Source organism: Cohaesibacter marisflavi, from assembly GCF_963665895.2.
Classification (GTDB): Bacteria; Pseudomonadota; Alphaproteobacteria; order Rhizobiales; family Cohaesibacteraceae; genus Cohaesibacter; species Cohaesibacter marisflavi.
The window spans coordinates 3,680,344-3,793,174 of the sequence record NZ_OY762534.1; the positions used below are offsets into that span (position 1 = coordinate 3,680,344).

The window sequence follows — 112,831 nt, forward strand, 5'->3', positions numbered from 1 at the left end:
ATGACAGCAATTCCTCCCATTTTCCTTAAACTGCATAAATATTCAGTGTTGATAATAATTTCATATCTGATCACAGATTCAATGTCAATGAAAAACACGTGAAACACAAGAGATAATCGTTATTTAGTCTAAAGTTTAGCACAATCATCCCAAACAAAATTCTTGACACAGATTCTGAAATGCATTTTAATTTATAATAGAATATTTATTCAGGGAGCCAATCATGGATATCTTAGAACTGAAAAAGATGGCCAATGACATTCGTCAGCGAGATTTGCGGGCTGTCTTTGAAGCGGGCGCGGGGCATATCGGCGGTGAAATGTCGGTAACGGATCTCCTCACAGCTCTCTATTTCCGCATTCTGAATGTAGATCCAAAGAACCCGACCGATCCCAAACGGGACAGATTCATTCTCAGCAAGGGCCATGCTGCACTTGCCCTCTATGTCACGCTCTCAAAACGGGGATTTATCGATCCAGAAGAGATTTCCACTTTCCTGAAGCCGCATTCACGCCTCAATGGCCACCCCAACCGCAACAAGGTTCCGGGCGTTGAAACCAACACCGGCCCTCTGGGGCATGGCTTGCCAATCGCAGTTGGCATGGCAAAAGCGGCCAAGCTCAGCGGGGATACATGGCGCACGGTGGTGATCACCGGCGACGGCGAAATGCAGGAAGGCAGTAACTGGGAAGCCATTATGGCCGCAGCCCAGTTCGGACTGGACAATCTGACCCTCATTATCGACCACAACCGCCTGCAACAGGGCGCTCGTCTTGCAGACACGAACAATATTGCCCCTCTTCCTCCCAAGCTTGAAGCCTTTGGCTGGGCTGTCGAGGAAATCAACGGCAATGACATGGAAGAAATCTGCGCCGCGCTGGACGCCAGCAAGGTGGTTCCGGGCAAACCGAGATGCATCGTCGCTCACACCAACAAGGGCAACGGCATTTCCTTCATGTCCGACAATGTGGCCTGGCATCACAAAGTTCCTGACGCAGACCAATATAAACAGGCCATGGCCGAGCTGGAGGAGGCCGTATCATGAGCAATTTGTCAGAAGCAAAACTCCACGATTGCCGAGATGCCTTCACCCAGACCCTTGAAGGCATGGCTGCGACCAATCAGGAAATTGTCGCCGTTTGCAACGATTCTGTCGGGTCTTCCAAGCTGAATGGCTTCAAGGACAAATATCCAGAGCGTCTGGTCAATGTCGGAATCGCCGAACAGAATATGATCGGCGTTGGCGCCGGTCTGGCCAATGGCGGCAAGATTCCGTTTGTTTGCGGCGCGGCCTGCTTCCTGACCGGACGGGCCCTTGAGCAGATCAAGGCGGATGTGGCCTATTCCAATACCAATGTGAAGCTGGTCGGCATCAGCTCGGGCATGGCTTATGGCCCCCTTGGCCCGACACACCACTCCACCGAAGATTTCGCGTGGGTCCGTGCCATCCCCAATGTGCCGATCGTTGCCCCATGTGATTCGATTGAAACCGCAGCAGCGGTTGCCTATGCCGCCGAAACCACGGGGCCGATCTTCCTGCGCCTTTCTCGGGAAGGTGTGCCAGATCTGCTCCCTGCCGACTACAAGTTCGAGCTCGGCAAGGCCGTCACCCTCAAAGAGGGTAGCGATGTGACGCTGATTGCCAATGGCATTCTTTCGGTGCGCGCCGTGAAAGCGGCCGAATTGCTGGCAGCCGAGGGCATTTCCGCTCGCGTTCTCAATATGGCGACCGTTCGCCCCATTGATCGCGACGCCATTATTGCAGCAGCTAGCGAGACCGGCGCGATCCTGACGTGCGAAGAACACACCATCTTTGGCGGATTGGGCAGCTCGGTTGCCGAAGTAGTTGTGGAGACTGTGCCAGTTCCCATGACACGGCTCGGCGTTCCCGGCATTTTTGTACCCACTGGTACGGCCAGCTTCCTGCTGGATGAATTCGGGATGGCTCCTGAAGGGCTTGCGGCCAGTGCCAAAGAGCTGATCAAAAAGAAGAAAGCCTGAGTTTCCCTCTGGAAACCAAGACTCAGATGACAGACCCTGCACGGGAGGAGAACCGGACAGCAGGGTCCGAGGAGGACGCGATGCAAAGGGCAATATTGGCCATTGACGAAGGCACGACAAACAGCAAGGCAATTCTGGTTTCCAAAACCGGAGACATTCTTGCCAGGGGCTCCTGCCCTGTGCCGATCAACCATCCCCAGTCCGGTTGGGTTGAACAGGATGCTGAGACCATCTGGACCAGCACCCTGAAGGCCATTGCCGATTGTCTCGCAGCGGGTCCGGACGTCGCGTTGGAAGCCATTGGCATATCCAACCAGCGCGAATCGGTTCTCGCTTGGGACCGGACCACAGGCAAGGCTCTGGGGCCGGTTGTCACTTGGCAATGTCGCCGCACCTCGGACGCCTGCGAGCGCCTGAAGGCGGCCGGTCATGAAGACGAAGTCATCAAACGCACCGGCCTGCCGCTCGATCCGCTCTTCCCGGCTACCAAGGTGCGCTGGCTGCTGGACAATTGCGGCAAGGACAAAGCACCGGAAGAGATCTGCATCGGCACGGTCGATTCCTGGCTGATCTGGAATTTTTCCGGTGGCAGTTTGCACCAGTGCGATGCATCCAATGCGGCACGAACCCAACTCTTCAACATTTCCGAAACCTGCTGGGACGATACTCTGTGCGAGCTCTTCGGCGTGCCCAAGGCCGTATTGCCCGAAGTGCAGGATTCCTCGCACATATTCACTCATACGACCGGCGTGCCCGGATTGCCTGACGGTATTCCGGTCGCCTCAGCCATTGGCGATTCGCATGCAGCGCTGTTCGGCCATGGCGCCTATGGCTTGGGCGATGGCAAGGTAACCTTTGGCACGGGCTCATCGGTGATGACCACGATGCCGGAATTTGTCGTGCCGCCACGCGGGGTGACCACCACCATCGCATGGGCGCGCAACGGCACGCCGACTTATGCCTTTGAGGGCAACATATTGGTGAGCGCATCCATTCTGCCCTGGACGGCGGAGCTTTTGGGGCAGAAGGATGTCACGGAACTGCTCGATCTGGCCCAAACAGTTGAGGATACCCAAGGCGTTGTGCTGGTTCCGGCCCATGTCGGGTTGGGAGCACCCCATTGGAATTCGACGGCACGCGGCCTGATGTGCGGCCTCTCCTTTGCCAGCGGCAAAGCCCATGTGGCACGCGCCGCAGCAGAAAGCATCGCTTTTCAGGTACAGGATGTCTTCAAGATCATTCTGGCCAATTCAGGTCATGGCATCGGCAAGCTGTTTGTGGACGGCGGTCCGAGCCAGAATCCATTCCTCATGGGCATGGTCGCCGATTACATCGATCATTCGGTCATTCAGGGCGAAAGCACCGAGGCCTCGGCGCAGGGAGCGGCCTATCTGGCGGGTCTGGCGACAGGCTTCTGGGCAGACCTGGATGCTATCAGTGCCCTTGGGCAGCATGGGCAGGAAATTCAGCCAAAAATGGCAAGTGACAGACGCAAGGAAGAGCTTTCCAAATGGCAAATGGCCATTGAACGAACGCTTCTTTGAATCTGAAACCTTTCAGGATAGTATCGCGCGCGATCAACCCTGAATTGGAGGATGCCACTTTGGCAAGAGTAAACGAACTGCGGCTTATCGCTCGTGTAGCTCAGCTATACCATGTGGAAGGCCGTAGACAGGCAGACATAGCAAAGCATTTGCGTATTTCTCAGGCAACCATTTCAAGATTGCTCAAGAAAGCACAGGAAGAGGAAATTGTAAGAACAACAATCGTTGCTCCTTCTGGCACCTTTGTGGAACTGGAAGACGGGCTGCGCCAGAAATATGGACTGTCTGAAGCCATTGTCGTGGAAGCGTCGGAAGATCGCCAAAGCACGATCATGGACAGAATCGGCGAATCGGCTGCGCATTTTCTCGAGGTGTCCCTTCAAAAGGACGAAGTGATCGGGGTTTCCAGCTGGAGTGAGACGATCCTGCGCATGGTGGACAATATCCACCCCATGCGTTCGGGCCTTGCCAAGTATGTGGTGCAGACCTTGGGTGGTATGGGTGATCCGACAGTGCAGACACACGCAACCCAGTTGACATCGCGACTTGCGCGCCTGACTGGAGCCGAAGCACGCTTGCTAACGGCCCCGGGCGTTGCCCAGTCTCGCGAGGCTAAGCTGGTGCTTCTGGGAGATCCCTATGTCAGGGAAACAATGGAGTTGTTCAACAAAATCACGTTGGCAATCGTCGGGATCGGTGCCACGGAACCCTCTGCCATGCTGGCTCGAAGCGGCAACACTTTCTCCCCCAACGAGTTGGCTGAGCTGACCGAGGCGGGAGCTGTTGGCGATATGAGCCTACGCTTCTTCGATCGTGACGGAAAAGTAATCAAGACCCCACTGGATGAACGCGTTATCGGCATGCCCCTTGAGGATCTGGCCAAAGTAGACCGGGTCATCGCCCTTGCTGGAGGAGAGAGCAAGACCGAAGCCATTCACGGAGCCCTGAAAACTGGTTGTCTCGATGTTCTGATTACAGACAATTTCACGGCTTGCCGCCTTCTGGAGGAGACAGGCCCAAGCAGCTAGAAAGCAATGGGAGAATAAAATGAAACGGTTTGAAGGCAAAACCACCGTGATCACCGGAGGAAACAAGGGAATCGGTTTCGCAATTGCGACCAAGTTTGCCGAAGAAGGCGCAAATGTCGTGATCGCTTCCTTTGAAGATCAGGTCAAGGAAGCCGCAGCCGAACTGTCCGGCAAAGGCTATAATGTGATCCCTGCCTTGTGTGATGTCACCAAACCAGAGGAAATCGTCAAGCTTTATGATGCCGCCGAAGAAGCCTTCGGTGAAATCAATATCGGCATTCAGAATGCCGGCGTGATTTACATCTCCAAGATCGAGGACGTTTCCTACGAAGAATGGACCAAGACGCTAGCCGTCAACACCACCGGCTGTTTCCTTGCCTGTCAGGAAGCCATCAAGCGCATGCGCAAGCATGGCAAGGGCGGCAAGCTGGTCAACACAGCATCCGGTCAGGCGCGTGAAGGCTTTATCTACACGCCGCATTACGCAGCCTCCAAATTCGGCGTCATGGGCCTAACCCAGAGCCTTGCCAAGGAAGTGGCGCTTGAAAAGATCAATGTCAACGCCATCTGCCCGGGTATCATCAAGACCGACATGTGGGACTATAATGACCGTGTCTGGGGTAGCATGCTGGGCGAATATGGCCCGGGCGAGCTGATGGCCGAATGGGTACAGGGCATTCCGATGCAATATGCCGGAGAAGGCAAAGACATCGCCAATGCCGTGGCCTTCCTCGCCAGCGAGGATGCATCCTATATCACGGGACAGACCATCAATATCGATGGTGGTCTGATCATGTCCTAAGCATCAGAGGATGCATGAGATACGTGGCCGAGCGGACCCCGCCCGGCCTTTTTTCTGCGCCAATTCCGCCAAGCCGATCCAGTACGGCGCTATTGGTGCGAAAAGGCTAGTCCTTGATGCCGGTGGAGCCGAAACCGCCCGCCCCGCGCTCGGTATCGCTCAGCGTCGTTACTTCGATGATGCGTGGCCGGCGCACATCGGCGATCACGGCCTGAGCAATCCGGTCTGCATGATTGATGGTGTAGGCGTCCGGCCCTGCGTTCAGAAGCGCGATCTTGATGGGTCCGCGATAATCTTCATCCACCGTGCCGGGGCTGTTGGGCACGAGAAGACCATGCTTGGTTGCCAAACCTGAGCGGGGCCTGATCTGCATTTCCGTTGCCGGAGGCAGCTCCACGGCAAATCCGGTCGGAATGAGCGCAATCCGACCCGGCTCGATCGTCACAGGCCCTTCAGGCAAACAGGCGCGCATGTCCATGCCCGCAGCACCGGGCGTCGCATAAGAGGGAAGCGGCAGATCCGGATTTTCCGGCAGTCGTTTGAATCTCACATCATTCATGTGCGTCTCTCTATGTTAAACAGCATGACCAAAGGGGCATTGCCAGACCAAGGTACAGGCTGCCCTCAGATTTCGATGCTCTCTTCGAGGGCTTCGCTAAGGCGCGCGATAAGGCGGCTGGCAACATCCTGCTTGCTCATGTCCTGCCACGCCTCAATGCTATCGGAACGGATTATCTTGATCATGTTATGATCGCCGCCCATGATGCCGGTCTGAGGAGATACATCGTTGGCGATGATCCAGTCGACACCCTTTTTGGTGAGCTTCCTGGCTGCGTTGGCCTCCAGATCCTGCGTTTCGGCGGCAAAGCCGACAACGAGCTTGGGCCTTTTGTCCGGATGGGTGCCGACAAAGCGGGCAATATCGGGATTTTCCTCGAACTGCAGCGCAGGAAAGCTACCATCAGCCTGCTTCTTGATTTTCTCGGCTCCCTGATTGGTTACATGCCAATCGGCGACCGCAGCTGCCATGATCGCGATATCAGCCGGCAGCGCAGCACTCACCGCCGCTTTCATCTCCCGTGCAGTCTCTACCCTGATGATTTCCACACCCCTTGGCGGCTCAAGCGCCACAGGGCCCGAAACGAGGGTCACCCGTGCGCCAGCATCCCTCGCGGCAGTTGCAAGGGCATAGCCCTGTTTGCCCGAAGAGCGATTGGCGATATAGCGCACCGGATCAATCGGTTCATGCGTGGGGCCTGCCGTGATGAGCACATGCCTGCCTGCCAGCGGTTTGGGGCTGTCGTCCAGCAGCGCCTTTATGGCGAGAAGAATGTCTTCCGGCTCGCTAAGGCGACCGGGGCCTTCTTCATTGCAGGCCATCATGCCCACTGCCGGACCGACAAAATGCTGGCCGTCTTCTTGCATGGTGGCAAGATTGCGCTGGGTCGCGGGATGGTACCACATACGCACATTCATGGCCGGAGCGACGAGCACCGGCTTGTCTGTTGCCAACAGCATGGTGCTGGGCAGATCATCAGCGATGCCGTTGGCCATCTTGGCAATCAGATTGGCGGTGGCAGGTGCAACGACCACCAGATCTGCGGCGCGGGACAATTCGATATGTCCGATCTCGCTCTCCCGCGTCAGGTCGAACAAATCGGTCAACACCGGTTTGCCCGTGAGCGTGGCGATGGTCAGCGGCGCAACGAATTCGGTCGCCGCTTTGGTCATGATGACTTGAACACCGGCGCCCTCTTTCAAAAGAAGGCGGATGATATCCAGCGCCTTGAAGGCGGCTATGCCGCCGGAAATGACGAGCAGGACGCGCTTGTTTTCAAGCATGATGATCTCTCCTATCCTAACTCCAAATACGAATGGCTATGGCAGCAAGGGCAATGGCGATCACCCAGAGCGCGAGACGCCCTGTACGGCCCTTGCGGGCTTCGGCCTGTCCGATAGCGGCCACCGTTTCGGCATCAAGACGAAGACCGTCACGGCCCATCTCGTCAAAGCTGCTGGATAGGCGTTCGGCACGACGCGCCATCTCGGGCAATTGAGCGGAAAGCGTGCCCAGCACCGACAGGCCTTCGGCCATTTCCTTGGCCTTGGCAACAGGGCCGAGATTCTTTTCCATCCAGCTTTTGACCACCGGTTCAGAGGTGTTCCAGAGATTGAGGCTGTCGTCGAGCATGCGCGCAACCCCTTCGGCCACGACCATGGTCTTTTGCAGCAGAATCAGTTCCGTGCGGGTTGCCATACCAAACAGCTCGGTGAATTCAAACAGTTGTTGCAACAGGCCAGCCATGGAAATCTCAGCAGAATCGCGCCCATGAATCGGCTCACCGATGGACCGTAGGGCTTGAGCAAAGGTATCGACATCCTGCGTGGAAGGCACATAGCCCGCTTCGAAATGAACCATGGAGACACGGCGATAATCACGCTTGATGAAGCCATAGAGAATTTCGGCAAGAAAGCGCTGTTCCTTCATGCCAAGCCGCCCCATGATGCCGAAATCGACAGCCACCAGCTTGCCATCACTGCCGAGAAACAGATTGCCCGGATGCATGTCTGCATGGAAAAAGCCGTCCCGCAGGGCATGACGCAGGAAAGACTGGATCACAGTGCGCCCGAGCGCACTCAGATCATGGCCGGAGGCCTTTAGCGCTTCCAGATCATTGAGCTTGATTCCATCAATCCATTCCATGGTCATGACGGATTTTTCCGACTTGGCCCAATAGATCGTCGGTACGCGGAAATCATCATCTTCAGCGCAATTTTCGGCCATTTCGCTCATGGCGGCTGCTTCGAGGCGAAAATCCATTTCCAGACGGATGGATTGGGCCAGCGTGTCCACCACACCAACCGGCTTGAGGCGACGGGACGGTGCATGCACGGCTTCGATCAGACGGGCTGCCAGATAGAAGCCCGCCAGATCATCCTGAAATCGCTGGGCGATCTTCGGTCGCAGGATCTTGACGGCCACATCCTGTCGCTCGCCGCTGGCATCCACGAAGGAGGCCTTGTGCACCTGCGCAATGGAGGCGGCGGCAATGGGTTCTGAGAAGCTTTCAAACAGTGCTTCAACCGGTTTGCCCAAGGCATCTTCAACCGCTTTGCGCGCTTCCTGCATACTGAAGGCAGGCACACGGTCTTGCAATGTGGCCAGCGCCTCGGCCAGTTCAGGCCCGACCAGATCGGGACGGGTTGCCAGAAACTGGCCCATCTTAACATAGGATGGCCCCAGCCGGTTGAGTGCAGCACTCAGGCGTTCGCCCTTGTTGCGGGCAGAGGCATTTTTACGCTCGAACAGCTTGAGAAAGGCCAAGGCAACGCGGGGGGCTGTCGGCAGGTCTGCCGGTGGCTCGACGATAGAAAAGACACCTTCACGAGCCAGAATATAGCCCGTATGCACAAGGCGAAGCAGAGCAGATGACGCACCAATCATAATTGTCTTTTCCGATCCTTAAAGCTTCCAGCCCGAATGCATGGCGGTGATGCCACCAGACAGGTTCCGATAGCTCACCTGCTGGAATTCGGCATCCTCGACCATCATCTTGAAGCGTTCCTTATTGGGGAACTTGCGGATCGACTGGACAAAATACTCATAGCCTTCCCTGTCGCCCGTGACGGCATCGCCGATGGCGGGAATGGCGTTGAAAGAGAATAGATCATAGGCCTTGTCGAGCAGCGGCATGTCGACGTTGGAAAATTCAAGACACATGAAGCGGCCCCCCCGCTTCAACACGCGATACGCTTCGCTGAGTGCCTTGTCGATGCGTGGCACATTGCGGATGCCATAGGCGATGGTATAGGCGTCAAAGCTGTTATCCTCGAAAGGCAGCTCTTCTGCGTTGCCTTCAACAAATTCGAGATTGCTGATGAGACCATTTTCCTTGGCCCGATCCTTGCCCACGCCAAGCATGGAACCATTGATATCAAACACTGTGCAGTGGGCATTCTTGCGCGAACGCTCGACGACGCGGAAAGAAATATCCCCCGTGCCACCAGCCACATCAAGCAGCTTAAAGGGAACCCGCCCACCCTGCGGCGGATTGAGCCACGCAACAAAGGCATCCTTCCAGAGCCGGTGCATTCCCCCACTCATCAGGTCGTTCATTACATCATAGCGATCGGCAACATGGTGGAAGACCTCGTCGACCCGCGTCTGCTTCTCTCCCTCGCCCACTTGCTCGAAGCCGAAAGAAGTGGCCATTTCCGTGACTTTTTCCGTGCGTTCTTTGTTTTGTGCCGCCATGATCCACTTCCTGCGCTCGACCCTGTCGGGGAGCGATTGTCATTTCTTTTCCGCCGGACAATAGCCCATCTTTTTCTCAAATACCATGTTTCCAAACGGCTTTTCTTGTGTTGCTTTCGTTCCATTGATAGGGTGACTTTTCCTTTTGTCTCTTCTTGGGGGCCTTCCATGGATATTGAGAAAATACGCAAGGAAACGCCGGGACTCACCCATGGCATTCACCTGATGGCCTGCGGCTCGGCACTCGCTCCGCAGCCGGTTGTCGATGCGGTGATGGCCTATCTTGATCTTGAAGCCAGAATTGGCGGTTATGAAGCCCACGCCCATGAGACAGCCATGCTGGATGCGACATACAACTCGGTTGCGCGTCTGATCGGTGCAAAACCCCGCGAGATCGCCATCATGGAGAATGCGACAGCTGCATGGTGTCAGGCCTTTTATGCTCTCCCACTTGGGGCCGGAGATCGCATCATCACCTGTCAGGCCGAATATGCGGCCAATTATGTTGCCTATCTGCATCGCCAGAAAAAGGACGGGATCGAAATCGACATCGTTCCCAATGACGAATCCGGGGCGCTGGATCTGGTGGCCCTTGAGAAGCTGATTTGCGAGAAAACGGCATTGATCACCATCACTTGGGTGCCAACCAATGGCGGTCTGGTGAATCCGGCTGCCGCCGTTGGGGAAATCGCCAAAAAGCACGGTGTGCCCTATTTGCTGGATGCCTGTCAGGCCGTGGGGCAGATGCCGGTGGATGTCGAGGTGCTCAATTGCGACTTCCTTTCCGCCACAGGACGAAAATTTCTGCGCGGTCCGCGCGGCACCGGATTCCTCTATATTCGGGAAAAATGGCTGGAAAGTCTGGAACCAGCCGTCCTTGATCATTTCTCCGCGCCCCTGGTCGACAGCAGCCGCTATGCCGTTCGAGACGATGCCCGCCGATTCGAAACATGGGAAAACAGCTACGCCTTGCGTGCAGGGCTCAAGGTAGCCTGCGACTATGCCATGGACATCGGCCTCGAAGCGATCCAGCAAAGGGCTTGGTGGTTGGCTGATTCCCTGCGCACAAAGCTGGCCCTTCTGCCCGGTTGCAGCATCATGGATCTGGGAGCTGAGAAATGCGCCATCATCAGCTTCACCATTGATGGTCTCGAGCCCCAACATGCCGTTGAGAGCCTGCGCAATCATGGCATCGCCATTGGCATGACGCGCCCGGGCAGCTCTTTGCTGGATGCCGAGCGCAGAAATTTACCCGTCATGCTGCGCATTTCGCCACATTATTACAATAATGAAGCCGATCTTGACGCCTGCATCGAGGCGCTCAAGGATCTTATGTGAGATAGCGTTATGCCAGAATTGCCAGAGGTGGAAACCGTACGGCTCGGCCTGCAGCCGGTGCTCGAGAATGCCACAATCGAGCGGGCCGAAGTGCGCCGTGAAAATCTCAGATTCCCTTTTCCGGACCAATTGGCTGACCGCCTTGCCGGTCGTCAGGTCGTGGGGCTGGGACGGCGTGCCAAGTATCTGCTGGCCGATCTGGATGATGGCATGGTGTTGGTCATGCATCTGGGTATGTCCGGATCTTTCCGCGTGGTCAGTGAGGAAGAACAGCATCTCATCGCCGAGGAAAGCTTTCATCTTGCCCGGGGCAAACGGCCCCAGCATGATCATGTGGTGTTGCATCTCTCTTCTGGCACGTCGATCCTCTATAATGATCCGCGTCGCTTCGGCTTCTTTGATCTCATCGCCCGTGTGACGCTGGCCGAACATCCCTATTTTGCCAAGTTGGGGGTGGAGCCGGTGGGCAATGCCTTGAGCGCTGATTATCTGGCAGAGAAATTTGCCGGCAAGAAGACGCCGTTAAAATCGGCGTTGCTCGATCAACATATCATTGCCGGACTGGGCAATATCTATGTATGCGAAGCGCTGTTCCGCTCCGGCCTCGATCCCCGGCGGAGTGCGGGAACACTCGTCACCAAAACGGGAAGGCCTTCGGCAAAGCTTGCATTACTGACCGAGGAGATCCGCGCAACCATCGCCGAAGCTATCGCAGCCGGCGGCTCCACCTTGCGCGATCACACACGAGCGGACGGCAGCCTTGGCTATTTCCAGCATCGCTTCAAGGCCTATGACCGGGAGGGCGATGCTTGCACCAAAGAAGGCTGTGGTGGCACAATCGAACGGATCACCCAGAGTGGTCGCTCTACCTTCTTCTGCGCAAGTTGCCAAAAATAAAGGGGCGCAAGCGCCCCTTTATTGATCTGTTAGAAAGCCGTTGGCTTACATTTTGCCGCCAAAGACCGGGAACATGCTGGCGTCGCCATAGTCCTTGATGCGCTCGATGTTTTTCAGGATTTCCATGTCGTCTGCGGAAATCTCGAAATTCACATCAGCGTTGGACTTCATATGGTCCGGATTTGCGGTTTTCGGCAGAGGCAGAAGGCCCAGTTCCAGGCAGTAGCGAATGCAGAGCTGCGGAATGCTGACGCCATATTTCTCGGCCATTTCGCCGATTTTTTCGTTGTCCAGAATCTTGCCATGCGCCACAGGGGAATAGGCTTCGACCTGAATACCCTTGCTCTGTGTATAGTCGATCAGATCAAACGGGGTGTTGGATACATGCGCCAGCACCTGGTTGATCATCGGCTTGATCTTGGCGTTATCAAGCAGGTTGTCCAGATCAGCTTTCTCGAAGTTGGAAACGCCAATAGCGCGAATCTTGCCAGCTTCATAGGCTTCTTCCAGAGCACGCCATGCTTCCAGGTTGCCTTCGAAATAGCGGTCTTCACCGGCAAAATCACCCCAAGGCTGCGGGCTGTGAATGATCATCAGGTCGATATAATCCAAGCCCAATGTCTTCAGCGACCCATCAATGGCGGCCTTTGCATCAGCATAGTTCTTATGGGATGCATCCAGCTTGGTTGTCAAAAAGAGCTCGTCGCGGGCAACCCCACACTCACGGATACCTTCTCCAACGCCACGTTCGTTGGCATAGGCCTGCGCGGTATCAATGTGGCGATAGCCCAGTTTGACAGCGGTTTTGACTGCTTCAGCCACTTCGCCATCCTCGATCATCCATGTGCCAAGTGCGAGCTTTGGGATCTTGACATCGTTCGACAGAGTATAGGTTTCTTGCAAAATCATGATTGTCTTTCCTCTCGGGTCATTCCTGCCATTTGTCCGCGAGCCGGACGGTACCAGCCATTTATTACGGCGACTGCATCACATCCAGCCGGGCAAGGATCATAACGGTCTTACAGATTGGAATTTCTAGTCTCACGGCCTGTTCATCGACCGTTGACCTCTATTTAATACCGCCCTGGCTGCAAGATAAGCACCGTCCGGCAGAAATGACTTATGAATGTCATGCATGAATGCGGCTCGCTCATTAAAAAATCCCTAAAAGAGACATGAGCAAGCCTTGGCGGTCTCGCACCTTTTGCCTCTGACAACAAAAAGGGAGCCGAGGCTCCCCCTTAATATACCAAGCTTTGTGCGTCGCCACCACATCTCAATGGGTAATCAAAGTTCCCGCTCCACCTTCCGTGAAGAGTTCGAGAAGCACGGCATGTGGCACCTTGCCATCAAGAATGACCACCCCCTCAACGCCCTTGTTGAGCGCATCGATGCAGGTTTCCACTTTTGGAATCATGCCGCCGGAAATCGTGCCGTCGGCGATGAGATCATGAGCCTGTTTGATGGTGAGCGCCTTGATCAGCTTGCCGTCCTTGTCGAGAACACCGGGCACATCCGTCAAGAAAAGCAGGCGCTTTGAATCAACCGCTCCAGCCACAGCACCGGCAAAGGTATCGGCATTGATGTTATAAGTGGCGCCATCAGCCCCCGGAGCAACCGGTGCTATCACCGGGATAAGCGCGTCCTTGGCCACGATGTCAAGTACGGAGCGATCCACTTTCTTTGGATCGCCCACAAAACCCAGATCAACGATTTCCTCGATCTTGCTATCAGGGTCGCGGATGGTTCTGGTCAGCTTTTCAGCCTGCACCATGTTGCCATCCTTGCCACACAGACCGATGGCACGACCGCCTTCTGCATTGATATTGCTGACAATGGATTTGTTGATGGAGCCAGCCAGCACCATTTCAACCACTTCCACGGTGTGGGCGTCTGTCACGCGCAGCCCGCCCTTGAACTCAGATTCGATACCGAGACGTTCAAGCATGGATTTGATCTGCGGGCCGCCACCATGCACGACAATAGGTTTCACACCGGCCTGCTTGAGCAGAACAATATCGCGCGCAAAGGCCTGCCCCAATTCTGCGTCCCCCATGGCATGGCCGCCATATTTGACAACAACAGTCTGGCCATCATAGCGCTGCATGAAAGGAAGCGCTTCGGAGATGGTCTTGGCACGATTGGCCGGCTTGTTTGATGAATTGGACGTGTCGGACATGGCGCTTCTCTGTATCGGCGGGTTACGTAACTGCCCACGCTGTATAACGACTATTGTTGGGATACGCAAGAAATCCGGAGGGTTATGCCGCTTTTGTCACAATTTTTGAAACAATGTGCGGCTAGTTTCTTTACATCCCATCGGACAAAAGCAGCATTTCAGCGCGCAAACGCTTGATACCAACCTTCTTTTCGGAGGAAGTCAGCAGAATCTCCGGATGTGCTGCCGGACGCTTCTTGAGGCCCAGCTGTACCTTTTCGATAACCTTCTTGAGATCCTTGAGCTTGGTCTTGTCGACCTTGGTGAGAACCACCTGATAGTTGACTGCGGCCTTATCAAGAGTTTCCATCACCTCCGTATCATTGGCCTTGAGGCCGTGGCGGCTGTCGATCAGAACATAGACGCGCCGCAAGTTCGGACGGCCGCGCAAATAGTCGAGGATGAGCTCGTTCCAGGCTGCCACTTCCTTCTTGGAGGCCTTGGCATAGCCATAGCCGGGCATGTCGCAGATCACCAGAGTGGGCTCTTTTTCGGGGCGGAAGAAATTGAGTTCTTTGGTACGCCCCGGTGTGTTGGATGTACGTGCCAAGGCCTTGCGACCGGTGATGGCGTTGAGCAAAGAGGATTTGCCCACGTTGGATCGACCGGCAAACGCAATCTCGACGCCTTCGATAGGCGGCAGCTGGTGGAAGAATTTCGTGCCCCACATGAAATCCCAGCTTTGAGCGAAAAGCAGTCTGGCCCGCTCGGAAAGCGCCGGATCCACCTCATCGTCACCAACGAGCGCAACAAGGCTCTCGGTGTCTTCAGCGGGGTTGGTCTCGGCGGTGTTATCTTGATCGGTCATGATTGAGCGTTCCTGATTAGAAAAGGGCAGGCCTTGGTAGCCTGCCTTTTACAGAGAAACAAGCGTGAAAGCGAGGCCCCTATGTGTCTAGGGTGCCAGAAAATGCCTTGGAAGCTGCTTCCAACGCGTCGATATCTGCGCCCTGAATGAGGAGTCGGTGACGATTGATCATCTCAACGGGCCAGTTCCACCAGGCAATGGCCAAAAGCCGTTTTATGGTCGCCTCGTCAAACCGCATGCGGATGGGTCTGGCCGGATTGCCGACCACGATTGCATAGTCGGGCACATCGCTGGCTACCAGAGCACCGGACCCGATGATGGCCCCAGACCCGATGGTAACGCCGGGCATGATGGTGGCCTTGCGTCCGATCCAGACATCATGGCCAACGACAGTATCGCCACGAGACTGGGCCTTGAATGTTTCAATATCAAAGCCTTCGCCCCATCCTTGCCCCATGACGCCGAAGGGGTAGGTCGAAAGGCCGGTCATGTCGTGGTTCGCCCCATTCATGATGAAGGTCACGCCGGTCGCGAGCGCGCAGAAATTGCCGATGATCAGACGATCTCCGAGGAAATCATAATGATAAAGGACATTCTTCTGTTCAAATTTCTCGGGCCCCTCAGGGTCATCATAATAGCTGAAGTCACCCACTTCGATCATCGGATTTGTGATCAGCGGCTTGAGAAAGGCAAAGCGCTTGAAAGCGGCGACGGGATAGGGATAGTTCGGATCGGGATTGATGGACTGCGTATCTTGCATGGGAAGACCCTTTCGATGCAGCAGAAAATTATCGGTGACGGTGGGAAATGCAGCACAGATCGTGTCAGACACACGATTGCCCCTTGCAGGCGCTTTGCGCCATGCTCACGCGTGTGCGTGATGCCTATTGGGATTGGGAATTGGCTGCTGTCAGTTGTTCATCGAACAGGTTCACTCGAATTTGCATCGTTGCAGGATGGGGTCAATTTATCAGAAATTGCATTCTGATTCATCCAAACCAGACCTTTGCACCACGCAAGCCGCGTGTGCGTTGCTTTCCTGCAACAAAAAGGGCGGCTAAAAAGCCGCCCGATTGTCTCTTGAATTTCAAGGTCTCTATTCGCTGCTCGGCTTCGAGCGCTTGAACGTATCCTTGATATTCTGCCAAATCTCGATCTTGGTACCATGCTTCTTCATGATGGTCGCCTGCTGGATGATGGACAAAGAGTTGTTCCATGCCCAGTAGATCACCAGGCCGGCTGGCATGCGGGCCAGCATGAAGGTGAACATGATCGGCATCCAGGTGAAGATCATCTTCTGGGTCGGATCCGGAGGTGTCGGGTTCAGTTTCATCTGAACGAACATGGTAACACCCATGATGATCGGCCAGATACCGATGGCCAAGAAGGCCGGATGATCCCAAGGCACAAGACCGAACAGGGTGAACAGGTTGGTCGGATCGGGACCAGAAAGATCCTGAATCCAGCCAAAGAATGGCGCATGACGCATTTCGATGGTGGTGTAGAGCACCTTATAGAGGGAGAAGAAGACCGGAATCTGAATGGCGATTGGCAAACAGCCCGCCAACGGATTGACCTTCTCTTCCTGATAGAGCTTCATGATGGCCTGTTGTTGGGCCTGCTTGTCATCACCGAAATTCTTCTTGACCTCTTCCATCTTCGGCTGCAGCAGCTTCATCTTGGCCATGGATGCGTAGGACTTGCTGGCCAACGGGAAGAAGATTGCCTTGACGATGACGGTGATCAGAAGGATGGCGATACCGAAGTTGCCGACCAGCCCATAGAGATGGTCAATGGCCCAGAACATCGGCTTGGTGAGGAAGTAGAACCAGCCCCAATCGATCATCAAATCGAAGTTGAGTGCATTGGTCTTGCTTTCCACAGCGCCAAGCGTTGCCACTTCCTTGGCACCGGCGAACAGGGCCGTCTTGTAATCGATGCTGGAACCGGCAGCCACGCTAACCACGTCGCCCAGATAGTCTGACTGGTAAGCAGGCTTTCCGGCGATCTCGTTATAGCGGAAGCTCGGCTGGAATCCTTCGCCCTGAGGCGGAATAACGGCCGTTGCCCAATATTTGTCCGTGATGCCGACCCAACCTTGAGAGGACTTGTCCGGCTGTACGAGCTTGTCTTCAGCCAGATCCTTGTAATCGACTTCCTGCAGGCCAGCGTCACCAGCCACACCGATCAAACCTTCATGCAGAATGTAAATGCCTGTGGTCTTGATCGTACCGTGACGGGAAATCAACCCATAAGGATAGAGCGCAACAGCAGCGTCTGTGTTGTTTTCAACTTTCTGGTCGATGGTAAACAGATAGTCGTTATCCACAGAGATGGTGCGCACGAAGGTAAGGCCTTCGCCGTTGTCCCAGGTCAGCACCAGAGGCTGGTCGAGGGTCAGTTTGGCATTTTCAGGTGCGGTCCAGACGGTGTTGGCGTTTGGCAGGGCAATGTCGCCAGAGCCTGAAACCCAACCGAATTCTGCATAATAGGGCTTCTGCGATCCGGAAGGAGAAAGAAGCGTAATGGTTGGGCTGTCTTCATCCAGCGTTTCGCGATATTCACTCAGGTGCAAATCATCGATACGGGCACCCGTGAGGTTCAGCGATCCGGTCAGCTTTGGCGTATCAATTTCAATGCGCACAGACTGGGACAGAGCATTTTGCGGGCTCAGCGGAACGGCACCTGCCGTTGTTGCCGGTGCATTGGCGGCCCCTGGGGTGGGTGCCGTATCTGCATGCTCTGTGGTGGAGGTTTCAGTTTCCGCTGCCTGTTGGGCTGCAAGTTGTTCCTGCCGCGCCTGCTCTGCTTCCATGCGCGGTCCGGCGACAAAATACTGCCATCCCAGCAAGACAATGAAAGACAGGGCGATGGCAAGGAAGAGATTGCGATTATTGTCCATCGACTTTCTTCATCCCATAATTGACTGTCGGACTTGTGCTCTGACCCGGGCGGTTGTGACCTGACAGATCCGACTTGATACACACCCAATTGGCCGCTTGATGCCGCCAAGTCAAGTGTTTCGTTTCATTTGGAGCACCTCAACATGGCCTTCAAGCTGGCCAAAATCGGGGCAAACCACTCCGCTCGTCTGATCGCTGATGCCTGAAACCTCCGCCTGAAGTTCCTGATCAGCTGCTGCTTTGCGAATTCCTGCCAGCGGGCTTGCCCGACAAATGCGAGCCCCCCGCGGATGTCTTCCTGTGTCCGGAACGACCCGACGCACGCCGCTTCGCGTCCGTCTTGCCCGAGGCAAGATCGCGTACACATCCCTTGAAATCTGCGCAAAGAGAATCGAAAGGCAAATGCAACGCGCCATACTTCCCGATGAGCACATAGTCCCAACCGGATTGAAGATGCTCTGGCCCCAGAAGCCTCGCCACTTCGCGCAACCGGCGTTTCACCCTGTTGCGAATCACAGCATTGCCGACTTTCTTGGTCACCGTGAAGCCGACACGAGCCGGATCCTTGTCTTCTGGCGTGCGTCTTATGGCCTGAAGCACAAAACCGCGACGTGAGAGTCGCACTCCCCTGGCCGCGGCTAAGAATTCGCTGCGCTTTTTCAATCGAAGCATGAATGCCTCCCTGAAGCGCTCCGAGAGCCATCACTGACGAAAGATTGATTCATCGCAAATGATAATCCCGGACATGCAAAACCGCCAGATTTGAAGCTCAAGCGCTTAAATTCTGGCGGTTGATGCAAATTGCCTTAAGCGGAAAGACGCTTGCGTCCTTTTGCCCGGCGGCGTGCCAAGACCTGACGGCCATTCTTGGTTGCCATACGAGCCCGGAAGCCGTGGCGGCGCTTGCGCACCAGTCGGCTTGGCTGATAAGTCCGTTTCATGGGCTTTATACCGCTTTCGCGGCCCCTTATTTGATTTTCTCAAATCCTACCAGAGCGGTAAAAAGAAGCGCCTCCAGAGAGACGCTTTCCGCTATCCTGATACACTTGGTCTGGCTTATACGGAGATGAGGGCTTTGAGTCAATCGTCCGCAAAGAAAAATCGCCAATTCTTGACCATGTTACCCGCAACAACCCACTCTGATGGTCAAAAGCCACCGATCGATCACAAAAACGAGCCTTGTGGTCACACCCCTGTGAGGATCCCATGATCGGCAATCAAATGACAGTGAGAGGCCTCCCAAGGCCCGGAATTCCGTCTATATACGACTTATAAGGAATTTCACCGGAACGACAACTCCTTCATTCTTTTTGCGTCATGAGGCCCATTGTTGATGACCGATCAGACCAACCAAATTTGTCAGGATAGCGCCGTGACAGTCTTTTTGAAAAAGTGGCTCCCACTGTTGCTATTGTTGACCTTGGCTCTCTTTGGCTTTTCCCAAGGGTGGCACAGCTATTTCACCCTTGAAACACTGGTGGAGAATCGCGCGCGCCTGTCTGGCTATGTGACGGATCATTTCGCCCTGACGCTTCTGGCCTACGGTGTGCTCTATGCATTGGCGGTGGCCATTTCCTTTCCCGGTGCCAGTTTCCTCACCATTGTGGGCGGGCTGCTGTTTGGCTGGGCAGTTGGTGGCCTGACCACTGTGCTTGCAGCAACGACAGGTGCCGGCATCGTATTTCTGGCAGCCCGCTCTGCCATCGGATCGACTTTGCGCGCCCGCGCGGGCAGCTTTACCGAGCGATTTGCCGATGGCTTTCGCGAGGATGCCTTCAGCTATATGCTATTTTTGCGGCTTGTGCCGCTGTTTCCCTTCTGGCTGGTCAATATCGTGCCCGCCCTGTTTCAGGTGCGCTTTGCGACCTATGCGATGGCAACACTCATCGGCATCTTGCCGGGTACTTTTGCCTATGCGCTGGTCGGCTCGGGGCTGGACAGCGTCATTGCAGCCCAGTTAGCAAGCAATCCGGGCTGCCTTGACGATCCGACCTGCACGCTCACGCTGGATACCGGCTCGGTCATCACGGGCGAACTGATTGCCGCCTTTGTGGCCATGGGTGTCGTTTCCCTGATGCCGCCCGTTCTCAAGGCGCTCAGAAAAAGACGTAAAGCCGCCAAATATGGTTGAGAATGGGGGCTGTGCCCTTCACAATAGCATTCAAATCAACAATTTTTCAGGACAAGTCATGAGCGAGCAAATCAAAACAGACATCTGCGTCATCGGCGCAGGCTCTGGCGGTCTAACAGTGGCTGCAGCAGCGGCTGCCTTTGGTGAAGATGTCGTGTTGTTGGAAAAGGGCCAGATGGGAGGCGATTGCCTCAATACAGGCTGTGTTCCCTCCAAGGCGCTGATCGCGGCGGCGCACCATGCAGAAAACATGCGCAAGGCCAATCTGTTCGGCATCAGCTCTGTTGAACCCAGAGTCGATTTTCAGGCGGTGCATGATCATGTCCATTCTGTGATCGGGGCCATCGCGCCCAATGATTCGGTAGAGCGCTTTGAGGGCCTTGGCGTGCGGGTCATCCAGCAGGCCGGTCACTTCACGGACAAGCGCACGGTTGCCACCGCCGATGGCCAATATGAAATCAAGGCCCGCAGCTTTGTCATTGCAACGGGGTCGTCCGCTGCAGTCCCACCTGTCGAAGGCATCGAGCGGATCCCCTATTTCACCAACGAAACGATTTTCTCGCTTACCAAGCGCCCGAGGCACCTTGTGATCATCGGCGGCGGTCCGATCGGGGTGGAACTTGCGCAGGCACATCGCCGTCTTGGTGCTGAAGTCACCATTCTGGAGGCCTATGGCATTCTGTCCAGAGAAGATCCGGAACTGTCGTCAGTAGTGATTGACCAGCTCAAGCGCGAAGGGATCACCCTGCATGAAGGCGTGACCATAGATCGCATCGAACCGGCAGAGGACAAAGACGCCACACCTTACGGCGCGACGCTTCATTTTTACCACACTCTGGATGGGGGAGTAGCCGGTGACGCCGACTTTGTGGAGGCAACCCATGTGCTTGTCGCCACGGGTAGACGCGCCAATGTGTCTGACCTCGGGCTGGAAGCTGCTGGCGTCAGCTACAGCGAGCGGGGCATTGCGGTCAAACCCACCATGAAGACCAGCAACCGGCGGGTTTATGCCATCGGTGATGTCGCTGGAGGTATGCAATTCACTCACGTGGCGGGCTATCATGCCGGTCTTGTGGTGCGCAACATCCTGTTCAAGCTTGGCGCAAAGGAAAACACACACATCGTACCGCGTGTCACCTTCACGGCGCCCGAGTTGGCTCATGTGGGCTATAGCGAAGCGGAGGCGCGACAGAAATTCCGTCAGGTGCGGATTTTGCGCTGGCCCTTCGGCGAGAATGATCGCGCGCAGGCTGAACGGGAAACGGCGGGCTTCATCAAGATCATCACCAACAAGAAGGGTGTGGTGCTTGGTGCTTCCGTGGTTGGCAAGAATGCAGGCGAAATCATCAACATGTGGGCCCTGATCGTGTCCCAGAAGATGAATATCAAGGCCATCACCGGCTATGTGTCGCCCTACCCGACCCTCTCGGAGGTTGGACGTCGGGCCGCCATCAGTGCCTATGCGGATCTTCCCTCCAAGCCGGGCATTCGCAAGATCATCTCCTTCCTTAAATTTCTGGGATAGGGGATGCACTTTCAGGCAATTCGCGGTAAGACGGGTCTCGTTTGACGACTTCATACGAGTGGACCGAGGGATATGTCTGATCGCATCTTCATCAAGGAAGGCCTGAGCCTGGACGCAGACGAGCTGCAGGAGCGCTTCATTCGCTCATCCGGACCGGGCGGGCAGAATGTCAACAAGGTGTCCACTGCGGTCGAGTTGCGGTTTGATGTGCGCCGGTCTCCATCCCTGCCAGCCTATATCAAGGCAAACTTGCGGCGTCAGGCAGCGCATTTGATGACACAGGATGGCGAACTGGTGATGCAGGTGCAAACCCATCGCACCCAGGCCCGCAACCGCGAAGAAGCCATCGAGCGCCTCGTTGCCCTCATCGAGAAGGCCGCCTATCGGCCCAAGCGGCGCATCGCAACCAAGCCAACCAAGGCCAGCAAGAGGCGCCGGATGGATAGCAAAACCAAGCGCGGTGCCATCAAAAAGCTGCGGTCATCAAAGAATTTCGATTAAGAGCAAGTTTCCATCCCATCCAACCTTGTGAAGCGCTAAACCGCTAAGCCACCAGCGATGGCGTGGATACCCTGTAGCCGAGTGCCTCGGCGATTTCTTCGCTGCCCGGTTGCTCGCGACCGGCAAGATCGGCCAGCGTTCGCGCCAGTTTCAGAACACGATGATAACCACGGGCTGAAAGTGCCATACTCTCAGCCGCATGAGCCAGAAGAGTGCGCGCTTCACCGCTTGGCTCGCAAATGCGCTCGATCATGCTGGCCGGGCATTGGGCATTGGTGATGACAGTCTCCAGTCCCATGGCGCTGAAGCGTTCCTTCTGCACCTTGCGGGCTTGCCGCACACGGGCTCCAACTTCCGCTGACCCTTCCTTTGAGGGCGGAAGCATGAGATCGGTAGCGGAAACGGCAGGCACTTCCACACGCAAATCAAAACGGTCCATCAGGGGGCCGGAGATGCGAGCCTGATAGTCAGCCGCGCAGCGCGGACCGCGCTTGCAGACATAACCCGGCTCGCCGGCATGACCACAGCGGCAGGGATTCATTGCAGCAATCAGCTGGAAACGTGCCGGATAAGTCACGCGATGGTTAGCGCGAGCGATCACAGCCTCACCGCTCTCAATTGGCTGCCGCAAACTATCAAGCACCTGCGGGGAGAATTCAGGCAACTCATCCAAAAACAGAATGCCATTGTGGGCCAGCGCCACTTCTCCGGGTTTGGCGCGCATGCCGCCACCGATCATGGCCGCCATGGAGGCGGAATGGTGAGGGTTGCGGAACGGGCGCGCAACAGAGAGCTGACCATTAGGCAACAGGCCGGCGATGGAATGGATCATCGAAACATCCAGCAGCTCGGTTGGTGCAAGGGGCGGCAGAATGGTCGGCAAGCGTGCGGCCAGCATGGATTTGCCCGAACCGGGAGGACCGACCATCAGCATATCATTTACAATAGACCTCAATAAGACTACAAAAACCAGCAACGAGGGTTACTATTATGAATGACGATCTGCTGTTCTCCAGCCGCCCAAAAGCTTATTCTTACGCACGATTTTCCACCCCAGAACAAATGAAGGGAGACAGCCTTAGACGCCAAACGGAATTGGCCACTCAATATGCTCGACTGCATAACCTCGATCTGGATGATAGCCTTTCATTACGCGACTTAGGCGTTTCTGCTTTCAGAGGAAACAACGTACAAACCGGTGCATTGGGACAGTTCCTACGGGCAATCAATGAAGGCTTGGTGCCTGAAGGTAGCTACTTGCTTGTTGAGAACCTAGACCGTGTTAGCCGTGCCAATCCTTGGGAAGCAATGCCAATCTTCCAGATGATTATCAATAGCGGCATCAACATTGTAACCCTCATGGATAACAAGATTTATTCCCGCGCCGAAATGATTGCAAACCCCATGCGCATCCTCGAAAGCATCTTCACGATGATTAGGGCAAACGAGGAGAGTTCTGCCAAGTCTTCACGGCTATCTGCGGTCTGGAACGCTAAACGGGGCAGCGCATCGGAAAAGCCCCTCACACGAATTGCTCCAGCATGGCTTCAATTCAATGAGGAAGCAAACAGCTTTGATTTGATCGAAGAGAGAGCCGCCGTTGTTCGTCGCATATTTAGAGATGCCCTTAATGGCATTGGCCAGCACAAGATAGCTGAAACTCTCAACAAAGAGGGGGTCAAGCCTTTTGGTCGCTCCCAAGGGTGGCACCGCTCTTACATCAAGAAGATCTTAGAAAACCCCTCGGTCACCGGCGTTTTTGTCCCTCATAAGATCGTTTATGAAGGAAACAAACGTATTCGCCAGCCACAGGAACCGATCAAAGGTTATTTCCCTGCTGTCATTGGAAAAGAAGATTTTGAACAGCTTCAAGCAGCCAGCCGCAACCGTAGAGCCCCCAAAGGTAGTTACAAGGCCAATGTTTCCCACCTCTTGGCCGGTCTCGCGAAATGCCCGATATGTGGGACGACAATGACACGAGTTAACAAGGGTTCGGGAAAGAAGGCTGGAAAGCCCTACCTTGTCTGCTCAAACGCCAAGCGCGGTCTCGGTTGCAAGTATAAGAGTGTCAAACAAGAGGGCATCGAGAATGTCATTCTTCAGAATGCTAGCTGGATAATCCAATCAGCCCCAGCCCCAGATGAAGGCGTCGAAGCTGAACTCTCTCAGGCTGAAGCTGCTTATCAAGGTATTGAGGACATGATGGACAACATCATTGAGCATATTGCAAGCTCGGGTTCGTCTCCTCGTTTGACCGTTGAGCTGAAGCGGTTGGAAGAAGAACTGCGCAATTGTCAGACACGCATTGATGACCTTGAAGCCAAAGCGGTTGCCGCTTCGGGGCCTATTCTAATCAATCGTTTTGATAGACTGGAAGCGGCCCTTGAAGAGCAGCCACTTGATTATGCAAAGGCTAACTTCATTCTTGCGGAACTTCTGAACAAGGTGATTATCGATTGGCAAGATGGTACTTTGGTTTTTGATTGGGCTCACGGCGGTCAGAGCGGCATTACCTATGCATGGGCAGAAGCCTAGGCAGGGCCTTCAATTTCTAGGCTGTTTTTCAGAGACATAACCGTGAACGCGAGACAGACAAGACTAGAGTCTTTTGTGTCCGGTGGTTCAAGTGAAAGAAGATATGGCAATGGCGGATGAAGCGGATTATATATCCTTTACGTCTGTCATTTTCACAACGACTGGTGAGCGGACATAGGGGACATTCCCAAAAAGAGTTTTCTAACTCAGCTTTGTGTTGACAGCCATTTCTGAAATGCAAATTGGTTTTTTAGAAAAACGATGTACTGCTCTTTCTCGTTCCTGATTGGATCAAGCGACCCCTCTGGATCATAGCTTTCCAAGAACTTCTTGACCGATGCATGGCTGGCGATTGGAATAGGAACCGTGCTAGCACCATGAGGCACAATATTTCCATTTGATTTTCTATCGTTCAACAATCTGATTCTCAACTTTTTTGAATGGTCAGTACCTCCAGAAATCGCAACGTGGAACTTCTGCATTTCTAGATCCAGACTATCTTGTTCGTAGAAATATAGGCGCCCTCTCATGGCTGGCTCCCAATTCGGCGCAACCATGCTCATTTTGTGGTTATCGAAAGAAACCGCATGTATTTGTGCAAGGCGAGTCTGATGAAAATAGATGGTGTAGAAATATGGTGAATTCCGATTTTCATCAATTTCCCCTCGTGTCCATTCTTGGCGTGAATCAATATGATCTGCAGCGTCTTCCACTTTGATCGTAAATTCTGGAAATATTTTATAAAACCAGCCAGCGTTGCCATTGTCTAAAGTGTATTGCTCCCAGTTATCATGGTCTGCCAGGAAGCCCTTCGCCCTTTCCTTCGCGGACAAGTTCAATCCAAATCTCTCACGCCACATACGTTCGATATCGCTGGGAGGGGCGCTCCTGTTTTGAGGGGTGTTTCGATCCAGCTTACGCGAATAGATGAAATTTTCTCGAACTCCCTCGATCTTTTGCGTAGTAAAATAGGGCTTTTTGAAATGGTTCTCGATTATGAGGACGTCCACTTCCTTCTCATCAATCAAAATCGTTTCAAGATGGAAATCTGGGTACTGATCGAACGCGAACTTGCTTTGATTGCTGCTAAAAAGATCAAGTATATCTGCTTGAGATCGCGCTTGGCTTCTGTCAATACCCACAACGGAGAAGTCCTCATCAGATACTCCATAAATTATATAGCGTTGACCGTCGTGTTCGGCGTTTGCAAGGCAGAGGACATCATGAATGAGTTCGCCTTTATTCTGATGATGTATCCGCTTAAAATCCCAGTATTGTCCTTCTTTATTTTGGGACAAAAGATTCTGAATGACTTCGGGCAGGCTAGTAAACTCTGACATCGGGATCACCACATAAAAACGCGATTGCTGCCTCTATCTGCAGTTGCTCCGCTAAACGTACAGTACACCAACGCGAACGTCCACCTTGGGCTGATTTTGATGAAAAAGGGTTCCTCTCAGATTTCTTGCCAAAATCCTAGAATGCAATTTCTCATAGTGGTACTGAGGAGGATTGGAATCCGGCTTTTCAAGAACTAAGGAATGAAGTTTTACAAAACTGAACGCCAAGTATAGACCATCGACTTTTTCATCAAAATCAGCTCAAAGCGGCCATTGTGCCGTGTGGGTTCCTCCAGACTACCACCCTTAGTCACGCCTCAAGCCTGTCCAATCTGTACACCCTAAGGAATGGACAAGCTCGTCAAGTTTGCTTCTTACTCTGCCTATCTACTCAGATACCGGGTCTATGCTAGAGCCTTGCTCGAAACTCTGCGACCATTGCGGCAGAAACATCAGACTCATAACAAAGGGGAGAGGCCCCTCCCGGACGGGAATAAGCGCTATTCCCTCCACATCTTCTACCTGAACGAGTTACATTGTAGGGACAAGGGCAGCTACCCGAGTAGTACGCCTTGGATCTCTGAATCAATAATTTCTTGATAGCTGCTGTGGTCATTCGTGCGGAGGCCTTTACCGCCACTCTAGGTTCTTGATTTCGAGATGACGATCTTGAAGGCTTGGCAGTCAGATAGGTTCCAAATACCCAGCCAGAATAGCGATCACCCTTTATCTCTTTCCACTGACCGGACTGGGAAACGACTCGCACGGCTTCATCACGTTTGACGGTCCAAACGCTCTTAAAAGTCTTGCCGGGGCCGCTCCTTACGTTGAGCCGAGAGGCATCGACGTACATCGTCTGTGCAGTATGTTCGGGCTTGGTTGGTTGTCGTTTGACTAGTTCGGCCTTACCCAAACGGGTAACTTCTTTACTGGCGAGCCTGTTGCTTCTTCCTACTTCGGGTGAGGATGTTCTCTTTTGTTCAGAACTGGAAGGCTGAGCTGGATTGGATTGAATGACAGGTGGCTTTACCGAAGTCTTTTGATTTTCACTCGTGTCTTCATCGCCTAGCCAAAGCAGCGCGAATAGACCGGCTAAAAACCATCCTCCGTATTTGCCTATCGACATAGCATACCCACCGTCACACTCTTTTTTTTACCGCTAGTATTTGATAACGATTTTGCGAAGGATGCAACTTTGAATTGGCATGACCCCAATCACCCCTTCCGTCGCCTCTTCTGGCTCCACTGAAGTTTCCACCTTCGTCTTCAGCGATACCTTCCCCACCCAATATGGCATCGGCCATAACGACCATGCGGTTCGTGTGGTGCAGATTGACGGTGAACCATGGTTCGTCGCTAAGGATGTCTGTGATGTACTTGGATACTCTCACACGCCTTCCGCAGTGCGTGATAATGTCGATCCCTCTCAGGTGGATATCGTGCGTCTGGCGCACGGTAAACGAGGAAATCCAAACCGCACTGTGATTTCCGAAGGTGGAGTCTACTCCCTAATCCTCGGCTCGAAGCTGCCATCTGCCAAGAAGTTCAAGCTCTGGGTGACCCGCGATGTCCTCCCAACGATCCGCAAGACCGGCCAATATAACACCTCTGCTGCCGCTGTAGCTAAAGGCGAGATGAGCTTCGCTGAGATGACCGCCAAGGTGATGCAAGGGCTGCTGGAGCAGGTCGAGCTGGAGAAGAAGAAGGCTGCGAAGCTTGAGCATCGCAACAAGAACCTCACCAAGGTCAACGCAAGTCTCACCGATGAGCTGCATTACGTGACCGTGCGTGAGTTCTTGGATCACCATCTGGGTATCTATGCTGCACCGGGGCTGTCCGTGCGTCTGGGTAAGGCAGCCACCAAGATCTACAACGAGAATGGCTATGAGCTGCGCCGTGAGGACAAAGAGCTGGTCAATAAAGGCAAGGTCATCATTTCATCCATCGGTGTCTACCCGCACGAGGTTCTACTGGAGGCTTGGGAGAAGAACGTCAAGCACTTCTATGAAGCACAGAAGGTGCATGGCTAATCACACCCGAAAGGAACACCCAATCATGAACGCTGTTACCCCAATCAATCCCGCCTCTGGTTCCCTTACGATGTCCTCAAGGGAGATCGCTGAGCTGACCGGGAAGAACCATCGCGATGTTATGCGTGACGCTCGTGTCATGTTTGAGCAGCTTGCTCTGGTAGAGCGCAAATTTGCGTCCTACTACACAGCATCCAACGGCAAACGAAATCTATGCTTCAAGCTCCCCAAAGATCTCACGATCACCTTGGTTGCTGGCTATCGGGCAGACCTCCGTCACCGCATTGTGACCCGCTGGTTGGAACTGGAGGAAGAGAAGCAGTCCACCGCACTCGCTCTCCCAGACTTCTCTAACCCTGCCGCTGCTGCCCGTGCGTGGGCCGATGAAGTGGAAGCAAAGGAGAAAGCTCAGGCGCTGGTCACCTATGCCCAAGAGGTGGTCGAAAAGCTGGAACCCTATGCTCGTGTGGGGAGACTTGCAGTGGACAGATGACCTTAAAATGCACCCACGGTTTTTAAGCTCGTTCTCAATGACAATACGCCCTATGCATCGATAGAATGGCCCAGAAAACAGAGGAGACATCTAATGCACGACACACGGCTTAAAGACCCTTGGTTCAAGATCATCACCCTGATCAACAGAGCGTTGCTCCTCACAGAAGACAGAGTTGAAGCCGCTCATCTCAAGATAGCCCTGCACCATGCCAGACAGGAAGCACAGAACCTATCAGAGCCCCTTCCAGTTTCCCCAATACGTTGGCACTAATCCAGCCTTTGCTGAAATTGTTACGCCTCCAAAACAAAAAGGGGGCAGCCTAAGCCACCCCTCTCAAGTTCTCATCCGTCGATGCTAGCAATATCTGTCTGTTTTAGGCTGCAACCTCAAGGGATGCATCAGCAGGATCTTCATGGGAAGCCTCAGCGGGAGCCTTTACGGAGGCGTCGGCATAAATGATGGCAGCCGTTCCCGCAATCCTATAGTCCATCAGCTCAATGGTTTGATTGAACCCGATAAGCGGGAGAAGATCCTCGACAGCTTGCGCCAGGTTCTTTGCCCGAATATCCAAAGAGGTTACCATATAACTCTTCCCATTCTCATGCTGCATGAGGCATGCATTGTAGTCGATGATGTCGGCGTCGTGGGTCTTGGACATAATTGGATATCCTTCGTGTAAAAGATGATCAGTTACCTACACAGACAGCTTCTGACGACCGTCTGGTAGGCGGGAGGTTCAGAACCCGATACACGTCAGGCGAGCTTATTCCCCTCGAAAGGGTTTTCTATTCGCTGCCCTCCCGCCCCATCAGAACGAGGAGAACCACCTTAACCGGCTGACTTCAGGAAACTCAAGACATAGATCTATCGTCAACAAACTGCATAGGCAGAATGCCGTGGACTTCTCTATAACCCAAGGTTTCCATTGAGGTTTTGAACTCGACAAGGCCAAGGGTAAGGCTGGTGAGTCGTTGCGGTCAAGGATGAAAATTATGCTGGATTCAGTTTCCTGTGGAGTCGTTCAACATGCCTCTGTATGGCCTTCAGGGAGTCACTGAGCAGCTTTTGGTGGTCCAGAGTCTTCCCCATTAGGCAGCCCTAAATCGAGTCCTGTGAGTCCCTATGGAGTCTGAAGTGGCATCCTTGTAATATTTCTCAACATCTCCAAAAGGACGCATCGACTTTAAGGTGAAATACTTTAAGTTGATAAAATCAAAAAAAGTTATGGGATGTTGCAATGAAAAAAGTGATTTTATCAAGCTTAGTCTTGCTGCTCGTTACAGCTTGCGCAAAAAAGCCGGAAAGCATCGAGGCGTCGTATATTTCGCCAACGATCTACAATGATTGGAGCTGTAGTCAGCTTGCTGAAGAACAGGAAAGGCTGTCTCACGCTTATCAGCAGGTTGCAGCCCAGCAAAACAAAGCACGAGGCAATGATATTGCCGGTGTAATCCTAATTGGTCTGCCGGTGTCTTCGCTGTCTGGTGACAATGTTGCTCCACAGGTCGCCAACATCAAGGGCCAGCAGCAGACAATTGAACAGACGATGATCCGTAAAAACTGTAGCCGGTAAGGCCGAAGCCGATTCCCGATCACAGTGAAGACAGAATGGACCCGCAACCAAGCGGGTCTTTTCATACCTCCCTCCTTGATCAACCATATAGCCCTCAGGGACTCACAGAACGCCATCCTGAAGCGGCGGCGCATTGACACCTCAGGGACCAAGAAGGCTTTCCTGCGGCTTCTCAGAGTCATACGGAGGCTACCCTGCCGTTGGAGGCTTGTCTGGAGCATGCAGGAGGAGGGCGCATCCTCGAACACCAACAGGATGAACCTTTTATCATCCCAGAAAAGCGAGTTAGAACATGGACTTGAGTGGTGGGAAAATAAGGTTGCGTCCCCGACAGGGTGGCCGAAGGCCCCTTTGGTTCACCTTAAGGTATACCTTTAGTTTACCTATAGTTTCCCTTTAGTTCACCTATAGGGATAGTGATGGTTCCCCAAGGCTGTAACCACCAACACCATCCCCTTTAAGAATGACCTGATCGAGATCCCGTTGTGCTGTTCCACTTCATTGCACCACCAAGGTTGATCTCTCAGGTTGCCCCCCTGTCTTTCTCATCGTTGCCCTTCGGGTTGCCCTTGGCTGTTTCTTCCTTTCCGGCTGAGGTGGCGACCACACACCGGCAACCACTCCGGTCTCCCTTCAGTCCTGTTGTCCTCAGGCTCACCACTGTTGCTCCTGCGGTGTCAGCCATTGGATGCGCTGAAGGGATGACCTGATGAGAAACTGGGGTTGGTCCGTGGTTACGACCGAGGAGGACACCTTGGAATTTTCGGCATAATTTTCTGAGCGACCAATCGGATTAACAGCTTGCGCGACAACCCCCGTACCGGTCCCCGAACTGACACAGACCGGCAGGAAGCATTCCCAAGGCAGCCCCTTCAATTCCCCAAGCAGCCACCTCTGGCTTTTCGAGAGGTGACGAGAAGGATAAACCAGAGGCTGTCTAGTACATATGAGGGGGGAAGGGGTACCTTACCCTGTCTGCTCTTCAAGAAGACGGTAGACGCTGGACCGAGCAACACCCAGCTCCTTGGCGATAGCAGCCGGTCCTTTGCCTGCTTGCTGCAACTTCTTGATCGCTTCCCTGTCGATGCTCTTCTTACGTCCCCTGTATTTGCCTTCCTGTTTGGCCTTGGCGATCCCTTCAAGCTGCCTCTCTCGCCTGATGTTGGTCTCGAACTCAGCAAACACACCAAGCATCTGGAGGAAGGCTTTGCCAGTTGCTGTGTTGGTGTCGATGTTCTGCTCGGTTACCTCAAGGGATGCGCCTTTGTCCATCAGCTCCTTCACAATAGCAGACAGGTCAGCCACCGAACGAGCCAAGCGGTCAATCCGAGTGACCACCAGAACGTCACCCTCTTGGATGAAATCAAGGATGATCCGAAGCTCAGAGCGGTTCTTCAAGCTGGTACCGGACTGCTTCTCCTCCCTGATCATGTCAGTGAATGGTGCCAGAGCTTCTATCTGCACGGTGAGATCTTGGTCAGTGGTACTGACGCGAGCATATCCATATTTCTTCATTGATGCCTGTCCCGTAGTGTCCGAATAGGGTCTAGACATATCAATATCGTTTGTCCGATAATTTGAAAAGGACTCAAATAGGACGGTCCACAGGCGTTCATCGGACGTCCTGCAGGGGTATACCCAAAGAGGACATCTTGGAGGCAGTGAGAGAGGCAAGGAGATGGGCGCAAAGAGGTTAGGCGCTATCTGTCTGTTTTCAGGCGTCTTGGTCTCTATCAGTGTGTTTTTACCGGTTCACCCTCATTTTGGCCAACTGGGCCTTATGTCAGAATTTTCCAATGGCGCATAAATAGGCTCCGCGTCATGCTCTACTAAAGGACTGAATTGGCCCGGGTTTCTTGCATAGAGATCAACCCAAAGATTAACCCCAGCTTCTTTCACATTCAGGCTGCAATTGATCATCTCGATACCTGTTTCGGTTCTGCGATAAACGGATTGAGAATTGTTTGGCCAATGAACAGAAAAGCCACAAAGCAAGTCTCTATCATCAACAAGTATTTCTAAAAGCCCTTTATAACAATCGTCATACGGAATTGCTTTTCCTTTTTCCAATCCCCAAATTTGTCTTGAAATTATCTCAATTTTAAAAAATGCAGCAATAAATGCCTTTGATTTTGTAATCAAAACATCTATTTTCTCATAGTCTATAACAAATGACTTCACCCCACTAATGCCATTTCGTGAGCGAAATTCCTTATCTTCTAGTATAAAATCTGAATGCTGAACTGCATTCCTTAGCTTATTATTATAAAATTCTTCGAAGATATCACCGACTTTGAGATCGGCTTCTACTGACAACTCTTTTATTATCGCAATTTTCCTGCCTGTACGAATGCCGTTTTTAGCGAAATTTTTCTTTTCTTTTTCGCCAAGAAAATCATAAAATGGGGACGGGCTGTATCCTTTTCCAAGTCGATACCTCAGTAAGTTTGCCAAAACATCGTACGGAGCATCCATTTCAACAATGTGGCAATATAGTAAAAGCCCCAACCGCCACGGTGTTTTTTCTTCTTCCGGGATGCCCGTTTTCATAAGCCTATTGAGATCATCTAGTATTGATTTGCTTTCAGCATAGGGATCCCAACCTTTGTCCTCTATGCCGAGCATACGAAGCAAAGACGCAAAGTAACAAACCACATCACCCTGAATTTCTGGATGCGGGAAGAAAAGAGGTTTGAGAATTTCCATATATCGATCACGGTGACCATTAAAAACTTTCTCGGGATCAAAGTGTTCCATTATTGAAGTCCTCCCTTTATATAACCCGCAAAGTTATACTTACTTACACCACCACTCGTCACCATCAGGCCACCGACGGGCCAACCTTTCACGGATCAAGATGTCACCAACGTCTTCCCCTTTGATGATGATGCTGGCTAATTGGCGCTTGTAGTACCCCTCCTCTCCTGTGGTGACGATCTTCCAATCGTTGCCATTGAGCAGCTCTATCAACCGCTTTGATGCCTTGTTTGCCAACTGCTTCTCAAAGTCGCCACCACAGACATTTGTTTGGGACTCTGGTGTGTCGTAGTCTTTCAAGCGGTACTTTACCCCTTTGAGCCAAATGGTATCTCCATCGACAACACAATTGTATCGGTTGGAGCCGCATTTCTTCATAAAGGGCATGGATTGCGCGGCGGCCACACTGGTGAAGAGGAACAAGGCGAGAAGAGCATATTTCATGAGACAGACTTACGAGAAGATTATTGGATTGATTGAAGAAGCTAAGGAGCTGACAGAACCAGATCGAGATAATGCTGCCATACTGATCTATTTGCTGGAGAATGCAAAGACCGAAGCCCAGAACCTCAGGGACCAAATCCGCATAAACCAGCCAACACGCTGAGATCTGACAGTTGATTGCGGGTCTATAGTTGACAATGGGAGCATGTTGTGACCACCGGCCGCAGTGACCTCAAGCGCCCGCTTGGCCACCTCCTGCCCCTTGATATCGGATAAATCAATAAGGGACGCATTGGGGTCACGGATCGAGGCATGGGGCCGCGAGAGGACCTGACTGCCCTTGAAATGATTGGCCAGCGAGATAAGGCTATCGGGGGCCAGTATATCCATATCCGGATCGGCCCATGCCGCTTCCGGCCCGCAATCAAACGGGCAAATGAGGCCCCGCTCCTCGCCATTGGCTGCAATGGCTGCTGGCAGCACCCCGACAACGGGTGCCAACCGGCCATCAAGCGCCAGCTCGCCCAGCACTGTATAGGCATCCAGACTGTCGGCCGGAACCGCTCCGATGGCTGCCATCAGGCCAAGAGCGATGGGCAAATCGAAATGGCTGCCTTCCTTGGGCAAATCCGCCGGAGCGAGATTGATGGTGATGCGTTTGGGCGGCAGCGACAGGCCAGAGGCTGAAAGCGCGGCCCGCACCCGCTCGCGACTTTCCGCCACAGCCTTGTCAGGCAGGCCAACAATGGTAAAGGCTGGCAAGCCCGAAGCCACATGCACCTGAACATCAACGGGCGTGGCGGCTATGCCCTGAAAGGAAACCGTTTGAACATGGGAAACCATGGTGAACTCAAAAAATTGAAAAGAACAAAACCATTTCTGCGTGATGAAGAAATTTTAACAACCATATGATGTTTCTAGTTGTGCTTCAAGAACAATATGTGAACACAATTTTGCCCTACACAGGAGAGGTCAGACGCACAACTCTATCGAATTGGCAGGTCGTGAAGTGAACGCAAACGAGATCCAATTTTGTTATCATGAGAGCCCGATTGGTCCCCTTCTGCTCAGCGGAATGGAGGACTGTTTGCACGCGCTCTCCTTCCCCGTCGATGGAGACGCGATCCCGGCCGATACTGCATGGCGTGAAAATCCTGACAGCTTTGCTGATGCGCGGCGCGAGCTGGACGCCTATTTCGAAAAGAAGCTGGAGCGTTTCACCGTGTCCTATCTGCTCAAGGGGTCACAGTTCCAGCTCTCCGTCTGGCGCGCCCTTTCCTCCATCCCCTATGGCTCGATTGTCAGCTATGGGGAAATCGCCAAGCGGGTTGGCAAACCAAAAGGGGCACAGGCGGTGGGCATGGCCAATCATGCCAATCCCTTGCCGATTATCATCCCCTGTCATCGGGTTATTGGCGCAGACGGTTCCATGGTTGGTTTTGGCGGCGGCATAGACTTGAAACTCTGGCTGCTATCCCATGAAGGCATCACCCCGGGGCAGATTTGCAGTCCCGGACAGCTTGGCTTTGCCTTCTGACCTTTTTAGGCAGATGCCTGATCAGAGCCAACGGCGGGTTCGGGCGCAATAGTCTGTAAAAGCCTTGCCAAATTCGGCCCGGAGATAGGCTTCCTCGCGTGGTATCACAAAGCGATCCAGATAGAAGAACATAGTGAGTGTGGCGATCAGGAAAGGTATACTGTCAAACAGGATGATCCCTGCGAACAGCATCACCACAAAACCCACATACATCGGGTTTCGACTGAAGCGAAACGCCCCGCTGCTCACCAGTTGCGAAGCTGGGTCAATCAGGTTGGTTGTCGTACCAACCAGCTTGAACTTGAAAAACCCCCATCCCATAAAGGCGAAACCAGCCCAACCAATCAGGAAACCGCCGATAACGAGCGTTAGAATGGGAATCCCCAAAGCCGAAAGTGGGCCGACAGAATAGAAATAAAACCACTCCAGCGCCAGAGCGCCCCCACCGCACAAAACAAAGATCAGCGGCGGAATGGCGATGCGGATACCCGGAGAGGTTTGCTTCTTGAGATCGGCACACATGGTCCTGGGCTCTTTCTCTTGTCTTGAAGTGCCTTCCGTAAGCGAAGGCCTCCGGCCCATACTCTTCAAAGGCTGATCAGATACTGATCAGCCACAGCCGGACACATCAAGGGGCTAGTCTTCCAATAGATATTCATAGCGCTGATCGGTGAGCGTTTTCAAGAAGGCAACCAGAGCCTTGATGCGGCGTTCATCCAGCGCCGGACCATCGGTCAGCTTTTCCATATCGATGGTATCAGCCACCTCCGGTTCACCCCATGGCTCATTGGTTTCGGGGTTGTTCAAAGCACTCTTGGCGCGTGAATTATACTTGTTGTAAAAGCGGATCACCGTTTCAAGGTCGTTGAACACCCCGTTATGCATATAGGGGCCTGTCACGGCTACATTGCGCAATGTGCTGGTCTTGTAGGTGCCATCCCATTTCTTGTCGGTCACGTGCGGATTGTTTTCCAAAAGGCCGTGATCGATAAAATCGGCCTTTGAGCCGTTGGCCGCTCTCAAGGCTTTGTGGGCAGGCACACCGATGTTGAAATACTGGTAGTTTGTGAAGGTTTCCTTCTCCATGCCCGGGCGAGGACGCAGCTGATGGCACTGGTTGCAGTTGGTAAACTGCTGGGAGAAGAACAAGGTCCGCCCCAATTCCTCTTCATTGGTAAACTCGGCTTCCCCGCGCAAATAGCGATCATATTTGGAATCAAACGGGCTAAAGAATTCCGTACGCTCGAAAGCCGCGATGGCTTCGGTCATCGCTCGATAGGCGCGCTCGGACTCTTCGAAAATGTCTTTTCCATAGAGCAACTTGAAACCGTTGACATATTCCTCATTCTCCTTGAGCCGTTCGACAACGGAGGCCTTGTCCGGCATGCCCATTTCAATGGGATTAAGCGGCGGTCCACCCGCCTGCCCTTCCAAATCGGGCTCGCGTCCGTCAAGGAACTGGCCACCAACATAAAGGCCGTCTTCATTGAGATGGAACTTCGGGCTGAAGGCAGCGTAACTCGCCGTCGGGGCGTTACGATCCCCGATCGACTGATCATCATCGCCCAAAGACGCCGCGCGTCCAGCCAATCCATCAAGGCCATTGGGGCGCGGATCGGCAAAGCCCACATCCGGAGAATGGCAGGTCGCACAGGCCTGATTGCGATTCTTGGAGAGATTTTCGTCAAAAAACAGGGCCGCGCCGAGGCCTTCCAATGTTGCCTTGTCGTCAGGCAAGGTCGGCAGATCTTCAGCCACAGCCATGGGGGCCGCACCTGCAGACATTGAGACGCACAGGGCCATCACCCGCAGCTTTTCCAGTCGGGACATGCTATCCTCATTCAAAGCATAGCGGCTGGCAGGTCACACCAGACGCAAGACAAATGCGGTCCATTCAGGTCTCTTGCTTCGTAGATACACATATGTCTTGCAACTGGTCAAGCTTTGTCAAAAAGGCTCCTGAACCGGAGCCTTCTTTTTAAGCGCGCTTGGCTTCGATTGCGTCCCAGACCATGGCCGCAACGTCAATGCCCGAAAGCTTCTGAATGGAGCGGATGCCCGTCGGGGACGTCACGTTGATTTCGGTGAGATAGCCACCGATCACATCAATCCCCACCAGAATAAAGCCCATTTCCTTGAGCGCAGGCCCGATGCGTTCGCAAATTTCCTTTTCGCGATCAGTCAGCTCTGTTTTGGCAGCAGCCCCGCCACGCACCATGTTAGAACGCAGATCATCATCGGCAGGAATCCGGTTCACCGCACCAGCGGCCTCACCATCGACCAGCAGAATGCGCTTGTCGCCAGCCTTCACGTCAGGCAGGAATTTCTGGGCAACCCATGGCTCGCGGAAAATGTCGCCGAACAGCGCCACCAGAGAGCCGAAATTCTGATCTTCCTTGTTCAACCGGAAAACCGCCGCACCGCCATGGCCATAAAGCGGCTTCATGACGATGTCGCCGTGCTTTTCCTTAAAGGCACGCAATTCATCTTCCGAACGGGTGATGATGGTTGGCGGCATCAAGTCTGGGAACTGGGTGACGAAAATTTTCTCGGGCGCGTTACGCACGTTGGCCGGATCGTTGACCACCAGCGTCTTGGGGTGAATGCGCTCCAGCATATGGGTAGCGGAGATATAGTTGAGATCAAACGGTGGATCCTGACGCATGTGAATGACGTCGAACTCGGCCAGATTGGTCCGCACGGCATCTCCAAGAGTGAAGTGGCTGCCCGCTTCGTCGCGCACTTCAACCGGCTCGACCGAGGCAAAGACCTCGCCATTTTCCATGGCCATTGTATCGACCGTATAGTGGAAAATTTCATGCCCGCGCTTTTGCGCTTCCAGCATCATGGCAAAGGTGGAATCCCCTGCAATATTGATGCCCTTGATGTGATCCATTTGAAACGCGACTTTAAGCGTGCGTGACTGAGCCATGACGGATGCTCCGGCTTGAGAATATCGGGATTGTCCGGAAGCGTTGGTCCGGAAGAAAGTGTCAGTTCCTATATGTCCGCTTTGAAAGCATATTTCAAGGTGCCGATTGTCAGGGCCGCCATCCAGAATAGTCGGCTATGATCCGACGTCTCTCAAAAGGCCTCGAATGCGGATTCCAGATGCGTCCAGCGGGGTGCAGGGCCCGCCCCCTTTGCAAAGGCCATGATGTCAAACCGGTAACTACTGACGGGTTCCTCTTCGGCCTCTGCGATATAGTGACTGGCGGCAGCCACAATCCGACCCTGATTGCGCGGGGTGATGGCATAAAGGGCATCATCAAGACAGTCTCGATATTTGACCTCGAGGAAGACGATGAGGTCGTCCTTCCGGCAAATGAGATCGATCTCTCCCCCTTGCGCCTTGTAGCGCCGCTTGATGATCTCAAAGCCCTTCACCCGCATGATCCAACCTGCCCAGCGCTCGACACGCACACCCCGCTCATAGCTTTCCTTGCGGTGCCGGGTCTTGCTGGCTTTTCTTTTGGGCCTCAAAGCGGGTTTGGAAGGCTGCAAACTTGCCATCGGTCTATGCCTTGTCTCCACCATTGCCCAAAGCATCTTTCAAGCCCAGTGCGCGCTTGTAGATATCATTCTTCTTGGCCCCGACCTTCTGGGCAATCTCGCCAGACAGCGCCTTGATATGTTGGCCCTCTTCAAGGCCCCTGATGATCATTGCATCGATATCATTTTCATCAGGAGCTTCTTCCTCTGCCGGGCCAAGCAGAACCACTGCTTCCCCCTTGGGAGCATCAACATTGGCGTAATGCTCAGCCAGTTCCCCAAGCGCGCCGCGATGGAAATCCTCAAATTTCTTGGTGAGCTCGCGCGCGATGACAACTTCGCGCCCTGCGCCCAGATGCTCGGCCATGGCTGGCAGAACAGCCCCGAGGCGGCGCGGACTTTCATAAAAGACCAGCGTACCGGGGATATCCTTGAGGTCTGCCAGCTTGCGGTTTCTGGCGCCCGCCTTCTGGGGCAGGAAACCGGCGAAGTGGATCTGATCAGTGGGCAAACCGCTTGCAACCAACGCGGAAAGCATAGCCGACGCGCCGGGAATGGGCACAACAGCATGATCCGCTTCCAGCATATCGGCAACGAGCTTGTATCCCGGGTCTGAAAGCAGCGGCGTGCCAGCATCTGAAATCAGCGCCACGGCCTTTCCCTCGTCAAGGGCATTGAGCAAATAGGGGCGCTGCTTGTCGGCATTATGCTCATGATAGGTAATGAGGCGCGTGTGAATGCCATAGTGGGTCAGCAGCTTGCGCGATACGCGGGTGTCTTCACAGGCGATGATGTCGCAACCGGCCAGAACCTCCAGCGCGCGCACCGTCATATCTTTCAGATTGCCAATCGGGGTCGCTACGATGTAGAGCGCTGAGGCAAGACTAGGGGCCCGTTGCTTGGAGCCAAGCAGAATATAATCCCTGCGGGCATGGCCATCGGTGGCTTCATCCCCGTCTTCATGAGCGCAAAGCGATGCTCCATCAGGTTCATCTGCATGGGCTGTTTCGTCTATTTCGGTCATCTCTTGCGCTTTCATTTCGCTCTTTGAGGTGCATTTTCACCCCCGCCACAGCGTTTCACAGCTTTTGTTGCTGCATTTGATCATGCCACACCGCGGCGCGCCTGTCGTGTGAATAGCCGGGGTGATTCGCGACAAATAGGCCACAGTTTTGTTGAAATATCACACTTTTCTCTGTGCGTTCCCCAAGGCGCTTGTTATCAAACCATAATTCTGACAAATCAAGGAATCAAACACGCTGCGTTGTTGGGATGATTTGAGGGATGCATTCGTGCATAGATAGCTCTTTACGGGCTCCTTCTAATGTGCTGCCATAGGTCTATTCAGCTCCACCATTCAAACGATGCAAATCAATACGGACATGTGGTCTGATTTGGAGGCCAGAAATTGATAGGTTTATTTCGCTCGTCCCCTGACGCTCGCCCGCTCCTGAACAGGCTGATCCGTCACACCGTTTCCGGCGCCGTGATCGGCGCTGCTTCCCTGCTCGCTGCCTGTAATCCGACGACGCTCTCAGGGCCTGGCTTCGGAACCGGGACCAACCAGCCAGTGACCATTGCCGAACCCACGGGCGAAGTGCTCGGGTCGGGTTCTGTGCGCGTGGCGTTGCTGACGCCCTCTTCTGCGCAAGGGGTCTTCGGGCAAACCGGGCAGGCACTCCGAAATGCGGCTGCCATGGCGCTGCAGGATTACAGCTCCGCTGATTTGCAAGTCATCGTGAAAGATGTTGGCCAGAGCACAAGTGGTGCCTCCCAGCAGGCCAGCCGCGCACTGGCCGAAGGCGCTCAGCTGGTCATCGGCCCGCTTCGCTCTGATGCAGTCAAACGCGCTGGCATGGTGCTAAAACCGGCTGGCGTTCCGATGATTGCCTTCACAACGGATACCGGCGCTGCGGCGCAGGGTGTCTATCTCATCAACTTCACGCCAGAGAATGACGTCGAGCGCATCATTTCCTATGCGGCGTCTCAGGGGAAACGCAGCATCGCTGCCATGGTCCCCCAGACACCTTACGGAAATATCGTAGAGGCTTCCTTGCGTCAGAATGCAGCCCGTCATGGCATGCGCGTGATGACCATCGAGAGCTATAAATCGGGCAACAAGCCTGATCCGTTCGGCCTGCAGAATGCCGCCGAGCAGATTGCCAAGGTCAAGGACCAGATCGATACGATCTTCATTCCCGAAGGCGCTGCGGCCGTTTCTGCGACCCAGCTTCTCGCCGGACAGGGTGTTCGCAACAAATCCGTTACATTCCTTGGCTCCGGCCAGTGGGATCAGCCGGCCATTGCGCGTGAACCCATGTTGTCGGGCGCCTGGTATCCTGCCGCTCCAAAAGTTTTGCGCAATCTTGATGGACGCACCATCGGGTTTGACAGCTTCGCCAATCGCTATGCAGCCCAGTTCGGCTCACAGCCACCGCGCGTTGCTTCGCTGGCTTATGACAGCGTTATTCTCGCTGCGGCTCTGGTGGCCCAGTCCGGGGAGCGTCGCTTCTCGCCGCAGACCCTGACCGATCCCAATGGCTTCATCGGCTTTGGTGATGGCTTCTTCCGCTTCCGCGCGGATGGCACATCCCAGCGCAGCCTTGCGATCATGGAAATTTCCGATGGCAACGCCAGAATTATTGATCAAGCCCCCATGTCGGCGGCAGGCCTACCAAACTAGGCACGCACTATTGATCAAAACAGACTCAAAAAGGGAGCCAAATGGCTCCCTTTTTTTGCGCTCATTCTATGGCCTGTTTTTATAGCCACTTTCCAAAGGCGGGGTGCTCTTGATTATTCACTGGCCAAATCGGCGACCAGTGCGTTGAGCACAAGAAAGCCTTTGCGGGTGGCGTGGATGCGGTTACCCTCGCGCACCAACAGCCCCTCGCCGACCAGACCGTCAATGCGCCCTGCATCAAGCTGTCTGCCTGCCAGTTTCTCATAGCGATCAAGGTCTATGCCTTCCTTGACACGCAGGCCCATGATAAGAAATTCATCGCTTTGCTCTTCAAGGGTCAGAATTTCCTCTTCGATCGCCCCCGTACCCTGTTGTTCGACCCGCTTCAGCCAGCTTTCAGGGTGGCGCTCATTGCTGGTCGCGAGCCTGCCATTGGCCAGCTGTAACCGCCCATGGGCACCGGCGCCAACGCCGACATAGTCGCCATAGCGCCAATAGGTCAGATTGTGGCGGGATTCATAGCCCGGACGGGCATGGTTGGAAATTTCATAGGCAGGCATGCCATGCATTTCCAGCCGCTCGTGGGTCATTTCATAGAGCGCCACCGAGGTGTCTTCATCGGGCAGCTCGAATTTGCCATTTCGATACAGCGCGAAGAAGGGCGTGTCCTGCTCGATGGTGAGCTGATAGAGCGAGAGATGATCGGCAGCCAATGCGATGGCCTCGTCCAGCTCCCTGGCCCATGCTTTTGGCGTTTGATGCGGGCGGGCATAGATGAGATCGAACGACATGCGGTCAAAATGCTTTTGTGCCAGCTCGATGGCGACCTTCGCCTCATCGGCGCTGTGCATCCGGCCCAGAAAACGCAACTGATCATCATAGAGCGACTGTACCCCAAGGGAAACGCGATTGACCCCCGCGCTGGCGTAGCCCCTGAAATGCTCCGCTTCCACAGATGTGGGGTTGGCTTCCAGCGTGATTTCGGCGTCTGGCGCCACGGTCCAGAGATCAGCGACAGCATCGAGCAGTTGGCCAACGATGGCGGGCTGCATCAGAGAAGGTGTGCCGCCACCGAAAAAGATTGAGGTAACAGGCGCGCTCCGCCCTGCCCCCTTGATGCGACTGGCATAAAGGCCAAGCTCGGCAATCATGGCAGAAGCAAAGCGCTGCTGATCCACAGGCTGGTGGCGCACATGGGAATTGAAGTCGCAATAGGGGCATTTGGCCTTGCAAAAAGGCCAGTGCAAATAAATGCCAAAGCCGGGATTGTCTGGTCCCGGCTTTGAGAGTTGTTGATTGTCAAGGCGCATAGGCTCACCTGTCACCATGGGCAATTACCCTTCAAGGCATGCATCGGCAAAAAGCTTGAACGCGCGGGAGCGATGCGACAAGGCAGTCTCCTCCCCCGGCTTCCAGCCATGTTTCTGGTCCGGTTCCATTTCGCCAAAGGTGATATCAAAGCCCTCGGGCTGGAACATCGGATCATAGCCAAAGCCCTTTTCACCGCGTGGCGGCCAAACGGCCAGTCCTTCCACTTCGCCGCGGAAGAAACGGGTTTCCCCATCTGGCCAGGCAAGGCAAAGCACCGCAACAAAGCGACAGCTGCGTTTTTCCGGCGTGGTTGCGCCAAGCGCCTGCAGCTTTTCTTCCACGTTGCGCATGGCTTGAGCAAAATCCCTGTCAGGGCCAGCCCAACGGGCAGAATAGATTCCCGGATCACCATCAAGCGCATCAACCGCAAAGCCGGAATCATCGGCCAACGCAGGCAGGCCGGTTGCCTTGGCCGCAGCCATGGCCTTGAGTTCCGCATTGGCTTCAAAGGTCGTGCCGGTTTCTTCAGGCTCTTCCAGATCGAGTTCGGTCGCGGTTTTGATGCTGAGGCCATAATGGCCAAGCAGATCCTTGATTTCGCGGATCTTGCCCTTGTTATGGCTGGCCACAACAAGCGGGGTGTCAGCGGATAATCTATTTGCCATGGGTCTTTACTCCTGAGACTAGTCCTGAGGCTGGGCTTCAAGCTGCTGGGTAACCAGCTCGCCGATACCCTTTTTGGCAAGCGCCATCAGCTGGGCGAATTCGTCTTCGGAGAATGGTTCTCCTTCGGCGGTGCCCTGAATTTCCACGATGCCGCCCTTGCCGGTCATGACAAAGTTGGAATCTGTTTCCGCATCGGAATCTTCCAGATAATCCAGATCGAGCACTGGGGTGCCGTTATAGATACCGCAGGAAATGGCGGCGACCTGATCTTTGAGAATCTTTGTGTCAGCAGCGATCATGCCACGGGCCCGCATCCACTCGATGCAGTCATTCAGCGCTACCCATGCACCGGTGATAGAAGCGGTGCGAGTGCCGCCGTCTGCCTGAAGCACATCACAGTCGATGGTGATCTGCCGCTCGCCGAGCGCTTCCAGATCGACAACGGCGCGCAGGGAACGACCAATCAGGCGCTGGATTTCCTGCGTGCGGCCAGACTGCTTGCCAGCCTGTGCTTCGCGGCGCATGCGATCGCCAGTGGCGCGCGGCAGCATGCCATATTCAGCGGTGACCCAACCGCGATTCTGTCCGCGCAGCCAGGGCGGAATGCGCTCTTCAAGGCTGGCGATGCACAATACATGGGTATCGCCGCATTTGATCAGGCAAGAGCCCTCCGCGTGTTTGGAGACGTTGCGTGTCATGGTGACGACGCGTTTCTGGTCGGGATTCCGTTTGGAAGGGCGCATTATGCTCTCCTGCCTTGCTTTCTTGTGATGTTAAAATAGTGGGCGCTCGGGGCTGTTTGCTGTCATAGACAGTTTTCCCTTGAATATTCGCACCTATATATCGTTATGCTATGCATGTTCCAATTTGTGCGAACGCCCTTGTGGCGTTTCCTCAAGCTTCTTAAAGCGTCAGCAGCAGGTGACAAGGGGCGCTTGCAGCTTTTCCTGCTTTTGGGGCATAAATGGAACAGTTGCCCAACCGCTTTGTGGTGCCAATCGTCAATCCGGCTGCTTCCGGGCTGCTTGAACACGGATATAGAAATGTTTGAACGAGACCGTCTGAACCAGATACCGCCATTGGTTGGAATGGATGACAGGGTAAAGGATATTTTCCGCACCATCGTGGAATCCTATCTTTCGACTGGTGATCCTGTGGGATCGCGCAACATTTCCCGCGCCTTGCCCATTTCCCTGTCGCCAGCATCGGTGCGCAATGTGATGTCCGATCTGGAGCAATTGGGGCTGATCTATTCGCCCCACACCAGTGCCGGCCGCTTGCCCACAGAAATGGGCCTGCGCTTTTTCGTTGATGCGATGATGGAATTTGGCGACCTGTCGAACGACGAGCGCAACGCCATAAAACGGCAGATGACGTCTTCCCATCAGCCTGATGCCGGTTTCGAGAGTCTGTTGACACAGGCGAGCCAGATGCTGTCCGGCCTATCTTCCGGCGCGGGGCTCGTTCTGGCCAACAAGCAGGATCAGCGCCTCAAGCATGTTGAATTTGTACGGCTGGAAGCCACCAAGGCGCTGGTAGTCCTCGTGGATGAAGATGACAAGGTGGAAAACCGCCTTATGACCCTGCCCAAGGGTTTGCCCGCCTCGGCGCTCACAGAGGCGAGCAACTTTCTCAACGCCCATATTCGGGGCAAGACCCTGTCTGAAGCGCAAAAGGAAATTGAAGCCCATCACGTGGAGCTGCAGGCCGAATTGGATGACCTCACCGCAAAGCTGGTGGAATCCGGGATCGCCACATGGGCCGGAGCCAGCGAGGACCAGCCACAGAGCCTGATCATTCGCGGGCGCTCCAACCTTTTGGAAAATGTCACAGCGCAGGAAGATCTTGAACGCATCCGTCATCTGTTTGACGATCTGGAATCCAAGAAGGATTTCGTTCAGCTTCTGGAACTGGCCGAACAGGGCGACGGGGTTCGCATTTATATCGGTTCGGAAAACCAGCTCTTTTCGCTCTCGGGCTCATCGGTCATTGTATCTCCCTACCGCGACGGCAACCAGAAGATCGTCGGCGTGCTGGGCGTTATTGGCCCGACCCGGCTCAATTATGCGCGCATCGTGCCCATGGTCGATTATACCGCGCGGGTGCTGAGCAGCATGCTGACAGATCCGAAAAGACGATTTGAAAGCGACTGATTGGTTCCACAATCTGAACAATTGGGCCGCTTTATTCAACTCTTTGGCCCTGAGCTCTTGATTTTTTGATCAGAAAGCTCGATATCCGGTTCAAACTCATGCCCGGGCAGTGGATGCACGCTGCCTGCCATTTTGGGCACGCAATCAAAATAGAGGCTAGTAGATGTCTGACGAAACCCGTAATCCTGAAGCTGTCGTAGACCCGCTTGCCGAGGCTCCGGCTGAAGAGGTTTCCCAAGAGGAGACTTATCTCAATCCCCTGGAAGCTGCCGAGCTGCGCATTCAGGAGATGGAAAAAGAAGCTTCCGAGATGAAAGACCAGCTGCTGCGCACTGTGGCGGAAATGGAAAATCTGCGTCGCCGGACCGAAAAGGAAATCCGCGATGCCAAGCAGTTTTCCGTTACCAGCTTTGCACGTGACATGCTGGCGGTGGCTGACAATCTGCGTCGTGGTCTGGAAGCCATTCCCGAAGAAGAACGGGCCAACGCTGATGGCGCTTTGAAAGCTCTGCTGGAAGGCACCGAGATGACCGAACGGGAAATGCTCAAGACCCTGGAAAAGCACGGCGTCAAGAAGCTGAACCCGGAAGGGGAGAAATTCGACCCGAATTATCATCAGGCCATGTTTGAAGTACCCAACCCGGATGTTCCGAACAATTCGGTTATTCAGGTCGTGCAGTCCGGTTACGTTATCGGAACCCGCGTTCTGCGCCCTGCGATGGTTGGTGTTGCCAAGGGTGGACCGAAGTTCCCCGCACAGCCTGCCGATGATGCAGACGGCGTCGACAAGAGCGTCTAACGCGGCGCTGCTACGTCACCTTCCCTTAACGTAAGTGGAAGATATGAATTCGAAATTTCAAAACACCCGGACACCCTCCGGGTGTTTTCATTTGTCCTATAAAGAACCACAGCGTGCTTTATCATTTTGAATTGTCCGGCCTTTTAAGATCAGCAATGTGCCCTCTTGCTTGATCCTCATACGCCGAAAGTCTCATTACCCTAACGTAAGCGTCAGATCTTTAAGACCAAAGTCTTTGCAAAATTACCCAGGTGCGCTGTTTCGTCGCATATGCCCAAAGCCCTTTGCTCGTCAAATATGACATTGATCAAAGTTGGTCCAAAGCGGGCCGTCTAGACTTATTATAACCTTGTGGTTCGGGCTTGCCAGTGCGTCTCTCTCCTCCCCTCGACGTTCCTCTGCTGGTGCTACGTCCATGGATCACATTCTCAAGGAGGCTCCGCCGTGAGTCTCCTTTTCTTTTTCAAATCCATTATTTAAAGGCTACAGCAGGAGCCAATATAACGCGCGCTTTGATGCGTGCTGATTCCAGCGCCCTACTTGAAGGATCACTTTGACCTCGTGTGAGCTCATCGGGAACTTGTGCTTGGGCCTTAACGCATGCAGCCCAGAAGCCAGGCGCGCAACTGAATGGCCGCCGGTGAGCGATGGCCCCGTCGTCTCGTGAGGAAATAGCTGTCCCCTGTTGCGACGGATTGAGGCGCCAGCGATACAAGCGATTGCTCCATTAGGGAGTCTGCGGCCAAGTCCATATGGGCCATGGCGACCCCGCGCCCTTGCCTTGCCGCCTCCAGAAGCAGCCAATGATTGGGATAGCGAGGACCCGCAAGCCAATCCAGTTTGACATCAGGCTGCTGCGTACCCCAGAAGGGCCAATCCTTTTCCCAATGCGCATCGTGCAAAAGAGTGACGGACTTCCAGCCCTCTGCATGATCCAGCCCCATCAGGTCGCGATATTGCTCGGTACAGACTGGCATGATGCGGTCTTTAAACAACAATTCGGACAAGAGGCCGTCATCTGTTGCGGGCATTCGCGAGATCATCAAATCGGCTGTGACATTGCGCTCAGGATGACTTTGCTTGTCTTCCGCATCCACAAATACGGTAATGCCGGGATTCTCATTCTGAAAATCTGCCAAACGCGGCCCGAGCCATCCGTCCGCAAAGGCTCTGGGAGCCGATATCGTTACGGATACGGAATTATTTTCTTCCTGCGCCGGAGGCAAGAGCGTGGCGATTTCATCGAGCAGGCGAGACGCCTCGGGCACAAGCGCTTTGGCCCTGTCGCTCAACTCAACGCCATTGGCATGACGAACAAAAAGGGCTTCCCCGAGCCAGTTTTCAAGACCTTTGACATGTTGGCTCACAGCGGTGGCGGTGACATTCAGCTCTGCTGCAGCGCGTGCAAAAGACCCGTTTCTTGCGGCCGCTTCAAACGCCTTGAGGGCACTGAAAGGAGGGAGTTTTCTTTGCACGATAGGCCTCGCACTGCAGCGCTTGTGTTGAGAACTTGTCTGCTTCCTGTTTTACAGGACATGGCAGATTTCTCAAGCGGGGAATGGTCCGCCCTAAGACGAAACCGGTTTTTTCCGACTCACGGCTACCGCAGTTTTCAGGGCACAAGTGCCATCACTCAACGCCAGAAAGCAAAAAAGAACCCCGAAAGCAAAGCGCTTCCGGGGCTTCCAGGACTGTAAGGCTTTCCTAATATTTTGATTAGTTGGCCTCTCCTTCGGCGGCTGCCAGCAAGGTTGCGTTGCCGCCAGCTGCCGTGGTGTCCACGCAGACATGACGCTCCAGAGCAAAGCGGAAGGGGTTGGCTTCCGTGATCAGAGGAGTCAAAGCGCCATCTCTTTTGGCTATTGCCACACGGACAGTGCGCAGAGTTTCATTGTCAGCCATATAGGCAATGGCATCGATGCCTTCGAATTTGGCAATCGCATCGGCTGCGAGCACGCCGTCGAAGCCGATAATTGGTGCTCCACTCTCGGCGAGCTTGGTGGCCATGGCTTTTGCACCCTTGCCAACAAGAACAACACTGTTGCCAGCAACCAGAGCTGCCACAGCTTGCAACAGAGTCATCCGCTCGGTTGCCCCGACCACCATCACAACACCACGCGGTGCGAAGGTGAGGCGGTTGGATTCACCGGTTGGCCCGGACATGTCCCGCGGGCTCATGTCGCGCTGCAGGAAGACATCGAACGAAACCGGCAGATTGTAAGCACTCTTCAGCGCCGCGAAGCGATAGTCCTTCTCGGCCCATTTACTGCGTTTGGCCTTGTCGGCGCGCAGCTCATGGATGGCATACTGGATTTCCGTGACCGGAGCAGAATCCCCTTCCGGTGCGGCTGGCTCCTCATGCTTGAAGGGCATGTAGAAACGTTCCACATAGTTTGGTCCACCGGCTTTCGGTCCAGTGCCGGACAAGCCTTCGCCACCGAAGGGCTGCGAGGCCACAACGGCGCCGATCTGATTGCGGTTGACATAAGCGTTGCCGACCTTGATCTGATCAATCACTTCCTGCACCCGATTATCCATGCGGGTATGCAGACCGAAGGTGAGGCCGAAGCCTTTGGCGTTGATAGCCGCAATCACGTCGTTCAGTTTGCCCGCCTTGAATTTGGCCACATGCAGAACCGGACCGAAGATTTCTTCTTCCAGCTCTTCAATGCCGTTCAGTTCGATGATGGTCGGCGCGCAGAAAACACCGTCTTTCGGGGTGGAGAGCTGCTTGATCAAGCGGCCCTTGGCGCGCATCTTGTCGCAATGGTTATCGATGCCCGCTTTTGCGGCTTCATCAATGACCGGACCAACATCAGTTGACCAGTCCCACGGATTGCCAAGGGAAAGCTCATCAGTGGCCCCCTTGAGCATTTCCATCAGATGATCATAGATATCTTCCTGCACATACAGCATGCGCAGAGCAGAACAGCGCTGACCTGCAGATTGGAACGAAGACGAAACGATGTCTTTCACCGCCTGCTCGGGCAGGGCGGTGGAGTCAACGATCATGGCGTTGAGGCCGCCTGTTTCCGCAATCAACGGAGCGCTCGGGTCAAGGCTTGCCGCCATCGCACGGTTGATGGTCTGCGCTGTTCCGGTGGAACCGGTAAAGCAGACGCCAGCAATACGCGGATCAGAGGTGATGGGCGTGCCAACCACCGAGCCGCTGCCGGGCAGCAATTGTATGGCACCCTTGGGCACACCGGCTTCATGCATCAGCTGAACCGCACGGAAGGCCATAATGCCGGTCGGACCTGCCGGTTTGGCGATTACGGCATTACCAGCAGCAAGGGCGGCGAGAATCTGGCCGGTGAAGATGGCCAGCGGGAAGTTCCATGGCGAAATACAGGCGATTGTGCCACGCGCGGAGCGTCCGTCCTTGGCTTCCTTTTCGAGCCTTTCGGCTTCAGCGGCATAATAATGCGCAAAGTCAACCGCTTCTCTGACTTCGCCAATGGCATCGGTCATCACCTTGCCGGCCTCGCGGGAGGCAATGGCAAACAATTCCTCTGCGCTGGCTTCATAAAGCTCAGCAACCTTGGTCAGAATGGCAGAGCGTTCGGCCACCGGTTTGGCTGACCAGACCTCAAAGCCTTTCTCGCTGGCTGCCAGAGCCTTTTCAACATCTGCCTCGGAAGCCTTGACCACTGTGCCGATCTGTTCGCTACGATCAGCCGGATTGTAGACCGGGGAGGGGTCTTCCTTGGATTTGTGCCCGGCGATCAGCGGCGTTGCCTCCCACAGATGGGATTTGAACTTGCCACGTTTCTCGTCAATCGCCTCAATGGAAAGCGGATCAGTGTGGTCCCAGCCTTTGGAATTGCGACGCACGCCTTTGAAAATATCCTTAGGCTTGGTGAGGAACGGGTTTTCGATAGCATCGCCCAGCTCACGCACCTTGGCAAAGGGGTCACCCGCAATTTCCTCCGGTCTGATATGGGTATCGACAATCTGGTTGACGAAGGAAGAGTTGGACCCATTTTCCAACAAGCGACGGACCAGATAGGCCAGCAAGTCAGAGTGAGCCCCCACCGGCGCATAGATGCGGCAGGCGACTTTTTCCTGTTTGACCAGCGTGTCATGCAGCGCATCGCCCATGCCATGCAGGCGTTGAAGCTCATAGGAGCCTTTGCCCACACGAGCTGAAATGGCCATTTCCATGACGGCTGTTGCGGTGTGGGCGTTATGAGAGGCAAACTGCGGATAGATATGATCGGTCATATCCAGCAGGCGACGGGCATTGGACAGGTAGGAGACATCGGAGTTGGCCTTGCGGGTGAAGACCGGAAAGCCTTCCAGTCCCATGACCTGCGCCCGCTTGATTTCGCTATCCCAATAAGCGCCCTTCACCAGACGCACGGTGATCTTGCGATCCAGCTTCTTGGAAAGCATGTAGAGCCAGTCGATGACGAAGCTTGCACGGTGACCAAAGGCCTGCACGACCACGCCAAAGCCATCCCAGCCTTCAAGGGCCGGATTGGAAAGCACAGCTTCGATCACATCGAGGGAAATATCAAGACGATCCATTTCCTCGGCATCAATGGTGAAGTTCATGTTGGCTGATCGTGCCAGAAGGGCAAGACCGAAGGTGCGCGAGACCAGCTCGGACATGACGCGCTCTTTCTTGCCTTCTTCATAGCGCGGATGCAGCGCAGAAAGCTTCACAGACAGGCCCGGATTCTTATGAACCGATTTTGACTTGCAGTAAGGAGCCAGCGTGGCGATCGCCTTGGAATAAGCCAGATGATATTTGATGCCGTCTGCTTCGGTGCGAGCCGCTTCGCCCAGCATGTCGTAGGAATAAGTGAAGCCCTTGGTTTCGTAATGCTTGCCGCGCTGAATGGCTTTCTCGATTGTGGTACCCAGCACGAACTGACGGCCCAGCTCCTTCATGGCCTGACCAACGGCGGTACGGATCACCGGTTCGCCGAGGCGCTTGACCATGGAGCGCATGGAAGCGGCGAGACCTTCTTCATCTTTCTCCTTGAGGATGTTGCCGGTCAGCATCAGCCCCCAGGTGGACGTATTGATCAGAGAAGAGGTGGACTTGCCCAGATGCTGGCCCCATTCACTCGGGGTGATCTTGTCGGAGATCAAGGCATCGATGGTTTCAGCATCCGGCACGCGCAGCAGCGCTTCGGACAGGCACATCAGCGCCACACCTTCGCGGGTGGACAGGCCATATTCCGCAAGGAAATTTTCCATCATGGATGGCTTGGTGGTGGTACGGATGGTGCGGATGAGATCGGCCGCGCGCTGGGAAATGCGCAGGCTCATGCGTTCATCCATATGAGCTTCTTCGATCAGGCGACGAACGTTGCTTGCTTCGTCTGCCAGATAATGTTCGCGAATGACCTGACGCAGCTCTGAGAGGCGGGCGTCCAGATCGCGATGCGTGTCGAAAGACTGTTGATCCATTGGGCACTCCTGGAAGTAGGGCTCCGGTTTTGGCATAGCGATCCATCCTGCTTTTGATGCAGTTTTGTTTGAGATCTTAAAAACCGAAGGGATGTGTGATTGTCGTTTATTATGTCTACAAGGATAGCGAAAAAGCTCTAGTCAGAGTGACCAATATTCAGGTACATTTAGGATATATGACCGAAATTTTTCGACATATTTTCCGCTTTCACTATGAAAGAGACAATATATGGACAAATTGGATAGGTTCGACCGAAACATCCTGACCATACTCGCAGAGAATGGGCGCATCACCATCACCGAGCTTGCAAAAAAGGTCGGATTATCCAAGACGCCCTGCCAGATTCGCATGCGTCGTCTGGAGGAGGGCGGCTTCATCCGTGGCTATGGCGCCATCCTTGACCCGGAGAAGCTCGGCGAGGGTCATATCGCCTTTGTGCAGGTGTCCCTAAGCGACACCCGTTCGGAGGCTCTGAATGCCTTCAACGAAGCCACACGCCATATCCGAGAAATCGAGCAATGCCATATGATTGCATCGAATTTCGATTATCTTTTGAAGATCCGCACCCGCGATATGAGCAACTACCGCAAGGTGCTGGGCGAGAAGATCTCGGCTCTTCCCTATGTCTCACACACCTCCACCTTCGTGGTGATGGAAAGCGTGAAGGATAGGGGATAGAGGCAAATCCACTGCATCAAAAGCCCTTTCTCATCACAAGAGATGTCTTCTGAGGTACCAAATTTTCAAGGCACCAGAACCGACAGCTCCTTGGCGTGCAGCTCGATGGTGATTTCGTCAGGCAGATCGTAAAGCTCGCCATCACGCACACATTGTGAGCCTTCAGGCTTTTCATGCACGGTCAGTTTGACGCATTTGGCCGAGTGAATTTCCAGATCAGGATTGTTCGGCGTCTGCCCGATCAGAAGATCCGTCCCCAGTATCAATGCTTTCTGCCATGTGAGTTGGCCTGCCATATAGACACCCAGCTCTCCACCATCCAGCCTTTCCGCATAGGGCGGGGCAGTCGAGCCGAACATGTTGTTCGACACCGAAAGGGCGCTGAGCTGGCGTTCTTCGCTTTTGCCATCCAGATCAATGGTCACGCCGCAGGTCGGCATATGGGAAATTGTTTCCCAAAAGGCACGTGTGCTGGCCAGCATCTTGGTAATGCGCGACTGATAATCAAGATTGTTTCTCTTCCGGATCATTCTTGGATGCAGGCCCACCGAAAACTGATGCACAAAGGGGTCACCGTTGGCTGTTGCAATATCGGCGTCTTTCTTTTTGCCGCTTGAAAGCGCATCAATTGCGAGCTCCACATCCAGAGGGATGCTGAGCGCGCGGGCATAAAGATTCATCGTGCCGCCAGGTAGCACTGCAAGAGTCTTGTTGTTGCGCCAAGCAGTTTCTGCCGCAGCGGACACCGTGCCATCGCCTCCACCAGCCAACAGGATATCAAAATCGTCCGACTGGCTATGCTCTTTCATCTGGCTTATCAGGTCGGCTCCGCCACCTGTATAGATGGTCAGTTCATAGCCTGCGTCACCGAACGCCCTTTCAAGCATGCCGCGTACATGGCCTATTTCCAGCATCTGGAAGGTGCCACTTCCGGTATTCAGAAAAGCGGCGATATGGCCCGATTGTTTATCACTCTGCATGGGAGAGCCTTCTTCATGATCGCGCGATTGCATCAGACAACACCATATTCTTCATTATCCTGCTTCACCGCATTGTAGAAATCGAGCAGCAGATCATAATCTGCGGCGCTGACGCGGCTCCAGTTGGGAATGAAGGGCACTTCCATGGGGTTGTCCATATAGGCAGACCCCGCTTCAACGATATTGGCAGCAAACAGCTCGCAGCTACGCTCTTCCATATGCCTGTCCGTATGAAGCCCATTCATCATGGCATCATTGTAATAGGTCTCGACCATGTCCAGCGACAGGCGCAGATAGGTCGCCTTGAGGGTGCGGAAGAATTCGCTTGAGAAAATAATGCCATCAATGGCCAGCTTGCGATAGAGAGCCTTGGCGATGTCGGTTGACATGCGCGACAGGCCCGTGGTGGCATCTTCTTCCGAAAGCGGCTGATGCTTATGGTCATAGATATCGGCGATCTCCACCTGACAGACCGCCTTGGAGGAGAAATTCCGGTGTACCTCTGACAGAACGCCGATTTCCAGCCCCCAGTCCGAAGGGATGCGCATATCCGGCAGCATATAGGTGCGCATGGCGAATTCGCCCGCCAGCGGATAACGGAAAGCCTGCAGATATTCCAGATATTCGTTGTTGCCGATCAATTTACGCAGGGCAAGCAGCAGCGGCGTGATGAAAAGGCGGGTAACGCGGCCGTTGAGCTTGCCGTCCGCGATGCGCGGATAGAAGCCCTTGCAGAATTGATAGGAGAAATTGGGGTTGGCCACCGGATAGACCAGACGCGCCAGCATCTCCTTGTTGTAGGTCACGATATCGCAATCATGCAGAGCCACCACATCGCTATTCTTTGCCGAAAGCACATAGCCCATGCAATACCAGACATTGCGCCCCTTGCCCGGTTCGGAAGGGGAAAGACCAAGGGTCTGCAAACGCTCATCAATGGCCTTCAGCCGCGGCCCATCATTCCACAACACGACATGATCTTGCGGCAGGCGTGCAAAATATTGCTTGGCGTGGCGATATTGCTCTTCATTGGCGCGATCCAGCCCGATCACGATCTGATTGATGAATTTGGCCTTGCTCAGTTCATCAAGGATGTTGGAGAGGGCGGGCTGTTCCAGTTCTGAAAAGAGAGAAGGCAGGATCAGGGTGATTTTCCTGTTCTGGGCGTAGGTCTCCAGAATCCGCTCCATATTTTCCGCCGATGCTGTTGGAAAATGGTGCAGGGTCGCTACTTTGCCATTCTGATGAAAATCGCCCATATGACACTCCGTTTCTATTTTTCTTTGTCAGGCCGTCGCCGGTCCGCCAATATGATTCAATATTGCCTCGTTCCAGCCGGTTGGGCCGGGATTGTCAGCACGCATGATTCGGCCTTCATCTTCTCCCGAGAGCGGCGGTAAAGGCTTGCCTGCGGGATTGCTTATGATGACGCCGAAATCGGCTGTTTCCAGCATTTCAATATCATTTGCGGCATCGCCCAGCGCAATCGATTTGACCGGTGGTGCGGCCAAGGATTGCTGCTTCAAGATGCCCCGCATCTGGTCGGCCTTGGTGGCGCCAAAAGAGAGGGTGTAATAGCGCCCGCCCTGTCGTGCCTTAAGGCCTCTTTCTTCAATATAGCTTTCAAAGCGTTGCTTCTGGTGCGCGTTGCCTGAAAAAAGACCCGGCTCGGAGAAAAGCCGACGGGCCGCTAGGGCCGCATTGTCTTTTGGCAGACCGGTATTCTGTGCGATTTCCTCGACGCTCCAATCCCCAAAGCCGGTAAAAAGAGCCCGCAAATCGGCTGGCATCGCGTCCAGTATCGTGCGGATGTGCTGATAGTCACTTTGCGCCTCGGCAAGGCTTTCCGGATCAGCGTGCGCAGGCAACAGGCCAGCCCCATTCTCGACAATTGCCGGACAATGGGCAAAGCCTAACTCATCACGCAGGGGGGCGATTTCAAAGGCGGTTTTGCTTGAGGCCAGAATGAGCGGAATATCATGCTTATGCAGCAGCGCCAGCGCCGGTTTGGCCGGAGCGTAAGAATAGCTGGCATGATCCAGCAAGGTTCCATCGAGATCAGTAAAAATAACGAAGGACATAACCTGCCTGACTGTTGGCCTTATAAGGCGCGCAAAAAAACATTCCCTAACAGATAGCATCATTTCTGAAGCCAAACCAGCCACATAAGGTAGACAGGTCATACAACGCGGGTGTGACGTCAGCGCCCCTTAGCGCAGTCGCGCGTCACCCGTCGCATGGTCAGGTTGATCCTTCCGGCTTCCTTGAGAAGCATCGAAGTGCCCGGATAAATCCGATCGATGCCATGATAGGCAAGCCGATCCTCCTCATCGAGAATGAAAATATCTCCTGACCTGAGGATATAACTCTCTGTTGGGTCTTTTCGTTCCCTGCCACCGAGACGAAAACGCGCATCATCGCCCAGCGAGACCGACAGAATGGGTGCATCGAAATCCTCTTCATCATTATCGACATGAAGGCCCATCTTGGCATCGGGATGGTAATAGTTGATGAGACAGGCTTCCGGCGGCAATGGGTAGCCAGTGGTCACATCCCACAAATCCAACAGACTCTGCGGGATGGGCGGCCATGGCTCTGCGGTGACCGGATGGGTGGCTTGATAGCGATAGCCGGATTTGTCCGACACCCAGCCCAGCGGGCCGCAATTGCTCATGCGAACGGAAAAGGGACGCCCCCAGCGCGGCATGGTGGGTGTGAAAAGAGGTGCTTTGGCCACGAGAGCCCGAATTTCTGCAACAAGGGCCTGCTGGGCGGCTTCATCAAGATATCCGGACAGATATTGCATGGTTTGGTGCGCTCCTTTCTGATTTACGATCAGCTTTTTCAATCCGCGAACCTATAAGCCAGCGGAGAGGTTCTGTTTGCCGTGATTCGCCCTTTGCATGCATCCATATGACAGACCGGGACCATCCCTCAGCTGAATTAACCAATGCACCCCATATCATATGCGCATGGACATTTTTTGCCCATGCTAGAAATCGGGATAAATGCAGCTTCCTTCCAGCCTATCTCAATAGCCGCCAAGGCAGAATGGACGCCGAATTCATCCCATTGCTCCGATTGGACGCGCTTTTCTGAATAACCTTCACAGATGTGGGGAATTTTTTGCTTTAACCTGCCCTTAACCTGCCTGACCCTCTTTATTTTCTCGCCTTACTCTTATATGAGGGGTGCCAATTTCAAAAAACGTCGCAAATGCATTCAAAGATGCTGGATTTGCGCCTTGCAGTCCGCGTAAACGGCTCCTATATGTGCCATGAATGTAAAACCCAACCCGCGCATCAAATGCGCATCTTCATGGGGGCTGGGCCGAATTATCGGCGCTTATAACCGCTTTTAAAGGGTTTGACCGGCCTGCCGAAAGGAGAAGAGAGAATGAGCAAAGTCATTGGTATTGACTTGGGTACCACAAACTCGTGCGTATCCATTATGGATGGCAAAGAACCGAAAGTCATCGAAAACGCAGAAGGTGCACGTACCACACCTTCCATGATCGCCTTCACCGACGATGGCGAGCGCCTTGCTGGTCAGCCGGCCAAGCGTCAGGCTGTGACCAACCCGATGAACACCCTGTTCGCGGTCAAGCGTCTCATTGGCCGTCGCTATGAAGATCCGGCTGTTGGCAAAGACAAGGATCTGGTTCCGTTCAAGATTATCAAAGGCGACAATGGTGATGCATGGGTAGAAGTCGAGGGTGAAAAATACTCTCCTTCACAGGTATCCGCCATGATCCTTCAGAAAATGAAGGAAACCGCAGAAGATTATCTCGGTGAGCCTGTAACTCAGGCGGTCATCACGGTTCCTGCCTACTTTAACGACGCCCAGCGTCAGGCTACCAAGGACGCTGGCAAGATCGCCGGTATGGAAGTCCTGCGTATCATCAACGAGCCGACTGCTGCTGCTCTGGCCTATGGCCTGGACAAGAATGACGGCAAGACCATCGCGGTTTATGACCTTGGTGGTGGTACCTTCGACGTGTCCGTTCTTGAAATCGGCGATGGCGTGTTTGAAGTGAAATCCACCAACGGTGATACCTTCCTTGGTGGTGAAGACTTCGACATGCGTCTGGTCGACTATCTGGTTGAAGAGTTCAAGAAAGAAAGCGGCATCGACCTCAAGAAAGACAATCTGGCTCTGCAGCGCCTCAAGGAAGCTGCCGAAAAAGCCAAGATCGAGCTTTCTTCCTCGACCCAGACCGAAATCAACCTGCCTTACATCACGGCAGACGCTTCTGGCCCGAAACATCTGGCCCTGAAGCTGACCCGTGCGAAGTTTGAAGCGCTGGTTGACGATCTGATCAAACGCACCATCAAGCCTTGTGAATCTGCACTGAAAGACGCCGGTCTTTCCGCTTCCGAGATCGACGAAGTCGTTCTGGTTGGTGGTATGACCCGTATGCCGAAGGTTCAGGCTGCCGTTAAACAGTTCTTCGGCAAAGAGCCACACAAGGGTGTGAACCCGGATGAAGTGGTTGCCATGGGTGCTGCCATTCAGGCAGGCGTGCTACAGGGCGACGTCAAAGACGTGCTGCTGCTCGACGTGACCCCGCTGTCCCTCGGTATCGAAACCCTGGGCGGTGTGTTCACACGCCTCATCGACCGCAACACCACGATCCCAACCAAGAAGAGCCAGGTCTTCTCTACGGCTGACGACAATCAGAACGCCGTAACGATCCGTGTCTTCCAGGGCGAACGTGAGATGGCTGCCGACAACAAGGCGCTTGGCCAGTTCGATCTGGTTGGTATCCCACCGGCACCACGCGGTGTTCCGCAGATTGAAGTGACCTTCGACATCGACGCCAACGGCATCGTGAATGTGTCCGCTCTTGATAAGGGCACCGGCAAGGAACAGAAAATTTCTATCCGCGCTTCTGGTGGCCTGTCTGATGCAGACATCGAACAGATGGTCAAGGATGCTGAAGCCAACGCCGAAGCCGATAAGATCCGTAAGGAACTGGTTGAAGCCAAGAACCAGGGTGAAGCCCTTGTTCACTCCGGTGAGAAATCTCTCGCCGACTTTGGCGACAAGGTTTCCGAAGCAGACAAATCTGCTATTGAAGCCGCTATTGCAGAGCTGAAAACGGCCCTTGAAGGCGATGATCTGGAAGCCATCAAGGCCAAGACCGAAGCCATGACGCAAGCATCCATGAAACTGGGTGAAGCAATGTATTCGGCACAACAGTCTGATGAAGAAGCACGCGCTGCAGCTGACGCTGCTGCCGATGCGGCAAAGGATGACGATATTGTCGACGCAGACTTCGAAGAAGTTCAAGACGACGATTCCAAAAAATCCTGAGCGGACTTCATGAACAAATAGAACCAAATGAAGTCGGCGCCTCACTGGCGTCGACTTTTTGGTAAAGGTGGATGAGCAAATATGTCTAAAGCCGATTTTTATGAAACGCTCGGGGTCTCCCGCGGGGCTGGCGACAAAGAATTGAAAAGCGCTTTCCGCAAGAAAGCGATGCAGTTTCACCCTGACCGCAATCCAGACGACCCTGATGCCGAATCCCGTTTCAAGGAAGTGAATGAAGCCTACGAGATCCTGAAGGATCCCGAAAAGCGCGCCGCTTATGATCGCTATGGACATGCAGCCTTTGAACAGGGCGGTATGGGTCAAGGGTTCGGATCCGATTTCGGATCCTCGATGTCCGATATCTTCGAAGATATTTTCGGAGACATGATGGGCGGCGGCAGGCGATCTCGTGGTCGCGAGCGCGGAGCCGATCTCCGCTACAATATGGAAATCACCCTTGAAGAGGCTTTCCATGGCAAGACCGCAGAGATCGAAGTGCCAACCTCGGTTACCTGTACATCCTGTTCGGGTAGCGGCGCCAAGCCGGGCACCTCTCCCAAGCCATGCCCCACCTGTGCCGGCATGGGCAAAGTGCGGGCAACACAGGGCTTTTTCACGGTCGAACGCACCTGTCCCACCTGTCATGGGCGTGGTGAAATCATCGATGATCCCTGTGATAGCTGCGGCGGCGTAGGCCGAACCACGGAAAATCGCAATCTGTCCGTCAATATTCCAGCCGGTATCGAAGATGGCACCCGTATTCGCCTGTCGGGCGAAGGGGAGGCCGGTGTTCGTGGCGGCCCTCCGGGCGATCTATATATATTTCTTACGCAGAAACCGCATGACCTGTTCCAGCGAGATGGAGCGGACATTTTCTGCCGCGTGCCTATTTCTATGACAACGGCCATTCTGGGCGGTCAGTTTGAAGTTCCAACCGTTGATGGCGGCAAAACCCGGGTGAGGGTGCCTGAAGGCACGCAGAGCGGCAAGCAATTCCGCCTGCGCGGCAAAGGCATGCCGGTGCTGCGCAGCCAGCAATATGGCGACATGTATATTCAGGTCGAGGTGGAAACACCACGCAAGCTGACCAAGCGTCAACGGGAACTGATTCAGGAATTTGATTCCCTTACAAATGACGACAATCATCCTGACAGCACAGGCTTTTTCGCAAAGGTGAAGGACTTCATCGAGCGCATCAGCGAGTAGCTTCAGCAGATCTTGTCAAAGCTTGAGGAGATACCCTTTTTGAGGGTGTCTCCTTTTTTGTATCTGGCTTTTCCCTTATTCATCGCCGATACTGCACTATTATCATTAGCATATTTGGTTAAGGCCTTTTGCCTGACACAAATTGCTCTTACATGCATAATAGACGTGATTTTATTGGCACGAACCATCACCCCACGCAAAGCTTGTACCGAGCTTTTAAAGGGGAAATGATTTGGAAGCTTTGTTTTCGGGGATCCCATGCTCAAGCAACTGCGAAACCACGCACTGAAGGCCCATATTCCGGACGAGATCCGTTTTTTGAGGCGATGGTTTGACGATCCGCTTAAAATTGGCGCAGTTGCCCCGTCCAGTCCCGCGCTTGCACGCAAGATGGCGTCCTATATTCCACTGGATCAAACCGGGCTGGTGTTGGAGTTGGGGCCGGGCACCGGCGTGGTAACCAATGCCGTGCTTGAACATGGTGTTGAACCCGCCAATATTCTGGCTGTTGAATATTCCAGCCAATTTGTTTCCATGTTGCGGGATCGCTTTGCAGGCGTAAATGTGATTGAAGGCGATGCCTATGATTTTGCTGCCATCCGGCAACGGAATATAGATGCGCCGCTTTCGGCAGTGGTGTCCAGCCTACCGCTCTTCACCAAGCCCAAAGCCATGCGCAAACGTTTGATTTCCCTTTGCCTTGATGCCCTGAAACCGGGAGCCCCCTTCATTCAGTTTTCCTATGCTCTGGTGCCTCCGGTGCCCGAAAGGGAAGGGGATTTCACCGTTGAGACAAGCAGCTGGATTCTGGGTAATCTGCCGCCCGCCCGGGTCTGGGTTTATCGACGCCCTGTCAACTAGACTTGGCCGTGCGTCTCGCGCTCCGCGCTTCCTGCTATCCAGTTTTCTCTTGTGAGAAGAAAGAAGGAAAGGACTTCGCCATAGGCGAATCGATCGCCCTTGCGGCTTAGACCGATTTTCTGCAACACATGCTGACTGGCCGCATTATCAGGATCGGTCACACCGCAAATCGCATCAAGACCGAGCTTTTGAAAAGCATATTCCCGGATGACTATGGCCGCTTCTGTTGCATAGCCCTTGCCCCAGGCCCGCTGCACAAAGCGGTAGCCGATTTCCACCTCGGGGCCTTCTCCGGCCAAAGGCACAAGCAGAACCCAGCCGATAAACGCTCCCTCGACCCCTTCCCCTGCCTTTTCAAAAATGCTCCAGAAACCCAAACCGTCCCCATAGTCACGAGAAATGCTCTCCCGCATGAAGATCCGGTGTTCCGGTTCTGGTGGTGTCGGGCGGATATATTTGACGACCTCGGGGTCCAGATCCATGGCGACGCAGGCATCCAGATCGTCCAGCGTGCGTTCACGCAATAAGAGGCGCTCCGTTTCATAGGTGGGTAACATGATGGCTCCTTATCGCTTCCGTAACGCACATGAACAAAATACCTTGCATGAATTGAGGCTCTTGAGAAGAGCGATTGCAAAAATCGTCCAATCAGCCTTACATGGAAAAGTGACATTTGAAATAACGCGATTGCTATGACCAAGAGGCTCTATCATGCAGCAAATACGACTTCTTTGCTTTGCCGGTTCAACCCGTTCGGGCAGCTTCAACCAGACCCTCGCAGGGGCCATGGCCAAGGAACTCAGCCTGATGGAAATGGATGTCACCTATCTTTCTCTTGTCGACTATCCTCTTCCCCTTTTTGATGTCGAAGACGAAGCAGAAAAAGGCTTGCCGGAAAATGCAATCAAGCTGGCCAAGCTGATTGCTTCACATGATGGCGTTTTTCTGGCCAGCCCGGAGCATAATGGCTCTGTGCCGCCTTTGATGAAGAATACGCTGGACTGGCTCTCACGCGTGCCTGCAAAAGAGCAGGATCCTTTCACCAAACCTGTTTATGCTATCGGTGCTGCGTCGCCGGGGAAGATGGGGGGCATGCGCTCTCTGGCCCATCTACGCGATATTCTGACGGCTTTGGGCGCATTGACCATTCCCGAACAGATCAGTATCAGCGCTGCTCATGAGGCTTTTGACGACAAGGGCAATCTGAAGGATGACAGGAATGCCATGTTCCTGAGCGCCTGCGCGCGCAATCTGGTTTACATGGCTCAACGCAAGAAACCGCTGGAATGGGTTTGAGTACAAAGGCGCGCGCAAAAAGACCGCATGACAAGCTGGACCCTTGCGAGGTGAAGTGATAAGCCTTTGCCAATTTGACTTAGCCCGAGCAACCAAAAGGAACAGCCGCCGATGTCTCTTTCTCCTCGTGACCGCCTCATTGTCCCGCTTGATGTCCCCAGCGTTGAAGATGCACGCACCATCATTGCGGATCTTGGTGACAGCGTTTCTTTCTACAAGATCGGCTATCAGCTTGGATATGCGGGTGGATTTGATCTTGCGCGCGAATTGATCAGCGAGGGCAAAGATGTCTTCATGGATCTCAAGCTATTGGATATCGACAACACCATCGAGAAGGGTGTTGTGTCCATTTCAACGCTCGGCGCTAAGTTCCTGACCATTCACGCCTATCCCAAGGCCATGCGGGCCGCAGTGGCCGGCAGGGGCGAAAGCGGGCTCAACCTGCTGGGCGTTACGGTGCTTACATCCATGGATGACGCAGATCTTGAAGAAGCGGGCTATCGCTTCAAGGCTGGCGAGCTGGTTGCGAAAAGGGCCGCCGATGCCCGCGCCGCCGGTATGGATGGCATTGTCTGCTCTGCTCAGGAAGCCGATGCCATGCGCGCCATCGTCGGGCCGGACATAGCTATCGTCACGCCGGGCATTCGCCCTGCTGGTACTGATGTCGGCGATCAGAAACGCGTCATGACCCCGAAAAAGGCCATTGCAGCCGGTGCAGACTATCTGGTGGTCGGACGGCCGATTCTGGCAGCAGAAAAGCGCAAGGACATGGCGCTCAGCATCGTCGCTGACATCGAGGCGGCGCTTTCTGACCGCGCTTGATACGATAGGACATGTGTAGAAAGCTCCCAGCCATCCGGTATGCTCTGGCGGCAGACATACCGGAGCTTCAGGCCATTGAAGTGGCTGCAGCCTCTCTTTTTCACAAGACACCCTATTCGGAGTTGGCGCTCGCACCGCCACTTTCCGCTCAGACCTATGAGACGCATTTTGCCAACAAGCATCCCGTTTTTGTTGCTGAGATAGAGACAAACAACGAGGCGAACCAAGATCAGACACGCATGGTCAAAGCCGGATTTGCCGTTGCGGCTCCGTTAGGCGAGGGGCTGCATCTGTATGAGCTGTCTGTCCATAAAAGGGATCAGGGCCGGGGAGTAGGGCGCGCGCTTATCAAGCATGTGTTGACTTATGCGCGCGAGAAGGGCTTTCCGTGTGTCACGCTTACGACCTACTCGGACATCAGCTGGAATGGCCCTTTCTATCGCTCGGCTGGATTTTCCATTCTCCCCACTGCAAGGGCAAATTCCGAACTCAAGACCATCCTGCAAAAGGAAATTGACGCGGGCGCCAATGCTGAGACGCGCTGCATCATGCATATTGATTTGGCGTGACAGTGAGCTTGGGTCCCATCTTTAGACCTTCAGGGATTTGACAGCGGATTCTTTGAAAGAGTACAGCCACATCTCTCACCGAGTGAATGGCTTGGTCCTCTTTTTAAAGGAACAAACAGGGTTCCATCCTGCCGCATAGAGTCCGTCATAAGCGGAGGATTTTTGCCCAAACCTAGCCCAAATTCCGCCGCCTGTTTGAAAATCAGTTCTTGCCTTGATGCTCCCTTATGCGTAGAACAAACGTGTTTTTCTTGCAATCGCAAAGGACTGCGTTATGACCGACTTACGGCTTGTTGTAGTAGGTGCACAGGGACGGATGGGCCGTGCGCTCATTACGGCTATTTCCGAACAGCAGGGAGTATGCGTTGCAGGAGCCGTGGAACGGGAAGGCGCCGAATGCATCGGCATGGACGCTGGCACATTGGCAGGCCTTCAGCCTCTTGATATTCCGGTAACCAGCGATCTGGACGCAGCGCTGGACACAGCGGACGGGGTTATTGATTTCACCGCACCACAGGCGAGCCTCGCTTTTGCCCGTATTACGGCTGCCAAGAGCAAGATCCATATTATCGGCACCACCGGTTTCACACCGGAAGAAGAAGCCGAGCTGAAGGGTATCGCTGAAAGCGGTGCCACCATGGTTCGCTCTGGCAATATGAGCCTCGGGGTCAATCTGCTCTCAAAACTGATCGAGCAGGCCACCAAGGCGCTTGACGCTGATTTCGACATTGAAATTCTTGAAATGCATCACAAGCACAAGGTTGACGCGCCTTCCGGCACGGCTCTTCTGCTTGGTGAAGCTGCTGCGCAGGGGCGCGGCATCGATTTGCACGCCAATGCCGTAATGTCTCGCGAAGGCATGACCGGTGCCCGGGAACGGGGTAGCATCGGGTTTGCTACCTTGCGGGGCGGTTCGGTGATTGGCGAGCATAGTGTGATCCTGGCAGGGGAAGGCGAGCGCATCGAGCTCACGCATAAGGCCCAGGATCGCTCCATTTTTGCCCGTGGTGCCGTGAAGGCGGCATCCTGGGCAAAAGACAAACCCGTTGGCTATTACTCCATGATGGATGTTCTGGGACTGAATTGAACAGACACGCCACATGGCGAAGATTTAAACCGCAAAGAGAGCAATTCTCACGCAACAATCCTGTGAGGAATGCTGCAAACCAATGTAACACAGCGCTTTACTGATCGTTCTGCGGCTCAGACCAACAGAAAAGCGCTTCAATTTGCAGTTAAGGAGTGAATCCGATGGAACGGACACTAGTGCTGGCACGTCATGGCCAGAGCGATTGGAATCTGAAAAACCTTTTCACCGGCTGGAAAGACCCCGACCTGACCGAACAGGGCACCGCTGAAGCGATTGCTGCTGGCAAGAAGCTCAACGATATGGGCATGAAATTCGACGTTGCTTTCACTTCCGACCTGCAGCGCGCCCAGAAAACCTGCCAGCATATCCTTGATGGCGTTGGTCAGTCTGACCTGACGACCTACCGCGATCTGGCCCTCAACGAACGCGACTATGGCGATCTGTCTGGCCTCAACAAAGACGACGCTCGCAAGAAATGGGGCGAAGAGCAGGTGCATATCTGGCGCCGTTCTTACGACGTTCCTCCTCCGGGTGGCGAAAGCCTGAAAGACACCGCAGCCCGTACGCTGCCTTACTTCATCACCGACATTCTGCCACAGGTCATGGCTGGCAAGTCTGTTCTTTGTGCAGCACATGGTAACTCCCTGCGCTCCATCGTGATGGTTCTGGACCGCCTGAGCAGAGAAGAAATTCTCGAAGTCAACCTGGGCACCGGTGTTCCTATCATCTACAAATTCAACGCTGACACCACGATTGCTTCCAAGGAAATCCTTGGCTAATCGAAGCGTTATGCTGAATAGTGAAAAGGGTGGCTTTGGCCACCCTTTTTTTGAACAGCGAATATTGATCGCGCGGGGCATTCGCGCCTAAATATCATTGCCGCCCAAATGGCCCTGTTCCCAGCCAAGGATTGCCCGCTTGCGCGTGAGGCCCCAGTGATAGCCGCAAATGGAGCCCCCTTTGCCCACCACACGATGGCAGGGCACGACAAAGGAAATGGGGTTGCGACCAACCGCAGAGCCCACTGCCCGGGCGGCCTTGGGCTTGCCCATATGGCGTGCAATGGTGGAATAGGTCGTCATGTTACCCAAGGGAATCTTGAGCAACATCTCCCAGACCCGCACTTCGAAATCGGTTCCAATCAGGGTGATGCGCAGGGGCTGCTCCTGTTGCCATGCGTGAGGGGTGAAGATATGGGCGGCAAAGGGGCGCGTTGCCTCGTCATCCTGCTGATAGTTGGCCCGCGGCCAACGGCTATACATGTCTGAAAGCGCGGCCTGCTCATCGCCCTTGTCGGCAAAGGCAAGACCTGCCAGACCATGGTCCGTGACCATCACCAGAGCCTTGCCAAAGGGGCTTGGGTGGAAGCCAAACAGAATGGTGAGCCCCTCACCCTTGGCCTTATAGGCGCCCGGCGTAATCGCTTCATGGGTGACAAACAGATCATGCAGGCGTGATGATCCGGACAATCCGACCTCGAAGGAGGCTTCCATTACGGAAGCGGACTGATCCAATATTTTCTTGGCATTATCCAAAGTTACAGCCTGAATGAAGCCCTTGGGTGAAAGCCCTCCTGTCCAGCGGGTAAAAAGCCGCTGCAAGTGATGGGGCGACAGACCGATATGATCAGACAGACGTTCGAGGCTAGGCTGTTCGCGCCAATGATCTGTCAGATACTCGATCGAGCGACGGATGGTGTCATAATCCCGCAAGGCTTCCTGCTTGTCTTCCTTGCTCGTCTGGGCATCGGTCACGATGGGGCAATCCCCGTCCAGTGGCAGATGTATCAGCGGTTTTTGTTTTGGCGTCATGATGTCATCCCGAAATCGCATTCCCAAGGATGCTACTCGGTGCAGGCGGTTTCAACCACCCGAAACTTGCTTTGCACTTGTCTCTTGTCAGCTGACTTGAAGAATCGGATAAAGACAGAAGAAGACGCAAGGGCAGGGAAGTGACTGCCGGAATTGAGCATGAAGGGGACCATTGTGAGCGAGAAAGAAACCGCCGCTTCCAAAGGCAAGCCAAAAACAACCCGAGCAGCAAGCGCGAAAGCAAAAAAGCCCGTGCGTCGGCGCAAATGGAGCAAGATGCCCAAAGAGGATATCGAGGAGCTGTTTGCCCGCTTTTCAAAGCAACGGCCCAATCCGCGCGGTGAATTGGATTATTCCAGTGCCTATACACTGCTGGTGGCTGTGGTTCTCTCCGCCCAGGCCACCGACGTAGGCGTCAATAAGGCCACAGGCCCGCTGTTCGCTGTGGCTGACACGCCCGAGAAGATGGTGGCTCTGGGGCAGGAAGCCGTGGAAAGCTACATCAAGACCATCGGACTTTATCGCAACAAGGCCAAGAATGTCATTCTGCTCAGCCAGAAGCTGATTGATGAATTTGGTGGCGAAGTCCCCGCAGATCGGGATGCGTTGGTCCGTCTTCCCGGCGTTGGTCGCAAGACCGCTAATGTCGTGCTCAATATCTTTTTCGGCCAGCCGACCATTGCCGTCGACACCCACATCTTCCGCCTTTCCAACCGGCTGGAGCTGGCACCGGGCAAGACCGTGGAAGAGGTAGAAATGGCGCTCGAACATGTAATCCCTGAGCCCTATGTGCGTCATTCCCATCACTGGCTCATCCTGCACGGACGTTATGTCTGCAAGGCGCGCAAGCCCGATTGCCAGAAATGTATTGTTGCCGATCTCTGCCGCTACAAGGAAAAGACCTATTCAGTGCCCGCCCCCATTGTGGAGCTGGATTCTTATGAAAATAAGCAAAGCACACCTGATAAAACGGGTGAATTCAGTTCGTAGAGCCTGCATCAGCGCATATAAAAGCCGCCTCTCTAACAAGGCGGCTTTCTCTTTTCATCCATTCTTTTTCAATTCAGGCTGTTTCAGACAACCGGGCTTTCAATGCGTGAGGGTTTCGAGCCAGAGACCCATTTGTGGACATGCACCATGAAAGCGGTCGCAAACAGAGGTGTCAGAAGGTTGAGGAAGGGCACCACAACAAACAGTGAAATCAGCAGGCCAGACAGAAATATCTTGGCCCCGTGACGAGAGCGCAGCTCCTTGACTTGCTCACGAGAGCGAAAGCGCAGGGCTGCCTGCTCGAAATATTCCCTTCCCAGCAAATAGCCGTTGGCAACGAAGAATAGAGGCACCCCGAGCCCGAGAAACGGGATGAGGATCAGCACCAACAGGTTGACGCCAATCACGACCCCGAGGAAGCGGATCGTCTGCACGATGGCATCCATCATCGGCAAGTCCCGACCATGAGCTTCATGGGGATAGTAAGTGCTCTCGACGATATAGCTGACCTCATCAAGATAGAGCCCGGCGACGATGGCCGACACGGGGATAATGAGAAAACCAAGCCCGAAAAACAGCCCAAGGCCCGCCAGAATGCTGGCGCCTGTTTCCGCCCAACCGGGCAGGAAAGATTCCATGCTCAACAGATATTCCAGACCCGCTTGCATGCCTATGCCGACCAGAAGCAGCAAGAGAAGGGTGATGCCCAACATCTTCCAGAGTACCGAGCGGAAGGGTTTGGAGAAAAGCTGATTGAGTGCCAGAATGGCCGGAGACAACATGATTGGGTTCTCTTTAAAAGGGTTTTGTGCAGTTTCCTGCTTCACATAGGCGGGCATAAGCGCTTGTGCAAGGGGAATTCAGCCGATTTGCCGGTTGCCTTGGCGCTTTGTCTTCCTATACTGCGTCCAGCTTTTTACCAATCAGGAATACGCCAGCTTTTTCGGTCGGCACCAGCAGGCCGCACCCCGCTTGTGTAACCGGAAAAGACTATGGCGGGAGTAAGAGATGACTGCACCACGTTTTGATGTTCTGGGGATCGGCAACGCCATCGTTGATGTGCTTGCCCGCGTTGAAGATGACTTTCTGGTCGCCGAAAAACTGCACAAAGGCTCCATGAATCTGATCGATACCGAACGCGCCGAATATCTCTATGCCAAAATGGGTGCCGGTATCGAGTCTTCGGGCGGCAGTGCAGGCAATACGATTTTCGGGCTGACCAGCTTGGGTGGCAAGGCTGCCTATTTCGGCAAGGTAGCCGATGATCAGCTCGGCGAAATCTTTGGCCATGACATGCGCTCGCTGGGTGCGCATTTTGATACCAAGCCTCTGGTAGGCGGCGACCCCACCGCACGCTGTATGGTGCTCATTTCGCCCGATGGCGAGCGCACCATGAACACCTATCTGGGTGCTTGCAGCGAGCTGACCGAGCAGGATATCGACGAACAAGTCGTCCAGGACTCCGGCATCCTCTATATGGAAGGCTATTTGTGGGATAAGGAAAACGCCAAGAATGCCTTCAGGAAGGCAGCCAAGGTTGCCCATGCAGCTGGTCGAAAGGTTTCCATAACCCTGTCAGACAGTTTCTGCGTTGACCGCTTCCGTGAGGAATTCCTCGAGCTGATGCAGACCGGTCAGGTTGATATTGTTTTCGCCAATGAATCCGAAGCCAAGGCACTTTATCAGACGGCAGACCGGGCAACCGCGCTCAATGCGCTGCGCCGCGATACCACGCTGTCGGCCGTCACGCTTGGATCTGAAGGCTCTGTTGCCATTTCTGGCAATCAGACCCACCATGCACCGGCCTGTGCCATTCGCGAGCTGGTGGATACCACAGGAGCCGGCGATCTATATGCCTCGGGCTTCCTTTATGGCCTGTCTCAGGAAATGAGTCTTGAGAAATGTGCCTTGCTGGGGAATTTCTGTGCTTCGGAAGTCATTCAGCATGTCGGCCCAAGGCCGGAACATGACCTGAAACAGGCGGCTGATCAGGCGCGATTGCTTTAAAGCCTTGGGCTGTAATCGCCGCTTTCTAAGCAACTGAAAAGACCAAATTTCCATAAAAAAGGCAGCTCTTCAGGCTGCCTTTTCTTTTATCCATAGCCGAACCCTGCTGCTCAGAGTTTTCTCAGCATGACGGTAGTGATCGCGTGACCATCTTCCTTGCGCAATACAAGATCGGCACGAGGGCGGGTAGGGAAGATATTTTCCCGCAAGTTCACCAGGTTGATCGAGCGCCACAGATCCTTGGCAATCTGGAGCGCGTCTTCTTCCTCAATCAAGGAGTAACGGTGGAAATAAGAACCGGGATCCCGGAAGGCGGTCTCGCGCAAGCGCATGAAGCGATCCAGATACCACTGGTGCAACATGTCTTCATCCGCATCGATATAGACCGAGAAATCGAAAAAGTCGGAGACAAACGGCACATCCTTGGCATCAGTGGGCAGAATGCTGGTCTGCAGCACATTCAGCCCTTCAAGGATCAGGATGTCGGGTTGATCAACGATCTGGGCCTCGGTCGACATCACATCATAATAGAAATGGGAATAAACCGGAGCGCGCACATTGCGTTTGCCCGCCTTGATGTCGGTCAGGAATTCGATCAGGGCCGTGCGGTCATAGCTTTCGGGAAAGCCCTTGCGACGCATCAGGCCTTCGGCTTCCAGCACTGCATTGGGCAGCAAAAAGCCGTCAGTCGTTACCAGATCCACCTTCGGGCTTGCAGGCCAGCGGCTGAGCAGCGTCTGAAGCAGACGCGCTGTGGTCGACTTGCCCACCGAAACCGAACCGGCAATGCCGATGATAAAGGGGGTCTTGGGTTCATTGGTCCCAAGGAAATGCTGTGTCGCGTTGTTCAGGCCCTTGGCAAACTCAACATAATAGCTAAGCAGTCTGGACAGCGGCAGGTAGATTTCCTCGACTTCCTGAAGGGAAATCGGATCATTCAGACTCTTGATTTTCTCAAGGTCGGAACGTGTCAGGGTAAGGGGCGTATCGGCGCGCAATGTCGCCCATTCGTCGCTGGAAAAAACCCTGTATGGGGACAGTTGCCGGTCTACCGTTTGCTTCATTGTAAATCCTCGGAGCCTTTTTGATCGACTGGCTGTCGATTTCGAGTTGCACGCTCCTTTAGCCCGATCCTGCACACGCTCACTGGTGTTTTGCTCCGATACCGGAAAACTGCGCGGGGCAAGCGCGCGCACCCTAGCGAGTGAATCTTGCCAACGGCTTGATCAAGCTCAATCTCTACAGGCTTTTTTGCATCTGCGAACCCGCAAAAAGGCTCATTCCAGTAGACTTTAGTCCGCGGGACGCGATGCTTTCTCCTCAAGACCCGTTTGGCCGGTGCGGCTCGCCAATTCATCCATAACATCAGAAAGTGGCACATTGGAGATCTTCAGCACCACCAGGAGATGGTAGAGCAGGTCAGCTGTCTCTGAGGTCAGTTCCTGTTTGTCTCCCTCAACGGCGGCGATCACGGCTTCCACGGCTTCCTCACCCATCTTCTGGGCGCATTTGCCAACGCCCTTGCCGATCAGCTTGCGGGTGTAGGATTTCTTGTCTTCCGATCCGGCGCGCTTGTCGATGATGGCTTCAAGATCAGTGAGCGAGAATTGTGTCACGGGGTATGTCCCTTTCCTGCAAAGGAAAGCTCGCCTCTCGGGGAGGTAAGCCTTTTTATTAGTTTCCGGGCATCAGACCCGGATTGATAGCCGGGCCTATTTGTTGAGGTCCATCCGCATGGGAATGCCTGCCTTGACCATATAGTCCTTGGCTTCCTGAATGGAATATTCGCCAAAATGGAAAATGGAGGCGGCTAGAACAGCCGTGGCATGGCCATCGCGCACGCCTTCAACCAGGTGATCAAGTGTGCCGACACCGCCAGACGCAATCACCGGAACTGTCAGCATATCCGCAATCTTGCGGGTCAGATCGATATCAAAACCAATCTTGGTACCATCCCGATCCATAGACGTGAGCAGGATTTCGCCAGCCCCAAGATCAACCACTTCTTGCGCATATTCAATGGCATCGATACCGGTTGGCGTACGGCCACCATGGGTGAAGATCTCCCATTTAAGGGGCTCACCTTCCTTGGAGACGCGCTTGGCATCCACGGAGGCCACAATGCACTGGGCCCCGAATTTCTCCGAGGCTTCCTTGATGAATTCACGACGCAGCACCGCAGCGGTGTTGATTGACACCTTGTCCGCACCTGCCTTTAACAGATCACGGATATTGTCCGTCGTGCGGATGCCGCCACCGACGGTCACCGGCATGAAGCATTCTTCGGCAGTGCGGCGGACCACATCAAGAATGGTGCCGCGATTTTCGTGACTGGCGGTGATATCGAGGAAGCAAAGCTCATCAGCACCGGCAGCATCATAGGCCTTGGCGCTTTCCACCGGATCGCCTGCATCCTTCAGATCAACGAAATTGACGCCCTTGACGACACGGCCGTCCTTGACATCAAGGCAGGGGATGACACGGGCTTTCAGCATTCTTTCTCTCCAGCGGCTTTGGCAGCGGCAATAAGGCCAAGGGCCTCGTTCGGATCAAGGCGTCCATCATACAGGGCGCGGCCTGTGATCGCGCCTTCCAGAATGGCGCAATCAGGCTGCAACAGGCGTTTAACATCTTCGATGGATGCCAGACCGCCCGATGCGATAACCGGGATGGAGGTTGCATTGGCCAATTCCAGCGTCGATGGGATGTTGAGCCCTTTCAGGATGCCATCGCGATCAATATCGGTATAGATAATGGCGGCAACACCAGCATCCTCGAACTGTTTGGCCAGATCAACCGTGGTCAGCTCGGAGGTTTCGGCCCAGCCTTCAACAGCAACCTTGCCACCCTTGGCATCAATCCCCACGGCGATACGCCCCGGAAATGCCTTGCAGGCCTCTTTGACCAACTGCGGGTCACGCACGGCAACGGTACCCAGAATCACCCTTGTGATGCCTTTTTCAAGCCAATGCTCGATACCCTTCAAGTCGCGAATGCCGCCCCCCAACTGTACCGGGTTGGTGGTATTTTTGAGGATGCTGTCAACGGCTGCGGTGTTTTCCGACTTGCCAGCAAAGGCGCCGTTCAGATCCACCACATGAAGCCATTCAAAGCCTTGGTCCTGAAACTGGCGTGCCTGATCGCCCGGATCATTGTTGAAAACCGTGGCCTGATCCATATCGCCCAGTTTGAGACGTACGCACTGACCATCCTTCAGATCGATAGCGGGAAAAATGATCATTTACGGCCTCCATTTGAGGAAGTTGGAAATCAGGGAAAGGCCGAGTTTCTGGCTCTTTTCCGGGTGGAACTGGGTTCCGATGATATTGTCGCGCCCAACGCAGGCGGTAACCGTTTCGGCATAATCGGCGGTGGCCAGAACATGCGCGGGATTGGCTGCCTTCAGGTGATAGGAATGCACGAAATAGGCATGCAAGCCATCAGGACCGGTGGGAATGCCCGCCCAGACGGGATGGTCTTTCACCAGTTCCACGGTGTTCCAGCCCATATGCGGAATCTTGAGGCTCGGATCGGCAGGCTCCAGCGACACCACATCGCCCGGAATCCAACCCAACCCTTCAGTGATTTGATATTCCAGCCCGCGGCTGGCCAAGAGCTGCAACCCCACGCAAATGCCAAGGAAGGGCTTTCCCCCCTTGATCACCGCTTCGTTGAGCGCTTCGACCATGCCATCAACCGCATCAAGCCCCGCCCGACAATCGGCATAGGCGCCAACGCCAGGCAACACGATATGACCCGCTGTGCGCACATCTTCGGGATGCGATGTCACCAGCACCTCAGCCTGAAAGCCGCTCTCTCTGGCAGCTCGCTCAAATGCCTTGGCTGCCGAGCATAGATTGCCCGAGCCGTAGTCAATGATTGCTATGCGCATTATTTCGTCTCCTGGGAAGAATTGGGCGTCGGAAACAGGCCAAGAACCGGACCATTTGCTTTCCTGCCGGTCGGTTCAGCCGTTGCAAAACGCTTCAATCCCTTGTCATTCATCGACCGCGATGCTTGCGTAAAGGTCGGGGTCTCTTTTTTGTCGGCGCTGTCTGCGGCTTGAAGGCGGAAGGCAATATAGCGCTGCTCGCAATGCTCTTTGTCTTCCGCATAAAGGGTCACGACTTCCTGATACCCCCTTCTCTCAAGCTGCCAGCCAATCAGATTGGGTGCCTCAACGCTGATCCATACGCTGATAATCAGGCTGATCAGCATCTCGGACCATAAGGGCAGTGTGTCATAAAGCGACCAGAGGGGAATCATGAACAGGCAATAGCCAAGCAGAACCCACCATAAACGCTTGAACAGCATCCACAGCACGGGCAGGAAAAAAGCCAGCGCTGAGTAATGGTTCTTCAGAATAACCGCGCTTTCCACTGTCTGATCGAGGGAAAACCCCGGTTTTTCATAGATCGTATAGGAAGCCATAACCTTGCCTATGTGAGAGGGCCTGCCTTGCAGGACATATCCGAACAGATCACCTCAGACCCGCAGGATTTATCCATTCAATGTTCCCTTGGTTGAAGGAACCCGATCGGCCTGACGTGGATCCACTTCCACTGCCATGCGCAACACCCGCGCAACCGCCTTGAAGCAGCTTTCCGCAATATGATGATTGTTGGTGCCGTAAAGATTGGCGATATGCAGCGTAATACCGGCATTCTGGGCAAAGGCATGAAAGAATTCTTCAAACAGCTCAGTGTCGAAATCGCCCACCTTGTCTCGGGTGAAGGTCACATCCCAGACAAAGAAGGGGCGGCCAGACACATCCACCGCAGCGCGGGTCATCACTTCATCCATCGGCAGATGAACGTCCGCATAGCGTGCAATGCCCTTTTTGTCACCGAGCGCCTGTTTGAAGGCCTGCCCGAGGGCGATGCCGATATCTTCTGCCGTATGATGGACGTCAATATGCAGATCGCCTTTGGCCTTGATTTCCATATCAATCAGGGAATGGCGCGACAATTGATCGATCATATGGTCCAGAAAGCCGACACCTGTATCAATGCTGTAAGAGCCTGTTCCATCCAGATTGATGGAAAGGGAGATGTCGGTTTCGTTGGTTTTACGAGTGATCGATGCTGTGCGCATGAAGGCATTCCTTCGTTTGGTTCATTCCAGCGTTATTGAAGAGGCCACCGTTTTGTAAAGGCCATCGATATGTATCAGGGCGCAGTTGACAAATCCATAGCGCGTAGCGTCCAAAATGCAACTGAGAAGGGGCGATATTTGTGGTTTTAATCCCTTTGTTGACGGAATACCAACGAAAGCTGCCCTAAATGGCACAAATGAACGCAAAGGCCTTGCATTCGGCTTTCAATCAAAGCGAGATTGAAAATCGCAGTGTGATGCTTACATCTGATTAGACACATGCGGCTCAAGCAAGCTTGATCCGCCTACCCACACGGCCCGGAGCAAACGGGCAAGATGATGGATTAATTCATTCATGACAGAACAGTCTTCTAACAATTCGGCTTTCCCCGGCTGGCGCGGAACCACCATCCTCACCGTTCGCAAGGGCGGCAAGGTTGTTGTCGCAGGCGACGGACAGGTGAGCCTTGGACAGACCGTGATCAAGGGCAATGCGCGCAAGGTACGCCCTTTGGGCAAAGGCAATGTGATTTCGGGCTTCGCAGGAGCCACCGCAGATGCCTTCACGCTGTTCGAGCGCCTCGAAGGAAAGCTTGAACAATATCCCGATCAATTGACCCGTGCCTGCGTGGACATGGCCAAGGATTGGCGCACCGACCGTTATCTGCGTCGTCTGGAAGCCATGATGATCGTGGCCGACAAGGATGTTTCCCTTGTGCTCACCGGTACCGGTGATGTTCTTGAGCCGGAAAACGGGGTTACGGCCATCGGGTCGGGCGGCAACTATGCCCTCGCCGCTGCTCGGGCTCTTATGGATACCGATATGGATGCCGAGGCAATCGCCCGCAAGGCAATGGCCATCGCGGCTGAAATCTGCATCTACACCAATGACAATCTGACCGTCGAAATACTGGATGCCAGCCAATAAGGCATCTCTCTTGCCCATGGGCTGGTGTGACTATCAGGGCCTTTGCCCTTAATGTCCATTCCAGCCTCGGCAAGACCATCAGGATCTGACATCAGTCAGAAGCCTTCAGGAGATACAAGTATGACCAATTTTTCCCCTCGCGAAATTGTTTCCGAGCTGGATCGCTTCATCGTAGGGCAGAAAGACGCCAAGCGGGCCGTGGCGATTGCACTTCGGAACCGCTGGCGGCGGCAACAATTGGATGACGACCTCAGAGAAGAGGTCCTGCCGAAAAATATCCTCATGATCGGGCCGACCGGTGTCGGCAAGACAGAAATTTCCCGTCGTCTGGCCAAGCTGGCTAATGCGCCTTTCATCAAGATCGAGGCGACCAAGTTCACCGAGGTTGGCTATGTCGGCCGCGACGTGGACCAGATCGTGCGTGACCTCATTGAAAGCGGTATTGCGCTGACGCGGGAAAAGAGACGCAAGGATGTGCAGGCCAAGGCTCACGGTGCGGCTGAAGAGCGCGTGCTGGATGCTCTGGTTGGTCCGGGCGCCGGTTCTGCCACGAGAGACAGTTTCCGCAAGAAGCTGCGCGATGGGCTGCTGGATGAAAAGGAAATCGAGATCGAGGTGAAAGATACCTCTTCGCCGATGTCCTCCTTCGAGATTCCCGGCATGCCGGGAGGCTCTATGGGTGTGATGAACCTGTCCGACATGTTTGGCAAAGCCTTCGGCGGACGCACCAAGCAGCGCAAGATTCATGTGAAAGACTCCTACGAGCTGTTGATCACTGAAGAATCCGACAAGCTTCTGGATGAGGATAAAATCATTTCGGAAGCGGTATCATTGGTAGAAAATAGCGGTATTGTTTTTCTTGATGAGATCGACAAGATCTGCGCACGAGAAGGCAAGGGGGGCGCTGATGTCTCCCGTGAAGGCGTGCAGCGCGATTTGCTGCCGCTGATCGAGGGTACGACGGTTACCACCAAATATGGTCCGGTGAAAACCGATCATATCCTCTTCATCGCTTCAGGGGCCTTCCATGTGTCCAAACCATCGGATTTGCTGCCGGAGCTTCAAGGCCGCTTGCCGATCCGGGTTGAGCTGCGGGCGCTGACAAGAGAAGACTTCAAGGCCATTCTCATCGACACGGAAGCCAATTTGCCCAAGCAATATTCGGCATTGATGGCCACCGAAGAAGTGACCCTTACCTTTAGTGATGATGCCATCGACACCATTGCCGATATTGCCGTAGAGCTGAACAGCACCGTGGAAAATATCGGGGCGCGTCGCTTGCAGACCGTGATGGAAAAGATCCTCGAAGACATCTCATTCGAAGCTCCGGATCGCGGTGGCGATACCATCGAAATCACCGGCGACTTCGTACGCAATAATGTGGGTGAACTGGCCAAGAATACCGACCTCAGCCGCTATATCCTGTAGTTGGCTTCTCACTTCATTGAAGCACCCAATAAAAAGGGCATTCCGCACCTCGGAATGCCCTTTTTCATGTCGTCTCTTGATGCCGTCCAGACCATAATTATTTCTTATGGTCAGGTTTGATCCCTGAAATCGGGTGTTCCCATGCCGCGCCCGCGCGATGAGGCAGACCGGACCTGCAGGATCAACGCCTCGAGGCTTTCTTTTGAAATCTGGTCGATACGATCTGCCAGCAGGTTGGCAAGCTCGGTGGCGCGAGGATCAAGGCCGGCGGTGCGGATGGTTGGATTCGGATCCGAAATTTCTGCCAGCCGCTGCAATTCTTCGGCTTCATCCCAAATCACGTTGAAATAGGCGATGATGCGCTGGATGAGGAACCAGGTGGGTTTGCCCCTTTTGCCATGCTCAAGAGCCGACAAATAAGCGCTTGAAACATCCAGCCGATCTGCCATTTCCTTAAGCGTCAGCTTGCGTTCTTTACGCATACGCCGCAATTTTGCACCAAAGGGAGTCATGGTTCAGATCCTTGTATCTGACAGAATAAGAAAAACTTGGGGCTCTATTTAGCGGATTTTGTTACGCCGTCTCAATCTTATATGCAAGGCACCCGCCCCGCCAAGAGAGGGATGGGCCTCTTCAAACCCGACGATAATGCTTCGGATATCGGGTTCGGATAGCCATTTGGGAACGACCCGTCGCAACACGCCTTTTTCCTGGCCAATGGCGTAGGTTTCCCTCTCGCCCCGGCTGCCCTTGCCGGTGATGACAAGCACATGCTTGTGATTCTGCTGATGAGCGCTCTTGAGGAAGCCGAACAAAGCTGTGTGAGCTTCGCGCTGGGTCATACCATGTAGATCTAACCGTGCATCAATGGCCATTTGGCCACGCACAATGCGCTTCTTTTCTTTCCGGTCAATCCCCGCAAGAGGCAAAATCGTTTTGGATTTCGAGGTTGCCTTGCCGCGTATACCGGCTTCCTTGAGGGCATTCAATTCCGCATCACTGGCCCTGCGCTGCACCGGATGGGTCGCATCAGGCTGATTGCCGGGGCCCATCAGGCTTTGTGTATCAATTGTCTCGATCAGCGCCTTCAGCTCTGCAGAGCGGCCTTCAAGCGGCTCTACCGTTTTGGCAACTTTCTGCCAGAGCTTGATATCCTTGCGACTGAGGGGAGGTTTACGGGCCATTGATTCCTCCTCTCATTCATCAACTGCCAACTTTGGCCGGTTAGGCATCAGGCAGATAAAGGTTGTCTCTTGCTGAAGCTTTCCGGCGCATGCGCCCGCTTCGGTTCCGGTGCCGACAAACAGATCGCCGCGGGCCGCGCCCTTGATTGCAGACCCGGTATCATGGGCAAATACCATTTGCTTGAAGGGTTTATCCTCTCCGCTCGCGTCAGGCAAGGTCGTTTGCAGCCAAAAAGGCAATCCGAATGTGTGCAAATGCCGATCAACCGCCATGCTACGCATGGGCACAAGAGGCACTCTGGCTGCCGCACGGGGGCCGAAGGCTTGTGCTCCGTCTGCTTCATCATTGATCGCTTTAAAATAGATGTAGGATGGATTTTCACCCAGAAAGTGATGGCCATCGGTACCACGTGCCCTGACATAATCGATCAATCCATCCATCGTGATCGTCTCAGCGGTAAAGACCCCCTTTTCGATCAACAGCTTGCCCAAAGAGCGATAGGGATGGCCGGATTTGCCATCAAAAGCGATACGCATGCGCCGTCCACCGCCCAGATCGATGGTCGCCGAGCCCTGAATATGGATGATATAGGCTTCGAAGGGATCTTTCAGCCAAACCAGTTCCAGATGCTTGTCATCAAGAGCTCCGGCCATGACCTCGGCACGACTGTGATGGAACTGATAGCCATCAACGCCTTTGCGCGCAAAACTGGTCTCTGCAGTGAACCCGGCTTTTAAGGCCTGATCCTCAGAAAGAGCCACCAGATCATCGGGTCTTTTATGCAGGGGAAAGCAGAAGCATTTATCCGGCTCAAGGCGCCCTTCAAACACCGGCTCGAAATAGCCGGTCAACAGACCCGGTCCAACGATTGCCTCGGGATGAAAGTGTGTTTCAAAAAAACGGCGGGCTTGTGTGTTGTCTAGAGCCTGATCAACGGTTTCAGCAAAAAGGAGCGCCTGCTCGCAGACAGCCAGAAGGTCTTCGGCCCGTGCGCTGCCAGCTCTTGAGGTTGGCGGGCTTTTCAATAGATAACGGACAGCATGACAAAAGGCGGCAAAAGCCGCCTTGTGATCATGGTCTCGCCATCCGGCAAGGTCTGAAAAAGAGATGTTTTCGGGCCCTGCCATTGCGCGTTGCTCCTTTGGATCTTCCCGTATCAACTGCCAGAAAATCCGGATTTATTGGGCCGATTCGGTACCGATCAGTTTCCAGTTCGGGTTGCGGCTGGTGACATCGCGGCTGAAGGTCCAGATATCTGTAACATCTTCCACTGCATTCGGATCCCCCTCAATCACATGCCCAATCTCGTCCTTGGTGCAGGAGGTGATGGAGGAGACAAACCGCACTGTGATCTGCGCTTCATTGCCAGCCACTTCGGCTTCTACGATGGAAGACTTGTTGATGCCGATAAAGGTGAAATCAACGCGCAGCTTGTTGGCCTCTCGATCATCCAAAGCAGCGGAGAAACCCGCAAACACATCGGCGGCCAAAAGCTGCTTGAGGGTTTTCCGATCGCCTTGTGCATAAGCTGTGACAATCATCTCATAAGCTGCACGGGCACCCGAGAGGAAGGTATCTGGATCAAAATTGCGATCCATTGCCATCAGCTGGGAAAGTGCCGCGTTAAGCGAAGAGCCTTCAGGCGCAATCTTCTCGATCCGCTTGCTCTTCTCTTCAGTGGATTCTCGTTCGTTGTCCACACGCTCAGGCAAGGCAATTACATTGTCGCCGACATCATCAGCATGCGGTGCCTTTTTCTCTTCGCTGCTTTCATGGTCTGAAAAAGGATCAAAAGGATCGGCTTCGTTGCCTGTTCTCGTGCCTAAAACATCCTTTAATCGCCAAAACAAGACGACAGCGATAATGAGGAAAACGACTGAAGTTAAATCGAAACCGAGGAATTGGGACATATAGCTCGCCTTGACCAAGTTGATTTTTGCAAAAAAGCACTGAAACTTTCACTTTTCTTTCTATATTTAGGGGAGGGCTCCTTGCAAATCCATAATGGATAACGAAAGGAGCATAAAAAACACAGACTTTTGAGGAGAACGCTTAAGTGACGCACAAATCGCTCTTTCCATTCCTTCCCTTTCTGCTGCTGGCAGTGCCGATCTTGGAAATTGGCGTGTTCATCATTGTGGGTGGACAAATTGGCGTTCTCAACACCCTGCTTGGCATTTTGCTCACCGCGGTGATTGGCACCATTCTATTGCGGCATCAAGGCTTTGCTCTGGTCGGACAGGCCCAGCAGCAGATGAATCAGGGCAAGATTCCCGGCAAGGAAATGGCCCACGGGGTCATGTTGCTGGCAGCAGGCCTGTTATTGCTTACACCGGGCTTTGTAACAGACACCATCGGCTTCTTGCTTCTGGTTCCCGGCATCCGCGATGGTATATTCCACTTTTTCAAATCCCGCGTCACGATCGCTAGCATGCAGGGGCAGTCCTTCGGTAACGGCTCCACCTATTATGAAAGCTATAGCTACCAAAGTTATGACGCGCCGAACAGAGAAAACAATACTCGCCCGGATAATGATGACATCATTGATCTGGATGAGGATCAGTTCGGGGAAGTAAAAGACCGCGATGCCATTGAAAGCAAAAAAGACGGCAACTCACCCTGGAATAAAAACTAGGGTCACTGGCTGTTGCGCGCCCGAATAAATGACGATCTCATGAAATTGCTTCACATATTTTGGGCAAAGCTGGTAAATGGATTGGCTAATCTGGCCTTTACCTTGTTTCAACCGGTTCATCATGCTACAGCGGTTCTTAGACAAGAGGATTATCATTTCGGACCCTGCTGAAGCGCCTGGGTAAGCTATGGGAGGCGATCAGGTGATCAAAGCCTGATCTCGACATTAATTCTGGCGCTGGGTGTTCAGGCGATCCATTTGGGATCCAAATTTGTTCAACCAATAAATTAGGAAACAGTTTTATGAGCGACGCACAAGAAAATGGCGCAGCTGAAGGCGGTGAACTCAAACTGCCAGGCCTGAGAATTCTAGCCCAATATATCAAGGATATGTCCTTCGAAAATCCAAACGCTCCAGATTCTCTGCGTCCTCGCGAGAAAGCGCCTGAGATTAACGTTCAGATCAACGTCAATGCAACGCCACTGTCGGAAACTGAATTCGAAGCCGAGCTGACATTGAACGCCACCGCGACCAGCGACGAAACAACCATGTTCAACGTCGAGCTGCTTTATGCCGGTATCTTCTCCATTTCCAACGTTCCGCAGGATCAGCTACATCCGTTCATCATGATCGAATGCCCACGCATGCTGTTCCCGTTTGCACGTCAGATCATTTCTGATGCGACTGCACGTGGTGGTTTCCCACCGCTGAACGTGGATCCAATCGATTTTGCTCAGCTTTACCGTCAGCGCATGATGGAAATGGCTGCACAGCAGCAGCAGGACCAGCCTACCCAGTAAGCTGCTTTCACCTGTCAAAATACAAAAGCCGACCGGTTTATCCGGTCGGCTTTTTTGTTGCTCAATTTTGAAAATTGCGATCCCGTTTCACGTGAATCCGTGTATCAAGCAAGCCTTATGCCTCAGTTTGATCCTGATCTGCTTCTTCACCAGGTTCCGGTGGCATATAGTGTGACCAGATCATCTCGCCTTTTAGCTCTCCAAGAAAAACGCGATGTGCTGAAATTTCCTCTTCCGTAAGCCTTGTAGGCAGCGGAGAGGGACGTGCCTTGGCAGGTTTGCGAACGCGTGTCGCTTCCCAATCCTCGCCATCGGAATCATTCTGCTGGTCATTGGACAGCATGAAGCTGGTCTGGCGGCCACCAATCAATTCCAGATAGACATCGGCCAAAATCTCACTATCGAGCAAGGCTCCGTGCAAGGTACGCTTGGAGTTATCAATACCAAAGCGACTACAGAGAACATCGAGATTGTTTGGACCTGCGGGGAATTTCTGGCGCGCCATGGCCAACGTATCGATGACAAGATCATTCTTGATCTTGGGAAAACCGGCTTTATCCAATTCCCAATTGAGAAATTTCACGTCGAAGCTGGCGTTGTGGGCGATCAACACGGTGTCTTTGATGAAGTCGTGAAAATCCTTGGCGATTTCAGCAAATTTCGGTTTATCCGAGAGAAATTCTTCTGAAAGACCATGCACCCGGAAGGCCTCTTCGGGCATATCGCGTTCTGGATTGATATAAACGTGGAAGTTATTCTCGGTCGGCAAATGGTTGATGAGTTCAACACAGCCGATTTCCACGATCCTGTCGCCAGTCATGACATCAAGGCCGGTCGTTTCCGTATCGAATACAATTTCCCTTAGCGCCATTTCAAACTCTCTTCCAAATCAAATCACTTTGCAGACTATGATCTATTCGCCCGTTTGTGCAAAGCGGCTTCTGACATCATCCAGAATTGCTTCCACCTGCCGGGCAGCAGCTTCCAGCCCCTTGCCAGTGTCGATAACATAGTCGGCGCGGCTGCGTTTTTCTGCATCGGGCATCTGCTTGGCCTTGATGGCCTCGAACTTTTCGGCTGTCATGCCCGGACGCTCAAGCACACGCCTCCGCTGGATACTCTCATCAGCGGAGACGACAACAACGACGTCCACACGGTCCTGTGCATGGGTTTCATAAAGAAGGGGGATATCCAGAACAACAATGTCGGCCTTATCCGATTGGGCTTTCTCGAAGAATTTCCTTTCCTCGGCCCGCACGAGAGGGTGAATGATACTTTCCAGCCGACGCATGGCTTCCGGATTTCCGATCACCTTTTGAGAAAGCACCGCGCGATCGGCCCCCAGAGGCCCGGTGGTTCCGGGGAACTCGGCTTCAATCAATGGCACTGCCTCACCATGATAAAGCTCATGAACCACGGCATCTGCATCGTGAAGCGGACAGCCACGCTGCACGAACATCTGTCCTGTGGTGCTTTTGCCCATGCCAATGGAGCCTGTAAGGCCGATCTTGATCATGTGTGTCTCCTAAAGCTGCACCAGCACCTCTTCGCGCAAGGCTTCGGTCACTGTGGGTCGCTTGCCAAACCAGTGTTCAAAGCCCGGGACTGCCTGATGCAGCAGCATGCCCAGCCCATCAACGACCAAATTGCCTCTCATCCTTGCCTGCCGCAACAGATCCGTTTCAAGGGGATTGTAGACAATATCAGTCACCAATGCAGAGGCGGGCAGAGCGGCAAGGGAAATTTCTAGAGGTGGCTGACCGATCATGCCTAGGCTCGAGGTGTTCACAAGCAGATCGATATCGCAAAGCTGCTCAGACCGTTCCTCCCATTCGATGCACTGCAAATGATCGTCATATCCAAGCTCTGTGAAAAGCTTTACGAGCACTTCTGCTTTTTCTTTTGTTCGATTCGCTATCGTAACGGTCGAAAAACCACGCTCTATCAAGCCATTGATGATGGGTCGTGCTGCGCCCCCAGCGCCCAACACCATTGCGTGGCCGCCCTTTTTGCTATCCCAACCGGGCTGTAGCTGATCAAGATTGGCCAGAAAGCCGTAGCCATCAGTATTGTCAGCATGGAGCTTTCCATCCTCAAACCAAAGGGTATTTGCGGCTTGAAGTCTTTTGGCCGCAGGATGAACCACATCGGCAAAGGCCAGAACCGCCTGTTTGTGCGGGATTGTCACATTGCCACCGGCAAATCCTTTGTTTTTCATCTCTGCAATAAAGCTGCCCAATGCGTCCGGCTCAACGGCAATCTTCTCATAAGAGCCGGCAAAGTCGAACTTTTTGAGCCAATATCCATGAATGACCGGTGATTTGGATTGTTCAATGGGCCAGCCAATGACAAAGGCTTTGGGCGCACTGGAGGAGAGCGCACTGGATGAATTGGTTTTGGTCATGATCAGAAATCCAGTCCCTGTTGGTCACGCAAATAGTCGAGCAATGGGAGTAGGGGCAATCCCAGGATGGTGAAATAGTCGCCATCAATCTTTTCAAACAATTGCACGCCAAGCCCTTCCAACTGGTAACAGCCAACGCTGGAGCGCACCTGATCGCCAACGCGCGCCATATAGCGCCCGATCTCTTCCGGGCTCAATGGCCGCATGGTGAGAGTAGCTGTCGAAACATGGTTCCAGAGGATCTCCCCATCTTTTGCACAAGCCACAGCCGAGTTCAGCTGATGGCTCTGACCGGCCAATTCCAGCAGTTGGCGGCGCGCGGCGGCTTCGTCTTCTGGTTTGTTGAAGCGTTTATCCCCAAAGCCCAATGTCTGATCCCCACCGATGACCAGCGCACCAGGATTGCGAACGGACACTTCGGTTGCTTTCACCTGAGCAAGCAGAGTTGCGATATCGGCAGGAGAGGCCCCTGCTGCCAATAGAGGCTGTTCGGCGGCGCGCTCATCAATTTGCGCAACCGATGTCTCAAATGAAAGGCCGGCATTGGACAAGAGCTGTGCCCGAGCCTGACTTTTGGAAGCTAGAATCAATGGAATCATGAAAAAGGTCCAACCGTTGAGAAGATGATCCGAGTTTTAGAGCAAGCAGGCGTCAAACAAAACGGCTGTTGTGGATCTTTCCCCTCTGTCACGATTTACACAGGCTGAAAAGGCCGGAAAACAGCAATTTCCGTCATGAGACTGTCTTAATAGAGGGTTAAGACCGGCTCCAACAATCGATTCTTCAACAGGGGGTGTGGGCAACAGGGGATAATCAAGCCGTTTTTCCCGAGCTTGGCTTTTCATGCCCGTTAACCATTTATTAATCCCCAAGCTGAGTTGAGCAACGCCTGTTTTATTAACACTCTGTTTACTGAGGTTAACAAACAGTTAATACACACTTTGTTAAACTTTGCTCAATTTCTGTCTCCATAAAGCCCCCAGATTTGACCACAGAAGACTCCGCAGAATTCTGCCTCAGACAAGACTTGTCCCCATTGGTCCCTAAAAGTTACTAGAAGGTAAGGACTGTTGAATCACAGTTGTTCAAGAGTCATTGTGGGCAATGTGTGGGCCAAAAATAACTCCCACAATCCACGGTCTAAAAGAAGAAACAGATTCTAAAACTTAAATATTTTATTAGGAAGTTTGTTGGGAATCGTGCTCAATTCGGACTGCAAACGGGGAGACAAAATTCGTGAACAATCGACGCTTGATGAACGTGCTCAATGGCCAGACTGAGAAAGTTCCTCCTATCTGGTTGATGAGGCAAGCGGGAAGATATCTTGCTGAATATCGTGCTACCAGAGCAGAGGCAGGGAGTTTTCTCTCCCTTTGCTACAATCCTGATTTGGCTTGCGAAGTAACCCTTCAGCCCATCCGTCGATTTGGATTTGATGCAGCCATTCTGTTTTCCGATATTCTCGTAATTCCCGATGCACTTGGGCGTTCGGTAAGGTTTGTTCAAGGGGAAGGTCCGCAGCTTGATCCGATCTCTCCTGAAGAAATCAAGGATCTCGACCCTTCGATCGTTCTGGAGAATCTAAATCCGGTTTTTGAAGCAATTGGAAAGATTCGAGAAGGGCTACCGGGGGAAACCACCTTTCTTGGTTTTTGTGGTGCTCCCTGGACCGTTGCCACCTATATGATCGCAGGCCATGGCACACCGGATCAGGCTCCTGCCCGTTTGTTCGCTCGCAAGTATCCCGAAGCTTTTCATGCCTTGATCGATGTGCTGGTTGAAGCATCCATCCTGTATCTGGTCAAACAGCTGCAATCAGGCGCTGACGCGGTGCAGATTTTTGATAGCTGGGCGGGCGTGCTGGATGATGCGCTCTATCTTTCGGCTTCCCGTGATCCCATCGCCAGAATTGTGGCGGGTGTCCGCGCTCAAATTCCGGGCGCGAAGATTATCGGCTTTCCAAAAGGGGCGGGTGTGCGGCTCGTTGATTTTGTTGAGGCCACAGGCGTAAATGCCATCGGGTTGGACTGGACCGTACCACTGGACTGGGCGCGGGATGTCTTGCAGCCGAAAGTGGCTTTGCAGGGTAATCTGGATCCGACCTTGTTGATGTCTGATGAACGACATCTGGATGAATCCATTGACCGGATCATGGCGTCTTGGAGCAACGGACCTTTTATTTTCAATCTGGGTCATGGTATTTCCCCGCAAGGCAATATCGATCTGGTTCATCGACTGATTCAGCGCGTGCGTTCCTATAGGGGTTAAGCTTGATATTGAACGAGCAAATGACCGGGCTTTTGTTCAAGTGAATTGAGGACTGAAATGGATTTTCTGGAATTTCTTCCCTATGAGTGGACAAAGGCCCTTCACATCATCTCTGTCATCACATGGATGGCAGGGATTTTCTATTTGCCGCGATTGTTTGTCTATCATGCAATGTCTGAGGTCGGGTCTGAGAAATCTGAAATATTCAAGGTCATGGAACGAAAATTGCTGAAGGGCATCATGAACCCTTCTCTGATTGCATCTTGGATTTTCGGTTTGTGGCTGGCCTTTGGTCATGGCATTTGGACTGCTGATGCCATTTGGCTTCATATCAAGTTTCTTCTTGTAAGCCTGATGACCGCTTACCATATGGTGTGTGCACGCTATGTGCGTGTCTTTGCTGCTGATGAAAATCGCAAAGACCATGTCTACTATCGTTATTTCAACGAAGTTCCCACGCTGTTGATGGTGGCTATCGTCATTCTGGCTGTTGTTAAACCCTTTTACTGACGGCAAATTCGGGGTTTGAGACTAGCAATTCGTCTCAATTTGGCTCTTTCATCTGGTCTCGCGTCATATTTTTGTATCACAGGGCTTGCCCAGTCTATGCGAAGCAGCTATGTTCCGCGAAATCGTTTCTAACGATGAATACCTTGGAGACGCTTTCTTTCCTTTGTTTTCCGGGGTTCTAGCGAGGCACAATAACAAACAACAGTGCCTTGTTTTCTTCCTACCTTTTTTCCCTTGGTTGCTTATCCCTTATATGAGAGTTTCGCTATGCGCGAAATGAAACTAAAAGAACTCAAAAAAAAATCTCCAACAGAGCTACTGAATTTTGCTGAAGAGCTCGAGGTCGAAAATGCCAGTACGCTGCGAAAGCAGGAACTGCTTTTTGCGATCCTCAAACAGCTTGCAGAAAGAGAAACAGATATCATCGGCGAAGGTGTCGTCGAGGTACTACAGGACGGTTTCGGTTTTCTGCGGTCGCCAGATGCAAACTATCTGCCTGGCCCGGATGATATCTACATTTCACCTTCCCAAATCCGGCGCTTTTCCTTGCGTACGGGGGATACGGTGGAAGGACATATTCGCAGCCCGAAGGAAGGCGAACGCTACTTTGCCCTTCTGAAGGTGAATACTGTCAATTTCGAAGATCCGGACAAGGCGCGTCACAAGGTTCATTTCGATAATCTGACGCCGTTGCATCCTGATGACCGCTTCAAACTTGAGGCGACTGATCCAACCGGGAAAGACATGTCCAGTCGAGTGATCGATCTGGTCGCTCCGCTTGGTAAGGGTCAGCGTGCTTTGATCGTTGCGCCGCCGCGTACCGGTAAAACCGTTCTTTTGCAGAATATCGCAAAATCAATCACGGCCAACCATCCGGACAGTTGCCTTATCGTGTTGCTCATTGACGAGCGCCCCGAAGAGGTGACCGACATGAAGCGGACGGTGAATGGTGAAGTGGTCTCATCTACGTTTGATGAGCCGGCTTCCCGTCACGTGCAGGTTGCCGAAATGGTGATCGAAAAAGCCAAGCGTCTGGTCGAACACGGCCGTGATGTGGTTATTCTGCTTGATTCCATCACGCGTCTTGGGCGTGCCTACAACACGGTTATTCCTTCTTCCGGTAAAGTTTTGACCGGTGGTGTGGATGCCAACGCGTTGCAGCGTCCGAAGCGCTTCTTCGGTGCAGCCCGTAATATCGAGGAAGGTGGATCGCTAACGATCATCGCCACCGCCCTGATTGATACGGGTAGCCGTATGGACGAGGTTATCTTCGAAGAATTCAAGGGCACGGGTAACGCCGAAATCGTTCTTGATCGTAAGGTTTCCGACAAGCGTATCTTCCCTGCCATGGATATCCTCAAATCGGGTACCCGTAAGGAAGAGCTTATGGTCGACAAGAAAGATTTGCAGAAGGTCTTTGTTCTGCGTCGTATTCTTGGTGCCATGAGCAATGTTGATGCCATCGAGTTCCTGCTCGATAAATTGCGTGCAACGAAGGACAATGCGGAATTCTTCGACAATATGAATACCTGATGTCCTGCATCCGCTTGTAAATTGGGCTTGCTCAATCGCATGTAAAAGATTAGAAAGCCGTCTGACAGTCGTTGGGCGGCTTTCATTTTGTGATCTTCTCTTCTGGATCACCGAAAAACCTGCTCTTGATATATTCGGATCTTCTGCGAAATCGATGGGATAACCAGATTGTCAGCCTGATGGTCAGGTCCGCATAACGGGCGTAGATCTGACCTTTTGGCAGGCCGGTTGATGCAGATGGATTCGGTTCTGAAACAATCAACATTGCAAATGCACAGTATGCGACCCGCATCTTTTGGGGCGCAGGGATTGATCTCATGACGCAAGATACCATTTTTGCCCTATCCAGCGGAGCGGTTCCGGCTGGTGTTGCCGTGATTCGTTTGTCCGGCCCCAAGGCGCGTTTCGTCATGAACAAGCTGATCGACAAGGAACCCAAACCCCGTTTTGCGGCCCTGCGTGATCTGTCTGATCCTGATAGTGGTGACATCATCGACCAGGCACTGGTTATTGTTTTCCCAGATACCAAGTCTTTTACTGGCGAAGAAGCTGTCGAGTTTCATCTTCATGGCGGGCGGGCAGTGGTCAAGGCGATGCTTGAAATTCTGGGTCGGTTCGAAGGTTGTCGTCTGGCCGAAGCAGGGGAGTTCACACGGCGGGCGTTTGAAAATGGGAAATATGATCTGACAGCTGTCGAAGGGCTGGCCGATCTCATTCAGGCGGAAACCGAAAATCAGCGCAAACAGGCAATCCGTCAGGCAAGTGGGGCCCATAAGAGTGTCATTGATGGCTGGCGGGAGATTTTGCTTCAGGCGCGAAGCATGATTGAAGCGGAACTGGATTTCTCTGATGAAGAAGATATTCCGGGCGCGATTTCCGATGTGATCTGGCCCAAGTTGAGAGAGTTGAAAGCTGATATCGAACGTCACCTTTCCAAGGCCGATCATGGGGAGCGCCTGCGCAACGGATTGACCGTGGTGCTTGCCGGTCATCCCAACGCGGGAAAATCGTCCTTGCTTAATTGGTTTGCCAAACGGGATGTGGCCATCGTGACCGAAGAAGCCGGAACGACGCGCGATCTTTTGGAACTGCATCTGGATATCGAAGGCTACCCGGTGACGATGATTGATACGGCTGGCTTGCGAGAGTCAGACAATGTCGTCGAGCGGGAAGGGATACGTCGCGCTTTGGAAAAAAGCGAGAATGCGGATCTGTTGATTGAAGTTGTGGATGGTACGCATCCTGAGGAACGGGTGGAGCTGAGCAGTCACGCACGACGAATGGTTCTGTTTAACAAACAGGATCGAATCGATTCGGATCCGTTTCATGCCAATGGTAAAGGCGATGATAAGGAAATGGTCTTTTCAGCCTCGGTTAAAACAGGCAAAGGGATGGATTTCCTTTACGATTCGTTTGTGAAACAAATAGAGTCCCTGTTTGATGGGGCTGAAGATGTGCTTATAACCCGTGAGCGTCACAGAAAATATCTGCTCTCCTGTGTGGATAATGTTAATAATTCCCTTATCTATACAGAGTCGCCTATAGAAATTCGCTCAGAATTCTTGCGTCAAGCTGGGGATGAGTTGGGGAAGATCACTGGAAGAATTGATGTCGAGGAAATGCTCGGCGTGATTTTTTCACAGTTCTGTGTGGGTAAATAGTGGATCGTTTCACGTGAAACATAGTTTTTTAAATTCAGGATTGACTCTGTTTCACGTGAATCATCAAACGAGGAATTTGTCCCAATAGTTTCACGTGAATCCGTGCTATATAGCGAAAATCTGCGGGTTTGACGTGTTTCACGTGAATCCTGAATTTCGACCCGATTCAGGCTATCATGAGGGATGTAAACAAGTTCTGAAGAATTGGGGTCTGCGAGTTAACGCTTTAGGGAAGGTCTTCTTGGCGTTCGGGCTCGTACCGATGACAATGCTCTGTCCGATGTTGACTAAAGACATAAGAGGATATGGATGAACCGAGTTGATGTAGTGGTTGTTGGTGGTGGTCATGCAGGTGCTGAAGCTGCAGCAGCCGCTGCGCGTGTTGGTGCGACGGTTGCGTTGGTGACTCATAGTCGACAGACAATCGGTGTGATGTCTTGCAATCCGGCAATCGGTGGATTGGGTAAAGGTCACCTCGTTCGTGAGATCGATGCTCTGGGCGGTGTCATGGGGCTTGCTGCGGATAGGGGCGGGATCCAGTTTCGTCTGCTTAATCGGCGCAAGGGGCCTGCGGTTCAGGGACCGCGCGCGCAGGAAGATCGTAAGCTCTATCGAGATGCCGTGCAGGCGCTTCTGGCTGACATTCCCAATCTTATTATTGTCGATGGGGAAGTCGCCGATATGTCCATTGATGAAGGGCGCGTCACCAGCGTGACTTTGTCTGGTGGCAAGGAAATTGCCTGCGGTGCGGTCGTTTTGACGACAGGGACTTTCCTGCGTGGGCTTATTCATATCGGGCAAAAAAGTTTCTCGGCCGGGCGCATGGGCGATCCAGCGGCCAATGATCTGTCTTTGCGTTTGATGTCGGAGAATTTTCGATTAGGGCGTTTGAAGACAGGAACTCCGGCGCGGCTGAATGGTGCCACGATTGACTATTCTTCTCTTGGTACACAGCCAGGGGATGATGAGCCTGTGGCTTTTTCCTACCTGACGAATGCTATCGCGACACCGCAGATTGATTGTCATGTGACCCGTACCGTTCCTAAGACACACCAGATCATTCGTGAGAATATCCATAAGTCTGCGATGTATTCGGGTAAAATCGAAGGGGTAGGGCCGCGCTACTGTCCGTCTATCGAAGATAAAATCAATCGCTTTGGTGATCGGGATGGGCATCAGGTGTTTCTTGAACCTGAAGGGCTCGACGTTGACACGATCTATCCCAATGGTATTTCAACCTCGTTACCGGAAGATGTGCAGGATGCCTATATCCGGTCTATCCCGGGTCTCGAGAATGTCGAGATCAAGCAATATGGTTACGCGATTGAATATGACTATATCGATCCGACCGAGCTGAAGGCGACGCTTGAAACCAAGCGCGTGTCCGGTTTGTATCTGGCCGGTCAGATCAATGGGACGACCGGCTATGAAGAGGCCGGGGCTCAAGGTTTGATTGCGGGCATGAATGCGGCGCGTCAATGTGGTGATCAGGATGGTGTGGTTCTCGGACGATCCGATGCCTATATCGGCGTGATGATCGATGACCTGATTACACGCGGTGTGATGGAACCCTATCGGATGTTTACCTCGCGGGCGGAATATCGTCTTTCTCTGCGTGCGGACAATGCCGATCAGCGCCTGACGGATCTGGCTGATGGGTGGGGTCTGATCGGCGAAGAACGGCGTAAGGCTTTCGGACAGAAGAAAGAAGAACTTCAGGCCATTACAGCTCTTGCTCAGGAAAAGAGTCTGACGCCAAATGAAGCGGAACGGGTTGGTCTTAAAATCAACAAGGATGGTCAGCGCCGCACAGCTTATGAGCTTCTGGCTTATCCGGATTTGACCCTTGATCGATTGACCGAAGTGTGGCCCGAATTTGGGAATTTTTCACCCAAGGTTCGCAAGCAGCTTGAGATCGAAGCGCTCTATCAGGTCTATATGAAAAAGCAGACTGATGATATCGAGACCTTCAAGAAGGATGAGGCCTTGGTGATTCCATCCAGTCTTGTCTTTGAAGATATCAACGGACTGTCCAACGAATTAAAGCAGAAGCTCAAGCATGTCCGTCCGCAGACCCTTGGACAGGCCTCGCGTATCGATGGAATGACGCCGGCGGCTTTGACGCTTGTTCTGGCACATAGCAAGCGTATGTAATGTTGATAGATACCGGCTTTCTGGCGGGCAGGGTGCTGCGCTCCTACAGACGGTTTGAAAGAAATGGAAAGATCATATGGACGCTAAGGAACGTGGTATTGAGTTGATCAATTCAATGCTTCCGGTTTCACGTGAATCACTGGAAAAGCTAGGTCGCTATGAGGCTCTGGTGCGTAAGTGGCAGCCAGCGCAGAATCTTGTGGCTCCGAAAACCCTTGATGAAATTTGGGTGCGCCACATAGCGGACAGTGTGCAGATCTATGCGGCTTATCCTCAAGCGCGCCATTGGATCGATCTTGGGTCTGGTGCCGGATTTCCGGGGCTGGTCACTGCCATTCTGCTGGCTGATACGGGTGAGGATTACTCGGTTCACATGATCGAAAGCAATGGCCGGAAGGGTGCATTTCTCAAGACAGTTGCCCGCGAGTTGGGGCTCAATGTCGTCGTTCATGGAGACCGGATCGAATCGGTATTAAAAGACTGGTCTGGTCCGGTGGATGCCTTTAGCGCCCGAGCCCTGGCTTCTCTCGATAAACTCTGTTCTTTTGTTCATCCCCACATTTGTGAAACTTGTGTGGGTGTTTTCCACAAAGGTCGGGACTTTGATCGAGAATTGCGTGAGGCCAGTGTTAGCTGGAATATAGATCTGGTACAACAAGTGAGCAGAACGGATCCCGAAGCGCGGATCGTTATTCTGCGCCGCTTATCACCCAAAAACGCATAGTGAAACAAATGCGAAGTGAGGCCACTTTATGAGTTCACTGCCTGAATCTCCCCGCGTTCTGACTCTTGCTAATCAGAAGGGCGGCGTAGGGAAAACAACAACTGCAATCAATTTGGGTACCGCTTTGGCGGCGATTGGAGAAACGGTTCTCATCGTGGATGTCGATCCTCAGGGCAACGCCAGTACCGGATTGGGTATCGATCGTCAGGCGCGTCAGGTTTCTACCGCCGAATTGCTTCTTAATGAAGCAACGCTGATGGAAGCTGCCATCCCGACTGCCGTGCCGCGTCTGTCTGTTGCAGCGTCGACGATGGATCTTCTCGGGCTTGAACAAGAAATTTCGGGTGATAAGGACCGCGCTTTCCGTTTGCGCAAGGCCATCGAAACACATGGAAAAATGGGTGATGAGATCCCAGAAGAAAAGCGTTTCACTTATGTGTTGATCGATTGTCCGCCGTCACTCAACCTCTTGACCATCAATGCGATGGCGGCAGCGCACTCCATTCTTGTTCCACTGCAATGCGAGTTCTTCGCGCTTGAAGGTTTGACCCAGCTCATTCAAACTGTGAATCAGGTCAAAGGTGCACTGAACCCTGAACTTTCTATCCATGGCATCGTGATGACCATGTATGACAGCCGGAATAATCTGTCCAATCAGGTGGTTGAAGATGTGCGCGAGCATATGGGGGATAAAGTCTATGAGACGATTATTCCGCGCAATGTTCGCGTTTCTGAAGCACCATCCTATGGTAAACCGGCTTTGCTTTACGATCTGAAATGCTCGGGCAGTCAGGCTTATTTGAAACTCGCATCGGAGATTATCCAGCGCGAGAAGAAATTGCGTAACAAGGCTGCCTGATTGTCGGGTCAGCATAACTGTGACAAAGGGAAGTCTGGCCCGGTTGCTTAGGGGCTATACGGGTTTGATGGGAATGCGGAAAAATGGCAAAAAAACCAGCTGAAGGCAAACGTTTGGGGCGTGGATTGGCGGCTCTGATCGGAGATATGGATAATGAAGCGCAGGCGATTGAGCGAGCTCGCTCTCAACGGCGTATTCCTATTGAGTTTTTACGGCCTAACCCGCGGAACCCACGTCAGGATTTCGTTGAAAAAGATCTCGATGATCTGACCCGATCGGTCAAGGAAAAGGGGATCATGAACCCTATTCTTTGTCGTGCGGTGAAAGATGAAGAAGATTCCTACGAGATCATTGCTGGCGAGCGCCGTTGGCGCGCCGCCCAGGCAGCTGGCCTGCACGAGGTTCCTGTTCTCATTCATGATGTAAATGACAAAGAAGCGCTTGAACTCGCGATCATCGAAAACGTTCAGCGTGCGGATCTGAATGCACTGGAAGAAGCACTTGGCTATGATCAGTTGATCGCCGAGTTTGATTATACGCAGGCTGAACTCGCTGACGTTATTGGCAAGAGCCGCTCTCATGTGGCCAACACCTTGCGGCTGTTGAAGCTTCCTGAAAGCATTAAGGATTATCTCAAAAAGGGTGAGCTGACCGCTGGCCATGCTCGCGCCTTGATCACGGCAGAGAATCCCGAGGAGCTGGCGCGCCGTATCGTTGAAGACGGTATGACAGTACGCGATGCTGAAAAGGCTGGTCAGGAAAAGGAAAAGGTCAAGGAACCAAAGCCGAAAAAAGAAAAAGATGCGGATACGGTGGCCTTGGAAAAGCGTTTGACGGATCGCCTCGGCTGGAATGTTTTTATCGCACCCAAGAAAAAGGGTGGGGAGCTCAAGATTCAGTATAAATCTCTTGAGCAGCTCGATGCGATTATCGCGATTTTGGAAAATCAATAAGTCGCGTTTATCGATAGATTTTGTAGAAAAGGGAGCCAAAAAGGCTCCCTTTTTTGTTGCCTACGTTATTGAAATATCGGTCTTTGGCCAGAAGATTAGGCACTTAACGCTGGTTTTTGCGTCGATGGCGTTTGGTAAAACAGGACAGAGGGATTATTGCCAACAGACATACGAAGGCAGAAAGGCCGAATACGCCTGCGGGGTGATAGTAGGCAGCATGGTCCTGAGTGAAGAAATAAAAGGTGCGGGTCATGATCAGTGGGCTCAGAACGGTCGTGAGACTGGTGAGGCTGCCAATTCCACCTTGCAATTGTCCCTGATGGGTTGCCGGCACTCTCTGGGTCATGAGAGATTGCAGTCCGGGTGTCGCCAATCCACCAAGCGCGGTGAAAGGCAAGAAGGCATAGATGACCCATCCCTGAGTGATGAAGAGCAGTGTCGCCATGATTGCCGCGCTGCTGACAATACCAATCAAGGCGATGGTCAATTCATCATGTTTTTTGAGAAGAACGCCGACTAGAAAAGCCTGTGTAAGGGCATGAAAAAAGCCAAAGATGGCCAAGGTTAGTCCGACCTGGCGGCTGCTCCATTCGAAGGCCTCGCGCGTATAATAAGGCCACACAGACACATAAACATGGTCCGCGATGAGAAAGAGAAAGAGCGCCAGAAACAGGGGCATTATGGATGGAAAGCGCGTGCATTCGGCAAGTCCCTTGAAGGGATTGACGCCGGTCAGCGTAAATTTCCGCCTTTTCTCCTTGGGCAGGCTTTCGGGAAATATGAATAGTCCGTAGATAAAATTCAGTAATATCAAGAAGAAAGCTGCAAAAAAGGGCACGCGTACGCCATAGTCTGTAAGCATGCCACCAATCAAGGGGCCAGCAACAAATCCGGCACCAAAGCTGGCACCCAACAGGCCGAAATTGCGTGTGCGCTGCTTTCCGTTCGAGATATCTGAAATGAAGGCAGAAGCCGTGGCGTGGGTTGCGCCAAAAATCCCGGCAATAAAGCGGCCAAAAAACAGCAGCCAAAGGGAATTGGCAAAACCCATTATCAGATAATCAATGCCCAATGCGCCAAGGGAAACAACAAGGATTGGTCTGCGGCCGAAGCTATCGGAGAGATTTCCCAAAATGGGCGAAACAATGAATTGCATGAAAGCATAGATGAAAGTCAAGTAGCCGCCATAGATTGCTGCGTTGCCCAAGTTGCTTCCTGTTATTTCTTCCAGGAGATCCGGTAGGACTGGTGAAATAAAGGCGATTCCGAAGGCATCCAAAAAGACGGTAATCATGGCAAAATAGGCTGCATGGGACCCATTCTTCCGGATTCTGTTGAGTGTCATTATGTTTTCCAGACGTTGGGGTCGTATTGCAAATCTTACCCGATCGGCTTTATGCTTTTGTTAGTCGCAATAGGTTCAAATGATTAAAAATTAAAGTCAATCTCGGGCAGTGAAAAGACAGTGGAGAGAGTTCTTCGCGCTATTTTCTCGGCGCGTGTTTAGGACCTAGAGGGCGCATGGACCAATCGGGTTGATTCACGTGAAACGAGTTTGACTTGGGGTGCTGGCTTGGCTGTGGCTTAGTGATTCATTGAAATACTGATCAGGAGAGTACAGAGGGATCTATCTCTATTTGTTTTCACAAAATGAGAGATCGGTAAAAGCAACTTACTGATTCAAAAAACGATTCACGTGAAACAATATCCAGACAGGAATAATGTGGCTTAGCGGTTGCTGCGCTGTGCTGTTGCCGAAATCATTAGAAGGGTCTCGGAGATCACTGTGGGGGCCAATTGATAATGCTTGCGGCTGTTTGCCAGGCTCTGAGAGAGCAATTCACAGGCCCGGGACGCCTTTTTGCTGTCCCATATACGTAATTGGCTCTGAATAAGCGGTTTGCGCTTGAAATGCAGCATGGGGGCCGCCTTATCGAGCGCTGAGGGGGGCGGAGTGCCTTTGTCCATCAGGCTCAGGGCGCGCTCGAGCATCTGAAAATGACGCAAAGCTGCCGACCCGATAACCGCAGGATGATTACCGGAACCCAGAATTTGTTCAAGGCGTCGATCCAACTCGCCAGTTCTTCCAAGCGCGGCAGAATCAACAATCATATCAATCTGTTGGTTGGAAGCATCGCCGACGATATCTTCGATATGCTGCTCGGTGATTTCCCCATCATCCATGGCAAAGAGGCAGAGCTTTTGAACCTCGGCACGAGAGGCCATTCTGTCGGCGCCCAGATTGTCCAGAAGCATCGCTCGGGCATTCTTTGTGATGGACAGGCGTGAGAGGGCTAATTCTTCGTCTATGATGCCGTTGAGAGCCTCTCGGGCGTCCATATAGCAGGGCAGGGTGACTGCGCTTTGTGCCTTCTCTATAGCCTTGCGCAAGGGGGCCGATTTTTTAAGATCAGCCGCCTTGATTATGATGAAGGCATCTTGAGGCGGAGTGGACAAAACGGGTTCCAACGCCGGCATGATCGATTTGCTGCCGCTCATCTGGATGGTGATGACGCGGTTGCCGCCAAACATCGAAATGGTATTGGCTTCATCGGCCAGACGCAGAGGGTCAGAGGCGATATCCGTTGAATCCAGACGGATCACTGCAAAGGGATCTGAATTGTCCTTGAGATAGGTTTTTGCAAGGCGTTCGGCGCGTTCGGTAACAAGACCCGTATCCTGGCCATAAATCAAAATGACCTTATGGGCATAATTGGGTTTGACCAGATAGCTATCGACCATATTGGTCTTGATTTGCGCCATTGTTTGCCTTTGAAAAACGGGTTTTGCAGTCGGAAAACAGGACATCAGGCCGTCTGTTCTTCAAATACGGACGGCCTTAATCCGATATTATGTGCCTGCCGCAAAGAAAGCAGACAAGCGCAGCTGAATATCATTGGCAATTTGTTCAGCCGCACGGTTTTCTGCATCAAGCTTGGCTCGATCGTTGGCAAAACGCTGGGTGCTGCGGGCAAATTCAGCCGTAAAATAGCTGGAACCCTTGGTTGCCAGAGATTTGTCAGAAAGCTTGATGAGTGTATAGGTCGCGGTCATGCTGACACGGGTGGTTTTTGCAAGGCCGGTCCCGCTTTCAATGGTCAGATCATCGCTGGTGGATTTGGTATCCAGAACCAACTTGTAAGCGGGTGCTTCTGGCGACCCACCGCCTGTGAAGGCGAAGATCAAATTGTTGCGGATTTCCTGTTCGATACGATTGTCAGCAGGGGCAATTTCTACCGCGGAAAGCTCTGTTGCAAGCGTTTGGCCTGTTGTCGTGTTCGAGGAATAGAGTGGACGAACCTGACAGGCAGAAAGGCCAAGACCCAGGCCCACAAAGAGGGCCAGGGTCAGAATTTTCGTCTTGTTATGATTGTCAGATAACAACATTGACGATCCTTTTGGGCACGACAATGACCTTGCGCGGAGCCTTGCCATCCAGTGCTTTGAGTACGGGTTCAGATGCGAGTACAGCCTTTTCGATTGTATCTTTATCTGCGTCCGCGGCAACGGTTAATTCACCGCGTTTTTTTCCGTTGATCTGAATGGGCAGCGTAATTTCGTCTTCCGTCAACATGGCGCTGTCCGCTTGTGGCCAGCTTTGCGTGGAAACGAGACCTTCCTTGCCAAACTGCGACCAGCATTCCTCGGCCAGATGCGGCATCATCGGGGAGCACATCAACAACAGAAGCTGCATGGATTCATCAACAACCCAGCAAAGGGATGCATCCTTATCGAGCTTTTCCTTCTTGGCTGCGGACGCGATGGCATTGACCAGCTGATAGATCTGGGCAACGGCACGGTTGAAGCCGAGCTGCTCGATGGTGCTTTCCACGGTTGCCAGTGTCTTGTGGGTCAGCTTGCGCAAGGCAAGGGCTTCACCAGACAGGCTCTCTGGCTTGGAAAGCGCAGAAAAATCAAGGAATTCAGATACATCAAGTGTCAGACGCCAGATGCGCTGGATGAAACGGTGGGCGCCTTCTGCGCCAGCTTCGGTCCAGATGACGTCGCGTTCCGGAGGGCTGTCAGAGAGCATGAACCAACGGGCCGTGTCGGCGCCGTAGGTTTCGATGATGTCGGTCGGATCCACGGTATTTTTCTTGGATTTCGACATCTTCTCGATAGAGCCGATGGTGATGGTTTCGCCGGTTTCCTTATGGACTGCGCTGCGCTTGCCGTCTTTTTCAGAAATGGTGATCTCTGCTGGCGATACCCAGCGACCATCTTCACCTTTATAGGTCTCATGCACGACCATGCCTTGGGTGAAGAGGCCCTGGAAGGGCTCTTTTACCGTCATATGGCCGGTTTCGCACATGGCGCGGGCGAAGAAGCGGGAATAGAGCAGATGCAGAATAGCATGCTCGATACCGCCGATATATTGGTCAACCGGCAGCCATTCATCGACAGCCTTCTTGTCGGTCGGGTTGGTCTCCCAAGGCGCAGTAAAGCGCGCGAAATACCAGGAACTATCCACGAAGGTGTCCATGGTGTCGGTTTCGCGCTTGGCTGCCTTGCCGCATTTGGGGCAGGTGCAATCCCGCCAGGTCGGATGACGGTCAAGCGGGTTGCCCGGCTTGTCAAAATTTATGTCGTCCGGCAGCTTGATTGGCAGGTTTTCTTTTTTCTCTGGAACCACACCACAATCGGGGCAATGGACCATCGGAATCGGGCAACCCCAATAGCGCTGACGGGAAATACCCCAGTCACGCAGACGATATTGGGTCTTGCGCAAGGCTTGAGGCTTGTCACCGATCATGATGGCTTCCAGTTTGGAAGCAACCGCGTCTTTGGCAGCGTCAATGCTCATGCCATCGAGGAATTCGGAATTGAAGATGGTACCTTCACCGGTATAGGCTTCATCAGCGACTGTGAAGCTTGCCGGATCTGCGTCTTTCGGCAGCACAACAGGGGTAACCGTCAGCCCGTATTTGCGGGCGAAATCAAGGTCACGCTGGTCATGGGCCGGACAGCCAAAGATGGCGCCGGTACCGTAATCCATCAAGATGAAGTTGGCGACGTAAATCGGCAATTCAATTGAAGAATCAAGAGGATGGACAACTTTTAGGCCGGTATCAAAACCAAATTTCTCGGCAGTTTCCAGCTCTGCCGCGGAGGTGCCCATCTTGTGGCATTCTTCAACAAAGGCTGCCAGTTCGGCATTGTCCTTGGCCAGTTCCTTGGTCAGTGGATGGTCTGCCGACAGGCCCATGAAGGATGCACCAAACAGCGTGTCAGGGCGGGTGGTGAAGATTTCCACTTCACTATGGCCATGCACTTCTTCGCTCAACTGGAAGCGGACCTGTAGGCCCTCGGATTTACCGATCCAGTTGCGCTGCATCAGGCGCACCTTGTCAGGCCAGCGGGTCAGATTGTCGATTTCGGAGAGCAAATCGTCAGCGAAATCAGTGATTTTGAAGAACCACTGTGTCAGTTCACGCTGTTCCACTTCAGCGCCGGAGCGCCAGCCCTTGCCGTCGATGACCTGTTCGTTAGCCAGAACCGTCTGGTCTACCGGGTCCCAGTTGACCTTGGCGTTTTTGCGATAGGCGAGGCCTTTCTCGACAAAATCGAGGAAGAGCATCTGCTGACGATGGTAGTAATCCACGTCACAGGTTGCAAATTCGCGTTCCCAATCCAGCGACAGGCCCATCAGCTTCAGCTGGGCGCGCATGGTTGCGATATTTTCGTAAGTCCAGTCTTTGGGGTGGATCTTGTTCTGCATGGCGGCATTTTCCGCCGGCATGCCGAATGCATCCCATCCCATCGGGTGCAGGACATTAAAGCCTTTGGCGCGTTTATAGCGGGCGACGACGTCGCCCATGGTATAGTTGCGCACATGGCCGATATGAATGCGACCGGATGGATAGGGGAACATCTCCAACACGTAGTATTTTGGTCGTGGGTCTTCATTCGTGGTTTGGAAGATTTTCTGGGTATCCCAGGTCTTTTGCCAGCGAACTTCCGCTTCGCGTGCGTTGTAGCGTTCATTAGCCATGGATCGTCGCCAATGCCTCGTCTCTAGAGCATTTTCGGTAATTCAGAAATCAGCGAAAATGCTCTATTCATCTGTATTTACGCGAATCCCAATGCAAAAAGTCGAGCGACTTTCCGGGGATGCGCTCCAAGTCACTTTCAGGCCCGACCATCAACAGAATTCATACCTTCCGTCAAGTCCTTTAAGGTGAGATCTGGCCCTGATGCGGTTCAATCTTGCGATGAGAGCGCGTTGAGGCTAATTTATCGTGCATAATGCAGGCATATCAACGCATAAAGTGTCTGGACCAGTGAACAACTCATCCATATGATGTGGACGCTGGAATTATCATATTCTGCATCAGTTAGGCGCATTTTCGAGCTAGAGCTATCAATCAAATCGCCGAAAGTGCTTTCAAGAGGTATAAAAAATCAAGATGAGTATATCGTCCCATTTGGCAGAGGTTCAACAAGCCATAACGGAGTGCGAAAAGGAAGCCGGACGGGAGGATGGGAGCGTAACACTCATCGCTGTTTCAAAAACCTTCGATGCAGACGTGATCGAAAAGGCCTTGAAGGCCGGTCAAAGGGTCTTTGGCGAAAACAAGGTTCAGGAAGCCAAGGGCAAGTGGCCCCAATTGCGCGAAGCCTATGAGGGTGTTGAATTGCACCTTATCGGGCCGCTGCAGTCCAATAAGGCCAAGGATGCGGTTGCGCTGTTTGACGTCATTCATACCATCGATCGCAAGAAGATTGCGCGTTCCATCCGGGTGGAAATGGAAAAGCAAAGCCGGGAACTGGATCTGTTCATCCAGATCAACACCGGTGCAGAACCGCAAAAAGCCGGCATCCTGCCAGATGAAGCTGATGATTTTATTGGTTTTTGCCAGGTTGAGTTGGGCCTTAGCATCCGCGGCTTGATGTGCATTCCGCCGTTTGATGAAGACCCGAAGCCTCACTTCAAAATGCTGCGTAAGATTGCCAAACGCAATGACATCAAAGAGCTTTCCATGGGGATGAGCTCGGATTATACCGAAGCCATCAAACAGGGTGCCACCTATGTCCGCGTTGGCAGTGCCATCTTCGGTCATCGTAAGCAAAAGAAGGATTAAGGAGGCATCAAGCCTCCGTTCTTTTTTCCAGATCCAAGATCTAACGGGTGATATCAATTCTGGTTTCAGGAGACATCCAGCCAAGCAAGCGCCGCAGATCGCCTTTCTTCAAGGCGATACAGCCTTCGGTTGGCATATAGCCTTCTCTTGCCACATGCATGAAAATCGCGCTGCCGCGTCTTTTGGCGCGCGGGGCTATGTTGATATCGAGCACGATCACCAGATCATAGAGTGGATCCTCGCGCCACATGGTCTCGTGTGAAGATGCAAAAGGCAAAGAAACCAATCGGTTATAGCATCTGTGCTCTGCTTCGTCGCACCAGCCCATGTCTGTTTGCATGGGATAAAAGGGAATAGCGGAGAGAGGGCGCTTTTCTCTATCCGGGCGATAGAAACCATAGAGCATGCGGGTTGTCAGAATGGGGGTGACACCATTGCCCTCAAGCTTGATTGGCCCCATGCCACTGCGACCAAGAGCACAAGAGAGGGTCTGGTTGCCAAATGTCAGCAGGCCTTTGCTGTTATAGCCCGGTTTCTGGCGAATGGTGATAGTGCTTAAAAATCCTGCCATTTCTATTCCCCCTTACCCGTCTTTCCTTATAAGCCTGTAGCATTGTCGCAAAGAGAACGAAAGGTGCGTTTTGTGGGCTCTTTGTCAGTGGTTAGGTCGGTGGCTGGAAATAAATGCTACAATCGGAATATGTATCATCCTTTTGATCTTTCTTCTCCTTTGGCTCTTTTCTGCCAATTGTGAAAAGAATCTATGTCTTTGAAATTTTTATTCGCCTGCCCACTGAGCGGCATTCATCTTGCATCAAAATCGGAGCTGAGTGGATCTACCAGCGAAACAAGATGTAAAAGCGACGGCGGAATATTTGCCGTGGATGGCAAAGGTGAAAGATGTCACAAGACCAAGACAACACAGCAACGGATCGATATGTCAGTTTCATCGGCATTGAATGCGATAGGAATGCGGAACGGATCGTCGGTTTCATCGAGCGGTTGGCCAAGGGGCCAGCGAGCGACAATGCTTATTGGCAAGCCTTTCTTGAAAAGATCGAAAAGAGTCGCTCTGGCGATACTGCAACGGGAGATGCCTTGTTTCTGGTTCACTCCCATATCAACCTGATACGGGACCTGTTTGAAGAGTATGATGACGAGGAGGCTATGGCTCTTCTTGAGAAGGTCGAGATCGAGTGTTGTTAAGCAATGGCAAAAGGATAACGCGTTCATGACGCTGACGTGATTGGCTGTGAATTGAATTTCCTTTAGGCTGTCCTTAAGTGGAGCTAGGTCTTGTCTGGTCGGTGAGTGTTTCTATCTATAGAATACGCAGTGTGACTTGAATCAGGCCATTGTGATTTTCTGACTAAGACAACGCCAGGAGCATGAGATGACAGCGAGAAAGATTTTGTTGGTCGATGATGACACCGAGCTGCGTGAAGCATTGATCGAACAGTTGTCTCTCTATGAGGAATTCGACATCACTCAGGCCGATTGTGCTGCTGGCGCCGTAAAGGCTGCCCGTGGGGATCATTTTGACTTGTTGATCATGGATGTTGGCCTGCCTGACATGGATGGGCGCGAAGCAGTGAAATTGCTGCGGAAAGGTGATTTCCGGGCTCCGATCATCATGCTCACCGGTCATGACACTGATTCAGATACGATTCTTGGTCTTGAGGCGGGGGCAAATGACTATGTCACCAAGCCTTTTCGCTTTGCCGTGCTTCTGGCGCGCATAAGAGCGCAGCTTCGTCAGCACGAAAATAGCGAGGATGCCACCTTTACCGTGGGGCAATATACCTTCAAGCCGGCGGCTAAAATTCTGGCAGATGAATCCGGCGGCAAGGTGCGGCTCACCGAAAAGGAAACCTCGATTTTGAGATATCTCTATCGCTCGGGGGACAAGCCGGTTAGCCGTGATGTTCTGCTGCATGAAGTTTGGGGCTATAATTCAGGCGTTACGACCCATACGCTCGAAACCCATATTTATCGTCTACGACAAAAAATCGAGAAAAACCCTTCCAATGCGGAGTTGTTGATTACCGAGTCGGGTGGCTACAAGCTTGTTCCCTGAAGATGATTGATCTTTCTGCGGCAGAGCTTGGTGATGCTGCTTGACAGGCAATGATGAGACGCGCCTATAGTGGGGTGTTTTTCGGATTTCACCGGGTTGAAAAGAATCAATGAGCCTGACAAGTGATATTGACCTGCTCAAGCAGGTCCCTTTCTTTGACAATTTCGACAATGACCAACTGCGGCTGTTGGCCTTTGGTGCCGAAATGCGCGCCTATCGGGCTAAGCAGGTGATTTTTCGGCAGGGTGATCTGGCCGATTCCGGTTTTGTCATCACCGAAGGCCAAATCCGCATGACGATTTCCGAGAATGGCTTTGATCTCCAAAGCCAGGTGCTCGGGCCTGGAAGCTTGATTGGTGAAATGGCTTTGATGGCAGAAACACGCCGCTCGGCGATGGCTACGGCGATTGAGGATGTCAAAGTCATCCAGATCAGACGCGTGACTTTCCGGCGTGTGATGGATGAATATCCCGAGCTTGCCGCCATCATTCATGATCGCGTTGCAGGGCGTTTGGCCGGTTTGGTGGATGATCTTGAAAAGGTACGCTCAAAACTCGGGCATGAGGCTGAGGAAGAGATGTCCCTTGAAGAGGCTGAGGCCTTTGTCAAACGCGGATAAGGCGCGCAAAATGGGTGTCTGGGATGTCATACCGTCTGCGATCAGCCACACTTTCTGATTTTGAAGCTCTTGTTCATCTGAGCGTCTTGTCTTTTTCAAGCGGACTGTCTGGTGCTTATGCTCCTGATCTAATTGAACAATCCGTTCCCTTTATTTCTCAGGTTTCCAAACCTCTTATTCAGTCCGGCCAGCTGTATGTGGCTGAGGCTGATGACGATCTTTTGGTTGGGGCAGGGGGCTGGAGCCGTGATTATCATGGCCTGCCGAGCGTCGCCGGCGTTGGTCATATCCGCCAGTTCGTCGTGCATCCCGATTGGATGCGTCATGGCATCGGTCGGGCGCTTTTTGATCGTTGTCTCAATGCAGCGCCCGATATTGTCCAGTTTGATTGTCAGGCATCCTTGAGCGGGATGTCCTTTTACCATTCGCTTGGGTTTGAAGCGGTGTGTGAAGATGAGGTCGAGCTGCCGAACGGGATCATCTTTCCCACCTATTTGATGCGTTATTGTCGGCCTGCAGACCGTTGAAGGCATAAAGAAACCCCGCCGGATTGGCCGACGGGGCTTTTCTTTTGCGTCTATGTCCAGATCTTACCGGTTCTGGCGGTTATCAATGAGATCTTCCACCACAGTTGGATCAGCCAGTGTCGAGGTATCGCCCAGTGAGCCGAAATCGTCTTCGGCTATCTTGCGCAGAATGCGGCGCATGATCTTGCCAGAACGGGTTTTCGGCAGGCCCGGAGCGAACTGGATGAGGTCCGGCGAAGCGATCGGGCCGATTTCATGGCGGACCCAGTTGCGCAGTTCCTTGCGCAGCTCTTCACTTTCCTCTTCGCCTTCCATCAGGGTGACATAGACATAGATGCCCTGACCCTTGATATCGTGCGGATAGCCCACCACGGCGGCTTCGGATACCTTTTCATGAGCCACAAGAGCGCTTTCCACTTCCGCTGTGCCCATACGGTGGCCAGAAACGTTGATCACATCATCAACGCGGCCGGTGATCCAGTAATAGCCATCTGCATCACGGCGGGCGCCGTCACCGGTGAAATAGTAGCCCTTGAAGGTTTCGAAATAGGTCGAGACAAAGCGGTCATGATCGCCATAGACCGTACGCATCTGGCCCGGCCAGCTGTCGGCAATGCAGAGCACGCCTTCGCATGCGGTTTCCCCGATTTCATTGCCCATATTATCGAGCATGACTGGCTGAACGCCAAAGAAGGGGCGCGTGGCCGAGCCAGGTTTGAGATCGGTGGCGCCGGGTAGCGGCGTGATCAGAATGCCGCCGGTTTCCGTCTGCCACCATGTATCGACAATCGGGCATCTCTCTTTACCGACGACTTCATAATACCATTTCCAGGCTTCAGGATTGATGGGTTCACCCACTGAGCCAAGAATGCGCAGAGAAGAAAGATCTGCTTTTTCAACATGTTCAGATCCGGCGCCCATCAGTGAGCGAATGGCGGTTGGTGCCGTGTAGAAAATGTTGACCTTATGCTTGTCGCAGACATCCCAGAAGCGGGAAGGCGATGGATAGTTGGGCACGCCTTCGAACATCAGCGTGGTCGCGCCATTGGCGAGCGGACCATAGACAATGTAGGAATGGCCGGTGACCCAGCCCACATCTGCGGTGCACCAGTAGATATCGCCCTCATGATAGTCAAAGACATATTGATGGGTCATGGAGGCGTAAACCAGATAGCCGCCAGTGGTGTGCACCACGCCCTTCGGCTTACCGGTGGAGCCGGACGTATAGAGAATGAAGAGAGGATCTTCCGCATTCATCGGTTCTGGCGGGCAATCGGCAGAGGCCTTGGCCACCATATATTCATACCAGAAGTCGCGACCACTGGTCATGGGCACGTCGCCGCCGGTGCGCTTGACGACAAGTGTCTTGACGTCGTGATCGACCTTTTCAAGCGCGGTGTCCACGTTGGTTTTTAGCGGAACGGTCCGGCCGCCTCGCAGGCCCTGGTCGGCTGTAACCACAAGCTTGGCTTCACAGCCGTTGACGCGGTCAGCCAGCGCATCGGGCGAAAAGCCGCCAAAGACGATGGAATGAATGGCGCCGATGCGGGCCGATGCCAGCATGGCATAGGCTGCTTCCGGGATCATTGGCAGATAAAGAATGATGCGATCACCCTTGCCGACGCCCATTTCCTTATAGGCGTTGGCCAGTTTGCTGACCCGCTCATGGAGCTGACTATAGGTGATATGCTCGTCGTCAGCCGGATCATCTCCCTCCCAGATGATCGCAGTCTGATCGCCACGTTTTTCCAGATGACGGTCGATGCAGTTGGCGGACACATTGAGCGTGCCATCTTCGAACCATTTGATGGAAACATTGTGATAATCGAAGGATGTGTTCTTCACCTTGGTAAAGGGTTTGATCCAATCAAGGCGTTTGCCGTGTTCTCCCCAGAAGGCTTCCGGATCTTCCACTGACTGCTTGTACATGGACAAATAGGCATCGTTATCGATCAGGGCATGTGATGCCACATCCGTCGGTACAGGATAGACGTTCTCCGACATGCGTTCCTCCCAGAACTCGTCTATTGAAATTGTGCACCATCCCCTTTTGAGCGTGTTTGGTGCGGTGATGCTCGGTTTGGTGTTCAGACTATTATGCTTAGGCGATAGCAGAGCGTCTACGTGTGCGGTATTGCTCTTTGGTATGTAATATGGAGGTATAATCGTATGATATCTGAGGTCGGGACAGAAAATATTCCACCAATTGCCTAGAGCATCATGAAGGAAAAAGGGTTTCGCTAAACAATTAGGAAAATTTTGTCACTTTATTCTTGTATTTTCTGAATATCCTTGACCAGTAGGCAAATAAAAACTTGGAATATAACCAATTTGTGCCTGTTCATTCTTTCGTATAAGGGAAAAACCGGATATCAGTTGAGGGCATAAGAAAAGGCCCCCGCGCAGTGCGTGGAGACCTGAAATTGATCGCGCTTTTTATACTTCTCGCCCGGATGCCAAGCCTATTCGGCAGCGGCCAGAGACTTTTCTGCGCGGCGGACCATGCCGTAGAGATCGCGGGGTTCGTCAGGGTCGGCTAGCATGTCGAGATCGTCGTAGAATGGCGTGCCCTTGATGACATCATGGATGTAGCGCAGGGCGGAAAAATCTTCGATGGCAAAACCGACGGAATCAAACAGGGTGATCTGACCTTCGGAGGTGCGTCCTTCTTCCTGTCCGGTCATCACTTTCCAGAGTTCCTTGACCGGATGGTCCGGATCCAGCTGCTGGATTTCGCCTTCAATGCGTGTTTGTGGCGGATATTCGACGAAAATATCCGAACGGCGCAGAATGTCGCCATGCAGCTCCGTCTTGCCCGGACAGTCGCCGCCGATGGCGTTGATATGTTGGCCCGAGCCGACCATGTTGTCGGTCAGGATGGTGGCGCACTGTTTGTCAGCGGTGCAGGTGGTGATGATATCCGCGCCGGAGACGCATTCCTGATGGCTTGATGTGCGCACAACCTTGAGGCCGGAATCCTTCAGATTGAATTCCGCCTTGTCGGTGGCAATCGGGTCAATGTCAAACAGGCGCACGGTATCGATGCCGCAAATGCGCTTGAAGGCCAGAGCCTGAAATTCGCATTGTGCCCCGTTGCCGATCATCGCCATGACCTTTGCATTCTTTGGTGCAAGATATTTGGCGGCAACGGCGGAGGTGGCTGCGGTTCTGAGCGCAGTGAGGATGGTCATTTCTGTCAGCAGCACCGGATAACCGGTATAGACATCGGCCAGAAGCCCGAAAGCTGTGACCGTCTGCAGGCCTTCCTTGGTGTTCTTCGGGTGGCCGTTGACATATTTGAAGCCATAGACTTCGCCGTCACTGGTCGGCATCAGTTCGATGACGCCTTCTTTGGAATGGGATGCGATGCGGGGCGTCTTGTCGAAGCTTTCCCAGCGTTTGAAATCGGCTTCAATCTGGGCTGCTATCCCCTCGATTGCTTCTTCTACGCCGATGGACAGGATCAGCTTCATCATGTTGTCGACGCTGACAAAGGGAACAAGATTGAGAGTGTCTTTCTGTGGTGCTGGCATGGGATGCGTTCCTGAAAATCTGTAAGAAGGCGGCTCTGAAGGCCTTTGGATCCATTCTGTGGGCACCTGACATGATGATGGTCGGCGCGGCGGATGGATCATGATTGTCCTATTAGAATAGCGAGACAAATTTTCAGAAAAAATGGCAAAACCCTTCAATAAATGATAAGTGATTATACAAATTTAAAGTGAAAATTGGGCAATTCGTCAGAATTGGTCATATATTCCGAGGGGAGAGAGGGCAAACTACATGGTGACGCAAGGGGCCAAGCATATTTTTGATCAGCTGGATCGGGATCTCATCTCGCTTTTGCGCCATGACGGGCGTGCGCCTCTCTCCAAACTGGCCGATATTCTGCAAGTCTCGCGGGGGACAGTGCAGAACAGGCTTGATCGTCTGATGGAGTCAGGTGCGATTCTTGGCTACACGGTGCGTGTGCGCGAAGATTATGAGCTGGATGGTATTCGCGCAATCATGCTGATTGAGGTGGTGGGGAAATCGACGTCGCAGGTGATCCGGAAGCTGCGTGGCATGCCGGAGCTTCACACATTGCATACGACGAATGGGGCGTGGGATCTTGTAGCGGAAATCCAGACAGCGTCCCTGTCGGATTTCGACCGGGTTCTGCGCGAGGTCCGCTTGATCGAGGGGGTGCTGAACAGTGAGACAAGCATCCTGCTCAGCACAATCTGATCGCTGATAGCGGTGTTTGAAATCAGTCGGTTTCTGCTTTTTTGACCCATTTCCAGCCGGTGATCATGGGCTTGATCAGGTCTTCGCGTTTCCAGACCTTGTAAAAGCCGATAGCGGCGACGTGAACGAGCACCAGCAAGAGCAGAATAGGTGCCAGTGTTTCGTGGATCTCGATGGCCAACGTGGCGGTGTCATAGCCAACATAACTGGCCAGCGGACCGACATTGATATAATCATCGGGATCTCCCATCAGACCTGTTGCGACCTGAGCGATGAGGATACCCATCAAGGCAAAGACTGCCAGAGCGCCGACCGGATTATGGCCGCGCCAGTAGCTGGGTTTGCGTTCCATGATTTTCGAGGCATAGGAGAGCGTTGTTTTCGGGCTATAGATAAAATGGGTAAAGCGCACCACTTTTGGCCCTACCAGTCCCCAGATCAGACGAAAGCCCAGCAGCGCGGCAACAGCATAGCCGAAATAGAAATGCAGGGTCATGATATCCGGGCCAAATTCGCCCAGCCCCCAGGCGGCGACAACGCAAATGAGCAAGGTCCAGTGAAATAGGCGGATGGCTGGATCCCAAAGACGGATGCGTTCCAGATTCGGGTCTTGTTCTGGCTGTTCGTTCATTGTCATAGCCTGTGTTTCGTGCTGCAAATGAATATCAAATAAAGTGGAGCCGGGTATCAACCTATACCCGGCTCCTTTGTTGATTAGTCGCGGAAGCCATCGTGGCAGCTTTTGCAAGAGGCACCAACAGGGCCAAAAGCGGCGGCCAGCTGGGCTTTGCCTTTGCCGGCTTCAGCCTTCAGGTTGGCCGCTGCCGTTGCCAATGCTTCATATTTGGCGGCAAAGCCATCCATGTCTTCCCAAATAACCGGAAGCGCTTCGGTTTTGCCGGGCATGTCTTCGGTGGAAGTGCCTTCAACAAACAGTCCACTGATATCCTGTGTTGTGAGGTCTGCTAGTGCATCTGCATGCTGCTGAGCGGTTGCGGCGTCATAGTCGCCTTTGAGCAGCTTGGCCAGAGGGCCCATGTTGCCACCAAGTTTTTTGAAGTAGGCTTGGCGTTCGGCAACAGCGTCTTCTTTCGGACCAGCGAGGGCTGGTGCAGCAATCAATGACAAAGCGATGGTAGCAAGAGCGATTTTATGCATGGTTGGTCCCCATTATTGCATTAAGTAATCCGGTCAGGTTCGCCAAAAATTTATGGCCTTCAGATTATATAATCAGGCTTTCTACTGATTGAATGGTTTAATTGCATTCAATCAATGAACTTTCCGTGAGGGTTTTCGAAAGGTCGTCTGCAAGTAGAGAAGTCCTTGGTTTCAGTTTTGTGAAAATTCATCATTTTTCGATTGGCAATAAGTCGGTCTGACGCGATTGTTCAAAGAAAAAGGGTGCGATAATTGCTCGCACCCTTGAAACAAGTCAGAAGAAATGTCGGCCTGTGGCCTTGAACAGGCTGTCAGAGATTAGCTTTTGCGCGGACTTCCTCGAATTTGGCTTTGGCGTTCTTCCACTCGATGCCATCATCAAAACGCAGGAGCGAGGTGATGAATTGGTCTGAAAATTCTTCCGCTGCCTGAGCTGGCAAAAGGGAAGGCAAATTGTCGATGGAGGTGACCTCAACAGCGTCGCCCAATCCATTCTTTGCCACTTCAATCACCGGAGCATCCCAACTGGTCGGGGCATTGTAGATCGGCAAGGGATTGAAATCGGAGAATGGATCGCAGGATACGTCGGAAATGACCTTCATCTTTGCGCGTTCTGCCGCTAAATGGGTCTTGTTGGCGAGCAACAGGCCCGGGCCAAACATGAGCACGCAGTTGACCATCATGTCGTGAGAGAGAAGAGCCCGCCGGTCGAGGATGCGGGTTTCCTCGATGTCCCACTTGGTTACTGTCATGCCGATGGCTTCAAGGCATTCGCTGGCCCCTGTGCCGGAACGGCCCTTGGCGCCAATGACGATGGCGGTTGGCAGATCGCCTTCGCCTTCTTCGGCCAACGCTTTCAATCTGTCTATGATCGCCTGCTGGCTTTCGAACGGGGAGACTCCCTTGGTAATCTCATTGCGGCCAGCGCGGCGTTCCAAGAGGCGGAATGCGCCCAGAGCGGCTCCCATCCATCCGGCCCAATAGCCAAAGGCGGCAACGCGGCGTCCGTTTTCGTTGGTCAGGAATTCGATGTCATAAAGCAGGCCTTCGCCATTGACGAAGCGAGCCATCTCCTTTTCCCAGCCGGTCTGGTCTTTGTAGATATGGGCAAAATGGATCATCCGGTGAGGCAGTTTGTCCGGCGTTTCTGCCAGTTCCTTGAGACCGAGAATAACCGTTTCCTTCGGAGCATCCACCCATGAACGCGGCTCGGCGAGGGCGCAGCCTACGGCTTCATAGTCCTCATTGGTGCAGACGCGCTTTTCGCTTTTCTCGACCGTTACGGAAAATCCTTTTTCGATCAGTAATTTGGCATTTTTGGGTGTCAATGCGGTGCGGCGTTCGGTGCTGCGATCTTCGTCACGTAGCCAGAAATGGGCTTTCTGATCTGAAGGTGTAGGTGACATGGGGGGCTCCGTAGGCTTTTTCATCTCCATAAGTCCCTATTTTCCGGCTTGGGGAGATTGTGTTTGTTGTTGGCGACAATGTACCGCTTTTGGCGAAAAATGATAGAGGCGGCCTTGTGAGGAAAAATCATTTGTGTGTGCCCCGTTGGCATTCTGTTCGCGGGCCGGATTGCGCTTTGCTTGAAAAGCTGTGTGGACCGGGCCGTCGCGGAAAGCTGAGTGCTGTCCTTTTCGCCAAAATGCAATCGATTTCATCGTAACGATTATGATTATTTTTAGAGTTTTGGATTAGCCTGCATGCAACTGGGGGCTCGTTTATCTATGCTTAATGCGCTTGATATTGCGTCTATTTATGCTTGTCTATTTTTATCTTTGCTTGTCTCGGCATCCACGATGGCTGTGGTTTGGCGGACCAATACCGATGAACCGGCCGCTGGATATTGGTTGTTGGCTTATGTTCTGGGTGTTGTGGCTGCTGCCTTTCTGGCATTGCAGGAGATACTGGGATCCTTCGCTCCAGCGTTATGCACGGCTGTGGTGATTACATCCAATTTGGGCATGATTGCCGGTTTTCGGGCCTTTAACGGTCACAAGACGCCGACTTGGCCTTTCTTTGTTGCCCCGTTTGTCTATCTGATTTTGGCTGGTGCGGCGCCCTGGCTCTATTCCGATCCGAATATGAATGCCTTGGTGCAGTCCCTGTTTGTCATGGGCGTCGCCTTTAGCAATGCCCATCTTGTCTTTAATGGTGCTGGCAATCGGGCTTTGCCAATGGCCGTGCCGACATCAATCGTCCTGGTGGTCCATGGCATCATTCGTGGCTTCGTCGTCTTCTTCACACTGACCCAGCCAGCTGCCGTGATCAATGGGCGCATGGAAGCGGGATGGTGGAAGCTGTTCTTGCTGGAAATTTTCTTCAACACAACGATGATGGCGATATCTACGGTGATTCTCATCAAGGACAAGGCTGAAAAGAGACATCGTATCGCATCCGAAACAGATGATTTAACTGGTATCTCCAATCGCCGTGCCTTTGTCAAAGGCATCAATGGCGTACTACCTGATAGCGGACCGGATGCTATTATGGCTATTCTGGATATTGATCATTTCAAGACGATCAATGACACATATGGTCATGATGCAGGCGATAAGGTGCTCATCGACTTTGTGAAGACTACCAAACTGCAATTGCCTACCTCCGCTCTGATGGGGCGTATGGGGGGGGAAGAATTTGCCATCTATTTGGGCGGCAAAGGATATGATCACGCGGCCATTCTGGAGAGAGTGCGACGTAAAATCGAGCAGACCTCCTTTGATTATAAGGGCGCCCCGATTAGTTTCACTTTGAGTATAGGCTATGTGTCAGTGAAAACAGTCGGGAAAAGCTTTGATCATCTGTTCACCGCAGCTGATTATGCTATGTATCTTGCCAAGAAGGACGGACGCAATCGCGTTCTGGCCTACAAACCTTCCATGCGCATTCGCGAAGTGATGGATGACAACCTCATGACAGCCGGTGTTTTCTCCGAGCCGACGATGATTAGCAAGGCTGTCTGACTTTTCTTCGCAAACGCAGCCAGACAATGACAGTGGTTTTTCATGACTTCTCTATTCTTCGACCTTGATGGCACTCTGACCGACCCAAAGGCAGGCATCATCAGCTCCACCCATTATGCTCTCGACAAGCTCGGGATTTCCGAGGTTCCGGACGATCTCGACTGGGTCATCGGCCCCCCATTGCCGGAAAGCTTTGCTGTGATGGTTGGTCCCGAACGCGCAGAAGA

The 112,831-nt window shown here is 53.2% G+C and carries 110 protein-coding genes and 2 pseudogenes (2 of these 112 running past the window's edge); 49 read left to right on the top strand and 63 right to left on the bottom strand.

Translation table 11 applies throughout. The annotated features are described in order from the left end of the window. Positions 1 to 2 carry a 2-nt sliver of an ABC transporter permease gene (locus tag ACKPCT_RS17435; protein WP_319567521.1) on the bottom strand. Its footprint begins 979 nt before the window's first position, so a 2-nt sliver of its 981-nt coding sequence is all that appears in the window; only part of the start codon is in view: it crosses the left edge, with 2 bases visible at positions 1 to 2; the stop codon falls past the left edge of the window. Positions 3 to 223: 221 nt separating this feature from the next. Here ACKPCT_RS17435 and ACKPCT_RS17440 point away from each other — a divergent pair, with 221 nt between their 5' ends. The 5 genes from ACKPCT_RS17440 (at position 224) to ACKPCT_RS17460 (ending at position 5,375) form a co-directional block, all read left to right on the top strand. After that, positions 224 to 1,045 (top strand): transketolase, encoded by an 822-nt coding sequence (locus tag ACKPCT_RS17440; RefSeq protein ID WP_090072463.1) that lies wholly within the window; start codon positions 224 to 226, stop codon positions 1,043 to 1,045. After that, the gene (locus tag ACKPCT_RS17445) at positions 1,042 to 2,001 is read left to right on the top strand and encodes a transketolase family protein (protein ID WP_407062719.1); all 960 of its coding nucleotides are present in this window, start codon (positions 1,042 to 1,044) and stop codon (positions 1,999 to 2,001) included. Before ACKPCT_RS17440 ends, ACKPCT_RS17445 begins: the two co-directional genes overlap by 4 nt. Before the next feature lie 80 nt (positions 2,002 to 2,081). After that, positions 2,082 to 3,545, top strand: coding sequence for an FGGY family carbohydrate kinase (locus ACKPCT_RS17450; protein WP_407652496.1), 1,464 nt, complete (start codon positions 2,082 to 2,084; stop codon positions 3,543 to 3,545). Between the two features lie 59 nt (positions 3,546 to 3,604). After that, positions 3,605 to 4,573 carry a sugar-binding transcriptional regulator gene (locus ACKPCT_RS17455; protein ID WP_090072700.1) on the top strand — a complete coding sequence of 323 codons (969 nt, stop codon included), beginning with the start codon at positions 3,605 to 3,607 and terminating at the stop codon, positions 4,571 to 4,573. Between the two features lie 19 nt (positions 4,574 to 4,592). Continuing rightward, complete coding sequence (locus tag ACKPCT_RS17460; protein WP_090072457.1) at positions 4,593 to 5,375, top strand: SDR family oxidoreductase; 783 nt, start codon at positions 4,593 to 4,595, stop codon at positions 5,373 to 5,375. Between the two features lie 106 nt (positions 5,376 to 5,481). On the opposite strand, the gene dut is transcribed toward ACKPCT_RS17460, so the two are convergent. The 4 genes from dut to ubiE form a co-directional block, all read right to left on the bottom strand. Beyond that, positions 5,482 to 5,934: a dUTP diphosphatase gene (gene dut / locus ACKPCT_RS17465; protein WP_319514831.1), complete on the bottom strand. Its 453-nt coding sequence runs from the start codon at positions 5,932 to 5,934 to the stop codon at positions 5,482 to 5,484. Between the two features lie 65 nt (positions 5,935 to 5,999). Continuing rightward, positions 6,000 to 7,217, bottom strand: coding sequence for a bifunctional phosphopantothenoylcysteine decarboxylase/phosphopantothenate--cysteine ligase CoaBC (gene coaBC / locus ACKPCT_RS17470; RefSeq protein ID WP_319567523.1), 1,218 nt, complete (start codon positions 7,215 to 7,217; stop codon positions 6,000 to 6,002). A 16-nt stretch (positions 7,218 to 7,233) separates the two neighbouring features. After that, complete coding sequence (gene ubiB, locus ACKPCT_RS17475; RefSeq protein WP_319567524.1) at positions 7,234 to 8,820, bottom strand: 2-polyprenylphenol 6-hydroxylase; 1,587 nt, start codon at positions 8,818 to 8,820, stop codon at positions 7,234 to 7,236. An 18-nt stretch (positions 8,821 to 8,838) separates the two neighbouring features. After that, positions 8,839 to 9,630, bottom strand: a complete 792-nt coding sequence (gene ubiE, locus ACKPCT_RS17480) for a bifunctional demethylmenaquinone methyltransferase/2-methoxy-6-polyprenyl-1,4-benzoquinol methylase UbiE (RefSeq protein ID WP_090072449.1) — start codon at positions 9,628 to 9,630, stop codon at positions 8,839 to 8,841. A 168-nt stretch (positions 9,631 to 9,798) separates the two neighbouring features. On the opposite strand from ubiE, the gene ACKPCT_RS17485 reads away from it, so the two are divergent. Both ACKPCT_RS17485 and mutM read left to right on the top strand, forming a co-directional pair. After that, positions 9,799 to 10,968 carry an aminotransferase class V-fold PLP-dependent enzyme gene (locus ACKPCT_RS17485; protein WP_319567525.1) on the top strand — a complete coding sequence of 390 codons (1,170 nt, stop codon included), beginning with the start codon at positions 9,799 to 9,801 and terminating at the stop codon, positions 10,966 to 10,968. 9 nt (positions 10,969 to 10,977) lie between these two features. Beyond that, positions 10,978 to 11,865 carry a bifunctional DNA-formamidopyrimidine glycosylase/DNA-(apurinic or apyrimidinic site) lyase gene (gene mutM / locus ACKPCT_RS17490; protein WP_319567526.1) on the top strand — a complete coding sequence of 296 codons (888 nt, stop codon included), beginning with the start codon at positions 10,978 to 10,980 and terminating at the stop codon, positions 11,863 to 11,865. 45 nt (positions 11,866 to 11,910) lie between these two features. Here mutM and ACKPCT_RS17495 read toward each other — a convergent pair whose 3' ends face one another. The 7 genes from ACKPCT_RS17495 to rpmH form a co-directional block, all read right to left on the bottom strand. Next, positions 11,911 to 12,774 (bottom strand): aldo/keto reductase, encoded by an 864-nt coding sequence (locus tag ACKPCT_RS17495; RefSeq protein ID WP_090072443.1) that lies wholly within the window; start codon positions 12,772 to 12,774, stop codon positions 11,911 to 11,913. A 367-nt stretch (positions 12,775 to 13,141) separates the two neighbouring features. Next, on the bottom strand, positions 13,142 to 14,044 hold the full coding sequence (argB, locus tag ACKPCT_RS17500; RefSeq protein WP_210186733.1) for an acetylglutamate kinase: 903 nt from the start codon (positions 14,042 to 14,044) through the stop codon (positions 13,142 to 13,144). 130 nt (positions 14,045 to 14,174) lie between these two features. After that, positions 14,175 to 14,891: a ribosome biogenesis GTP-binding protein YihA/YsxC gene (gene yihA / locus ACKPCT_RS17505; protein WP_090072441.1), complete on the bottom strand. Its 717-nt coding sequence runs from the start codon at positions 14,889 to 14,891 to the stop codon at positions 14,175 to 14,177. A gap of 79 nt (positions 14,892 to 14,970) precedes the next feature. Then, a complete protein-coding gene (locus ACKPCT_RS17510) occupies positions 14,971 to 15,651 on the bottom strand; it encodes a CatB-related O-acetyltransferase (RefSeq protein ID WP_319567527.1) in 681 nt (226 codons plus the stop codon). Positions 15,652 to 15,987: 336 nt separating this feature from the next. Next, complete coding sequence (gene yidC, locus ACKPCT_RS17515; protein ID WP_090072439.1) at positions 15,988 to 17,793, bottom strand: membrane protein insertase YidC; 1,806 nt, start codon at positions 17,791 to 17,793, stop codon at positions 15,988 to 15,990. A 229-nt stretch (positions 17,794 to 18,022) separates the two neighbouring features. Further along, the gene (gene rnpA, locus ACKPCT_RS17520; protein WP_090072437.1) at positions 18,023 to 18,466 is read right to left on the bottom strand and encodes a ribonuclease P protein component; all 444 of its coding nucleotides are present in this window, start codon (positions 18,464 to 18,466) and stop codon (positions 18,023 to 18,025) included. A 134-nt stretch (positions 18,467 to 18,600) separates the two neighbouring features. Next, entirely contained in the window at positions 18,601 to 18,735 is a 135-nt protein-coding gene (gene rpmH / locus ACKPCT_RS17525; protein ID WP_068311851.1) for a 50S ribosomal protein L34, read from the bottom strand. Positions 18,736 to 19,127: 392 nt separating this feature from the next. Here rpmH and ACKPCT_RS17530 point away from each other — a divergent pair, with 392 nt between their 5' ends. The 3 genes from ACKPCT_RS17530 (at position 19,128) to arfB (ending at position 21,951) form a co-directional block, all read left to right on the top strand. Then, positions 19,128 to 19,925 carry a TVP38/TMEM64 family protein gene (locus ACKPCT_RS17530; protein WP_319567528.1) on the top strand — a complete coding sequence of 266 codons (798 nt, stop codon included), beginning with the start codon at positions 19,128 to 19,130 and terminating at the stop codon, positions 19,923 to 19,925. A 58-nt stretch (positions 19,926 to 19,983) separates the two neighbouring features. Next, positions 19,984 to 21,450, top strand: coding sequence for a dihydrolipoyl dehydrogenase family protein (locus ACKPCT_RS17535; protein ID WP_319567529.1), 1,467 nt, complete (start codon positions 19,984 to 19,986; stop codon positions 21,448 to 21,450). A 72-nt stretch (positions 21,451 to 21,522) separates the two neighbouring features. Beyond that, positions 21,523 to 21,951, top strand: coding sequence for an alternative ribosome rescue aminoacyl-tRNA hydrolase ArfB (gene arfB, locus ACKPCT_RS17540; protein ID WP_090072433.1), 429 nt, complete (start codon positions 21,523 to 21,525; stop codon positions 21,949 to 21,951). A 43-nt stretch (positions 21,952 to 21,994) separates the two neighbouring features. Here the strand turns inward: arfB and ACKPCT_RS17545 are convergent. Then, positions 21,995 to 22,891: pseudogene (locus ACKPCT_RS17545) on the bottom strand (YifB family Mg chelatase-like AAA ATPase); the annotation flags it as partial. Positions 22,892 to 22,941: 50 nt separating this feature from the next. Between ACKPCT_RS17545 and ACKPCT_RS17550 the strand changes: the two are divergent. Further along, positions 22,942 to 24,486: a recombinase family protein gene (locus tag ACKPCT_RS17550; RefSeq protein ID WP_319567530.1), complete on the top strand. Its 1,545-nt coding sequence runs from the start codon at positions 22,942 to 22,944 to the stop codon at positions 24,484 to 24,486. 206 nt (positions 24,487 to 24,692) lie between these two features. Here ACKPCT_RS17550 and ACKPCT_RS17555 read toward each other — a convergent pair whose 3' ends face one another. Together ACKPCT_RS17555 and ACKPCT_RS17560 are read right to left on the bottom strand one after the other, a co-directional pair. Further along, a complete protein-coding gene (locus tag ACKPCT_RS17555) occupies positions 24,693 to 25,826 on the bottom strand; it encodes an ATP-binding protein (RefSeq protein WP_090072427.1) in 1,134 nt (377 codons plus the stop codon). Positions 25,827 to 26,235: 409 nt separating this feature from the next. Continuing rightward, positions 26,236 to 26,952 carry an SH3 domain-containing protein gene (locus ACKPCT_RS17560; RefSeq protein WP_090072425.1) on the bottom strand — a complete coding sequence of 239 codons (717 nt, stop codon included), beginning with the start codon at positions 26,950 to 26,952 and terminating at the stop codon, positions 26,236 to 26,238. Between the two features lie 79 nt (positions 26,953 to 27,031). Between ACKPCT_RS17560 and ACKPCT_RS17565 the strand changes: the two genes are divergently transcribed. Together ACKPCT_RS17565 and ACKPCT_RS17570 are read left to right on the top strand one after the other, a co-directional pair. Next, the gene (locus ACKPCT_RS17565; RefSeq protein ID WP_090072423.1) at positions 27,032 to 27,856 is read left to right on the top strand and encodes a BRO-N domain-containing protein; all 825 of its coding nucleotides are present in this window, start codon (positions 27,032 to 27,034) and stop codon (positions 27,854 to 27,856) included. 25 nt (positions 27,857 to 27,881) lie between these two features. Further along, a complete protein-coding gene (locus ACKPCT_RS17570; protein WP_319567531.1) occupies positions 27,882 to 28,349 on the top strand; it encodes a Rha family transcriptional regulator in 468 nt (155 codons plus the stop codon). Positions 28,350 to 28,725: 376 nt separating this feature from the next. Here ACKPCT_RS17570 and ACKPCT_RS17575 read toward each other — a convergent pair whose 3' ends face one another. Then, entirely contained in the window at positions 28,726 to 29,010 is a 285-nt protein-coding gene (locus ACKPCT_RS17575) for a hypothetical protein (RefSeq protein ID WP_090072420.1), read from the bottom strand. A gap of 579 nt (positions 29,011 to 29,589) precedes the next feature. On the opposite strand from ACKPCT_RS17575, the gene ACKPCT_RS17580 reads away from it, so the two are divergent. Beyond that, a complete protein-coding gene (locus tag ACKPCT_RS17580) occupies positions 29,590 to 29,925 on the top strand; it encodes a hypothetical protein (RefSeq protein WP_090072418.1) in 336 nt (111 codons plus the stop codon). Positions 29,926 to 30,448: 523 nt separating this feature from the next. Here ACKPCT_RS17580 and ACKPCT_RS17585 read toward each other — a convergent pair. The 5 genes and pseudogenes from ACKPCT_RS17585 to ACKPCT_RS17605 all read right to left on the bottom strand — a co-directional run. Next, a complete protein-coding gene (locus tag ACKPCT_RS17585; RefSeq protein WP_175528044.1) occupies positions 30,449 to 30,610 on the bottom strand; it encodes a hypothetical protein in 162 nt (53 codons plus the stop codon). 281 nt (positions 30,611 to 30,891) lie between these two features. Further along, positions 30,892 to 31,440 (bottom strand): recombinase family protein, encoded by a 549-nt coding sequence (locus ACKPCT_RS17590; protein ID WP_090072414.1) that lies wholly within the window; start codon positions 31,438 to 31,440, stop codon positions 30,892 to 30,894. Positions 31,441 to 31,683: 243 nt separating this feature from the next. Beyond that, the gene (locus ACKPCT_RS17595; RefSeq protein WP_090072412.1) at positions 31,684 to 32,682 is read right to left on the bottom strand and encodes a hypothetical protein; all 999 of its coding nucleotides are present in this window, start codon (positions 32,680 to 32,682) and stop codon (positions 31,684 to 31,686) included. 39 nt (positions 32,683 to 32,721) lie between these two features. Then, on the bottom strand, positions 32,722 to 33,126 hold the full coding sequence (locus ACKPCT_RS17600) for a thermonuclease family protein (protein WP_210186732.1): 405 nt from the start codon (positions 33,124 to 33,126) through the stop codon (positions 32,722 to 32,724). Positions 33,127 to 33,279: 153 nt separating this feature from the next. Next, positions 33,280 to 33,969: pseudogene (locus ACKPCT_RS17605) on the bottom strand (magnesium chelatase domain-containing protein); the annotation flags it as partial. A gap of 244 nt (positions 33,970 to 34,213) precedes the next feature. Here ACKPCT_RS17605 and ACKPCT_RS17610 point away from each other — a divergent pair. Then, complete coding sequence (locus ACKPCT_RS17610; protein ID WP_210186731.1) at positions 34,214 to 34,663, top strand: methylated-DNA--[protein]-cysteine S-methyltransferase; 450 nt, start codon at positions 34,214 to 34,216, stop codon at positions 34,661 to 34,663. A 21-nt stretch (positions 34,664 to 34,684) separates the two neighbouring features. On the opposite strand, the gene ACKPCT_RS17615 is transcribed toward ACKPCT_RS17610, so the two are convergent. From ACKPCT_RS17615 to rsmI, 5 genes are all read right to left on the bottom strand, one after another. Further along, complete coding sequence (locus tag ACKPCT_RS17615) at positions 34,685 to 35,185, bottom strand: methyltransferase family protein (protein ID WP_319567532.1); 501 nt, start codon at positions 35,183 to 35,185, stop codon at positions 34,685 to 34,687. Positions 35,186 to 35,299: 114 nt separating this feature from the next. Continuing rightward, the gene (locus ACKPCT_RS17620; RefSeq protein ID WP_319567533.1) at positions 35,300 to 36,493 is read right to left on the bottom strand and encodes a cytochrome-c peroxidase; all 1,194 of its coding nucleotides are present in this window, start codon (positions 36,491 to 36,493) and stop codon (positions 35,300 to 35,302) included. Positions 36,494 to 36,641: 148 nt separating this feature from the next. After that, positions 36,642 to 37,595, bottom strand: a complete 954-nt coding sequence (gene gshB, locus ACKPCT_RS17625; protein ID WP_090072406.1) for a glutathione synthase — start codon at positions 37,593 to 37,595, stop codon at positions 36,642 to 36,644. A gap of 152 nt (positions 37,596 to 37,747) precedes the next feature. Further along, positions 37,748 to 38,176, bottom strand: a complete 429-nt coding sequence (locus ACKPCT_RS17630; RefSeq protein WP_175528041.1) for a YraN family protein — start codon at positions 38,174 to 38,176, stop codon at positions 37,748 to 37,750. Positions 38,177 to 38,180: 4 nt separating this feature from the next. After that, entirely contained in the window at positions 38,181 to 39,194 is a 1,014-nt protein-coding gene (gene rsmI, locus ACKPCT_RS17635; RefSeq protein ID WP_319567534.1) for a 16S rRNA (cytidine(1402)-2'-O)-methyltransferase, read from the bottom strand. 369 nt (positions 39,195 to 39,563) lie between these two features. Between rsmI and ACKPCT_RS17640 the strand changes: the two genes are divergently transcribed. After that, positions 39,564 to 40,838 carry a penicillin-binding protein activator gene (locus ACKPCT_RS17640; protein ID WP_244544683.1) on the top strand — a complete coding sequence of 425 codons (1,275 nt, stop codon included), beginning with the start codon at positions 39,564 to 39,566 and terminating at the stop codon, positions 40,836 to 40,838. A gap of 113 nt (positions 40,839 to 40,951) precedes the next feature. Here the strand turns inward: ACKPCT_RS17640 and hemW are convergent, their stop codons facing one another. The 3 genes from hemW to rph are packed head-to-tail and all read right to left on the bottom strand — an operon-like array spanning position 40,952 to position 43,558. Continuing rightward, positions 40,952 to 42,166, bottom strand: a complete 1,215-nt coding sequence (gene hemW / locus ACKPCT_RS17645) for a radical SAM family heme chaperone HemW (RefSeq protein WP_407062717.1) — start codon at positions 42,164 to 42,166, stop codon at positions 40,952 to 40,954. Positions 42,167 to 42,172: 6 nt separating this feature from the next. Then, on the bottom strand, positions 42,173 to 42,814 hold the full coding sequence (gene rdgB, locus ACKPCT_RS17650) for an RdgB/HAM1 family non-canonical purine NTP pyrophosphatase (protein WP_090072400.1): 642 nt from the start codon (positions 42,812 to 42,814) through the stop codon (positions 42,173 to 42,175). Between the two features lie 18 nt (positions 42,815 to 42,832). Then, entirely contained in the window at positions 42,833 to 43,558 is a 726-nt protein-coding gene (gene rph / locus ACKPCT_RS17655) for a ribonuclease PH (protein ID WP_319567535.1), read from the bottom strand. 300 nt (positions 43,559 to 43,858) lie between these two features. Here rph and hrcA point away from each other — a divergent pair, with 300 nt between their 5' ends. Beyond that, positions 43,859 to 44,968, top strand: a complete 1,110-nt coding sequence (gene hrcA / locus ACKPCT_RS17660) for a heat-inducible transcriptional repressor HrcA (protein ID WP_090072396.1) — start codon at positions 43,859 to 43,861, stop codon at positions 44,966 to 44,968. Between the two features lie 163 nt (positions 44,969 to 45,131). Further along, a complete protein-coding gene (gene grpE, locus ACKPCT_RS17665) occupies positions 45,132 to 45,767 on the top strand; it encodes a nucleotide exchange factor GrpE (RefSeq protein WP_090072394.1) in 636 nt (211 codons plus the stop codon). Positions 45,768 to 46,360: 593 nt separating this feature from the next. On the opposite strand, the gene ACKPCT_RS17670 is transcribed toward grpE, so the two are convergent. Then, complete coding sequence (locus tag ACKPCT_RS17670; RefSeq protein WP_090072393.1) at positions 46,361 to 47,242, bottom strand: LysR substrate-binding domain-containing protein; 882 nt, start codon at positions 47,240 to 47,242, stop codon at positions 46,361 to 46,363. A gap of 241 nt (positions 47,243 to 47,483) precedes the next feature. After that, on the bottom strand, positions 47,484 to 51,188 hold the full coding sequence (gene putA, locus ACKPCT_RS17675; RefSeq protein WP_319567536.1) for a bifunctional proline dehydrogenase/L-glutamate gamma-semialdehyde dehydrogenase PutA: 3,705 nt from the start codon (positions 51,186 to 51,188) through the stop codon (positions 47,484 to 47,486). A 229-nt stretch (positions 51,189 to 51,417) separates the two neighbouring features. Between putA and ACKPCT_RS17680 the strand changes: the two genes are divergently transcribed. Next, positions 51,418 to 51,867 (top strand): winged helix-turn-helix transcriptional regulator, encoded by a 450-nt coding sequence (locus ACKPCT_RS17680; protein WP_090072390.1) that lies wholly within the window; start codon positions 51,418 to 51,420, stop codon positions 51,865 to 51,867. A 65-nt stretch (positions 51,868 to 51,932) separates the two neighbouring features. Here ACKPCT_RS17680 and ACKPCT_RS17685 read toward each other — a convergent pair whose 3' ends face one another. From ACKPCT_RS17685 to ACKPCT_RS17700, 4 genes are all read right to left on the bottom strand, one after another. Continuing rightward, the gene (locus ACKPCT_RS17685) at positions 51,933 to 52,880 is read right to left on the bottom strand and encodes a diacylglycerol/lipid kinase family protein (protein WP_319567537.1); all 948 of its coding nucleotides are present in this window, start codon (positions 52,878 to 52,880) and stop codon (positions 51,933 to 51,935) included. Continuing rightward, on the bottom strand, positions 52,880 to 54,106 hold the full coding sequence (locus tag ACKPCT_RS17690; protein ID WP_319567538.1) for a glycosyl transferase: 1,227 nt from the start codon (positions 54,104 to 54,106) through the stop codon (positions 52,880 to 52,882). Before ACKPCT_RS17690 ends, ACKPCT_RS17685 begins: the two co-directional genes overlap by 1 nt. Before the next feature lie 27 nt (positions 54,107 to 54,133). Further along, complete coding sequence (locus ACKPCT_RS17695; protein WP_319567539.1) at positions 54,134 to 54,928, bottom strand: HAD-IIB family hydrolase; 795 nt, start codon at positions 54,926 to 54,928, stop codon at positions 54,134 to 54,136. Between the two features lie 119 nt (positions 54,929 to 55,047). Then, a complete protein-coding gene (locus tag ACKPCT_RS17700; protein ID WP_319567540.1) occupies positions 55,048 to 55,653 on the bottom strand; it encodes an alpha-ketoglutarate-dependent dioxygenase AlkB family protein in 606 nt (201 codons plus the stop codon). Positions 55,654 to 56,243: 590 nt separating this feature from the next. On the opposite strand from ACKPCT_RS17700, the gene dnaK reads away from it, so the two are divergent. The 3 genes from dnaK (at position 56,244) to ACKPCT_RS17715 (ending at position 60,230) form a co-directional block, all read left to right on the top strand. After that, positions 56,244 to 58,163: a molecular chaperone DnaK gene (dnaK, locus tag ACKPCT_RS17705; RefSeq protein WP_090072381.1), complete on the top strand. Its 1,920-nt coding sequence runs from the start codon at positions 56,244 to 56,246 to the stop codon at positions 58,161 to 58,163. Between the two features lie 81 nt (positions 58,164 to 58,244). Beyond that, complete coding sequence (gene dnaJ, locus ACKPCT_RS17710) at positions 58,245 to 59,369, top strand: molecular chaperone DnaJ (protein ID WP_090072379.1); 1,125 nt, start codon at positions 58,245 to 58,247, stop codon at positions 59,367 to 59,369. A gap of 258 nt (positions 59,370 to 59,627) precedes the next feature. Beyond that, entirely contained in the window at positions 59,628 to 60,230 is a 603-nt protein-coding gene (locus ACKPCT_RS17715; RefSeq protein WP_090072376.1) for a class I SAM-dependent methyltransferase, read from the top strand. Here the strand turns inward: ACKPCT_RS17715 and ACKPCT_RS17720 are convergent. After that, positions 60,227 to 60,787 (bottom strand): GNAT family N-acetyltransferase, encoded by a 561-nt coding sequence (locus ACKPCT_RS17720; RefSeq protein WP_319567541.1) that lies wholly within the window; start codon positions 60,785 to 60,787, stop codon positions 60,227 to 60,229. The two genes, ACKPCT_RS17715 and ACKPCT_RS17720, sit on opposite strands and share 4 nt — an antisense overlap. A gap of 154 nt (positions 60,788 to 60,941) precedes the next feature. On the opposite strand from ACKPCT_RS17720, the gene ACKPCT_RS17725 reads away from it, so the two are divergent. The 5 genes from ACKPCT_RS17725 to ACKPCT_RS17745 all read left to right on the top strand — a co-directional run bounded on the left by ACKPCT_RS17725 (position 60,942) and on the right by ACKPCT_RS17745 (position 64,786). Continuing rightward, entirely contained in the window at positions 60,942 to 61,526 is a 585-nt protein-coding gene (locus tag ACKPCT_RS17725; RefSeq protein ID WP_319567542.1) for an NADPH-dependent FMN reductase, read from the top strand. A 111-nt stretch (positions 61,527 to 61,637) separates the two neighbouring features. Next, positions 61,638 to 62,348 carry an orotidine-5'-phosphate decarboxylase gene (gene pyrF / locus ACKPCT_RS17730; RefSeq protein ID WP_319567543.1) on the top strand — a complete coding sequence of 237 codons (711 nt, stop codon included), beginning with the start codon at positions 61,638 to 61,640 and terminating at the stop codon, positions 62,346 to 62,348. A gap of 11 nt (positions 62,349 to 62,359) precedes the next feature. Further along, the gene (locus tag ACKPCT_RS17735; RefSeq protein WP_319567544.1) at positions 62,360 to 62,917 is read left to right on the top strand and encodes a GNAT family N-acetyltransferase; all 558 of its coding nucleotides are present in this window, start codon (positions 62,360 to 62,362) and stop codon (positions 62,915 to 62,917) included. Positions 62,918 to 63,191: 274 nt separating this feature from the next. Continuing rightward, entirely contained in the window at positions 63,192 to 64,004 is an 813-nt protein-coding gene (gene dapB / locus ACKPCT_RS17740; RefSeq protein WP_319567545.1) for a 4-hydroxy-tetrahydrodipicolinate reductase, read from the top strand. 164 nt (positions 64,005 to 64,168) lie between these two features. Beyond that, a complete protein-coding gene (locus tag ACKPCT_RS17745; RefSeq protein WP_090072367.1) occupies positions 64,169 to 64,786 on the top strand; it encodes a 2,3-bisphosphoglycerate-dependent phosphoglycerate mutase in 618 nt (205 codons plus the stop codon). Between the two features lie 87 nt (positions 64,787 to 64,873). On the opposite strand, the gene ACKPCT_RS17750 is transcribed toward ACKPCT_RS17745, so the two are convergent. Further along, positions 64,874 to 65,818, bottom strand: a complete 945-nt coding sequence (locus ACKPCT_RS17750; RefSeq protein WP_319567546.1) for a bifunctional helix-turn-helix domain-containing protein/methylated-DNA--[protein]-cysteine S-methyltransferase — start codon at positions 65,816 to 65,818, stop codon at positions 64,874 to 64,876. 159 nt (positions 65,819 to 65,977) lie between these two features. Here ACKPCT_RS17750 and nth point away from each other — a divergent pair, with 159 nt between their 5' ends. Next, positions 65,978 to 66,808 carry an endonuclease III gene (gene nth, locus ACKPCT_RS17755; RefSeq protein ID WP_407652427.1) on the top strand — a complete coding sequence of 277 codons (831 nt, stop codon included), beginning with the start codon at positions 65,978 to 65,980 and terminating at the stop codon, positions 66,806 to 66,808. 83 nt (positions 66,809 to 66,891) lie between these two features. Here nth and ACKPCT_RS17760 read toward each other — a convergent pair whose 3' ends face one another. Beyond that, positions 66,892 to 67,590, bottom strand: a complete 699-nt coding sequence (locus ACKPCT_RS17760) for a sulfate transporter family protein (RefSeq protein WP_090072682.1) — start codon at positions 67,588 to 67,590, stop codon at positions 66,892 to 66,894. 226 nt (positions 67,591 to 67,816) lie between these two features. Between ACKPCT_RS17760 and ACKPCT_RS17765 the strand changes: the two genes are divergently transcribed. Beyond that, entirely contained in the window at positions 67,817 to 68,815 is a 999-nt protein-coding gene (locus tag ACKPCT_RS17765) for an adenosine kinase (protein ID WP_319567547.1), read from the top strand. Between the two features lie 110 nt (positions 68,816 to 68,925). On the opposite strand, the gene coaA is transcribed toward ACKPCT_RS17765, so the two are convergent. The 7 genes from coaA to hisB form a co-directional block, all read right to left on the bottom strand. Then, positions 68,926 to 69,879, bottom strand: coding sequence for a type I pantothenate kinase (gene coaA, locus ACKPCT_RS17770; RefSeq protein ID WP_090072362.1), 954 nt, complete (start codon positions 69,877 to 69,879; stop codon positions 68,926 to 68,928). Positions 69,880 to 70,107: 228 nt separating this feature from the next. Continuing rightward, the gene (locus ACKPCT_RS17775; protein WP_090072360.1) at positions 70,108 to 70,431 is read right to left on the bottom strand and encodes a phosphoribosyl-ATP diphosphatase; all 324 of its coding nucleotides are present in this window, start codon (positions 70,429 to 70,431) and stop codon (positions 70,108 to 70,110) included. Positions 70,432 to 70,527: 96 nt separating this feature from the next. Next, positions 70,528 to 71,310, bottom strand: coding sequence for an imidazole glycerol phosphate synthase subunit HisF (gene hisF / locus ACKPCT_RS17780; RefSeq protein ID WP_090072358.1), 783 nt, complete (start codon positions 71,308 to 71,310; stop codon positions 70,528 to 70,530). Further along, a complete protein-coding gene (gene hisA, locus ACKPCT_RS17785; protein WP_090072356.1) occupies positions 71,304 to 72,056 on the bottom strand; it encodes a 1-(5-phosphoribosyl)-5-[(5-phosphoribosylamino)methylideneamino]imidazole-4-carboxamide isomerase in 753 nt (250 codons plus the stop codon). Before hisA ends, hisF begins: the two co-directional genes overlap by 7 nt. Further along, a complete protein-coding gene (hisH, locus tag ACKPCT_RS17790; protein ID WP_090072354.1) occupies positions 72,057 to 72,707 on the bottom strand; it encodes an imidazole glycerol phosphate synthase subunit HisH in 651 nt (216 codons plus the stop codon). It abuts the gene before it with no gap. After that, positions 72,707 to 73,246 (bottom strand): DUF2628 domain-containing protein, encoded by a 540-nt coding sequence (locus ACKPCT_RS17795; protein ID WP_319567548.1) that lies wholly within the window; start codon positions 73,244 to 73,246, stop codon positions 72,707 to 72,709. The genes hisH and ACKPCT_RS17795 overlap by 1 nt, the downstream gene beginning before the upstream one ends. Positions 73,247 to 73,315: 69 nt before the next feature. Then, positions 73,316 to 73,909 (bottom strand): imidazoleglycerol-phosphate dehydratase HisB, encoded by a 594-nt coding sequence (hisB, locus tag ACKPCT_RS17800; RefSeq protein WP_319567549.1) that lies wholly within the window; start codon positions 73,907 to 73,909, stop codon positions 73,316 to 73,318. Positions 73,910 to 74,264: 355 nt separating this feature from the next. On the opposite strand from hisB, the gene hslV reads away from it, so the two are divergent. Together hslV and hslU are read left to right on the top strand one after the other, a co-directional pair. Continuing rightward, positions 74,265 to 74,837: an ATP-dependent protease subunit HslV gene (gene hslV, locus ACKPCT_RS17805; RefSeq protein WP_090072349.1), complete on the top strand. Its 573-nt coding sequence runs from the start codon at positions 74,265 to 74,267 to the stop codon at positions 74,835 to 74,837. 120 nt (positions 74,838 to 74,957) lie between these two features. Beyond that, positions 74,958 to 76,265 carry an ATP-dependent protease ATPase subunit HslU gene (hslU, locus tag ACKPCT_RS17810; RefSeq protein WP_090072347.1) on the top strand — a complete coding sequence of 436 codons (1,308 nt, stop codon included), beginning with the start codon at positions 74,958 to 74,960 and terminating at the stop codon, positions 76,263 to 76,265. A 110-nt stretch (positions 76,266 to 76,375) separates the two neighbouring features. On the opposite strand, the gene ACKPCT_RS17815 is transcribed toward hslU, so the two are convergent. From ACKPCT_RS17815 to ACKPCT_RS17830, 4 genes are read right to left on the bottom strand one after another with little or no spacing between them, the layout of a single operon-like run. Beyond that, entirely contained in the window at positions 76,376 to 76,777 is a 402-nt protein-coding gene (locus tag ACKPCT_RS17815; RefSeq protein ID WP_090072346.1) for a helix-turn-helix domain-containing protein, read from the bottom strand. Between the two features lie 48 nt (positions 76,778 to 76,825). Continuing rightward, entirely contained in the window at positions 76,826 to 77,449 is a 624-nt protein-coding gene (locus tag ACKPCT_RS17820) for a Smr/MutS family protein (RefSeq protein WP_319567550.1), read from the bottom strand. Between the two features lie 12 nt (positions 77,450 to 77,461). Then, positions 77,462 to 78,577, bottom strand: coding sequence for a murein transglycosylase A (gene mltA / locus ACKPCT_RS17825; protein ID WP_319567551.1), 1,116 nt, complete (start codon positions 78,575 to 78,577; stop codon positions 77,462 to 77,464). A gap of 51 nt (positions 78,578 to 78,628) precedes the next feature. Further along, positions 78,629 to 79,360, bottom strand: coding sequence for a Tim44/TimA family putative adaptor protein (locus tag ACKPCT_RS17830; protein WP_319567552.1), 732 nt, complete (start codon positions 79,358 to 79,360; stop codon positions 78,629 to 78,631). Positions 79,361 to 79,506: 146 nt separating this feature from the next. Here ACKPCT_RS17830 and ACKPCT_RS17835 point away from each other — a divergent pair, with 146 nt between their 5' ends. Together ACKPCT_RS17835 and secB are read left to right on the top strand one after the other, a co-directional pair. Further along, positions 79,507 to 80,085 (top strand): FxsA family protein, encoded by a 579-nt coding sequence (locus ACKPCT_RS17835; RefSeq protein ID WP_319567553.1) that lies wholly within the window; start codon positions 79,507 to 79,509, stop codon positions 80,083 to 80,085. A gap of 302 nt (positions 80,086 to 80,387) precedes the next feature. Beyond that, positions 80,388 to 80,885: a protein-export chaperone SecB gene (gene secB, locus ACKPCT_RS17840; RefSeq protein ID WP_090072337.1), complete on the top strand. Its 498-nt coding sequence runs from the start codon at positions 80,388 to 80,390 to the stop codon at positions 80,883 to 80,885. Between the two features lie 115 nt (positions 80,886 to 81,000). Here the strand turns inward: secB and dnaQ are convergent, their stop codons facing one another. The 4 genes from dnaQ to ACKPCT_RS17860 are packed head-to-tail and all read right to left on the bottom strand — an operon-like array spanning position 81,001 to position 83,888. After that, entirely contained in the window at positions 81,001 to 81,756 is a 756-nt protein-coding gene (dnaQ, locus tag ACKPCT_RS17845) for a DNA polymerase III subunit epsilon (protein WP_090072335.1), read from the bottom strand. Positions 81,757 to 81,798: 42 nt separating this feature from the next. Continuing rightward, positions 81,799 to 82,401, bottom strand: a complete 603-nt coding sequence (gene coaE / locus ACKPCT_RS17850; protein WP_319567554.1) for a dephospho-CoA kinase — start codon at positions 82,399 to 82,401, stop codon at positions 81,799 to 81,801. Positions 82,402 to 82,410: 9 nt separating this feature from the next. Then, entirely contained in the window at positions 82,411 to 83,289 is an 879-nt protein-coding gene (locus ACKPCT_RS17855) for a shikimate dehydrogenase (RefSeq protein WP_319567555.1), read from the bottom strand. Between the two features lie 2 nt (positions 83,290 to 83,291). Then, positions 83,292 to 83,888: a Maf-like protein gene (locus tag ACKPCT_RS17860; protein WP_319567556.1), complete on the bottom strand. Its 597-nt coding sequence runs from the start codon at positions 83,886 to 83,888 to the stop codon at positions 83,292 to 83,294. Between the two features lie 637 nt (positions 83,889 to 84,525). On the opposite strand from ACKPCT_RS17860, the gene hemE reads away from it, so the two are divergent. The 8 genes from hemE to ACKPCT_RS17900 all read left to right on the top strand — a co-directional run bounded on the left by hemE (position 84,526) and on the right by ACKPCT_RS17900 (position 93,951). Then, a complete protein-coding gene (gene hemE, locus ACKPCT_RS17865; protein WP_090072329.1) occupies positions 84,526 to 85,557 on the top strand; it encodes a uroporphyrinogen decarboxylase in 1,032 nt (343 codons plus the stop codon). Positions 85,558 to 85,614: 57 nt separating this feature from the next. After that, complete coding sequence (gene hemJ / locus ACKPCT_RS17870; RefSeq protein ID WP_090072327.1) at positions 85,615 to 86,067, top strand: protoporphyrinogen oxidase HemJ; 453 nt, start codon at positions 85,615 to 85,617, stop codon at positions 86,065 to 86,067. A 267-nt stretch (positions 86,068 to 86,334) separates the two neighbouring features. Beyond that, positions 86,335 to 87,600 (top strand): transcription termination factor Rho, encoded by a 1,266-nt coding sequence (rho, locus tag ACKPCT_RS17875; RefSeq protein WP_090072325.1) that lies wholly within the window; start codon positions 86,335 to 86,337, stop codon positions 87,598 to 87,600. Between the two features lie 317 nt (positions 87,601 to 87,917). Beyond that, complete coding sequence (mnmE, locus tag ACKPCT_RS17880) at positions 87,918 to 89,261, top strand: tRNA uridine-5-carboxymethylaminomethyl(34) synthesis GTPase MnmE (protein ID WP_319567557.1); 1,344 nt, start codon at positions 87,918 to 87,920, stop codon at positions 89,259 to 89,261. A gap of 309 nt (positions 89,262 to 89,570) precedes the next feature. Continuing rightward, the gene (gene mnmG, locus ACKPCT_RS17885; RefSeq protein ID WP_319567558.1) at positions 89,571 to 91,415 is read left to right on the top strand and encodes a tRNA uridine-5-carboxymethylaminomethyl(34) synthesis enzyme MnmG; all 1,845 of its coding nucleotides are present in this window, start codon (positions 89,571 to 89,573) and stop codon (positions 91,413 to 91,415) included. Between the two features lie 76 nt (positions 91,416 to 91,491). Beyond that, positions 91,492 to 92,139, top strand: coding sequence for a 16S rRNA (guanine(527)-N(7))-methyltransferase RsmG (gene rsmG / locus ACKPCT_RS17890; protein ID WP_210186730.1), 648 nt, complete (start codon positions 91,492 to 91,494; stop codon positions 92,137 to 92,139). Positions 92,140 to 92,167: 28 nt separating this feature from the next. After that, the gene (locus ACKPCT_RS17895; protein WP_090072318.1) at positions 92,168 to 92,998 is read left to right on the top strand and encodes a ParA family protein; all 831 of its coding nucleotides are present in this window, start codon (positions 92,168 to 92,170) and stop codon (positions 92,996 to 92,998) included. 83 nt (positions 92,999 to 93,081) lie between these two features. After that, positions 93,082 to 93,951: a ParB/RepB/Spo0J family partition protein gene (locus ACKPCT_RS17900; RefSeq protein ID WP_090072316.1), complete on the top strand. Its 870-nt coding sequence runs from the start codon at positions 93,082 to 93,084 to the stop codon at positions 93,949 to 93,951. 103 nt (positions 93,952 to 94,054) lie between these two features. On the opposite strand, the gene ACKPCT_RS17905 is transcribed toward ACKPCT_RS17900, so the two are convergent. The 4 genes from ACKPCT_RS17905 to leuS form a co-directional block, all read right to left on the bottom strand. Then, the gene (locus ACKPCT_RS17905; protein ID WP_319567559.1) at positions 94,055 to 95,296 is read right to left on the bottom strand and encodes a TCR/Tet family MFS transporter; all 1,242 of its coding nucleotides are present in this window, start codon (positions 95,294 to 95,296) and stop codon (positions 94,055 to 94,057) included. Positions 95,297 to 95,679: 383 nt separating this feature from the next. After that, positions 95,680 to 96,714 carry a DNA polymerase III subunit delta gene (gene holA, locus ACKPCT_RS17910; RefSeq protein ID WP_319567560.1) on the bottom strand — a complete coding sequence of 345 codons (1,035 nt, stop codon included), beginning with the start codon at positions 96,712 to 96,714 and terminating at the stop codon, positions 95,680 to 95,682. Positions 96,715 to 96,801: 87 nt separating this feature from the next. Then, a complete protein-coding gene (gene lptE, locus ACKPCT_RS17915; protein WP_319567561.1) occupies positions 96,802 to 97,338 on the bottom strand; it encodes an LPS assembly lipoprotein LptE in 537 nt (178 codons plus the stop codon). Then, positions 97,325 to 99,943: a leucine--tRNA ligase gene (leuS, locus tag ACKPCT_RS17920; protein ID WP_319567562.1), complete on the bottom strand. Its 2,619-nt coding sequence runs from the start codon at positions 99,941 to 99,943 to the stop codon at positions 97,325 to 97,327. Before leuS ends, lptE begins: the two co-directional genes overlap by 14 nt. Positions 99,944 to 100,358: 415 nt before the next feature. On the opposite strand from leuS, the gene ACKPCT_RS17925 reads away from it, so the two are divergent. Next, a complete protein-coding gene (locus ACKPCT_RS17925; protein WP_090072306.1) occupies positions 100,359 to 101,033 on the top strand; it encodes a YggS family pyridoxal phosphate-dependent enzyme in 675 nt (224 codons plus the stop codon). A 40-nt stretch (positions 101,034 to 101,073) separates the two neighbouring features. Here the strand turns inward: ACKPCT_RS17925 and ACKPCT_RS17930 are convergent, their stop codons facing one another. Then, positions 101,074 to 101,604, bottom strand: a complete 531-nt coding sequence (locus tag ACKPCT_RS17930; RefSeq protein ID WP_319567563.1) for a L,D-transpeptidase family protein — start codon at positions 101,602 to 101,604, stop codon at positions 101,074 to 101,076. Between the two features lie 329 nt (positions 101,605 to 101,933). Here ACKPCT_RS17930 and cowN point away from each other — a divergent pair, with 329 nt between their 5' ends. The 4 genes from cowN to ACKPCT_RS17950 all read left to right on the top strand — a co-directional run bounded on the left by cowN (position 101,934) and on the right by ACKPCT_RS17950 (position 104,256). Beyond that, positions 101,934 to 102,239, top strand: coding sequence for a N(2)-fixation sustaining protein CowN (gene cowN / locus ACKPCT_RS17935; protein ID WP_090072305.1), 306 nt, complete (start codon positions 101,934 to 101,936; stop codon positions 102,237 to 102,239). Positions 102,240 to 102,426: 187 nt separating this feature from the next. Further along, positions 102,427 to 103,110, top strand: a complete 684-nt coding sequence (locus ACKPCT_RS17940) for a response regulator transcription factor (RefSeq protein ID WP_090072303.1) — start codon at positions 102,427 to 102,429, stop codon at positions 103,108 to 103,110. Positions 103,111 to 103,219: 109 nt separating this feature from the next. Beyond that, on the top strand, positions 103,220 to 103,729 hold the full coding sequence (locus ACKPCT_RS17945; RefSeq protein WP_090072302.1) for a cyclic nucleotide-binding domain-containing protein: 510 nt from the start codon (positions 103,220 to 103,222) through the stop codon (positions 103,727 to 103,729). Positions 103,730 to 103,752: 23 nt separating this feature from the next. Continuing rightward, positions 103,753 to 104,256 carry a GNAT family N-acetyltransferase gene (locus ACKPCT_RS17950; RefSeq protein ID WP_090072300.1) on the top strand — a complete coding sequence of 168 codons (504 nt, stop codon included), beginning with the start codon at positions 103,753 to 103,755 and terminating at the stop codon, positions 104,254 to 104,256. A gap of 63 nt (positions 104,257 to 104,319) precedes the next feature. Here ACKPCT_RS17950 and acs read toward each other — a convergent pair whose 3' ends face one another. Together acs and ACKPCT_RS17960 are read right to left on the bottom strand one after the other, a co-directional pair. Further along, positions 104,320 to 106,260 carry an acetate--CoA ligase gene (acs, locus tag ACKPCT_RS17955; RefSeq protein ID WP_090072298.1) on the bottom strand — a complete coding sequence of 647 codons (1,941 nt, stop codon included), beginning with the start codon at positions 106,258 to 106,260 and terminating at the stop codon, positions 104,320 to 104,322. 458 nt (positions 106,261 to 106,718) lie between these two features. Further along, a complete protein-coding gene (locus ACKPCT_RS17960) occupies positions 106,719 to 107,789 on the bottom strand; it encodes an ornithine cyclodeaminase (RefSeq protein WP_090072296.1) in 1,071 nt (356 codons plus the stop codon). A gap of 250 nt (positions 107,790 to 108,039) precedes the next feature. Here ACKPCT_RS17960 and ACKPCT_RS17965 point away from each other — a divergent pair, with 250 nt between their 5' ends. Beyond that, positions 108,040 to 108,483 (top strand): Lrp/AsnC family transcriptional regulator, encoded by a 444-nt coding sequence (locus ACKPCT_RS17965; protein ID WP_090072295.1) that lies wholly within the window; start codon positions 108,040 to 108,042, stop codon positions 108,481 to 108,483. A 22-nt stretch (positions 108,484 to 108,505) separates the two neighbouring features. Here the strand turns inward: ACKPCT_RS17965 and ACKPCT_RS17970 are convergent, their stop codons facing one another. The 3 genes from ACKPCT_RS17970 to ACKPCT_RS17980 all read right to left on the bottom strand — a co-directional run bounded on the left by ACKPCT_RS17970 (position 108,506) and on the right by ACKPCT_RS17980 (position 111,047). Further along, a complete protein-coding gene (locus tag ACKPCT_RS17970) occupies positions 108,506 to 109,114 on the bottom strand; it encodes a cytochrome b/b6 domain-containing protein (RefSeq protein ID WP_090072676.1) in 609 nt (202 codons plus the stop codon). A gap of 83 nt (positions 109,115 to 109,197) precedes the next feature. Beyond that, the gene (locus ACKPCT_RS17975; RefSeq protein ID WP_319567564.1) at positions 109,198 to 109,641 is read right to left on the bottom strand and encodes a c-type cytochrome; all 444 of its coding nucleotides are present in this window, start codon (positions 109,639 to 109,641) and stop codon (positions 109,198 to 109,200) included. A 311-nt stretch (positions 109,642 to 109,952) separates the two neighbouring features. Next, the gene (locus tag ACKPCT_RS17980; RefSeq protein WP_319567565.1) at positions 109,953 to 111,047 is read right to left on the bottom strand and encodes a saccharopine dehydrogenase; all 1,095 of its coding nucleotides are present in this window, start codon (positions 111,045 to 111,047) and stop codon (positions 109,953 to 109,955) included. A gap of 393 nt (positions 111,048 to 111,440) precedes the next feature. Here ACKPCT_RS17980 and ACKPCT_RS17985 point away from each other — a divergent pair, with 393 nt between their 5' ends. Together ACKPCT_RS17985 and ACKPCT_RS17990 are read left to right on the top strand one after the other, a co-directional pair. Next, on the top strand, positions 111,441 to 112,604 hold the full coding sequence (locus ACKPCT_RS17985; RefSeq protein WP_175528037.1) for a GGDEF domain-containing protein: 1,164 nt from the start codon (positions 111,441 to 111,443) through the stop codon (positions 112,602 to 112,604). A 42-nt stretch (positions 112,605 to 112,646) separates the two neighbouring features. Beyond that, positions 112,647 to 112,831, top strand: partial view of an HAD family hydrolase gene (locus ACKPCT_RS17990; RefSeq protein WP_090072288.1) — the 5' end (the start) only. It continues 445 nt past the right edge of the window; only the first 185 of its 630 coding nucleotides appear in the window; its start codon is at positions 112,647 to 112,649; the stop codon falls past the right edge of the window.

Bases quoted from the DNA above. Each gene is read 5' to 3' on its own strand.
- ACKPCT_RS17440 (WP_090072463.1), top strand. From the start codon at position 224: ATGGATATCTTAGAACTGAAAAAGATGGCCAATGACATTCGTCAGCGA.
- ACKPCT_RS17445 (WP_407062719.1), top strand. From the start codon at position 1,042: ATGAGCAATTTGTCAGAAGCAAAACTCCACGATTGCCGAGATGCCTTC.
- ACKPCT_RS17450 (WP_407652496.1), top strand. From the start codon at position 2,082: ATGCAAAGGGCAATATTGGCCATTGACGAAGGCACGACAAACAGCAAG.
- ACKPCT_RS17460 (WP_090072457.1), top strand. From the start codon at position 4,593: ATGAAACGGTTTGAAGGCAAAACCACCGTGATCACCGGAGGAAACAAG.
- dut (WP_319514831.1), bottom strand. From the start codon at position 5,934: ATGAATGATGTGAGATTCAAACGACTGCCGGAAAATCCGGATCTGCCG.
- coaBC (WP_319567523.1), bottom strand. From the start codon at position 7,217: ATGCTTGAAAACAAGCGCGTCCTGCTCGTCATTTCCGGCGGCATAGCC.
- ubiB (WP_319567524.1), bottom strand. From the start codon at position 8,820: ATGATTGGTGCGTCATCTGCTCTGCTTCGCCTTGTGCATACGGGCTAT.
- ubiE (WP_090072449.1), bottom strand. From the start codon at position 9,630: ATGGCGGCACAAAACAAAGAACGCACGGAAAAAGTCACGGAAATGGCC.
- ACKPCT_RS17485 (WP_319567525.1), top strand. From the start codon at position 9,799: ATGGATATTGAGAAAATACGCAAGGAAACGCCGGGACTCACCCATGGC.
- mutM (WP_319567526.1), top strand. From the start codon at position 10,978: ATGCCAGAATTGCCAGAGGTGGAAACCGTACGGCTCGGCCTGCAGCCG.
- ACKPCT_RS17495 (WP_090072443.1), bottom strand. From the start codon at position 12,774: ATGATTTTGCAAGAAACCTATACTCTGTCGAACGATGTCAAGATCCCA.
- argB (WP_210186733.1), bottom strand. From the start codon at position 14,044: ATGTCCGACACGTCCAATTCATCAAACAAGCCGGCCAATCGTGCCAAG.
- yihA (WP_090072441.1), bottom strand. From the start codon at position 14,891: ATGACCGATCAAGATAACACCGCCGAGACCAACCCCGCTGAAGACACC.
- ACKPCT_RS17510 (WP_319567527.1), bottom strand. From the start codon at position 15,651: ATGCAAGATACGCAGTCCATCAATCCCGATCCGAACTATCCCTATCCC.
- yidC (WP_090072439.1), bottom strand. From the start codon at position 17,793: ATGGACAATAATCGCAATCTCTTCCTTGCCATCGCCCTGTCTTTCATT.
- rnpA (WP_090072437.1), bottom strand. From the start codon at position 18,466: ATGCTTCGATTGAAAAAGCGCAGCGAATTCTTAGCCGCGGCCAGGGGA.
- rpmH (WP_068311851.1), bottom strand. From the start codon at position 18,735: ATGAAACGGACTTATCAGCCAAGCCGACTGGTGCGCAAGCGCCGCCAC.
- ACKPCT_RS17530 (WP_319567528.1), top strand. From the start codon at position 19,128: ATGACCGATCAGACCAACCAAATTTGTCAGGATAGCGCCGTGACAGTC.
- ACKPCT_RS17535 (WP_319567529.1), top strand. From the start codon at position 19,984: ATGAGCGAGCAAATCAAAACAGACATCTGCGTCATCGGCGCAGGCTCT.
- arfB (WP_090072433.1), top strand. From the start codon at position 21,523: ATGTCTGATCGCATCTTCATCAAGGAAGGCCTGAGCCTGGACGCAGAC.
- ACKPCT_RS17550 (WP_319567530.1), top strand. From the start codon at position 22,942: ATGAATGACGATCTGCTGTTCTCCAGCCGCCCAAAAGCTTATTCTTAC.
- ACKPCT_RS17555 (WP_090072427.1), bottom strand. From the start codon at position 25,826: ATGTCAGAGTTTACTAGCCTGCCCGAAGTCATTCAGAATCTTTTGTCC.
- ACKPCT_RS17560 (WP_090072425.1), bottom strand. From the start codon at position 26,952: ATGTCGATAGGCAAATACGGAGGATGGTTTTTAGCCGGTCTATTCGCG.
- ACKPCT_RS17565 (WP_090072423.1), top strand. From the start codon at position 27,032: ATGACCCCAATCACCCCTTCCGTCGCCTCTTCTGGCTCCACTGAAGTT.
- ACKPCT_RS17570 (WP_319567531.1), top strand. From the start codon at position 27,882: ATGAACGCTGTTACCCCAATCAATCCCGCCTCTGGTTCCCTTACGATG.
- ACKPCT_RS17575 (WP_090072420.1), bottom strand. From the start codon at position 29,010: ATGTCCAAGACCCACGACGCCGACATCATCGACTACAATGCATGCCTC.
- ACKPCT_RS17580 (WP_090072418.1), top strand. From the start codon at position 29,590: ATGAAAAAAGTGATTTTATCAAGCTTAGTCTTGCTGCTCGTTACAGCT.
- ACKPCT_RS17585 (WP_175528044.1), bottom strand. From the start codon at position 30,610: ATGGCTGACACCGCAGGAGCAACAGTGGTGAGCCTGAGGACAACAGGA.
- ACKPCT_RS17590 (WP_090072414.1), bottom strand. From the start codon at position 31,440: ATGAAGAAATATGGATATGCTCGCGTCAGTACCACTGACCAAGATCTC.
- ACKPCT_RS17595 (WP_090072412.1), bottom strand. From the start codon at position 32,682: ATGGAACACTTTGATCCCGAGAAAGTTTTTAATGGTCACCGTGATCGA.
- ACKPCT_RS17600 (WP_210186732.1), bottom strand. From the start codon at position 33,126: ATGAAATATGCTCTTCTCGCCTTGTTCCTCTTCACCAGTGTGGCCGCC.
- ACKPCT_RS17615 (WP_319567532.1), bottom strand. From the start codon at position 35,185: ATGTGTGCCGATCTCAAGAAGCAAACCTCTCCGGGTATCCGCATCGCC.
- ACKPCT_RS17620 (WP_319567533.1), bottom strand. From the start codon at position 36,493: ATGTCCCGACTGGAAAAGCTGCGGGTGATGGCCCTGTGCGTCTCAATG.
- gshB (WP_090072406.1), bottom strand. From the start codon at position 37,595: ATGGCTCAGTCACGCACGCTTAAAGTCGCGTTTCAAATGGATCACATC.
- ACKPCT_RS17630 (WP_175528041.1), bottom strand. From the start codon at position 38,176: ATGGCAAGTTTGCAGCCTTCCAAACCCGCTTTGAGGCCCAAAAGAAAA.
- rsmI (WP_319567534.1), bottom strand. From the start codon at position 39,194: ATGAAAGCGCAAGAGATGACCGAAATAGACGAAACAGCCCATGCAGAT.
- hemW (WP_407062717.1), bottom strand. From the start codon at position 42,166: ATGGTGACAGGTGAGCCTATGCGCCTTGACAATCAACAACTCTCAAAG.
- rdgB (WP_090072400.1), bottom strand. From the start codon at position 42,814: ATGGCAAATAGATTATCCGCTGACACCCCGCTTGTTGTGGCCAGCCAT.
- rph (WP_319567535.1), bottom strand. From the start codon at position 43,558: ATGCGCCCTTCCAAACGGAATCCCGACCAGAAACGCGTCGTCACCATG.
- hrcA (WP_090072396.1), top strand. From the start codon at position 43,859: ATGTTTGAACGAGACCGTCTGAACCAGATACCGCCATTGGTTGGAATG.
- grpE (WP_090072394.1), top strand. From the start codon at position 45,132: ATGTCTGACGAAACCCGTAATCCTGAAGCTGTCGTAGACCCGCTTGCC.
- putA (WP_319567536.1), bottom strand. From the start codon at position 51,188: ATGGATCAACAGTCTTTCGACACGCATCGCGATCTGGACGCCCGCCTC.
- ACKPCT_RS17680 (WP_090072390.1), top strand. From the start codon at position 51,418: ATGGACAAATTGGATAGGTTCGACCGAAACATCCTGACCATACTCGCA.
- ACKPCT_RS17685 (WP_319567537.1), bottom strand. From the start codon at position 52,880: ATGCAATCGCGCGATCATGAAGAAGGCTCTCCCATGCAGAGTGATAAA.
- ACKPCT_RS17690 (WP_319567538.1), bottom strand. From the start codon at position 54,106: ATGGGCGATTTTCATCAGAATGGCAAAGTAGCGACCCTGCACCATTTT.
- ACKPCT_RS17695 (WP_319567539.1), bottom strand. From the start codon at position 54,928: ATGTCCTTCGTTATTTTTACTGATCTCGATGGAACCTTGCTGGATCAT.
- ACKPCT_RS17700 (WP_319567540.1), bottom strand. From the start codon at position 55,653: ATGCAATATCTGTCCGGATATCTTGATGAAGCCGCCCAGCAGGCCCTT.
- dnaK (WP_090072381.1), top strand. From the start codon at position 56,244: ATGAGCAAAGTCATTGGTATTGACTTGGGTACCACAAACTCGTGCGTA.
- dnaJ (WP_090072379.1), top strand. From the start codon at position 58,245: ATGTCTAAAGCCGATTTTTATGAAACGCTCGGGGTCTCCCGCGGGGCT.
- ACKPCT_RS17715 (WP_090072376.1), top strand. From the start codon at position 59,628: ATGCTCAAGCAACTGCGAAACCACGCACTGAAGGCCCATATTCCGGAC.
- ACKPCT_RS17720 (WP_319567541.1), bottom strand. From the start codon at position 60,787: ATGTTACCCACCTATGAAACGGAGCGCCTCTTATTGCGTGAACGCACG.
- ACKPCT_RS17725 (WP_319567542.1), top strand. From the start codon at position 60,942: ATGCAGCAAATACGACTTCTTTGCTTTGCCGGTTCAACCCGTTCGGGC.
- pyrF (WP_319567543.1), top strand. From the start codon at position 61,638: ATGTCTCTTTCTCCTCGTGACCGCCTCATTGTCCCGCTTGATGTCCCC.
- ACKPCT_RS17735 (WP_319567544.1), top strand. From the start codon at position 62,360: ATGTGTAGAAAGCTCCCAGCCATCCGGTATGCTCTGGCGGCAGACATA.
- dapB (WP_319567545.1), top strand. From the start codon at position 63,192: ATGACCGACTTACGGCTTGTTGTAGTAGGTGCACAGGGACGGATGGGC.
- ACKPCT_RS17745 (WP_090072367.1), top strand. From the start codon at position 64,169: ATGGAACGGACACTAGTGCTGGCACGTCATGGCCAGAGCGATTGGAAT.
- ACKPCT_RS17750 (WP_319567546.1), bottom strand. From the start codon at position 65,818: ATGACGCCAAAACAAAAACCGCTGATACATCTGCCACTGGACGGGGAT.
- nth (WP_407652427.1), top strand. From the start codon at position 65,978: ATGAAGGGGACCATTGTGAGCGAGAAAGAAACCGCCGCTTCCAAAGGC.
- ACKPCT_RS17760 (WP_090072682.1), bottom strand. From the start codon at position 67,590: ATGTTGTCTCCGGCCATTCTGGCACTCAATCAGCTTTTCTCCAAACCC.
- ACKPCT_RS17765 (WP_319567547.1), top strand. From the start codon at position 67,817: ATGACTGCACCACGTTTTGATGTTCTGGGGATCGGCAACGCCATCGTT.
- coaA (WP_090072362.1), bottom strand. From the start codon at position 69,879: ATGAAGCAAACGGTAGACCGGCAACTGTCCCCATACAGGGTTTTTTCC.
- hisF (WP_090072358.1), bottom strand. From the start codon at position 71,310: ATGCTGAAAGCCCGTGTCATCCCCTGCCTTGATGTCAAGGACGGCCGT.
- hisA (WP_090072356.1), bottom strand. From the start codon at position 72,056: ATGATCATTTTTCCCGCTATCGATCTGAAGGATGGTCAGTGCGTACGT.
- hisH (WP_090072354.1), bottom strand. From the start codon at position 72,707: ATGCGCATAGCAATCATTGACTACGGCTCGGGCAATCTATGCTCGGCA.
- ACKPCT_RS17795 (WP_319567548.1), bottom strand. From the start codon at position 73,246: ATGGCTTCCTATACGATCTATGAAAAACCGGGGTTTTCCCTCGATCAG.
- hisB (WP_319567549.1), bottom strand. From the start codon at position 73,909: ATGCGCACAGCATCGATCACTCGTAAAACCAACGAAACCGACATCTCC.
- hslV (WP_090072349.1), top strand. From the start codon at position 74,265: ATGACAGAACAGTCTTCTAACAATTCGGCTTTCCCCGGCTGGCGCGGA.
- hslU (WP_090072347.1), top strand. From the start codon at position 74,958: ATGACCAATTTTTCCCCTCGCGAAATTGTTTCCGAGCTGGATCGCTTC.
- ACKPCT_RS17815 (WP_090072346.1), bottom strand. From the start codon at position 76,777: ATGACTCCCTTTGGTGCAAAATTGCGGCGTATGCGTAAAGAACGCAAG.
- ACKPCT_RS17820 (WP_319567550.1), bottom strand. From the start codon at position 77,449: ATGGCCCGTAAACCTCCCCTCAGTCGCAAGGATATCAAGCTCTGGCAG.
- mltA (WP_319567551.1), bottom strand. From the start codon at position 78,577: ATGGCAGGGCCCGAAAACATCTCTTTTTCAGACCTTGCCGGATGGCGA.
- ACKPCT_RS17830 (WP_319567552.1), bottom strand. From the start codon at position 79,360: ATGTCCCAATTCCTCGGTTTCGATTTAACTTCAGTCGTTTTCCTCATT.
- secB (WP_090072337.1), top strand. From the start codon at position 80,388: ATGAGCGACGCACAAGAAAATGGCGCAGCTGAAGGCGGTGAACTCAAA.
- dnaQ (WP_090072335.1), bottom strand. From the start codon at position 81,756: ATGGCGCTAAGGGAAATTGTATTCGATACGGAAACGACCGGCCTTGAT.
- coaE (WP_319567554.1), bottom strand. From the start codon at position 82,401: ATGATCAAGATCGGCCTTACAGGCTCCATTGGCATGGGCAAAAGCACC.
- ACKPCT_RS17855 (WP_319567555.1), bottom strand. From the start codon at position 83,289: ATGACCAAAACCAATTCATCCAGTGCGCTCTCCTCCAGTGCGCCCAAA.
- ACKPCT_RS17860 (WP_319567556.1), bottom strand. From the start codon at position 83,888: ATGATTCCATTGATTCTAGCTTCCAAAAGTCAGGCTCGGGCACAGCTC.
- hemJ (WP_090072327.1), top strand. From the start codon at position 85,615: ATGGATTTTCTGGAATTTCTTCCCTATGAGTGGACAAAGGCCCTTCAC.
- rho (WP_090072325.1), top strand. From the start codon at position 86,335: ATGCGCGAAATGAAACTAAAAGAACTCAAAAAAAAATCTCCAACAGAG.
- mnmE (WP_319567557.1), top strand. From the start codon at position 87,918: ATGACGCAAGATACCATTTTTGCCCTATCCAGCGGAGCGGTTCCGGCT.
- mnmG (WP_319567558.1), top strand. From the start codon at position 89,571: ATGAACCGAGTTGATGTAGTGGTTGTTGGTGGTGGTCATGCAGGTGCT.
- rsmG (WP_210186730.1), top strand. From the start codon at position 91,492: ATGGACGCTAAGGAACGTGGTATTGAGTTGATCAATTCAATGCTTCCG.
- ACKPCT_RS17895 (WP_090072318.1), top strand. From the start codon at position 92,168: ATGAGTTCACTGCCTGAATCTCCCCGCGTTCTGACTCTTGCTAATCAG.
- ACKPCT_RS17900 (WP_090072316.1), top strand. From the start codon at position 93,082: ATGGCAAAAAAACCAGCTGAAGGCAAACGTTTGGGGCGTGGATTGGCG.
- ACKPCT_RS17905 (WP_319567559.1), bottom strand. From the start codon at position 95,296: ATGACACTCAACAGAATCCGGAAGAATGGGTCCCATGCAGCCTATTTT.
- holA (WP_319567560.1), bottom strand. From the start codon at position 96,714: ATGGCGCAAATCAAGACCAATATGGTCGATAGCTATCTGGTCAAACCC.
- lptE (WP_319567561.1), bottom strand. From the start codon at position 97,338: ATGTTGTTATCTGACAATCATAACAAGACGAAAATTCTGACCCTGGCC.
- leuS (WP_319567562.1), bottom strand. From the start codon at position 99,943: ATGGCTAATGAACGCTACAACGCACGCGAAGCGGAAGTTCGCTGGCAA.
- ACKPCT_RS17925 (WP_090072306.1), top strand. From the start codon at position 100,359: ATGAGTATATCGTCCCATTTGGCAGAGGTTCAACAAGCCATAACGGAG.
- ACKPCT_RS17930 (WP_319567563.1), bottom strand. From the start codon at position 101,604: ATGGCAGGATTTTTAAGCACTATCACCATTCGCCAGAAACCGGGCTAT.
- cowN (WP_090072305.1), top strand. From the start codon at position 101,934: ATGTCACAAGACCAAGACAACACAGCAACGGATCGATATGTCAGTTTC.
- ACKPCT_RS17940 (WP_090072303.1), top strand. From the start codon at position 102,427: ATGACAGCGAGAAAGATTTTGTTGGTCGATGATGACACCGAGCTGCGT.
- ACKPCT_RS17945 (WP_090072302.1), top strand. From the start codon at position 103,220: ATGAGCCTGACAAGTGATATTGACCTGCTCAAGCAGGTCCCTTTCTTT.
- ACKPCT_RS17950 (WP_090072300.1), top strand. From the start codon at position 103,753: ATGTCATACCGTCTGCGATCAGCCACACTTTCTGATTTTGAAGCTCTT.
- acs (WP_090072298.1), bottom strand. From the start codon at position 106,260: ATGTCGGAGAACGTCTATCCTGTACCGACGGATGTGGCATCACATGCC.
- ACKPCT_RS17960 (WP_090072296.1), bottom strand. From the start codon at position 107,789: ATGCCAGCACCACAGAAAGACACTCTCAATCTTGTTCCCTTTGTCAGC.
- ACKPCT_RS17965 (WP_090072295.1), top strand. From the start codon at position 108,040: ATGGTGACGCAAGGGGCCAAGCATATTTTTGATCAGCTGGATCGGGAT.
- ACKPCT_RS17970 (WP_090072676.1), bottom strand. From the start codon at position 109,114: ATGAACGAACAGCCAGAACAAGACCCGAATCTGGAACGCATCCGTCTT.
- ACKPCT_RS17975 (WP_319567564.1), bottom strand. From the start codon at position 109,641: ATGCATAAAATCGCTCTTGCTACCATCGCTTTGTCATTGATTGCTGCA.
- ACKPCT_RS17980 (WP_319567565.1), bottom strand. From the start codon at position 111,047: ATGTCACCTACACCTTCAGATCAGAAAGCCCATTTCTGGCTACGTGAC.
- ACKPCT_RS17985 (WP_175528037.1), top strand. From the start codon at position 111,441: ATGGCTGTGGTTTGGCGGACCAATACCGATGAACCGGCCGCTGGATAT.